The sequence below is a fragment of the Paracoccus denitrificans genome, assembly GCF_900100045.1.
GTDB lineage: Bacteria > Pseudomonadota > Alphaproteobacteria > Rhodobacterales > Rhodobacteraceae > Paracoccus > Paracoccus denitrificans.
In genome coordinates this window covers 1-85443 of record NZ_FNEA01000022.1, presented here as the reverse complement: position 1 = coordinate 85443, position 85443 = coordinate 1, and the positions used below count along the sequence as shown (strand labels likewise).

Sequence of the window (85443 nt, the reverse complement as noted above, 5' to 3'; positions counted from 1 at the left end):
TGGCCGAGGGGATGCTGAACGTTCTGGCGTGTTTTCTGTCTGGTGCCTTTGACGCGCGGCTGGAATTCGCGGTGCGCAGCTGGGCCTTGCAGGACGGCAAGGTCGGCACGCGCGTTGCGGCGGCGGACGAGACGCGGCTCTCGGCGCTGCGCGGGATGCTGGCGCGCTGGGGGCATGGGGAGCAGGAGGCCGACGTGCGGGCGCGGACCATCTACCTGACGCAGATCGGCTATATCTCGATGCGGGCGCAGGAAGGGCTGGAGACGCGGCTGGCGCGCATCCCGACCTATGTCGAGATCTATACCGGGCAGGCCGCCGAGCCGCGCGAGCTCGCCCGCTTCAACGCCCGCCTGGCCCCGGTGCCGCGATGAGGGCCGCGGGGGGCAGTCTCCGGGATGCCGGGCCGCCGCCCGGTTGCTCTGCCGGTTGCTTTCCCGGCGCCTTTCCGGGGCCTGCTGACGATATTGCCGCACGACATGCCGTTATCGTCGCATCCGGGGGCCGTCCCGGCTGGGAAGATGGCGCATCGGCGGCAAGCGGCCGCCGGCCGATCCATCCCAAGGCAGGTATGCCATTGCCCGACCCGGCCCCGACTGGACCCCGCTGCCCCCGCGCCCGCACCCTGCCGGGCCGCCCGGCTCGGGCTCTGACCCCGGTCCCAACCCCGGCCCTCGGCCGCGGCGACCCCGCTTTCGCGAGGGCCGTAGTGGTGGCATCGGCGGCGGCGCGCACGCCCGCCCCGATCCGCAGGACCCCGATCCGCATGGCGCCGCCCCTGCCGGCCTTGGGCCGCGGGCGGGGGCGCAAGACGGCAGGCCGCCCGTCCTGACCCGAACCAGCCACCCGGCCTTCCGCGACGGGCCGGGCAGCCATCATCAACGTCGCGACTGGGAGACGAGACCATGAAACGATCCTATCTTCTCGGCACCGCCTTCGCGCTGCCCTTCCTGGCGCTGGCCGGCCCCGCCTCGGCCGATTGCGGCAGCCTGACCATCGCCAGCATGAACTGGCAGAGCGCCGAGCTTGCCGCGGCGCTGGACGCCTTCGTGCTGGGCAACGGCTATGGCTGCACCGTCGAGGTGATCCAGGGCGACACGGTGCCGACGCTGACCTCGATGGTGGAGAAGGGCCAGCCCGAGGTGGCGCCGGAAGGCTGGGTCGACCTGGTGCCGGAGGTCATCCAGTCGGGGCTGGCCGAGGACCGGATCGTCGTGGCCGGCGACATCCTGACCGACGGCGCCGTCCAGGGCTGGTGGATCCCGAAATACCTGGCCGACGCCAATCCCGAGCTGAAGACCATCGACGACGTGCTGGCACGGCCCGACCTGTTCCCCGATCCCGAGGATGCCTCGAAGGGCGCCATCTTCAACGGCCCGGCGGGCTGGGGCGGCACGGTGATCACCAGCCAGCTCTACAAGGCCTTCGGCGCCGAGGCGGCGGGGTTCAACCTGGTCGACACCGGCTCGGCCGCCGGGCTGGACGGCTCGATCGCGCGCGCCTACGAGCGCCAGCAGGGCTGGGTCGGCTATTACTGGGCGCCGACCGCGCTTCTGGGCCGCTACGAGATGGTCCGGCTGGAGCACGGCGTGGCGCTGGACATGGACGAGTGGCAGAACTGCACCTCGAATGCCGATTGCGCCGAGCCGAAGAAGAACGACTGGCCCACCGACAAGGTGCAGACCGTCGTTGCCAAGGGCTTTGCCGACGCCGCCCCGCCCGAGGTGATGGACTACCTGTCCAGGCGCTCCTGGTCGAACGACACCGTGAACGCGCTGATGGCCTGGATGACCGACAACCAGGCCCAGGGCGAGGACGGCGCCAAGGAGTTCCTGCGGGGCAACGAGGCGACCTGGACCGAATGGGTCACGCCCGAGGCCGCCGAGAAGATCAAGGCGGCGCTCTGACGCGATCCCCGCGCGGCGGGGGGGCCGGCCGGCCCGCCCGCCGCCATGACCCGGCACCCCCATGCGCGAGGCCTCCATGACATCGTGGCTCACGTCCTTTCCCCAATTGAGCGATTCCCTGCTGCGCGCGCTGCAGCGCAGCATCGACAACGGTTTCCGCAGCTTCACCCGCAGCTACGGCGACCTGATCGAGGGCTTCTTCAGCCCCTTGCAGACCCTGCTGATCTGGTTCGAGCGGCTGCTTCTGGGCACGCCCTGGCCGGTGATCCTGCTGGTCGTGGCCGGCCTGGCCTGGGGCGCCAGCCGCAGCCTGCGGGTGGTGATCGGCTCGGTCCTGACGCTGGTGCTGATCGGGCTGTTCGGCATGTGGGCCGACACCATGAAGACCATCTCGATGGTGCTGGCCGCGACGCTCCTGTCGATCGCCATCGGCCTGCCGCTGGGGGTGCTGATGGCGCGCTCGGCCCGGGTGCAGCGGGTCGTCAGCCCGATCCTGGACATCATGCAGACCATGCCCAGCTTCGTCTACCTGATCCCGGTGGTGATGCTTCTGGGCATCGGCCGGGTGCCGGGGCTGATCGCGGTGGTGATCTATGCGCTGCCGCCGATGATCCGGCTGACCAACCTGGGCATCCGCCAGGTCGATCCCGAGGTGCTGGAGGCCACCGACGCCTTCGGCTCCTCCGCCTGGCAGAAGCTGGTCAAGGCGCAGCTGCCGCTGGCGCTGCCCACGATCATGGCCGGGATCAACCAGACCATCATGATGGCGCTGGCCATGGTGGTGATCGCCTCGATGATCGGGGTGCAGGGGCTGGGCCAGCCGGTGCTGCGGGCGATCTCGAACCAGTATTTCACGCTGGGGCTGTTCAACGGCTTCGCCATCGTCGGCATCGCCATCCTCTTCGACCGCATCAGCCAGGCCTGGGGCAAGCGGCTGCAGAAACATCGCGAGGCCAGCCATGACTGATCCGATCGGCATCGAGATCCGCAACCTCTACAAGATCTTCGGCGCGAACCCCCAGGCCCATGTCGCAGCGGTGCGCGCCGGCATGACCAAGGCCGAGCTGCAGGCCCGCCACGGCCATGTGCTGGGGCTCAGCGACATCAACATCCAGATCGCGCCGGGCAGCATCCAGGTGATCATGGGCCTGTCGGGCTCGGGCAAGTCGACGCTGATCCGCCACATCAACCGGCTGATCGAGCCCACCGCGGGCGAGATCGTGATCGAGGGCCGCAACGTCGTCGGGATGTCCAAAGACGAGCTGCGCGAATTCCGCCGCCACCGGACCGCGATGGTGTTCCAGAAGTTCGGGCTGCTGCCGCATCGCACGGTGCTGGACAATGCCGCCTACGGGCTGGAGGTGCAGGGCATGGCCGAGGCCGAGCGCTACCGCACCGCCATGCGCTGGATCGAGCGGGTGGGGCTTTCCGGCTTCGAGAAGAGCTATCCGAGCCAGCTTTCGGGCGGCATGCAGCAGCGGGTGGGCCTGGCGCGCGCGCTGGCCAACGACGCGCCGATCCTCTTGATGGACGAGGCCTATTCGGCGCTGGACCCGCTGATCCGCTACGACATGCAGACGGTGCTGCTGGATTTGCAGCAGGAGGTCAGGAAGACCATCGTCTTCATCACCCACGACCTCGACGAGGCGCTGCGCATCGGCGACCGCATCGCGCTTTTGCGCGACGGCTCGGTGATCCAGCAGGGCACGGCGCAGGACATCGTGCTGCGCCCGGCCGACGATTACGTGGCGAATTTCGTGCAGCATGTCGACCGCGGCAAGGTGCTGAAGGTCGGCGCGGTGATGCTGGCCCAGCACGGCTTCGACGCCCTGCCCGAGGCCAGTATCGCCACTGACGCCAGCATCGCCGAGGCCCTGCAACAGATGGCCGCCAACCGCCTCCAGGCCCTGCGCGTCCAGGACCCCCAGGGCCAGACCATCGGCGTCATCCCCTTCCAGGATGCCATCAACGCATATACAGGGAGCGTGGAGGCGAACCCATGAAGATCGGCATCATCGGCGCAACCGGCTGGCTGGGATCGGCGCTTGGCGCGGGGCTCTTGTCGCGCCAGATCGTCCGGCCGGGCGATCTGGTGCTGCTGAACCGCAGCGGGCCGCGTCCCGATTATCACGGCCATGCCGATGTGACCTGGGCCCGGGACGTGGCCGATCTGACGGCGCAAAGCGACGTGGTCGTGGTCTCGGTGCGCCCCGAGGACTGGCCGGGGCTGGCGCTGCGGGCCGAGGGGCGGCTGGTCCTGTCCTTCATGGCCGGGGTGGATGCCCGCGAACTGGCCCGCTGCGGCGGGCGGATCGTGCGGGTCATGCCGAATGCCGCCGCCGAGATCGGCGGGTCATATTCGCCCTTCTGGGTCGCCGAGGGCGTGACGGATGCCGACCGCGACACGGTGCGGCGCCTGCTCTCGGCCATCGGCACCACCGACGAATTGGAAACCGAGGCGCAGATCGACCTGATGACCGCCCTGCCCGGCTCGGGCGCCGCCTATCCGGCACTGATGGCCGTGGCGATGGCAGGCTTCATGCAGGCGCAGGGCGTTTCCGAACCCATCGCCTGGCGCGCGGCCGAGGCGGCCGTCATCGGCGGCGCGCGGCTGCTGGAAGGCCGGATCAGCGAGGCGCCCGCCATGGTCGCCGCCTATCGCGATTATCGCGGCACCACCGCCGCCGGCCTCGAGGCCGCCGAGGCGGCGGGCTTCAGCCGCGCTGTTGTCGCGGCGCTGGAGGCAGCGACCGACAAGGCGCGGCGCATGGCGAAGGGTCCGGCGTGACCCGCCCGCCGCTTACCAGCCTCGACGGGACGGATTACGACGTGATCGTCATCGGCGCCGGCGCGGTGGGTTGCGCCAGCGCCCGGCAACTGGCCGGGCGCGGCTTTCGCACGCTGCTGGTCGATCGCGGCGACATCGGCGCGGGCACCTCGTCGCGTTCCAGCCGCATGCTCTATTCCGGGCTCGGCTATCTCGCCGCGCGCTATCCGCTGTGGCAGATGCCCTTCCGGCCCGCCGACATGATCCGGCGGCTGCTTTATACGCGCGACGTGATGCGCTGCCGGGCGGAACTCGTCCGCGACATGCCGGGCCACCTGACGAAACACCGCTTTCACTATCCGTTCCGCAAGGGAGACCGCTATCCGCCCTGGCTGGTCGATCTGGGCTTCCGCCTGGTCGAGGCGCTGGACGGCTGGCGGGTGCCGCTGGCCTATCGCCGCCTTCCCGCCGTGAAAGCCGCCGGCGAAAGCGCCATGGCGGCGGCCCTGGGCGGCCCCCTGCGCGGCGTCGGGGTCTTCGAGGAATACATGTATGCCTGGCCCGAACGCATCTGCGTCGATACCGCGCTGGATGCCGAGCGGCGCGGCGCCACCATCCGCACCTATGCCGAAGTCACCGCGATCACGCGCGAGGGCGAGGGCTGGCTGGTCGCGCTGGACGAACGCGCGCCCGGGATGCAGGGCCGGGCGCAGGTCCGCGCCCGCATGGTGGTGAACGCCGCCGGCCCCTGGATCGACCGGGTGCCGGGCGGCGGGGCGGGCAAGCGCCGGGTGATCGGCATCAAGGGCGTCAACGTCATGGTGCGCCTGCCCGAGGCGTTCCGCGGCCAGGGGCTGGAGGCCTTTTCCCGCAAGGGCGAGCCCTATTACGTCTTTCCCTGGCGCGATTTCCACTTCATCGGCCCGACCGAGACCGAGGTCACCGCCAATCCCGACGACATCCGCATCGAGGACGGCGAGATCGACTATATCCTGGCCGAGGCCAACCACTTGTTCCCCGACCTGCAACTGACGCGTGCGGATGTGCTGCATTGCTGGTGCGGCGTGCGGCCGACCTCGACCCGCGACGGCCGGACCACCAGCCTGCCGGTCGAGGTGGCCGAGGATCCCGCGATGCCCGGCCTGCTGGCGGTCACCGGCTCGACCATCATGCTGCATCGCCACGCGGCGCGGAAGGTGGCGCGGGCGGTCGAAAAGCGGCTTGGCAAGCGGGGATCAGAACCCACCGGCGCCATTCCGGCCCCGGAAACCCATGACGACGGCATCGGCCAGATGGCCGCCCGCGAACATGTGGTGCGGCTCTCCGACCTCATCCGCCGTCGCTTGCCGGATGGACTGGAGCCCGACCTGGGCCGGGGTCGGGCCGAGGCGCTGTCGCGCATCGCCGCCGCCAGCCTCGGTTGGTCCGAGGCCCGCCGACAGGACGAGTTGCGGCATTTCGAGGAAGATACGGACCGGGTCTATCGCCAGATCTGACGCGACTCAGCCCTCCGCCAGCCAATCCGCGAACAGCCGGGCTTTCACCGAGGCGCGGGGGTGGATGGTCAGGTAGAAGCCGGCCGGAGAAGGGATGCTTTCCGGCACCAGCTGGACCAGCCGGCCCTGTTCCAGCAGGTTTCCGAGCAGCCCGTCCCAGCCCAGCACCGCGCCGACATCGTCCTCGGCCACCTGCAGGGCGATCATGTGATTGTTCACATGCAGGCTGCGCCCCCTTGGCACGGAAAGGCCCAGGGCGGCGAACCATTCCGTCCAGCCGGTCCAGTCGTTCTCCTCGCTGCGCATGTGGATCAGCGGGGCAGACATCAGGTCGGCGGCGCTGCGAATGCCGTGTTCTTGGCGAAAGCGCTCCGTTCCCAGGGCAAGGATCCGGTCATGGAACAGCGGCCGCCATTCCTCGCCATTGTCCTGGGGAATGGCATAGCGGATGCTCAGGTCGTGCCGGCCGCCCGAGCCCGGCACGTCGCTGATGATCTGCGAAACGGTGATGCCCGGATGAATCTTCCAGAACGCCCCGATCTTGGGGGTCAGCCACAGCGCGCTGACCGCGGTCGAGGCGCGGATCGTGACATCGACCGTCTCGGGGCTTTCGCGCAGTTGCACGACACAATCCGAGATGGTCTCGAAACCGCGCTGCAGGGCGACCAGCAGGAAGGCGCCCTTCTCGGTCAGTTCCACCCCGCGATGCCGGCGGATGAACAGCGCGCAGCCTAGATCCTGCTCCAGCGCCTTGATCTGGTGGCTGATCGCAGCGGGGGTGACGTTAGTCTCCTTTGCGGCTTCCTTGAAGCTCATCTTGCGGGCCGCGGCCTCGAAACACATCAGGGCGGTGATCGAGGCAAGGTCGTAGGGTCTGCGCAACCAATTCGCTCCCGATGGCTTTCAGGTTAGACCAGCTAAGCCAAGGTGAATTTTTATGCCGTTGTCAAGATGCCGCATGCAGCCGATTGTCGCAGGCAGGATTCACCCTCGCCCCATGGAAGCCGAACATGTCCGCCACCAACACGAATCTGCATGACCTGCTCGCCCGCCGGATTCCCGGACACGCGCTGGAACAGCCCTTCTATACCTCGCCCGAGATCTATCAGCAGGATCTGGAGCACATCTTCTACCGCGAATGGCTCTATGCCATCCCGGCCTGCCAACTGGTCAAGCCCGGCAGCTACGCGACCCTGCGGATCGGCGCCTATAACATCGTCATCGTCAAGGGCCGCGACGGGGAAATCCGCGCCTTCCACAACTCCTGCCGGCATCGCAGCTCGATCGTCTGCAAGGCGCGCGAGGGCCAGGTGGCCAAGCTGGTCTGCCCCTATCACCAATGGACCTACGACCTGGATGGCAAGCTTATCTGGGCCAACAGCATGGGCCCCGACTTTGACCCGACGCAGCACGGGCTGCGCAGCGTGGCGCTGCGCAACCTCAAGGGGCTGATCTATATCTGCCTGGCCGACACGCCGCCGGATTTCGAGGCTTTCGCCCGCGCCGCCGAGCCCTATCTGGGCGTGCACGACCTTCAGGACGCCAAGGTCGCCTACAGCTCCTCGATCATCGAGAAGGGCAACTGGAAGCTGGTCTGGGAAAACAACCGCGAATGCTATCATTGCAGCGGCAACCACCCGGCGCTGTGCCGGTCCTTCCCGCTGGACCCCGAAGTGGCTGGCGTGTCGGCCGACGGCTCGATCTCGCAGCGCATCCAGGATCACTTCGATGCCTGTGCCGCAGCCGGCGCCCCGGCGCAATTCCTGCTGGGCGGCGACGGCCAGTTCCGGCTGGCGCGGATGCCGCTGCAGGAAACCGCCGTCAGCTATACGATGGACGGCAAGGCAGCGGTGGCGCGCCAGCTGGGCCGCGTCGCCAAGCCCGATGCCGGTTCGCTGCTGGTCTTCCATTATCCCTCGACCTGGAACCATTTCCTGCCCGACCATTCGCTGACCTTCCGCGTCACGCCGATCAGCCCGACCGAGACCGAGGTGACGACGACCTGGCTGGTCCACAAGGATGCGGTCGAAGGGGTGGATTACGACCTTCAGCACCTGACCGAAGTCTGGATCGCCACCAATGACGAGGATCGCGAGATCGTCGAGACCAACCAGGAGGGCATCTTCTCGCCGGCCTATATCCCCGGCCCCTATTCGCCCGACTGGGAAAGCGGCGTGATCCAGTTCATCGACTGGTATGCCGCATGGATGGAACGCAGCCTCGCCCCCAGCCGCATGGCGGCCGAGTGACCATGAACGCGCCGACGAAACCGACGCTGGCCTTCTGGACCGACGCCGAAGAGCTGGAATGCGTATCGTTCCTGCGCGAGGCGCCGGATGTGATGACCTTCTGCTTTCGCAGCCCATCCGGCGCGCTGTTCAGCTTCGAGCCGGGGCAGTTCCTGACCCTGGAACTGCCGCTGCCCGGCGGGGCGCTGCACCGCACCTATACGATCTCGTCCTCGCCCTCGCGGCCGACCTCGCTGACGGTGACGGTCAAGGCGCAGAAGGCATCCATCGGCACGCGCTGGATGTTCGACCACCTGCGGCCCGGGATGCGGATCCGCGCCCGCGGCCCCGCCGGCAAGTTCTCGATGATGCAGGATCCGGCCGAGAAATACCTGTTCATCTCGGCCGGCTCGGGCATCACGCCGATGGTGTCGATGACCACCTTCCTTTACGATTCCGGGCGCGATCCCGACATTGTCTTCGTCAACTGCGCCCGCCGCCCCTCCGAGATCATCTTCCGCGAGCGGCTGGAGCATATGGCGACGCGCGTCGCCGGAATCGACCTGAAATGGATCGTCGAGGAACCCGACCCCTATCGGCCCTGGACCGGCTATCGCGGCATGTTCAACCAGTTGATGCTGGGCCTGATCGCGCCAGACTACCTGGAACGCGACGTCTATTGCTGCGGCCCCGAGCCCTTCATGCAGGCGGTGCGCGACATCCTGCACGGGCTGGGCTACGACATGGCCCGCTATCACCAGGAAAGCTTCGGCGGCCCGCCGGCCGAGGCCGAAACGGTGCCCGAGGACGTGGTGCCGCAAGAGGACGCGCTGGCCGAGGTCAGCTTCGCCGCCTCGGGCAAGACCGCCCGCTGCGCCGAGACCGAGACCATCCTGGCCACGGCGCGGGCGGCGGGCATCCCGATCCCCTCGGGCTGCGGCATGGGCATCTGCGGCACCTGCCAGGTGCTCAAGCTCTCGGGCCAGGTCCACATGGTCCACAATGGCGGCATCACCGACGAGGATGTCGAGGCGGGCTATATCCTGGCCTGCTGCTCGCGGCCCATCGGCGACGTCACCATCGACCTGTGACGATCCCAGGGGGCCATCGGTCCCCTGAAACGCATCGCTCAAGCAATATGACAGGGACAGGCCATGAAGATTGCCGAAATACACGTCTATGCCCATGACCTGCCGGTCAAGGACGGGCCCTATACCATCGCCAGCTCGACGGTCTGGTCCTTGCAGACCACGCTGGTCAAGATCGTCGCCGACAGCGGCTTGGCGGGCTGGGGCGAGACCTGCCCGGTCGGCCCGACCTATGCGCCCAGCCATGCGCTTGGCGCCCGCGCCGCCCTGGCCGAGATGGCGCCGGGCCTGATCGGCGCGAACCCGTTGCAGCCGCTGGTCCTGCGCCGCCGGATGGACGGGCTGCTTTGCGGGCACAATTACGCCAAGGCGGCCATCGACATCGCCGCCTATGACCTGATGGGCAAGCATTACGGGGTGCGGGTGGCGGACCTTTTGGGCGGCGTCGCGGCCGAGCGCGTGCCCTCCTATTACGCGACCGGCATCGGCCAGCCGGACGAGATCGCCCGCATCGCCGCCGAAAAGGTCGCCGAGGGTTTCCCGCGCCTGCAGATCAAGATCGGCGGCCGGCCGGTGGAGATCGACATCGAGACCGTCCGCAAGGTCTGGGAACGCATCCGCGGCACCGGCACCCGGCTGGCGGTGGACGGCAACCGCAGCCTGCCATCCCGCGACGCGCTGCGGCTCAGCCGCGAATGCCCCGAGATCCCCTTCGTGCTGGAACAGCCCTGCAACACGCTGGAGGAGATCGCGGCCATTCGCGGCCGCGTCCAGCACGGCATCTATCTGGACGAAAGCGGCGAGGATCTGTCCACGGTGATCCGCGCCGCCGGCCAAGGGCTTTGCGACGGGTTCGGCATGAAGCTGACGCGGATCGGCGGGCTGCAGCAGATGGCGGCGTTCCGCGACATCTGCGAGGCCCGCGCCCTGCCCCATAGCTGCGACGACGCCTGGGGCGGCGACATCATCGCCGCCGCCTGCACCCATATCGGCGCCACCGTCCAGCCCCGGCTGAACGAGGGAGTCTGGGTCGCCCAGCCCTATATCGCGCAACCCTACGACGAGGAGAACGGCATCCGTATCGCGGGCGGCCATATCGACCTGCCCAAGGGCCCGGGCCTCGGCATCACCCCCGACGAAAGCCTGTTCGGTCCGCCGGTTGCGTCGTTTTCCTGAAGCGGTTTCACTTGAAGGAGGAGCAAGTCAAATGAGCAGCAACAGAGGCGTGGTCTATATCGGCCCCGGCAAGGTCGAGGTGCAGGACATCGCCGACCCGAAGCTCGAGGCGCCGGACAGGCGCAAGATCGCGCATGGCGTGATCCTGAAGGTCGTCTCGACCAATATCTGCGGCTCGGACCAGCACATGGTCCGCGGCCGCACCACCGCCGAGCCCGGCCTGATTCTGGGCCATGAGATCACCGGCGAGGTGATCGAGAAGGGTGCCGATGTCGAGATGCTGGAGATCGGCGACATCGTTTCCGTGCCCTTCAACGTCGCCTGCGGCCGCTGCCGCTGCTGCCGCGAGGGCGATACCGGGGTCTGCCTGACGGTGAACCCGTCCCGCGCCGGCGGTGCCTATGGCTATGTCGACATGGGCGGCTGGATCGGCGGGCAGGCGCGCTATGTCATGGTGCCCTATGCCGATTTCAACCTGCTGAAATTCCCCGACCGCGACCGGGCCATGGCGAAGATCCGCGACCTGACCATGCTGTCCGACATCCTGCCCACCGGCTTTCACGGCGCCTGGAAGGCGGGCGTGGGCGTCGGCTCGGTGGTCTATGTCGCGGGCGCCGGTCCGGTGGGCCTCGCGGCGGCCGCCTCGGCCCGTATCCTCGGCGCGGCGGTGGTCATGGTCGGCGATTTCAACAAGGAGCGGCTGGAACACGCCCGCAAGGTCGGCTTCGAGCCGGTGGACTTGTCGAAAGGCGACGACCTGCCCGAGATGATCGCCCAGATCACCGGCACGCCCGAGGTCGATGCCGCCATCGACGCGGTGGGTTTCGAGGCACGCGGCCATTCCGGCGGCGAGCAGCCGGCCATCGTGCTGAACCAGATGATGCAGATCACCCGCGCCGCCGGCCAGATCGGCATTCCCGGGCTTTACGTGACCGAGGATCCGGGCGCGGTCGACGACGCAGCCAGGCATGGCAGCCTGTCGATGCGCTTCGGCCTGGGCTGGGCCAAGGCGCAGAGCTTCCACACCGGCCAGACCCCGGTGCTGAAATACAACCGCCAGCTGATGCAGGCGATCCTGCACGACCGCCTGCCGATCGCCGATATCGTGAACGCCACGGTCATCCCGCTGGATCAGGCGGTGCAGGGCTATGAAAGCTTCGACCGGGGCGTGGCGAAGAAATTCGTCCTCGACCCACATGGCATGCTGGCGGCCTGAGCCGACAGGTCCGCAACGCGGGAAGGCCGGCCATAATCCTTGGCCGGCCTTTCGTTTCGATAAGCCGAAATCTCATGGCCCGGCGGCTGATGGGAAGCGGATGGACCGCTCACCAGCGACGAATGGCTGCTTCCCGGCCCCGCTCCTACCCCGCCATCACGCGCGCAATGTAGGACGCGATCATCAGGTCCAGATGCGCGCCGCCGCCGTTCTTGAACACGGTAATCTCGTCCTCCGATTGCCGCCGGCGGGCACCGGGACGCACGAGATCATAGAGATCGCCCAGCACGCTTTCGGCGGTGATCGCGCCCGAGGCGATGGGCAGCATCAGCTCGCCGATATGGCCCAGCGTGGTCTCGCGGCTGTCCACGAACAGCGCGGCCCTTGCCATCAGCGCATCGTCGGCCTCGCGCATGTCGGCCTTGAAGGCGCCGATCAGGTCGACATGGGTGCCGGGCCGCACCCAGGCGCCCAGGATCACCGGCTGCCGCGCCATGGTGGCCGAAGAGACGATGTCGGCCTGCCCCACCGCGGCCGGCAGATCGCTGACCGCGGCCAGATCCGCCTCGATGCCGTCCAGCCCTTCGATCAGATCCTGCGCCTGCTGCGGGCGGCGGGCCCAGACCGAGACGCGCTCGATCCCCGGCAGCACCGCCGTATAGGCCCGCACAAGGCTGGCCGCGACCGTCCCCGCACCGACGATCAGCAGATGCCGGCTGTCCGGTCGCGCAAGCAGGCTTGCGCCCAGGACGGAATCGGCGGCGGTCTTGAATTCGGTGACCAGCGGGCTGTCCACGATGGCTTGCAGCCGGCCGTCATCCTTGTCGAAGACCAGCATGGCGCCCTGCACTGTCGGAAGGCCGCGTGCCGCATTGCCGTCGAAGACGGTGAAGGTCTTGGCGCCGTAGCCCAGCCCCTCGATCCAGGCCGAGCGGCTCATCATCGTGCCGGTGGGCGGGCCAAGGAACACGTCCCTGATCTGGGCCTGCGGCAGGGTGTGGCCCTGGCGCAGCGCCTCGACGGCATCGCGCCAGCTTAGCCGGCCTGTCGCGTCCCCGTAGGACAGGAATTGCGGAGCGGAGCTTTTGCGCGCCATGGAATTGCGATCCCCCTTACAGATCCATCGGCCAGGTATCCGACAGACGGTAACCATTCTGGAACGGATCATCGGGATCCACCATCAGCTGTTTGGTGCCGATGACCCAGGCCCGCCCGGAAATGATCGGGCGGATGGCCCGCTTGCCGTTCAGCTCGACCTCATCGGCAATCGAGCAATGGAACTCGGTGTCGATGATCGAACGGCCGACGAAGCGGTCCCCGGGTTTCATCCGTCCGCGCGCATGCAGCACCGCCATCCGCGCCGAGCAGCCCGTCCCGGTCGGAGAGCGGTCGATCTTGCCCGGCCGGATCGCCACGGCATTCCTGCCGTAAAGCACCCCGTCCCTTTCGCTCAGGGGGTCGGTGAACTGGCAAAACGAGATATGGCTCCAGTCGTTCGCCGGATGCCGAAAGCCCAGCTGTTCGTTGGCGGCGCGGGTGATCCGCACCCCCATTTCTGCCAGGTCGCGCGCCTGGTCGGGGGCGATGCGCATCCCGACCGATGCCGCATCGACCAGCACGAAACTGTCGCCGCCATAGGCGGTGTCGACGGTGATCGTGCCCAGCCCCTCGACCTCGATCCGCGCGTCCAGCCTGTCGGCGAAAGAGGGCACGTTGCGGACCCGGATGCGCTCGGCCTTGCCGCCCCGGCATTCGGCCTCGACCTCGATCAGCCCGCCCGGCGGCTCCAGCACCATGCGGGTGATCGGCTCCTGCATGGGAATGATGCCGGTATCCAGCAGCACCGTCGCCACGCAGATCGCGTTCGAGCCGGACATGGGCGGCGTGTCGGCCGGCTCCATGATGATCCAGCCCATCTGGGCGCGCGGGTCCTTGGGCGGCACCAGCAGGTTGACATGGCGGAACACGCCGCCGCGCGGCTCGTTCAACACGAAATTGCGCAGCGTCTCGTCGCGCGCGATCCAGCGCGACTGGTCCCAGACCGTCTCGCCCGGCGGCGGGGCGACGCCGCCGACGATGACATCGCCGACTTCGCCTTCGGCATGGCAGGACACGACATGCACGACCCTGGATGTGCGCATTTTTCCTCGCTCGGGGATGGAAGCCCAACAATCATATTTCGTATACTATATTAGCGCTCAACTTGCCCGGTCCGCCCGACCCTGTCAAGCGGCCTCGGCGCGGCCCGCCCGCATCGCCCTCGCCAACCTGCAATCTGCTGTCCCTTGCGGCAATATATCAGCTACCATATCTTGCCGATTGCAACGGCACTGACGCCGGCCTGGGGAGAACGGGATGCCATTCAAGGAAGCAGAGGTTCCGAACCTTGGGCTGGCCCCGACCGCCTCGGACATCATCCTGAAATTCATCCGCGATTCCATCGCCGACGGGTCGCTGGACGAGGGCGAGCCGATCCGCCAGGACGATGTCGCAAGGATGTTCAACGTCAGCAAGATCCCGGTCCGCGAGGCACTGAAGCGGCTGGAGGCCGAGGGGCTGGTCGAGTTCCAGCGCAACAAGGGCGCCATCGTCACCTCGGTATCCGAGCCCGAGATCGCCCAGATCTTCGAGACCCGCGCCATCCTGGAATCGAACGCGATCAGGCTGTCGGTGCCGCATATGACGCCCGAGACCTTCACCGATGCCGAGGAGTTCTGCGACGCCTTCGCCAGGGAAACGGACGTGGCGCAATGGTCGGCGCTGAACTGGCAGTTCCACAGCCGGTTGTATCTGGATGCGCAAAGGCCGTTCCTGGTCCGCACGATCCGCTCGGTCAACGACCGGCTGGAGCGCTACCTGCGCATCCAGCTTGCCCTCTCGCACGGCCAGGGCACCGCGGATCGCGAACATCGCGAGATCCTCGCCGCCTGCCGCGCGGGCGATGCGGAAAAGGCGGGCAAGCTCGTCTACGACCATATCATGGGGGCCTGCTCGTCCCTGCTGCACCACCTGCCGGCAAGCAAGAGCGGCCGCTGACGCCTCAACTGTTTCGGGGCAAAGCGCCACCCCGCCAAGTGGCGCAGGCTCGGAACCCTGTCGCCGCCCCTCAGGCGCAAGGAGGCGCAGCGGTCAGGAAATCCCTCAGAACGGTATTGAACAGCGACGCCGATTCCAGGTTCACGATATGCCGCCCCGGCAGGCATGCATGACGTCCGTCTTGCACGCCCTCCGCGATGGCTTTCAGATGGGCGGGCCGGCAAACCGGATCGTCATTGCCGGAAACCGCCAGCAACGGGTTCGCGACCTGACCAAGCCGATCCCGCAGATCCGCTTCTGCAAGCGCCGCGCAGCATCCGACATAGCCATCGACCGAGGTTGCGGCAAAGCTGGCCAGGATCGCGTCCACGGCATCGGGCCGGGCGGCGCGAAAGGCCGGCGTGAACCAGCGCTCCGCGGTTCCGGGCACCAGACTGCCCAGGCCGTTCGCCTTGACCTCGTCGATGCGGGCGCTCCAGCTTTCCGCGCTCCCGATCCGGGCGGCAGTGGCGCAAAGGGCGATGCGGTCGAACCGCGCCCCGGCATGGATGGCAAGCCATTGCCCGGTCAGCCCGCCGATGGACAGGCCGCAGAAATGCGTGCGCTCGATGGACAGCGCATCCAGCAGCGCGATCACGTCGCCGCCCAGATCGGCCAGGCGGTAAGGCGGCGTCGGGGCCTCGGACCTGCCATGGCCGCGGCGATCATAGCGCAGAATTTGGAAGCTGTCCGAAAGAGCCGCAACCTGGGTATCCCACATGGACAGGTCGGTGCCCAGGGAATTGCAGAAGGTCAGCCACGGCTTTTCCCCTGTCCCGCCGTCGATGCGGTAGTAAAGCCGGTGGGTGGGCAGGTCCAGATAGGGCATGGTCGGCCTTTCACAAGATGCGGCGCGCGGCCGGAACCGCGCGCCTTGTCGCTGTCGTTCTCAGGCGGCGGCAAGCTGCGTCGCGTCGCGGGTGCGCGCGTTGCTGAGCGCAAAGACCAGCATCGCCAGGGCCGAGACCGCCGCCGGGATCGCGAAGATCAGGAAGTTCTGCCCCAGCGGCAGTTCCCGCGCCAGCAGCACCCCGCCAAGCGTCGGCCCGACGATCGCACCGATCCGGCCGACGCCCGAGGCCCAGCCCAGTCCGGTCGAGCGGACCGACAGGTTGTAAAGCTGCGCCACGCTTGCATACAGCAGGATCTGCGTGCCGATGGTCGTGGCCCCGGCGACAAAGACCAGCAGGAACAGCACGCCCGACGCCGGGTTGAGGCCGATCAGCGCAATGGATGCCGCCGCCGCCGCAAAGAAGGCGACCACGACCTTCGGCAGGCCGAAGCGGTCGCCCATCCATCCTCCGGCGATGGCGCCCGCCATGCCGCCGAAGTTCAGCGAAAAGAGGCTGAGAAGGCTGGCCCGTTCGGCATATCCGGCCTCTTGCAGCACCTTGGGCAGCCAGGAGGACAGCAGATAGACCAGCAGCAGGCAGCAGAAGAACGACACCCACAGCATCAGCGTGCGCAGGGTGCGATTGTGGCGGAACAGTTCGGCGACCGAGGCCGAGGCACCCTTGGTTTCGCTGAACACCAGCCTGTCATCGGCCGCCAGCACCGTCGAGGGGCTGATCCTGGCAAAGATGCGCCTCGCTTCGTCCTGCCGGCCCTGCCGGATCAGAAAGCCCAGCGATTCCGGCAGCTTCCACAGCACCAACGGCAAAAGCAGCAGCGGCACGGCAGCGATGAAGAACATCGGCTTCCAGCCGAAGCCGGGGATGAGCCCGATCCCCAGCCCCGCCGCGATCATGCCGCCGACCGAATAGCCCGAGAACATCAGCGCGACCATCGTGCCACGCAGGCGCCTGGGCGCGTATTCGTTCATCAGCGCGACGGCATTGGGCATCAGCCCGCCGCAACCCAGACCTGCGACGAAGCGGAAGACCTTGAACTGCTCGGGCGAATTGGCAAAGCCCGTCAGCAGGGTCGCCGTGGTGAACAGCACGAAGCTGATGGCGACGCCCTTCTTGCGGCCGATCCTGTCGGCCAGCGGGCCCAGGATCAGCGCCCCGAACATCATCCCGAACAGCGCCCAGGCCTGAAGCGCGCCGGCCTGCGGCTTGGTAAGGCCCCATTCCGCGATCAGCGTGGGCAGCACAGTGCCGGCCACGAACACGTCGTATCCGTCGACGATCAGCAGCGTGCCGCAAAGCGCGACGACCATCCATTGGAAGCCGCCGAAGCGGCCCTGGTCTATCGCCTCGTTCACATCAATGCTTCGCATTGTCTTCTCCTCCCTGTTGTCCTGTCCGCTTGAAGATCGGATCAGCCGATGTCGCCTCCCGCGACGGGCAGAATGCTGCCGGTGATGTAGGATGCCTCGTCGGACGCCAGGAACAGGATCGGCGCGGCCTGTTCCTCGATGCTGCCGTAGCGCTTCATGAAGGCGGACTGCTTCACCTGGTCCACGACCTCGGCCATCCATTGCCGTTCGGCGGGGCTGTCGCCCTCGGCATTGCGCGGAATGCGACGGGGCGGTGCCTCGGTGCCGCCGGGGGCGGTTGCGACCACGCGGATGTTGCGGGGGGCCAGCTCCATCGCCAGCGACTGGGTGACGGCATTGATGCCACCCTTGGCCGCCGAATAGGGAACCCGGTGGATGCCGCGCGTGGCGTTCGAGGAAACGTTGACGATGGTGCCGCCGCCGCGCGCCGTCAGATGCGGCAGGACGGCGCGGCAGCAATACAGCGTCGGCATCAGCGATCGCCGGATCTCGGCGTCGATCTGGGCGGGCTCGAATTCGGCAAAGGGCCGCATGCGGATTGCGCCGCCGACATTGTTGACCAGGATGTCGATACCGCCGAAGGTCCGGGCGGCATGGTGCATCGCAGCCTCGGCGCCCTCCCAGGTTTCCAGATCGGCATGGAAGGCCGCAGCCTCGCCCCCGGCCTCGGCCGCCACATCGGCCACGAAATCGGCCCGGTCCACGAACAGAACCCTGCCGCCCTCGGCGGCCGCGCGCAGGGCGACGGCGCGGCCGATGCCCTGTGCCGCCCCCGTCACCACCAGCACCTTGCCGGAGAAACGCCCGGCGAAAACGGCCCCGGTCATGCGGTGGCCTTCAACGGCGCGTTCGGCGTGAACTTCTCGTAATGAAAGCCGGCCGGTTCGATGCCCTGTTCGTCCAGATGGCGACGCACGGCATCGACCATCGGCGGAGGACCGCACAGATAGATCTCGACCCCGCCCGCCGCCAGCATCTGCTGGGGCATGTGCTGCGTGACCCAGCCCTTGCGCGGATGCTCCGAAGACTGATCGGCCACGACGGTCGCAAAGGTGAAATTCGGCAGGCGGCCGGCATAGGCCGCGACCTGATCGACCAGCACCAGATCCAGATCGCGCGTCACGCCATAGATCAGGTGGATCTGGCGCCGCGAGCCGGCGCGGGCCAGAACCTCGAGCATGGACAGGAACGGCGCAAGGCCGGTGCCGCCGGCCAGGAACAGCAGCGGGCCGTCGCCGTCGCGCAGATAGAAGCTGCCCATCGGCCCGGTCAGGGTCAGCCGGTCGCCGGGCCTGGCGCGGGCCAGCCAGCCGCCCATCAGCCCGTCGGGGATCTTCTTGATCAGAAAGCCCAGCCGATGCTCGCCCGGAGCGGAGCTGAAGGAATAGGATCGATGGTCGCCGCTGCCCGGCACGTCGATGTTGACATATTGTCCCGGCAGGAAGGCCGGTGCGGCGTCCTGGTCGTCCACCGCCAGTTCCAGCACCACGGCCGCGTCGTGATGCGGCTCGATCCGGGTCACGGTGGCCGCGAATTGCTGCTGGCCCGTCTTGCAGGCCAGCGACGTCGTCGGCACCGACAGCACGCAGTCCGAGGACGGCACCATCTGGCAGGTCAGGACAAGGCCCTCGGCGGCCTCGTCCTCGGTCAGGGCGTCCTCGATATAGTCCTCGCCCATGTCGTAGGCACCGCTTTCGGCACGGCACTTGCAGGTGCCGCAGACGCCGTCCGAACAGTCCATCGGCAGGTTGATCCTGTTGCGGAACGCGGCATCAAGAACCTTTTCGCCCGCCTTGCAATCGACGAAGCGGGTCACCCCGTCCTCGAAGTTCAGTGCGATCCTGTAGCACATGGTCGCCTCCTCCTTGCGGTTGTGCTTGGGTCCGGCGGCCGTCAGACGTGATAGACGTCGATGACCTGGCGGATGTAGTCGTTCTTCAGGACGATCTTCTTGTTCGCGATCAGCAGGCCGTCGGCCGTCCTGCGCAGGGTCGCGAAGGTGGTTCCGAAGAACTGGTCGGTGACCTTGTAGCGGTGGTTCAGCGTGTGGAAGTTGTAGCGGACATCCACCTCGGCGCCCCGGTCGGCCACCACCTCGACATTCGCCACGGTGTGGCTGGTCCGCGGCTCGGGCGTGGATGCGCCCGAGCGCTCGGTCTTGATGCGGAACACCCGGTCCTCCAGCCCGTCCCGGCTGGGATAGTAGATCAGCGAGATCTGCGACTGCGGATCCTCGGTGATCTGGTCGTTGTCGTCCCAGGCGGGCATCCAGTAGGTGACATCCGGCGCATAGCAGGTCAGCCATTCGTCCCATTGCCGGTCGTCGAGCAGGCGCGCCTCGCGATAGAGAAAGGCGCAGATGGCATCGTAGTCCCGGGTCATGCGACGGCTCCGATCTTTTCGGCCGACAGCGCCTCGCGCATCACCTTGGCCCAGTATTCGTGCTGGCAGACGAACAGCCCCTCGTCCTCGCTACGCTCGCCGGACAGAAGCGGCTTCAGCCCCATGCGCCGGGCATTTTCGTCCGGCCCGTCGATCCAGAGGGGCGCACCTCGCGACATGTCGTTCCACAGGGTCACGGTGCCCGCATAGCCGGTCTGGCAGGCACGGAATTCCTCCAGGTCGTCCGAGGTGCCCATGCCCGAGACGTTGAAGAAATCCTCGTATTGGCGGATGCGATGGGCGCGATCCTCGGCGCTTTCCCCCTTGGGAGCGAAGCAGAAGATGGTGACTTCGGTCTTGTCCACGGAAAGCGGGCGCACGACGCGGATCTGGGTGCTGAACTGGTCCATCAGGAACACGTTCGGATAGATGCACAGGTTGCGCGTCTGGTTGACGATGAAGCCCGCCTTCTCTTCGCCCAGCCGGGCGGCGATTTCCTCGCGGCGGTTATAGACCGGGCGGACCTCGGGGTTCTTCGTGTTGGTCCACAGCAGGATATGGCCGTTCTCGAAACCATAGACGCCGGCGACGGACTTGCTCCAGCTGTTGGCATCGACCGCCTTGGTGCCGGTTTCGCTGCGGCGCTCCATGGTGGTGGCATAGTTCCAGTGGACCGAGCTGACGTGATAGCCGTCGCAGCCGTTTTCCATCTGCAGCTTCCAGTTGCCGTCATAGATGTAGGAGGAATTGCCGCGCAGAACCTCCAGCCCCTCGGGGGCCTGGTCGACGATCTGGTCGATGATGATCTTCGTTTCCCCCAGGAATTCGTCCAGGGAGGCCACATCGGGATCAAGGCTGCCGAACAGGAAGCCGCGATAGCTTTCAAAGCGGGCCACGCGGGTCAGGTCGTGCGACCCGTCCTTGCCGAACTGGTCGGGATATTGCGTGGTCCTGGCATCCTTGACCTTCAGCAGCTTGCCGGTGTTGGAAAAGGTCCAGCCGTGGAACGGACAGGTGAAGCTGCCCTTGTTGCCCTGCTTGCGGCGGCACAGCATGGCGCCCTTGTGGGCGCAGGCATTGATGACCGCATTCAGCGCGCCGGTCTTGTCGCGGGTGATGACCACCGGCTGGCGGCCGATCCAGGTGGTATAATAGTCGTTGGTTTCGGGGATCTGGCTTTCATGCGCCAGATAGACCCAGTTGCCTTCGAAGATGTGCTTCATCTCCAGCGCGAACAGATCCTCGTTGGTGAAGATGTCGCGGCGGCAGCGGTAGAGGCCGGCCTCCTTGTCGTCCTGCACGGCCGTTGCCAGCAGATGATCCAGGTCGCGTGCCTTTTCGATGATCGCGGACATGAGTTTCCCTCCCAGGGGAGGCGCCTTTCGCGGGCCGGCCCCTGCCAGATGTCGGTGATGAAAGGTTTGGTTCGGACCGGGCAGCCGCCCCTGCCGGGGGCCGCCCGAGATTGCCGGTCAGGCTGCGGCGCGGCGGCGCTGTTCGTTGACCTGGTTGTCGACGCCGTCGACCAGGGCGGTCAGGTGGATGTCGAAGGCGATCTCGGCAAAGGGGCCGTTGAGGTTGTTGGCGTGGATGCTTTCCTCGTCCGTGCGTTCGACGACCGAGGGCACCAGCCCTTCGCGGGTGGCATAGGCGAAGTCGTCGTTGATCAGCGGATCGCCTTCGATGTTGATCTGCGTGGTCAGCTTGCGGTGACCGTCGGCGCTGACGAAGAAATGGATATGCGCCGGACGCTGGCCGTGGCGGCCAAGCGCCGTCAACAGCTTTTCGGTCGGGCTGCCGGGGGGCACGCCATAGCCGCTGGGCAGGATGCTCTGGAACCTGTAGCGCCCGTCCTCGTCGGCGATGATCGTGCGGCGCATGTTGAAGGGCGCCTGCTTGCCGGTCGGATCGAAATGCGAATAGAAGCCGCGGGTGTCGCAGTGCCACACCTCGACCTTGGCGCCGGGCAGCGGCTTGCCGTCCGATCCGTAAACCGTGCCGTGCATGACCAGCGTATGGCCGTCGGTGTCGGTGCCGTCATCCAGCCGCGCGAAGCCGACGGATTCCGGGGCGCCGGCCACATAGAGCGGCCCCTCGATGGTGCGCGGCGTGGGGTTCTCGATCCCCAGCGAGGCGTCGATGGCATCCAGCCGTTCGTCGATGAAGTGATCGACCCCCAGGCCCGGCGAGATCAGCCCGGCCTGCCCGGCCGCGCCCAGATCGTTCAGCCAGGCCACGCCCATCCAGTATTCGTCGGGGGTGATGTCCAGATCGTCGATGGCCTTGAACAGGTCGGACATCAGCCGATGCACGATCTGCTTCATGCGCGGATTGCCGCTGTCGTTGTTCAGCCCGCTGAGTTCCTTCAGAAACGCCTGGGTGTCGGGTCGGTCGAAAATCTTGACGGTCATTGTCTCTCCTCCTGGATTCGCTTGGAAACTGGGGTGGGCCGGCCCCTCCACCGGCCCGTGGGCATGGTCAGCTGTCATCCTCTCTGATCGCCGACGGGTGGCGCAAAAGCGGCGTGACCTCGATGTCCATGAACGGAAAGAGGGGCAGGCCCGAGAGGATCTCGTGCAGCTCGGCATTGTCGCGAACGTCGAAGATGCTGACATTCGCGTATTGCCCGGCGACCCGCCAGATATGGCGCCACTTGCCGCTGCGCTGCAGGGCCTGCGAATAGGCCCTTTCGCGCGCGATGATCTCTGCCGCCTCTTCGGCCGGCAGGTCGCGCGGGATCTTCACGTCCATGAACACATGATAAAGCATCGTCACACCTTTCCGCCTGGCAGGCTGATCGTCTTGCGGATGCCGTCGCGGGCGAAGAAGGCGACGCGATCCTCATCCAGCGTCACGCCAAGGCCCGGACCTCGGGGGACGGTCAGTTCGAAATCGCCGTAGTCCAGCGGCTCGGCCAGGATCTCTTCGGTCAGCAGCAGGGGGCCGAACAGTTCGGTTCCCCATTGCAGGTTGGCAAAGGTCGAAAAGGCGTGGGCCGAGATTGCGGTGCCCACCGCGCCCTCCAGCATGGTGCCGCCGTAAAGCCCGATCCCGGCCGCCTCGGCGATGGCCGCGACGCGCAGCGCGTTGAAGGCGCCGCCGCTTTGCTCCAGCTTGACGGCAAAGACATCCGCGCCCTGCACGCGGGCGATCTCGAAGGCGCTTTCCGGCCCGGTCAGGGATTCGTCGGCCATCAGCGCCACGGGAAAGCGGCGCACCAGCCGCGTCAGGGCCGCGGTCGAGGCCACGGGCTGCTCGACCAGTTCGCAGCCCGCATCTGCAAGGGCGGCCATGCCGAAGGCGGCCTCGCCTTCGGACCAGGCCATGTTCACGTCCACGCGCACCGCGGCGCGGTCGCCAAGCGCGGCCTTGATCGCGGCCACATGGGCGATGTCGTCACGGACCCCGCGGGCGCCGATCTTCAGCTTGAAGACGCGGTGGCGGCGCAGATCCAGCATCCGCTCCGCCTCGGCGATGTCGCGCGCCGTGTCGCCCGAGGCCAGCGTCCAAGCCACCGGCAGCCGGTCGCGCCGCCGCCCGCCCAGAAGCTCGCTGACCGGCAGGCCGACCCGCTTGCCCTGCGCATCCAGCAGCGCCGTTTCCACGGCCGATTTGGCAAAGCGGTTCTCGCGCACCATCCCGCCGATCCGCGCCATGAGCGCCTGCACCTGCGTCGCATCCTGGCCGACCATCACCGGCGCGAACCAGGTGTCGATGTTGGTCTTCATGCTTTCGGGGCTTTCGCCGCCATAGGCCAGGCCGCCGATCGTGGTTCCCTCGCCGATGCCGACGATCCCGTCGCTGCAATGCACGCGGACAAGCATCAGCACCTGCCCGTTCATTGTCGCGACCGAAAGCTTGTGCGGCCGGATCGTCGGCAGATCGACGATCACCGTTTCCACACGCGAAACGACCGGGCGGATATCCGAGGTTGGGGCGAGGGGGGCGAATGACTTGTTCATGGCGCCAAACTGCGTCGGGCGCCATCATGTGTCCAACACCATTTGGGTTTACCGTGATACCTGAAAGGTATTATAGGAAAGAAAATACGGTTGATCAGCCGCTTGCTGCGGCACAGAATACCAAAAACAATCGTTCTTCTTGCTCTTGAACCCCCGGGGATGGCGATGGACCTGCGACAGTTGCGCTATTTCACCGCCGTCGCGCGGGAACGGAACTTCACCCGCGCGGCGCAGAGCCTGAACATCGCCCAGCCGCCCCTCAGCCGCCAGATACAGCTTCTCGAAGAGGAACTGGGCGTCGTCCTGATCCTGCGCAAGAGCCGGCCCATCAAGCTGACGGATGCGGGACGGCTGTTCTATGAACAGGCGCTTCAGGTGCTGGGGCGCGTCGATCAGATGAAGGATGCGACGCGCCGGGTCGGACTGAACCGGAACCGGGTGCTGTCCATCGGCTTCGTGGCATCGACGCTTTACGGCGGGCTGCCGTCGCTGGTCAGGAAGCTGCGCCAAAATGTGCCCGAACTGGACATCCAGCTGCTTGAGATGCTGTCGATCCAGCAGATCCCCGCGCTGAAGGAAGGGCGGATCGACATCGGCTTCGGCCGCCTCAGGCACAGCGACCCGAATGTCGTCGGCACCGTCCTGCGCGAGGAACGGCTTGTGGCCGCCCTGCCCCAGGACACGTCCCTGGCGCGGGATCCCGCACCGCTGCCCCTGGCTGCGCTGGCCGGGCAGAAGCTGATCGTCTATCCCAAGGAACCGCGGCCCAGCTATGCCGACCAGATCATCAACCTGCTGCAAGAAGAGGGCATACGCACCGCCGACGTGCTGGAGGTGCGCGAAATCCAGACGGCGCTGGGGCTGGTCGCGGCGGATTCGGGCATCTGCATCATCCCCTCGTCGGCCCGGCAGATGCGGTCGGACGTGAGGTATCGGATAATCGACAGCCCGCGGGCGACCTCTCCGGTCATCCTCAATCACCGCGCGGGCGACACGTCGCGCTATCTCGATCTGGTCAAGCAACTGATCCGGGACATGTATGCCGAAAACCCGGTCTGGCTGGAGGCCAACAACCTTCGCGCCCCGATTGCCGGGGAGGAAGGCCCGGGACCATCAGGAAGATAGGCACCCTGCCCGCGCTACGCCCAGGGGCCTTGATCCGCCGGTGGACCACCGCTGCGCGTCGAAAACGCCAGCACCGGCACGGCCCCTTCATGCAGCCGCGGGAAACGGCACAAGGATCAATCGTCAACGCCGACCATGACATCCGACGCCTTGACCACGGCCGAGGCGCGACCGCCGACCGCCAGGCCAAGCTCCTTCACTGCGTCATTGGTGATCGAGGCGGTCACCACGCTGCCGCCCAGGTCGATGCGGACATGGCTGGTCACCGCTCCGGTCACGATCTCGGTCACGGTGCCGGGCAGGACGTTTCTTGCGCTGAGTCTCATCTGTAAGCTCCTCTTTTCAATCAACTGTGGATCGGGCGGCTTCGCCAAGGCAGGCCGCCTGCAGCCATGCCGGAACCTGGTCCCGGTCGGCAGGCAGCGGTCGCGCCTTGCCCTTTCCGCGGCCCACAGCCTCCTGCTTGCCGAACCTGTTCACGATCAGCCGTTTGGACACTGGAACGCATCGATGGCCGCTGGCAAGACCTGTAGCGGCCCCGGCCGGCCCGATCTGCAACACCATGGAAAGAAAGTCTTTCAACGCCACTGGCCTATGTTCATCCGTCCCGATTTCATTATGTTTATTCAAACATAACGATTCTCTCCGATGGCGGAGGGTCATTTCAGGAGGGACATGGATGCGGGTCACGACAAAGGCGGGATTGCTCTGCGCCACCATTCTTGGCTGGGTGGCAACGCCGGTCGCGGCGCAGGTGGCCGAGCCATCCCAGATCTTCGTGCTGGGCACGATCACCCTGACGGCGGACAGCGACGAAAGCCGGGGCGGCACGACGACCAGCGTGACCTCCGACGAGGTCCTGCGCAGCAACCGCACCTCGCTGGACGACGCGCTGCGGGTCGCGCCCGGAGTGCAGGTCGGCAATACCGGCGGCAGCCGGAACGAGCGGCTGATCCATGTCCGGGGCTTCGACCGCTTTCAGGTTCCGCTGTCGGTCGACGGCATCCGCGTCTATCTGCCCGCCGACAACCGACTGGATTACGGCCGCTTCCTGACGCCGGACCTGGCCGAAATCCAGCTGCAAAAGGGCTATGTCTCGGTCCTGAACGGGCCGGGCGGCATGGGCGGCGCGATCAATCTGGTCACGCGCCAGCCGACCCAGCCTTTCGAGGGCGAGGCGCGCCTGGGCATCGAGGCCGGGAACCGCGGCGACGTGACGGCACGCAGCGGCTTTCTGTCGCTGGGCACGCGGCAACAGGATTACTGGCTGCAGGGCAGCCATATGCGGCGGGACAGCGACGGATTCTACCTGTCCCGCGACTATGAGCCGCGACCGCAACAGGGCGCGGGCCTGCGCGACAACAGCGACACCGACGACAGCCGCCTGAACCTGAAGGCGGGCTGGACGCCGAACGCAAGCGACGAATATGTGCTCAGCTATACGCGCCAGACCGGCTCGAAAAAGGCCCCCTACAACATCGACCAGCCCATTCGCGGCATCACCGACGCGCCCGGACCGGGCCAGGGCTGGCAGCGCGACTGGACATGGCCGGAATGGGACCTGGACAGCCTTGCCTTCTATTCCTATACCGAACTGGGCGGCGGCTATCTGAAGACGCGGGCCTATTACAATCGCTTCGACAACCTGCTGTCGGCCTGGGACGATGCCAGCCATTCCGCCCAGACCGAGCGGCGCGCCTTCGACAGCCGCTACAAGGACCGGGCCTGGGGGCTGAGCCTGGAGGCGGGGGCCGATCTGGGCGCGGCCAACACCTTGCGCGGTGCGCTGCACTATCGCCGCGACAAGCATCGGTCGATCCAGTTTTCGCAGCCCGGCCTGGGCGGCGGTGCCGACCCGACCGAGGTGAGCGAAGAGAAAACCTGGTCGCTGGCGCTGGAGAACACCTGGCAGGCGCGCGACGACCTGAGCGTCATCGCCGGGATCAGCTACGACCGCGCCGAGGTTCTGAAGGCCGACCGCACCGCCGATGATGCGGGCCTGCCGACAGGCTCTTCGGATGCGGTGAACTGGCAGCTGGCCGCGATCTGGCAGCCCGATTCCCGCGGAGAGTTCCATGCCAGCCTGTCCTCGCGCACCCGTTTCCCGACGCTCTTCGACCGCTACAGCACGCGGTTCGGCTCGGCCGTGCCCAATCCCGACCTGAAATCCGAACGCGCGCTGAATGTCGAGCTTGGCTATGGCGGCGATCTGGGCCCTGCGCGGATCGAGACGGCGCTGTTCTACAGCAAGGTCAGGGACATGATCCAGTCGGTGCCGACCGGCGAGTTGAACGACGAGGGCGAGGCCCTGTCGCAAAGCCGCAATGTCGGCGACGGCACCTACAAGGGCTTCGAGGTCGCGGCCAGTTGGGAACTCGACGACCGCTTCGGGCTGGTGGCGAACTATACCTATCTGCACCGGGACATCTCCGATCCGATCCGCGCCGATTACCGCCCCACCGACACGCCGCGCCACAGCGCCTATCTGCGGCTCGACTGGCGGGCGATGGACAACCTGACCATCTCGCCCTCGGTCGAGTTTTCCAGCTCTCGCCTGTCGGAAAGCGCGATCCAGCCCGACGATCCGGCGCAGATCGCCTATACCCGCATGGGCGGCTTCGGACTGGCCAATCTGGATGCCGAATGGCAGGCGACCGAGCAGGCCAGCGTCGTGTTCGGCATCCGCAACCTGTTCGACCGGAACTATCAGCTGGTCGAAGGCTATCCCGAGCCGGGCCGCTCGTTCTTCCTGACGACCCGCGTAACCTTCTGAAACCCCGGGGGCGCCGCGGCTTTCCCGAAGCCTTCGCCGCAGCGCCCCGGTTCCAGCATCCTATCCGCGATAGAGCGGCACCACGGAGCGGAACCCGCGGTCGGCCGCCTTTACGTCGAGGATCCTCACCGGCAAACCGTAAAGCATCTCGATCCGGGTCTCGGTCAAAGCCTCGTGGCAGGGCCCAAAGACCGCCCCCTCCGGCAACATCAGCAGCGCCGTGTCGGCGACGGCCAGCGCGTGGTTGGGCTGATGCGTGGTCATGACGACGGCCAGCCCGCGATCGGCCAGAACGCGCACGAGCCGCAGCACCCGGTCCTGATTGCCAAGGTCCAGCGCCGAGGCGGGCTCGTCCAGAAACAGCGCCGCGGGTTCGGCCGCGATGGCGCGCGCGATCAGCACCATCTGGCGCTGCCCGCCCGACAAGGCGTCGAAACGCTCGGCCGCCTTGCCGGCAAGGCCGATCACCGCCAGCGCCTCCATCGCCGCCTCGCGGTCGCGGCGCCCCGGCATGCGCAGCAATCCGATGTGGCGCGCGCGACCCATCAGCACCATGTCGATCACGCGATAGGGAAAGGCGCGGGCAAAGTCCTGCGGCACCAGCGCCGCGGTGCCGGCCACCGTGATCCGCCCCCGGGTCGGTGCGCGCAGCCCGGTGGCGACCCGCAGCAGCGTGGACTTGCCGCAGCCGTTGGCGCCAAGCACGGCCGTGACCTGGCCCGCCGCGACCGCGAAATCCAGGTCGCGGAACTGCCAGCGGGTTCCATCCCAGGAATGCGCGGCCCCTTCGGCGCGGATCAGCGGCTCAGCCATCCATCCACCTTTCCCGCGTCCGCCACAGCAGGGCCGCGAACATCGGCGTGCCGATCAGTGCGGTCAGGATGCCCAGTGGAATTTCCGAGGCGCTCATGCTGCGCGCGGCATTGTCCACCAGCAGCAGGAACGATCCGCCGAGCAGCGCCGAGGCCGGCAGCAGCACCCGATGATCGGCTCCGACCAGCATCCGCGCCAGGTGCGGGACCACCAGCCCGACCCAACCGATCATGCCGGAAACCGCCACCTGCGCCGAGACGATCATCGCCGTCAGCACCAGTAGCAGCCAGCGAAGCCCCGCGACCGGCACACCCAGCGCGCGGGCATCCTCGTCGCCCATCGACAGGATGTTGATCCGCCAGCGTAGCGCCAGCAGCGCAGCCGCGCAGGGCAGCACCGGCCCCGCTAGAAGAGCCGCCCTGCCCGCGTCGGCGGTGGCAAAGCTGCCCAGCAGCCAGAACACGATCACCGGCAGCTTGTCCTGGCTGTCGGCGGTGAACTGCACCAGGCTGACCAGCGCCCCGAAAAAGCCCGAGACCACGACCCCCGCCAGCACCAGCACCAGGATATTGCTGCGCGACACGACCGAGGCGAAAAGCCAGACCAGCACCAGCGCCGACAGCCCGAAGGCAAAGGCCGCGCCCACCAGCCCCAGATGCTGCCAGCCGAACAGGATCGCGAGCGTCCCGCCAAAGGCCGCCCCCGACGAGACGCCCACCACCTGCGGACCGACCAGCGGATTGCGGAACAGTCCCTGAAGCGAGGCCCCCGCCAGCGCCAGCCCCGCCCCGGCCAGCACGGCCATGGCGACGCGCGGCAGGCGGACCACGACGACCACGCTCCATTCTATCGGGCTGACCGGCTCGGCCGGCGCAAGCCAGGGCGAAAGCAGGACCCGCACCACGCGCCCCGGCGGGATGTCGAAGCGCCCGACACCAAGCGAAGCGACGGTGGTAAGGACCAGCACCGCCGCCAGCGCCCACAGGATGCGGGTCTCGCGTCGCGCTGCGGCAACGGACAGCGCGGCGGTCACGGCCGATAGGGCACGCGATAGAAGCGGCGGTAATAGTCGTCGGCGCGGGCATCCATGTCGATATCCTCGAAACGCTCGGGATAAAGCGTCTTGGCCATCCACAACTCGCCCAGGGCCATCGCCTCGGGCATCGGATAGCCCCATGCCTTGGCATATTCCGGCATCAGCCAGACCCGGCCTTCCTTGACCGCGTCGATGGGCTGCCAGGAGGGGCCGGCCTTGATCTCGTCCACCACCTGCGGATAGCGGTCCTGCACGAAGATGACCTGCGGGTTCCAGCCCAGGATCTCTTCCATCGTGACCTGCTTGTAGCCCTGGATCTGCTCTGCCGCGACGTTCTTCGCACCCGCGTAAGCCATCATCAGCCCGGTATATTTGCCGGTGCCATAGGTCGTCAGGTCCGGGTTCGCCATATAGGCGCGGACGCGATCGCCCTCGACCACGTCGGCCAGCCGTTCGGCCACCAGCGCCCGCGACTCCGTCGCCGCCGCGATCAGCTCCTCGCCGGCCTCGACCTTGCCGAAGACCTCGGCGATCAGCCGCACGCCCTGGCGGAATCCGGCGTCATAGGCCGCGGCCTCATCGCCGCCGACCACGGGGCTTTGCTTGACCGCCTCTTCCGGCGGGACTTCCAGCAACGAGATCGCCACCACCGGCAGGCCGACGGATTCGATCTGCTCGCGCATCTCTGCCGGCGCGTAATTGGTCACGAAGACGACGTCGGGATCCAGCGCCAGCAATTCCTCGATGTTCACGCTGGTCAGGCCGCCGGGCGTGCCGAGATCCTCGATCCCCGGCGCCAGCCGCGCGAAACCGGGGCCAAGCTGCTTTGTCCACTCGTCCAGCACGCCGACGACCTGGCCTTGCGCATCAAGCTGCACGGCGATGTTCAGCGTCTGGTGCTGCAAGACGACGGCACGCTCGACCGTGTCGGGAACGATCACCTCGCGCCCGATCTGGTCGGTGACGATCCGGTCGGCAAGCGCGGGCGAGACAGGCCCCAGCGCAAGCGACAGGCCCAGTGCAAGGCGCGCCGTCGGGCGATCATGTCTTGTCATCAATATCTCTCCGGTCTGTCGCGCGCAGGCGATTCGATATATCTATCTAAGCATATCGAGAGATGCAGGACAGGATGGGAATGTCGCAAATCACTTTCGCCGTGGCGGGCAGCCTGGCTCCTGCCCTTTCGGCATTCGCCCACGCGTTCACCGCAAGGACGGGGCATGAGGTGCAGGTCCATCGCGGCCCGGCCGGACTGCTGGCCGAGGCGATCCGGAACGGCATGCCCGTCGATGTCTTCGTGTCGGCCAGCCCGGACGGTCCGGCCTTGCTGCATCGCGAGGGCCTGTTCGGCCCGGCGCGCACCATCGCCAGAAACCGCATGGTGCTGGTGGTCCGCCCCGGCCTGGACACCTCCATCGGCGATCCGCTGGCGTTTCTTGAAGATCCTCGCTGGCGCATCGGCATGTCCACCCCCGGCGCGGACCCCGGCGGGGATTATGCGGCAACTTTTCTCGACCGGCTTGCGGCAACGGATCCGGGGCGCTGGCGCGGGCTTCGCGACCGCTGCACCAGCCTTTACGGCGCCTCGCTACCCAACCGGGACGCGGCACCCCGCAGCCCGGCGCTGGACGCATTGCACGGGAACCGGGCGGATTTGCTGATCGCCTATGGAACGACGGCAGCGCAGATCGCGGGGGCCTTGCCCGGAACGCGCATCCTGCCGCTGCCGCTGGAACTGGCGCCCCTGACCCGGATCTGCGCCTGCGCGCGGCAGGGTTCCTCTGCGCCCGCACGCCGGTTCCTTGACGACTTGCAGGGCGCCGAGGCAGGCGGCCTGCTGCGCAGTCACGGTTTCCTTCCTCCCTGACCTCGTTGCCTGCCCTATCCCCTGCCGTCGTCGATCCTGGGCAGGAACCAGGCCAGCAATCCGGCCAGCGGCAGGAACGAACACAACCGATAGACCGTCTCGACCCCGTAGCTCTCGGCCAGCCCGCCAAGGATCGCCGCGGCGATGCCGCCAAGGCCGAAGTTCAGCCCATAGAACAGCCCGCCGATCAACCCGATGCGGCCGGGCAGCAGTTCCATCGCATAGATCAGGATCGAGGCGAAGGCGCTGGCCATGATCAGGTTGATCGCCACCGTCAGCACGCCGGTCCAGAACAGGTCCGCATAGGGCAGCACCAGCGTCAGCGGCAGCGGCCCCAGGACCGAGATCCAGATGATGCGATAGCGTCCGATGCGGTCGCCGACGATACCGCCGATCAGCGCCCCCGCCGCCGAAGCCAGAAGAAAGACGAACAGCATCATCTGCGCCGAGGGGATCGACAGCCCGAAACGGTCCATCAGGTAGAAGGTGTAGAACGAGCGGAAGCTTTCGCCATAGGCGTTCTTGGAGAACATCAGCAGCGTCAGCACCACCAGCCCGACGCCGATGGTGAAGGGCGCATGCGCGACGTGACCGCCGCCACCCTTCCTGCCGGCCGAGCGCATCGCCACGAATTCGGCGCTGATCTGCCGCTGCCGGCTGCCGATCCAGACCAGAAGCATCATGGCCATCAGGGCGGCGACGGCGAACCAGGCGAGGCTCGGCTGGCCCCAGGGCACGATGACCAGCGCCGCAAAGACGGGCCCCAGCGCGCCGCCCGCCTGTCCGCCGACTTGGAAGATGCCCTGGGCCAGCCCCTGCCGGCCGCCCGCCGCATAGCGCGCCATCCGCGTCGCCTCGGGGTGGAAGATCGACGAGCCGATGCCGATCAGCGCCACCGAGACCAGGACGACCGCATAGCTGTGGGCAAAGGCCAGGCTGACCAGTCCCGACAGGGTGAACATCATGCCCACCACCGGCGAATAGGGCGCCGGATGGCGATCCGTCACCATGCCGATCACCGGCTGCAACAGCGACCCGGCGATCTGGAAGGTCAGGGTGATCATGCCGATCTGCACGAAATCCAGCCCATAGGCATCCTTGAGGATCGGATAGGCGGCAGGGATCAGCGACTGCATCATGTCGTTGAGCAGATGCGTCAGGCCCAGCAGCAGAAGCACGGTCACATGGGTTCTGGCGCGGGCGACGGGCATGGTGGTGGTGGTCATGTCGGCAAGCTTTCCGGGAGATGGGCGGGCGGGATGTCCGGTTCCTCGGGCCATATCTGTGACCCGAAAGCGCGGCATGGGCAAGGGCGGCTGGCCGCTCCGGCATTCCCGGCCGGCCGCGCGGCGCGACGGCCTGGACCATGCCCTTGCATGTTCCGCCGCTTTCGCCTTTCGTGCGGGGCAATTCCGCAGCTTGCCGATATGCCAGCTTCGCTATAACGATGACAGCGATAGCACCGGACCGCGGCCATGCTGATACGCCACCTCAAGTTCTTCGTGATGCTCGCCGAAGAGCAGCATTTCGGCCGCGCGGCCGAGCGCTGCAACGTGACGCAGCCCACGCTGTCCCATGCGATCCGCAAGCTCGAGGACGAGCTGAATCTGGGCCTGATCGTCCGGGGCCATCGTTTCCTGGCGCTGACGCCCGAGGGCGAAAAGGTGCTGCATTGGGGCCGGCAGATCCTGGCGGATTACGACAGCCTGCATGACGACCTGACCGGCAGGGACAGCGGCGGCCTGACAGGGCGGCTGCGGCTGGGCATCATCCTGGCGGCCATGCCTGCGGCGTCGATCCTGACCGAAGCCTTCGTCGCGCGCGATCCGCGCGCCGAGATCGAGCTGCGGTCGATGTCCTCGCGCTCGATCCAGAAGGGGCTGGACAATTTCGAGATCGACGGCGGCATGACCTATCTCGACAACGAGCCTTTGCAGCATGTGCGCTGCTTTCCGCCGTATCCGAGCATTACGTCTTTGCCTGCCGCAGCGGCGACGAGCTTGCCGGACGGGCCGGCGTGACCTGGGCCGAGGCGGCAGCACGGCCGCTTTGCCTGCTGTCGGGCGACATGCAGAACCGCCGGATACTGGATGCCATCGCCGGCCGGGCCGGGGTTCGCCTGGCGCCGAAGATCGCCACGAACTCCTTCCTGGGCGTGCTTGCGCATCTGCGGCGCGGTCCCTGGTGCGCGATCCTGCCGCATACCTTCGGCATGGTCTTTGCCGGGGTGACCGATCTGCGGCTGATGCCCCTGACCGAACCCGGGCACGCGCAAGAGATCGGGCTGGTGCTGGCGGATCGCATGCCGCAATCCCCCATGGTACGCGCCTTGCAGGACTGCGCCCTGCGCGCCGCAACCGAGCGGGTTTTCAGCGCCATGCGGGCGGGTTAGTCCCGCCCCAGCGGATCACGAAAGGAGAGCCGGATGGACATCATGATCGCAGCGGGACTGGTCATGCGCCCGGACGGCCGGACGCTGCTGGTGCGCAAGGCCGGAACGCATGCCTTCCAGCAGCCCGGCGGCAAGATCGACGCCGGGGAAACCGCCGCAGCCGCCCTGTGCCGCGAGCTTTCCGAGGAAACCGGCTTGCGGGTGGATGCGGGACAGATGCGCGCCCTGGGCCGGTTTCGTGCCCGCGCCGCGAACGAGCCCGGCCGGCAGGTGGTCGCCGACCTGTTCCTGCTGCATCTGCCGGAGGGTGCGGAGATCGTCCCCGGCGCCGAGATCGCCGAGGCGCGCTGGATCGATCCGGCATGCGACGACATCCCCCTCGCGCCGTTGAGTGCAGAGGAGATCCTGCCGCGCTGGGTCTCGGGCGCCTTCGCGCCGCAGCAGGCCGGTTAGCCCCGGCTCATCGCCCGGGTGGACGCAGCGGGCCGACGATGTCCAGAATGGTCGCGATGGCCCCCTGCGCCGCTTGCGCCGTCCCCGGCATTTCGAATTCGGCGAGCTCGACCCCGGCGATTTGCTGCGGCGGGATGGCGGCCAGAAAGGCGCGCAGCCTGCCCGGCGTAAGCCCGCCGGGAACGGAATAGGCGGCGGGGACCGTGCCGGGCTCCATCGCGTCCCAGTCGACATGCAGCCAGATCGGCCCCTCGCCCAGGGCGGCCAGCACCGTTTCCGGCTCGGCCCCCGCCACGAACCGATGCACGCCGGCCTGTGCCAGCAAGGCCTCTTCGGGCGGATCAATATCGCGGGCGGCCAACAGGGCGACGCGCGCGGGCGACACCTCGCCGCCATGTCCGGTCCGCCACAGGCCGCAGGCCCCGGCCAGCGCCATGCCGCCAAGATAGCCGGTCCCGGTCGTTTCCGGCGTGTTGAAGTCGCCATGCGCATCGACCCACAGCACGCGCAACCCGTCGATCATCCGCGCCGCCGCCGGCAGGGTAGCGACGCTGGCCGAGCAGGTATTGGCGACGACCAGCGGGCACTGGCCGGCGACCGATGCGAAACCCGCACCCAACTCGCCGGAACCGCAGGAAAATCGCATGTCGCCGCGCGGCATCATCGAAGCCGTCCATGGATCGTTGAAAAACTCCGATTTGCGATTGCATGCGACGGGATGCAGGCTCGGCCCTGTCCACAAGACACCTCGTGCAACCCCCGAGGCATCCAGGGAGGAAAGCCCCGACATCGCCCGGCACCTGCCGGCCCGCCTGCCCATCCAGGGGACAGGCCCGCATTCCCTCGCGCCGATCCACGGCGCGGGGCGGGGCTTCCGGCTGCCTCACGAATGGAAAGGAAGACACATGGCCAAGGTTGTTTGCGTGCTCTACGACGATCCGGTCGACGGCTATCCGACCTCTTACGCCCGGGATTCGCTGCCGGTGATCGAGCGCTATCCCGACGGGCAGACCCTGCCGACGCCCAAGGCGATCGACTTCGTGCCGGGCAGCCTGCTCGGTTCGGTCTCGGGCGAGCTTGGCTTGCGCAACTATCTGGAATCGCAGGGCCACGAACTGGTGGTGACCTCGTCCAAGGGCGGCCCCGACAGCGAGCTGGAAAAGCACCTGCACGATGCCGAGGTCGTCATCTCGCAGCCGTTCTGGCCGGCCTACCTGACCGCCGAGCGCGTCGCCAGGGCGCCCAAGCTGAAACTGGCGCTGACCGCCGGCATCGGCTCGGACCATGTCGACCTGCAAGCCGCCATGGAGCGTGGCATCACCGTGGCCGAGGTCACCTTCTGCAAATCGATCAGCGTGTCCGAGCATGTGGTGATGACTGCGCTGAACCTGGTGCGGAACTATACCCCCTCGCATGGCTGGGCGGCCAAGGGCGGCTGGAACATCGCCGATTGCGTCACCCGCTCCTACGACATCGAGGGGATGCATGTCGGCACCGTGGCCGCCGGCCGCATCGGTCTGGCGGTGCTGCGCCGCTTCAAGCCCTACGGCATGCACCTGCACTATACCGACCGCCACCGCCTGCCGCGCGAGGTCGAGCTGGAGCTGGACCTGACCTGGCACGAGACGCCGCAGGCCATGTATCCCGCCTGCGACATCGTCACGCTGAACTGCCCGCTGCATCCCGAGACCGAGCACATGGTCAACGACGAGACGCTGAAGCTGTTCAAGCGCGGCGCCTACCTGGTCAACACGGCGCGCGGCAAGCTGTGCGACCGCGCCGCGGTGGCGCGCGCGCTGGAAGGCGGCCAGTTGGCCGGCTATGGCGGCGACGTGTGGTTCCCGCAGCCGGCGCCGCAGGACCACCCCTGGCGCACCATGCCGCATAACGCGATGACTCCGCATATCTCGGGCACCTCGCTCTCGGCGCAGGCGCGCTATGCGGCCGGGACGCGCGAAATCCTGGAATGCCATTTCGAGCGCCGGCCGATCCGCGACGAATACCTGATCGTGCAGGGCGGCGGTCTCGCCGGCGTGGGCGCGCATTCCTATTCCAAGGGCAATGCGACGGGCGGCTCGGAAGAGGCCGCGAAGTTCGAGAAGGTCGGCTGACGCCTGCCGGCCCGCGCGGTCCCTGCCGCGCGGGCCTTTTCCGGGGAGGATGACATGTATTCGCAAACACAGGCTGCAGAACGGGAAAAGCCGCCGGTCCTGGTCGTCTATGTCCGCCTGAACCTGCTGCCCGCCTTGGTTTCGGGCCTGGGCGGGGCAGTCGCGATCTGGCTAATCGCTGGAGCATGTGCTGCTGATCGCGCCCTTCTGGGCAAGCTGCGTGCTGCTGTTCGCCCTGCCGCAAAGCCCGCTGGCACGGCCGCGCAACGTCATCGGAGGGCATCTCCTGTCGGCGCTGGTCGGGCTTTTGGTGCTGAACCTGATCGGCGATTCCGTGCTGGCCATGGGGGTCGGGGTCGGCCTGGCCATCGCCGTCATGCAACTGACCGGAACCCTGCATCCGCCCGCGGGCGGCGACCCGCTGGTGGTGATCCTGAGCGGCGCGGGCTGGTCCTTTCCGGGCGTGCCGATCCTGGCGGGAACGGTGACGCTGGTGGCGGCCGCCATCGCCTATCACCGGCTGATCTCGATGCGGGCCTATCCGGGCTGAACCGGGATCATGGGCAGCTCAGCACTTGTCGACATGGACCACGCCCACCCCGTTTTCGGCAAGGAACGCCTCGAGCCGGGCATTGGATTCGGCAAAGCCGCCCTTCTTCCCCTCCATGCACCATTCGCCGGCCTCGCCGTCGTAATGCGCCGCCGGAAAGGCCGCCTGGAAGCGCGCCGCCAACGCGCCCTCGCGCGGGATGCCGATGCCATGCTTCAGGCACATCTTGGTCAGTGTCACGGTCCTTGTATCGTCGCTCATCTGCATGTCCTTTCAAGCGTTGCGTTCAATCCTGCGCCAGAACGATCTTGGGCGCGTATTTTCCGAAGAAGTGATAGCCCGAGCCACCTTGCGCCAGCACCTCATGCAGCGCCTCGGCATCGGCGACGCGCACGGTGCCCAGGATCATGCCCCGGCGGTCAAGAAAGGCGTCGGGCAGCATCGGCACGGTCGGGCCGACCAGCACCACCCGCGCCTCGGGGCGGGCGCAGGCGATCAGCCCAGGCAAGCTGTCGTTGACGAGCGTGGTGCCGGTGATCAGCAACACGTCCGCCTGGGGCACGATCCGAGGATAGCTTTCGGCGGGGCGGAAATGCCCCATCTCGTCGGGGCGCAAGGTGGCCGGATCCTTTTCCAGCACGAAATGCCGCGCGCCGATGCCGCGCAGCGCCTTGAGGAACGGGCCGAAGGCGCCGACGACGACCGCTGTCTCGTCGGGCCGGATGCGGGCGATGTCGAAGGCGTCGGCATCCTCGACGACGCGATAGCCCCGGGGCCCGCGACGCTCGGCCGCCAGATGGGCCAGCGCGTTCAGCGCCGCGATGCCGAGCGCACGGCGCAACCCCGCATGCGACAGCGCCTCTTGCGCCAGCCGCAGCGCACCCATGCCGCGCAGCTTGCCGGGAAACGGCATCGCCATGGCCGAAGAGGGGCAGCACACCGCCTCGGGGATGTCTTTCAGCGGCGTGGCGCACAGCCCGGTATGGCCGCTGTCCAGCGTGACGGCGACGAAGAACAGCCCCAGCGTGGCACGGCCGACGGTCCGCGCCTCGGCCTCGGGCCCGAGTATTCGGGTCACGGCATCGCAGGTCCGTTCAAGATACGATGCGCCTTCGCCGGTGTCCTTTGGGCGGGGGACGCTCATACCCTGCCCCCCAGGATGGTGCGGATCTGCCCGTCGTCGAGTTCCGTGCCGAAGAAGCTCTTGCAGAAGTCCCGCACCGTCGCGATCAACTCGGCCTCGGGGAAAAGGCCGGGATGGAAATGCGAGGCCGCCCACAGCACGGTCAGCGGCTGCTCGACCGCGCGATTGGCCCGGATATGCGCCCCCATCGGCGCGACGAGGATCCGGCCCTCCTGCCCCGCGCGCAGTTGCGACAGGTTGGCGTCCTCATCCAGGCGGGCGACATGGGCCGGGTCGCCGACGATGACGATGTCGGGATCGGCGGCCAGCACGACCTCGGTGGTCAGCGCCAGGTTGCGCTGGGCATCCTCGACGCGGGGGCTTTGGGCAAGCTGCGGCGCGAAGACGTCCTGCCAGGCCCAGCGGCCCGATTGCCGCGCCCGGGGCGGCAGGTCGTTGGCATCGCGGATGATACGGCCATAAAGCGCGCCCGGCAGGATCGAGCCCCCGAAGGCGTCAGCGCCCCGATCAGGCAGCGCTGCAGCGTCGTCTTACCCGCGCCGTTTGGCCCGGGCACGCAAAGCACCTCGCCCGGATCCGGCGCGAGGCCGATATTCTCCAGCCGCTGCGCCCATCCGCATCACCCCTGCCGCCGGGCGTGGCCAGAGCGATCCGTTCCCGCCGATCCCTGCGCCAGTGCCTGCGCGACGGCCGGGATGGACCGACCCGATGCCAATGCGGCCGGTCCTTTGCCGATACGAACCACCACCCCGTCTCCTCCTCGCATCCCGGCGAATCGTTGTATCTATCTAAACATAATGAAAGGAAGCCAAAGGGCATGTTGCGGCATATTGCCCGATAGGCCGAAACTCTCTCCCGCTGCACAGCCGGCCCCCGGCCGAAGACAAGAAACCAGCGTCTCTCCGACCTGGCTGAACGCGTTGCCGGCACGGTTCCGGCGGGCATTCCGCCGATCCAGGACCAGGCCGGCGATCAACCCGTCGAACCGGCTCGGCATCCGTTTGCCGCAGGCAGCCCACCCGTCTTTCGAAAACGCCCATCGTCATGCAGACCCCGGGCAATGAGGCGAGACAGGGGCCGGCCCGACCCGCGCGGAAGGGCTCAGAACCCGCCGCCGGCCCTTTGGCTGTCCATGTATTGCAGGATTCGCGAAACATGGTTCGCCCGCCAGGCCGTGCCGCGCGCGGTCGTCAGGCCGACCCGGTTCAAGGCCGAGGCGATGTCGCGCAAAGTCGCGCCGCCATCCCTGAGGGGCAAGGCGATCCGCGCGATCTGCTCGACGCCTTCCGCCTCGGGATCGGCGACGGTGCATTGCCAGCCCTTTGCCTGGCTTCGCGACAGGTATCGTGCGGCACGCCGGGCATCGAAACGCCGCTCTTCCCTCAGAAGGCGGGCATGGGCAAGAAGGTCCGGCTTTTGCGCGTCCGGCAGCGCCGCGACTTTCAGGTCCAGTTCGGATTCCGCAAGAAAGGCCGCAAAGCCCGCCTCATCGAAAGGCAGGCGGTCGATGCGCGCCACCAGAAGCGTGGCGCCCATGTCCCGGCATAGTGCGAGAGCTTCGATCAGTTCCCCGCCGACCTTCCCCGCCCCGGCTGCCTGATCGCATCGCCGCGCCGCGACGTCGCCCTCCGCATCCCGCTCGAACAGGAAAAATCGGATGTCGCGCTCTTGTGCCGCAAGGCTTGCGTCGGCGCGGCCCAAATCGTCGGGGCCGATGCGGGTATAGATGACATATCGGGTCATGGTCGCTTCCGGTGCTCAAAGGGTCTCGATCAAGGAGCTGGTCGTGCCGTCTCGTCATGGGATTCGTTATATTTATACAAACATGATGAAAGACACGTTGCCAGCCGACTGCCCGGAACGTCATCTTTGGTTGAAAAACTTTCTTCGCGGGGAAACGAAACGGCGACCGACCCTGCCCCGGCTTTCCTGCGGTCGAAGAGCGTGCCAAAGCCAGTCGGGATCCACGCGGCCCGCATTTCCTGTCCGCTCCTTGCTGAGCGGGACATTCCCAAGGCCGGAAATCCGGCTCGGGCGATTAATCCGGCCTGCCGGTCCCGAGTTCGCGCCCTTGGCCGGGATCGCGGCAATCATGCCCGAAATCCCTTGCCGTGACCGACCCGCGCCGGCCGGCCAGCAGCAAGGCCAGCAGGATACGGGCCTTCTTGCCCTGCAACCGGCCCGCCAGGATCGCCCCGGCGCGCTGCAGGTCCAGCGCACCGCCGTCGGCGTAAAGCGGTCGCGTCTCGCCGCGCAGGCAACGCGTCGTCACCACGCAGGTCACCCCCCGGCTCCGCGCACGGGCCACGGCCGCGACCAGTTCGGGCGTGCCGTTGCCGCAGCCGAAGCCCTCGATCACGATGCCCTGCATACCGGCCGCGACCAGCGCGTCGATGCTGCGCCCATCCATGCCCATCGCCGCAGGCAGCAGCGCCACGTCAGGACTGATGCCCGCCGCCGGCAGAGGGGCGGGCCGCGGCGGCCGCGCCAGCAGGCGGATGCCCGCGCGGCCGATACGGGCCACCGGGCCGAAATGCGGCCCGGCAAAGCCGGCGCGGGCCTGGGCGTCGATCTTGGTGACATCCTCGGCGGCATAGGCGCTGCCGTCAAAGACCACCACCACGCCTAGGCCCCGCGCCTTGCGCGAAGCCGCCAGCCGCAGCGCCGCCGCCAGATTGCCCGGCCCGTCCGGCGCCGGACTGTCGGCGGCGAATTGCGCCCCGGTGAACACCACCGGCTTCTCGGACCCGATCACCCGGCTGGCCAGGAAGGCGCTTTCCTCCATCGTGTCGGTGCCATGCGTCACCACGCAGCCGGCCACCTCGGGATCGGCCAGATGCGCCGCGATCCGCTGCGCCAGCCTCAGCGACAGCGCCAGGTCGATGCGGTTGCTGCCTAGGTTGCAGAACGGATCCACCCGCAGCGCCGGCAGGCCCGGCACCAGCAGCGCCTCGGGTCCGTCCATGCTGAAAAGCCCGCCGTGATCGGCCGAGAAGCGCGAGGCGATGGTGCCGCCGGTCGAGACCAGCGCGACGATCCGGGGCGCCATGCCCGCCCCCCTCAATGCAGGATCTGGCTGAGGAAACGCCGGGTGCGCTCATGCACCGGGGCGCCGAAGAACGCGGCGGGGGGCGCCTGTTCCACGATCTGGCCGCGATCCATGAACACCACCCGGTCGGCCACCTGCCGGGCGAAACCCATCTCATGCGTGACGATCATCATCGTCATGCCCTCGGCCGCCAGCCCGCGCATGGTGTCGAGCACCTCGCCCACCATCTCGGGGTCCAGCGCCGAGGTCGGCTCGTCGAACAGCATGACCCGCGGCTCCATGCACAAGGCGCGGGCGATGGCGGCGCGCTGCTGCTGGCCGCCCGACAGTTGCGAGGGATATTTATGCGCGTGCTCGCCCAGCCGCACCCGCTCCAGCAGCCCGACCGCCAGCGCCTCGGCCGCGCGCCGGGACATGCCGCGCACCGACATCGGCGCCAGGATGCAGTTCTGCACCAGGTCGAGATGCGGGAACAGGTTGAAATGCTGGAACACCATGCCGACCTCGCGCCGCACCGCCTGCGCGGCGTTTTCGCTTTGGCCCAGTTCGATGCCGTCCACGACGATCGAGCCCTCCTGATGCTGTTCAAGCTGGTTCAGGCAGCGGATCAGCGTCGACTTGCCCGAACCGGAGGGGCCGCAGATCACCACCTTCTCGCCCCTGGCGACCGACAGGCTGACATCGGTCAGCACCTGGAACGCGCCATACCATTTGTTCACCCCGGCGACGGAGATGATCGGCGCGGCGGGCGAGGCGTCTGGATTGGGCATGGCTGACCTCCTGAGTCCTTGGGAATGGCGTGCTTTGGTGCCCGCGCCCCGGCGGCATGCCGGGACGGGGCCCTGTGCAATCAGGCGGCGGGCCGGGCGGCGCGCTGGCTGATCCGCTGATCGAAATAGCCGGCGCGGACGGCGGCGCCGACCAGGTTCACGAAGAACCGCCCGGCAGCGATGGCGGTCAGCTGGTTCACGTCCTTCGACGGGGTGATTTCGACGATGTCCATGCCGACCACCCTGCCCTTGCGCACCAGCCCGTGCAGCAACTCGCGCATCTGGCAATAGGTCACGCCGCCGAAGGCCGGCCCGGCCACGCCCGGCATCACCGAGGGATCGACGCCATCCGCATCGACGGTGATGTAATAGCGCCCACCGTCCGGGATGCGCTCCAGGATCGCCTGCATGCCCTTTTCGTGCAGCTCGTAGGCCGTGACGATGTTCGAGCCGTAAGCCTGCGCGGCCTCGTATTCCTCGGGGCGGGCGGTGCCCTGGGCGCGGATGCCGATCTGGAAGATCTCCTGCACATGCGGCATCTCCGAGGCGCGGCGGATCGGGCTCGACAGCCCGTCATGCACGCCGTTGATCTGGTCGCGCCAGTCCAGATGCGCGTCGATCTGGATCAGCGTGATCGGCCCCTGGTCGTCATAGGCGCGCAGCACCGGGATCGGGATGCCATGGTCGCCGCCGATGATCAGCGGCAGCGCCCCGGCGGCCAGGATCTTGCGCACCGCCTCTTCGGCATTGCGCGAATGCGCCTTGGGGTCGACCGGATCGCCGGTCACGTCGCCGCAATCCACCGCGCGCACGTCGCGCCCGTCGTAGAGCGTGCCGCCGATGTCGAAGTCGTAGCGGTCGAGCAGCCGCACCGCCCGGTCCGTCGCCTGCCGCACCGCGGTCGGCGCGCGGGTCTGGTCGTTCGTCACCTCGTCCATGGTATAGGCCGAGCCATAGGGAATGCCCAGAAAGGCGATATCGGCATCCAGCGTGTCCAGGTCGGTATGCACGGTCGAATAGAGCATGCTGGTATGGCCATGTTTCGGCGCCGAGGTCAGCTTGCGGGTCACGAATGGTCCTCCGGGTAAATCAATGGCTTGGGGTCGAGAGGTCGGCCGGGGCGGCCACCTCGTGGATCTGGGCGAGGAATTCCCTCAGCCTGGGGTTCTGCGGGTCGCCCAGCACCTGCCGGGCCGGGCCCTGTTCGGCGACAAGGCCGCCGTCGAGAAAGATCACCCGGTCGGCGACATGGCGGGCAAAGCCGATCTCATGCGTCACGATCACCATGGTCATGCCGCTGTCGGCCAGTTCGCGCAGGAACAGCAGCACCTCCTTGACGATCTCGGGGTCGAGCGCCGAGGTCGGCTCGTCGAAAAGCATCAGCCGCGGCTCCATGGCCAGCGCGCGGGCGATGGCGACGCGCTGCTTCTGGCCGCCCGACAGGGCCGAGGGATAGGCATCCTCCTTGCCGGCCAGGCCAAAGCGGGCCAGCAGCGCGCGGGCCTGGCGCTCGACCTCCTCGCGCGGGCGGCGCTGCACCTTGACCGGGCCGCGGGCGATGTTCTCCAGCACGGTCATGTGCGGCCACAGGTTGAACTGCTGGAACACGAAGCCCATCATCGGCCGCAACTGGTCGATGCGCTTGTGCGACTGCATCCGCACCTTGCCGTCGCGGCCCGGCTCGCGGCCGATATGGGTGCCGTCCACTTCGACGAAGCCGCCGTCGGGAAAGGTCAGGTAGTTGATGCAGCGCAGAAGCGTGCTCTTGCCGCAACCCGAGGGGCCGATGATGCAGACCACCTCGCCCGCCTCGACCTCGAAGCTGATGTCGCGCAGCGCGGTCATGGTGCCGAAGGACTTGGCGAGGTTCGAGACTTTCAGAAGGGGACGGGTCACTTGCTCCTCCGCATTCCAAGCTGAAGATACTTGTCGGCCAGGCTGTGCCGGGCCTGCTGGCTGCCCTGCGCGGCGCCGGCGGCGCGCTCGACCCGGTGCATGCCATGGGCGAAGGCCGAGGTGATCAGCCAGTAAAGCGCCGCCGTGGTCAGGAACACCTCGAACGGGGCGAAGGTGGCGCCCTGGACCACGAGGCCCTGATAGGTGATCTCGGCCACGGTGATGGTGGACAGCACCGAGGTCTCCTTGATCATCGAGATCGCGGTGTTGGTCGAGGGCGGCAGCAGCAGCCGCAGCGTCTGCGGCGCCACCACCTCGCGCATGCCCATGAAATAGGACATGCCGACGGCGCGCGCGGCCTCGAGCTGGCCCTTGGGCACCGCCAGCACCGCGCCGCGGATCACCTCCGAGAAATAGGTGCTGGCATAGAAGGCCAGGGCGATGCCGCCGACCACCGGCTCGGGCAGGCGCAACCCCATGAAGGGCAGGCCGTAGAAGAAGATATACAGCACCACGATAAAGGGGATGTTGCGGAACCATTCCACATAGGCCCCGGCGATGGTGCGCAGCCAGCGGCGATGCGACAGCGCCATGATCGCCACCGGGATCGCCAGCAGGAAACCCGCGGCGATGGACAGCAGGGCGACGACCAGCGTCATCCACAGCCCCGAGGCGAAAAGCTGCCAATTGTCGAGAATGACGGAGAAATCGAGGGTCATGGTCTATCCCCTGCGCGCGGCGAAGCGGGTTTCGATGCGCCGGCCCAGCTGGCTGATCGCCAGGTTCAGCGCGAACAGCACGATGGCGGCGGCCAGCAGCGCCTCAAGCGGGCGGAAGGTGGTGTTGGCGATCTGCTGCGCGGTGCGCAGCACCTCGACCACGGTGATGACCGACAGCAGCGCGGTGCCCTTGACGATGGTGGTCAACTCGTTGACCAGCGGCGGCAGGATGCGGATGTAAAGCTGCGGCAGAATCACCCGCGTCCAGATCGTCCGCGCCCGCACACCCAGGGCGATGGCGGCCTCGACCGGGCCGGGATCCATGCCGGAGAGCCCCCCGCGCATGATCTCGGTGATGAAGATCGAGCTGTTCAGCGCGATGGCCAGCACCCCGGCCTGGATCGGCGTCAGGTCCAGCCCCAGCGCCGGCAACCCATAGTAGAACAGAAAGATCTGCACCAGGATCGGCGTGCCGCGGATAAAGCTGATGAGCACGCCGATGGCGCCTGTCAGCAGGCCGATGCCGGTGGTGCGCAGCACCGTCAGCACGGTGCCGCCGATCAGCGCCAGCGTCATCGCCACCAGCGCGATGGTCAGGTTGGTGAGGGCTGCGGGCAGCAGCCGGGGAAAGGCGTCACCAAACGCCGCAAGGTCGAAGTCCAAGGGTTTGCTCCTGCTTCTGCTCGGCTTGCGCCGCGGCCCTTGGGAAAGGGCCGCGCGCCCGTCAGAGCGCCCCTTCGGGCAGGTAGTCCTTTTCGGGCAGGTCGTAGGTCATGCCGAGCCATTTCTGCTGCAATTCGGCAAAGCGGCCGCTGGCCTTCAGCTCCAGGACGACGGCGTTGATGGCGTCGCGCAGGTCCTTGTCCTCGGGGCGCACCACCCAGGCGTTCAGGCTCTGGGTATCCGCCGCCTGCCCGACCAGCTCGAAGACGCCCGGGCGTTCGTTCATCAGGTTTTGCAGCACCGGCAGCCCCGCCATGGCGGCATCCGCCGTGCCGTTGGCCACCGCCAGGAAGGAATCGTTGAAGGTCGGGAACAGCTTGAGCTCGGAAAAGCCCTTGCCCTCGGCCTTCAGCTTCTCGTCCAGCGCCTTGGCGACCGGATCGACGGCCGAGGCGAGCTGCGTCGCCACCACCTTGCCGGCCAGGTCCTCGACGCCCTTGATGTGGTCGTTGCCGGCGCGCTTGATGGCATAGGCGGTGCTGTCGGCGATGGGCAGCGTATAGGCATAGCGCGCCGCCCGCTCCGGGTTGATGCCGACCGAGGTCGCCACGAAGTCGAATTTCTGCGCCAGAAGCCCCGGCAGGATGCCCTGGAACGGCAGGTCGAGTTGCTTGATCTCGACGCCCCAGGACCTGGCGATCTCGTCCAGCAGGTCGCGGCCGAAGCCGGTGATCTGCCCGTCCTTGACGAATTCGAACGGTGGATAGGCAGCCTCGGTGCCCACGACCATCGTGCCGGTGCGCTTGATCTTCTCGAAGGTGGTTTCGGCCAGAGCCGGCACTGCGCTCGCCAGGGCGATGGCGATGCTGACCGACAGGCCGGCGAAGGTGCGGCGGGTGATCATTGTCAGGCTCCTCCCTTGTCAGATGATCTGAGCCGTGGATACGGCGAATCCGCGCCACATCAAAAACAAAAATCATCCTATGGCTTGGCGCCGGAACGCACCTTGCGTCCGGCGGGTCAAAATTAATTCAATATATTACAGCATGATAATTGGGTGTATCTTTCACGTCCGGCATGATTTCCGCTTGCCATCATCCCGAAAATTCCTGATCATAATTCCATAATATCATGGTGTGACCTCATGTGCGCCGCTGACAGCCTCGGCCCCCTGCCTCGCGTAGCGATAGACCTGCATGCGCTCGAACTTTATCTCGCCGTCTTCGGCACCGGCAGCATGACCGCCGCCGCCGAGCGGATGCAGCTGACGCAATCGGCGGTATCCCGGCAGATCCTGCGGCTTGAGGCGGAACTGGGCGTTCCGCTGTTCGACCGGGCCTCGCGCCCCATGCTGCCGACGCCGGCCGGCCGTCGGCTGGCGCAAAGCGCCGAGCGGCTGCTGTCGCAGGCGGCATCGCTGAGAAACGAGTTGCTGGACGCCAACCAGACGACCCTGACCCAGCTGCGGCTGGGGATCATCGATTCGCTGTCCGATCCGCTGGTGCCGCAGTTGATCAAGGCCATGCGCCATACCGTCGACGCGGTCTCGATCTTCAGCGGCTTCATGGAGCCGCTGCGGCAAAAGCTGATCAACGGCGAGCTGGACGCCGTCATATCGGCGGACCCTTTCGACGACCTCGACCGCTTCGACCGTCACGAGCTTTTCTCCGAGCAGTTCATCGCGCTGGTGCCCAAGGACGTGCCGCCGTTCCGGGACGAGGAATCGTTTCGCCGTTTCGCCACCACCTCGCCGATGATCCGCTCGGGCGCCGCGACGGGCATCGCGCGGCGGGTCGAACAGCAATTCCGCCGCACCCGGCTGGAGGTCCCGAATGCCTTCGCCTGCGACACCATCGATTCCATCATCAGCTTCGTCGCGGCCGGGCTGGGCTGGACCATCCTGACGCCAAGCTGCATCCGCAAATGCGCGAACCATGTGCCGTTCCTGCAAGTCCTGCCGCTGCCCGGCCCGGCCTTCGCGCGGCGGATCTATCTGGTGACGCGCAGCGGCGAGTTGACGGCATTGAAGCCGCTGCTGGTCCAGACCTGCCGCACGATCGTCGCCACGCAATATGTCCCCGCCCTTGGCGCCCTGGCCCCTTGGCTGGGCGCGGCCGTGACGGTCGCGAAATAGATCCCCGCCGCAAAGCCCATCGGCGCCGGAATCGTCCTTCAGGATGCCCGGCAGCGGACCATGCCTGCGCGGCGGCTCGCCCCGGTGCCGGGCGTAGTATCCGGCTAACACCCGCGCCCTGCCCTTTTGGCCTAGACTGCGGACAGGTCCGTCAGCAAGGGAGGATGCGATGGCGAAGATCCTGATGATCACCGGCGACTTCACCGAGGATTACGAGACCATGGTCCCGTTCCAGGCGCTGCTGGCCACCGGCCACAGCGTCGATGCGGTCTGTCCCGGCAAGAAGGCCGGCGACACGGTCAAGACCGCGATCCACGATTTCGAAGGCGACCAGACCTATTCCGAGAAGCCCGGCCACAATTTCGCGCTGAACGCCGATTTCGACGCCGTGGACGCCGCCGAATACGATGCGCTGGTGGTGCCCGGCGGCCGCGCGCCCGAATACCTGCGGATGAACGAGGCGGTCCTGGCCAAGGTCCGGCACTTCTTCGAGGCGGACAAGCCCGTCGCCGCGATCTGCCACGGCGCGCAGCTTCTGGCCGCCGCGGGAGTGCTGAAGGGCCGGACCTGCTCGGCCTATCCGGCCTGCGCCTATGAGGTGACGGCCTCGGGCGGCAGTTTCGCCGATATTCCAGTGACCGAGGCCGTGACCGATGGCAAACTGGTCACCGCGCCGGCCTGGCCCGCCCATCCGGCCTGGCTCCGGCAATTCCTGGCGCTGCTTTGACATCCACGGAAGGAGGAGACCCGGCGATGTGCGAACTCTTCATCAAGGCCGATGCCGCACAATGGCAAAGCCGCACCCACAGCCTGCGCATCGACGGGGTCGCCACCTCGATCCGGATCGAGAACCACTTCTGGGACACGCTGGCCGAGATCGGCGCGCGCGACGGCATGACCGTCGCGCAGCTCATCACCCGGCTGTGGCACGAGGCGATGGATGCCGACCATGACCTCGGCAACTTCACCTCGTTCCTGCGGGTCTGCTGCGCGCGCTATCACGCGCTGATCGCGGCGGGCGATGTTTCGGCCGACCTGCATATGCCGATCGCCGGCCATCCGGCGCAGGAGATCCTTGCGCGCGAACAGCAACGGCGCGGCTTGCGGGTGAACTGAAGCCGCCCGGGTTCGGACCCGGGCCGGACCTCGCCGCAATGCAGGCGCAAGCGGGCCGATGATGCCCAAGGCAAGCGCAGCGACATCGTCGCCCCCCGGCCGGATGCGGCAGTCCCTTCAACTCGCCAGACGGGCATAAAGGCCGCCTTGCGAAAGCAGCGCGTGATGGTCGCCCGCCTCGCGCAACTGGCCCTCCTCCATCACCACGATGCGATCAGCGTTGCGGATCGTGCTCAGGCGGTGTGCGATGACCAGCGTGGTGCGTCCGACGGAAAGGGCCTCCAGCGCCGACTGAATCTCGCGCTCGGTCTCGCGGTCAAGGGCCGAGGTCGCCTCGTCGAGGATCAGGATCGGCGGATTCTTCAGGAAGGCGCGGGCGATGGCGACGCGCTGCTTCTGCCCACCCGACAGCATGACCCCGCGTTCGCCGACCAAGGTATCCAGCCCCTTGGGCAGGCTCGCGATCAACTGCCCAAGCTGGGCCTTCTCGGCAGCGGCGACGATGTCCCCCTCGGGCGCGCCAAGGCGGCCATAGGCGATATTCTCGCGCAGGGTGGTGCCGAACAGGAACACGTCCTGGCCGACGATGCCGATCTGGCCGCGCAAGCTGTCCAGCGTCATCGCATCCAGGGGCAGCCCGTCGATGCTGATCCGGCCCGTATCGGGGTCATAAAACCGCGGCACCAGGGCCAGGAGCGTCGTCTTGCCCGCGCCCGAAGGGCCGACGAAGGCCACCGTCTCGCCCGCCTTCACCTCCAGCGTGATCCCCCGCAGCACCGGCCGCGTGCCGTCATAGCCGAACGAGACGTCCTCGAAGGCGACATGCCCCTTCAACGGGGGGGCCGGAATGGCGTCGGGGCCGTCGGCGATCTCGGGCTCGGTCTCCAGCAGCTCCTGATAGCGGCGGAAGCCGGCGATGCCGCGCGGATAGGTCTCGATCACGGCGGCGATCTTTTCCAGGGGGCGGAAAAAGACCCCGACCAGCAGCAGGAAGCCCACGAAGGCGCCGGTCGTCAGGCTGCCTTGCAGCACGAAGCCCGCGCCCACGACCATCACCACGACCTGCACGAAGCGCAGGCCCATATAATGGATGGCGGTGGACAGCGCCATGATCCGATAGGCGTCCAGCTTGGTCGCCCGATAGGCGCGGTTGTCCTTTTCGAACAGGGTTTCCTCATGCGCCTCGTTGGCGAATGCCTGCACGACGCGGATGCCGCCGATGGCCTCCTCCAGCCGGACGTTGAAACTGCCGACGCGGGCATAGATCTGGCGCCAGGTATTCGTCATCCGCGTGCCATAGACGACCACCAGCCAGACGGTCAGCGGCACGATCCCCGCCGTCACCAGCGCCAGCACCGGATGCAGCATGACCATCAGCGCCAGCGCCCCGACAAAGGTCATCACCGCGATGAACAGATCCTCGGGGCCGTGATGGGCGACCTCGCCGATCTCTTCCAGGTCGCGGGTGACGCGGGCGACCAGCTTGCCGGTGCGGGCGCGGTCATACCAGCGCCAGGACAGCCGCGTCAGGTGGGAAAAGGCGCGGGCGCGCATCTCGGTCTCGATCTCGATCCCCAGCATGTGGCCCCAATAGATCACGATGCCCATCAGCAGGGTGTTGAAGGCATAGACCAGCAGCAGGCCGACGGCGGCGATGGTCAGCGACCAGTCGCCCATCGGCAGCAGGTGGTCGATGAACAGCGTGATCGCCAGCGGGAATGCCAGTTCCAGCAGGCCCGACAGGACCGCGCAACCGAAATCCAGCCAGAACAGGCGCCGGTGCGGTTTGTAATAGGCCAGGAACTTGCGCAGCATTCGGGGATCCTTTCGGGGGCTCTAGCGCGGCAGGGCGAAGGCATGGCCCTCATGCGCGGCGACATGCATCCGCAGGCCATAGATGTTCAGCAGCGCCTCGGGCGTCATCAATGCGCCGATGGGGCCGTCCAGCAGCAGCCGGCCCGAGCCAAGTGCGACCACATGGTCGCAATAGCGCGCGGCCATGTTCAGGTCGTGCAGCACGACGATGGCCGACAGCCCCTCGTTGCGGCACATGCCATGCACCAGGTCCAGGACCTCGACCTGATGGGCGACATCCAGGGCCGAGATCGGCTCGTCCAGCAGCAAGGTGCGGGCACCTTGCGCCAGCATCATCGCGATCCAGCTGCGCTGGCGCTCGCCACCCGACAAGGTATCGACCAGGCGGTCGCGCAGATGGCCGACATGGCAGCGGGCGATGGCGGCATCGACAGCGGCGTGATCCTCGGGGCGAAAGCGACCCAGCGCGCCGCGCCAGGGAAAGCGGCCAAGGGCGACCAGTTCCTCGACCAGCATCCCCTCGGCCGGGGGCGTGACCTGCGGCAGATAGGCCAGGTCGCGGGCCAGCTCGCGCGGCGACCATGTCGCCAGATCGCGGCCGGCATAGGCGATGCGCCCGGTCGAAGGCCGGTTCTGCCCCGAGATCAGCTTCAGGAGCGTCGATTTGCCCGAACCGTTGCGCCCGATCAGGGCCGTGACCATGCCGGGGCGGATCTCCAGGTCCAGCCCCTCGATCAGCCGGCGGCCCGGCACGTCGTAAGAGACGCCCGACAGCGTGAACAGCGTCATGCGGAGGTCCTTTTCATCAGCAGGATGAACAGCCAGGGCGTGCCGATCAGCGTGGCGAACAGGCCCAGCGGCAGGTCGTAGGGATAGCTGGCGGTGCGCGCGCCGAAGGCCGCGAGCAGCATCAGGAGCGCGCCCAGCAGCCAGCTTCCCGCGCAGAAGGGCACGGCGCGGGCAAGGCCCATGGCCCGCGCCAGATGCGGCGCCATCAGGCCGACGAAGCTGACCGGACCGACCAGCATCGTCGCCGCGCCGGTCGCCAGCCCCGCCAGCAGGATCAGCCCCAGCCGCACCTGCGCCAGCGGCAGGCCGAGCGCGCGGCCGACCTCGCCGCCCAGGGGCAGGATCTCGAGCCAGCGCGCGGCGCCGACCAGCGCGGCCAGCAGCGCCAGCGCCAGCCCCGCCAGGGCGGCGGCGCCCAAGGGCGCGACCTGCGAGGCGCTGCCCGCAAGCCAGCCCAGGATCACCCATGCCCGGCGGTCGTCCGAAGCCATGATCGCGCCCAGCACCGCCGAGGCCAGCGCCCCGATGGCCAGCCCCGCCAGCAGCAGCCGCGCGGGCGACAGATCGGCGCGCATCGCGAATCCCGCAAGCCCGGCCAGCGCCAGCGCGCCGCCCGCCGAGGTTCCCAGCGCCAGCATCAGCGGCCCCGCGCCGTCCACGGCGATGACCGTGACCGCATAGCCCAGCGAGGCGCCGCCGGTCACGCCCAGCACCTCGGGCGCGGCCATAGGATTCGCGGTCAGCCGTTGCAGGATCGCCCCCGACCCGGCCAGCAGCGCGCCCGCCGAGGCCGCCGCCAGGATCGCGGTGGCGCGCAGCGGCAGGAAGGTCTCGCGCAGTTCCGGGGGCATGAAGCCCCAGCCATCCGGCCCGCGCCCGCCGAACAGGGTCAGCACGGCCAGCGCAAGGCAGGCCGCACCCAGCCCCGCCAGCAGCCGTTCGGGATATGCGGCGCGGTGGCCGCGGCGGTCGCCGGCTTCGGTTTGCTGCGGCACCTGCGCCTTCATCCGGGGCAGCAGCCAGATCAGCAGCGGCCCGCCGATCAGCCCGGTCAGCGCCCCCGTGGGCAGGCTGGGACCGCCCGCCGCCGCCAGCGCCAGCAGCAACCCGTCGGCCAGCGACAGCACCAGCGCGCCCGCCACCGGCGCCAGCATCAGGCGCTGAAGCAGCGTCCGCGCGCCAAGGCTGCGGGCGATGGCCGGCGCGGCAAGGCCGACAAAGCCGACCAGCCCGATCTCGGCCGATACCATGGCCGATAGCGCCACCGCCAGCAGCAGGGTCGCAAAGCGCAGGGGCGCCAGCCGCAGGCCCAGGCCATGCGCACCCTCGGGACCAAGCGACATCACCATCAGCGGCCGGGCCAGCGCCGCGGCGGCCAGCAGCGCAGGGACCAGCGCCAGTGCCATATGCCGGCTGCCCGACCAGTCCACCTGCGCCAGCGCGCCGCCGTTCCACATCACCAGCGACAGCAGGTAATGGCCCTGCGCCAGCGTCATCGCGGTCGCCAAGGCCGAGGCCATCAACCCCACCAGCATCCCGGCGATGGTCACCGTCACCGGCGCAAAACTCCGCCGCGCCCCCAGCGCCATGACCAGACCCGTCGCCGCCCCGGCACCCGCCAGGGCGACCGGCAGGTTCCCCCTCAGCAGCCAGTCGGGCGCGAAAATCGTCGCCGCCACGATCGCCAGCTGGGCGCCGGATGCCGTGCCAAGCGTCGTCGGATCGGCCAGCGGATTGCGCAGCACCGCCTGCATCAGCGCCCCGGCCAGCCCCAGCGCCGCACCCGCCAGCAGTGCCAGAACCCCGCGCGGCATCAGCCCATAGGCCAGCAGGATCTGCTGGACCGTCATCTCGTCGACCCGCCAAGGCAGGGTGGGCCATGCGGCCGGCGGCAGGACCGACAATGCGGCAATGCTCCACAGCGCCAGCGCCATGACGGCCCCCGCGGCAAGGATCATGCGATTCATGCCCGGCCCTCCAGCGCGGCGACAAGCTCATGCGCAAAGCGCAGGGCCGAAGGGATGCCGGCAAAGGGCCTGAGTTCCGGCAGGCGATGGACCCGCCCCGCCTTGACCGGCGGCAGGCTGTTCCACAGGGCCGCCGAACCCAGCCCGCGTTCGGCCTGGGGCGGCATCCGGCCCACGATGACCAAGCGGGCTTCCGGGTATTCGGCAAGCTTTTCCAGCGGTACCGGGGCGGCAAAGGCAAAGCTGGTGCGCGCGGTCCAAGCGTTGCGCAAGCCCATGGCCTCCAGCGCGCCGCTGAACAGGCTGTCGGTGCCAAAGACGCGGATATGCCGGGAATCGCCCAGTTCGAACAGCAGGCAGGCCCGGTCGGCAAAACCCGCGGCGCGGCCTGCGAGCGTTGCGAATTCGGCCTGCGCGGCGGCTTGCGCCCGCGGCCCGGCGGCGGGATCGCCAAGCCGCTGCGCCAACTCTGCCAGCAATGCCATGACCTTGGGAAAGGCGGGCTCATCGGCGACATAAAGCGCACGGGTAAAGACCGGCGCGATCCGTTCCAGCCGCGGCTGTATCGCGCTGTAGTAGCTGGAGGACAGGATCAGGTCGGGCGCAACCAGGCTGAGCGCCTCCAGATTGGGCGCCCCGCGCAGGCCAAGGTCGATGGTGCCCTGCGGCGGCGGCTCCACCGCGGCATCGCGAAAGCCGATCAGTTCGGCCAGGGCGGCTGGCGGGTGGCCAAGCGCCATCGCGGTCTCGGCCATCGCCCAGTCCACGGCCGCCAGCCGCAACCCGTCCGCCGCAAAAGCCGGCAGCGCCCTGCCGGCCACCGCGCAGGCGGCGGCCAGAAAGGCGCGTCGGCTGAACCCGCAGGCTCCTACCATTTACGGCTCAGGCTTGCCTGCACCGTGCGTCCGTCGCCGTAATAGCTGGAGTTCAGCCCCACGGCCGAGATATAGGTCTCATCCGTCACGTTGTTGATATTCAGCCGGCCGACCAGGCCGTTCCCCCATTCATAGCTTGCGCCCAGATCCAGCAGTGTCACCGCCTCGAGCCGCTGCGTATTCGCGTCCGAGGCCCAGCGAGAACCGATGTAACGCACGCCCCCGCCCAGTTGCAGCCCCTGCATCGGGCCGGACTGGAATTCATGCGACAGCCAAAGGCTGGCCGCGTGGCGCGGGGTGTTCGCCAGTTCGTTGCCGCCGTTGTCGCCCGAGATTTCGGTCGAGGCATAGGTATAGGCACCCTTGACCGACCAGCCCTGGCCGAATTCGGCCACGCCTTCCAGTTCCAGCCCGCGAATGCGCGCCTCGCCGATCTGGCGGGTGCCGGTGATCGGCCGCCCGCCGATCTCTTCGGTGACGGTGGTGTTGCGATCGGTCTCGCGCAGCTCGTAAAGCGCGGCGGTGAACAGCCCGTCAAAGGCGGCGGGTTCGTATTTGGCGCCCAGTTCGAACTGCTTGCCATGGGTCGGCTTCAAGGGATTGCCGTCAATGTCGAAGTTGGGCTGCGGCAGATACGAGGTCGAATAGGCGGCATAGACCGAAACGCCGTTGTCCCACAGATAGCCCAGGCCCAGATGGCCGGTCAGCTGCTGGTCGTCGCGGGCGTAATCGGTGGTGCCGAAATTCGTCACGCTCTGGCCCTTTTGCCGGGTCCATTCGTATCGCAGCCCCGCCGTCGCGCGCCAGTTGCCGTATTCGATCTCATCCAGAGCATACAGACCGACCTGCGTCGCATCGACGGACTTGTTCGCCGTATACCACGGAGCGGGCACGGTTATGCCCCCATAGGACGGCGCGGTATAGTCGATGGGCGCAATGGTGGAAAAGCCGGTATAGGCGCGCTCGCGCAGCTTTTGCGCATCAAGGCCAAAGGTCAGTTCATGCGACACGGCCCCGGTTTCGGCGCTGCCCGCCAGCCGCAGGTCGGTGGCGATGGCGCGGAAGTTTTCCCGCTGGGTGATGACGCCCCGCCCGACCGAGGTGCCGGTCAGCCCGCTGATATACACGCTGTCATAATCCCAGTCGAAATCGGTATAGCGCAGCGTATTGTTCAACCGCCAGCCATTGCCGAAATCATGCGTCAGGCCAAAGCTGAGCGTGCCCATCTTGCGGTCGCTGTCATTGATCGACTCGTCGCCGAAATAGAACTCGCGCAGATCCTTGGCATCGACCAGGCCCACCAGTCCGCTGGGCACCCCCGTGGGCGAGATCGGCGCGTCGCCGTGATAGCTGGCCATGAACTCCAGCTCGGTCGCCTCGCTCAGCGCATAGCTGGCCGACAGGCCCAGATAGCCGCGCAGGTTGTCGATTTCCTCGACATCGGTCCTGGCATTGCCGCCCTTGGACGTGACGCGATAGGCGAAGCGGTCATCGACCACCCGGTTCGCATCCCCATAGACCGAGGCCGAGCCCTTGCTGTCCAGGCTGAAGCCCAGTTCGGTGAAGTCGCCATCCGCCTGCGCCCGCTTCTGGATCATGTTGACCAGGCCCGCAGGAGTCCCCGCCCCGTAGAGCACCGAGGCCGGGCCGCGCAGCACCTCGACCCGCTCCAGCCCGTAAAGCTCGAAGGCGGGCGCGCTGGTCGGGAACTGGGTCGAGCGCATCAGGCGCAGCCCGTCCAGGAACTTGTCGTTTTCAAGGTTGAAGCCGCGCAGATAAAGGCTGTCGAAGCGCGGATCGTTGCCATAATTCTCGGTGATGATCCCGGCGGAATAGCCCAGCGCATCGGAGAGGTTCGTCGCGCCCTGCTCGTCCATCTGCTTGCGCGGCACGACCGAGACCGAGGATTGCGTCTCGAGGATCGGCCGGCGGGTCTTGGTCGTGGCCGAGGAATGGGCCACCGTGCCGTCCAGCGGCGCGCTGGGGTTCTCGAACCCCTCGATCGTGACGGTATCCAGCACGACCGCACCCATGAAGGTCTGGCGGGGGTCGTTGCGTTCCTGCGCGAAGGCGCCGGTCGCCGCGATGGCGAGCAGGCTGACGCCAAGGAGAAGGGGTTGGGCTTTGTTCATCTTGATCATTTGTTCTGTCCGCGAATGTTTCCGAGCTATTAACTCAGGTATTCGAGGGCTGTCTTGAACCATCCCGCAGGGATTTGATCAGGAATCCTGCAATCCCTGCCGGCGCCAGACCGAGGGCGGGATGCCGTGGGCCGCGCGGAAGGCGCGCGACAGATGCGCCTGGTCGGCGAATCCGGTCGCATAGGCGATGTCGGCCAGAGACCGTGCGGGGTCGCGTATCATCCTTCGCGCCGCCTCCAACCGGATGCGGGCCTGCCAGCGCTGCGGCGTTTCGTTGCGCAACCGCTTGAAGGCGTAAGAAAAGCGGCTTTCGGAAAGCCCCGCGATCTCTGCCATCTCGGCCACCGGGACATGTCGGCCCAGATTGGCCCGCAGATGGGTTTCGACGGCAGCGAATTTGCGGGCGGACAAGGCGCCCGTGGCCGGCGCGGGCGGCTGCGGATGGGTGGCAAAGATCTCGGCCAAGGTGGCCGAGAGCAGCGCGTCGATCAGCATGTCGCCCCGGCGCGGCGCGCGAACCTCGTCGGCGGCCATCCGGGCAAGGTTGGTCAAATGATCGCTGGGGCCGAACAGGCGGGGCCTGGACAGGTCGGGCCACAGGTTCGCCGCCGCCAGCCGTTGCCGCAGACCGCCGCTTTCCATGTGAAAATCCAGGTGCATCTTTTCATGCGGGGCTTCGATGCGGCTCCACAACGGAACGCCTTCGGGAACGTAAAGCGCCTGGATGCCGCGATGCTCGACCATGTCCGTGCCGGCGCGCAACACCATCGGCGGCGGCGCCTCGCCCAGGAAGACCACGATGCGCGGGTCCGGCGCGATATAGAACCCGCCGCCTCCCGTCTCGCCCCGCACCGACCAGACATCGGCGATCGCCCCCGCAAAGCGGCGAAAGGACAGCGGCGCCAAGGTGTGCAACCCCTGGATGCGCGTCTCCATTCGGGGCCGGAATTCTCTGGAAGGCCGCATCTTCTCCAACTTGATCCCGTTTCCGGCTGCTGCATGGCCAGCCGCTGTCGTCATCGCAAATTGTTGATTGAAAAACTCTGGATTTGCAAGCCTCCTTGCCCGATCCGCCCTCGTGATGTGGTCCGGTTCCGCGCAAGCTGCCCGGAAACTGTGCTGGCATGGATGCTTGCCGTCAACTGCGCCTTGCGCGTGGCGCGGAGCAGCGCCGGATCGGGATCGAGAATTTGTGTCCCATTCTGCAACACTGTCGGGAAATGCAGGTTCGGGAGGCTCGCCAAACGACGTCATTCGATTAAGATATATTAAGTTACATGGACCATGGAGATCCTGATGGCCAACGGTGAAAGCGGCCCCATCGTCGATCCCGAGATCGACAAGGCCCTGTCCGAGCTGCTGGCGCAGACGGAGAAGGAGCCGATTTCGCCCCGGCTGCGCGAACTGTCGAAACGGTTGGAAGCGGCGCTTGAGGACGCCCGGCAGCGCCGCGGCAGCAATGGCGACGGCGCCCGCTAGGCCAGTCGGTTTTTCGCCGATCCGGCGATTTGGAACGGAACCATCCCCCCTTCCCTGCATTGACTCTTCGCCGTCACCCCGAGGATTGCGAAGGACCGTCATGTCGGACGACATACTCGGACATATCCCAGCACTCCGGGCCTATTCGCGCGCCTTGTGCAGGTCGGTCCCGGATGCGGACGACCTGGTCCAGGAAACCCTGCTGCGCGCCATCGAGAACGCGCATCGCTACCGGCCCGGCACCAACATGCGGGCCTGGCTGTTCACCATCATGCGCAACCGCTTTCTCACCAATTGCCAGAAATCCGCGCGCGAGCGGACCGGGGCGGCGGATTGCGCCTCGCGGGTGCCGCAGGTCAAAGCCGGACAGGAATGGCACATGCAGGCCAGCGAGTTGCAGGCCGCGCTGCGCAGGATGCCGCGACATTACCGCGAGGCGATCGTCCTGGTCGGCGCGCTCGGCGAGACCTATCTGGACGCGTCGCGGATCCTCGATTGCGACATCGGCACCATCAAGAGCCGGGTGAACCGCGCCCGCACCATGTTGCGCAAGGTACTGCAGCCGGCTTTCTGACACGCCGCTGTCTCCTGGTGACGCCGGCGCAGCGACCATCGGCAAAGCCGCGCGGGAAAGATCCGCTCGCCCTTCTCGCAATGGTAGCCGGCCCTGCACGGAAACCCTTGCTTCGCCAGCGACTTGGGAAAATACGCGGCCCCGCCGACAGGGTGGGGCCGCGAAGGCATGTGCCGTCAGGCGGGCTCGACCGCCTCCTGGTTGGCCTCGCTCTCGGCGATCCCGGTCAGCAACTCGTCGGTGGTGGATTCCTCCTCCAGCGTCTGGTCGAGCAGCGCCGCGGCTTCCTTCAGGCCCAGTTGCCTGGCCCATTGCCGCAGGGTGCCATAGCGGGCGATCTCGTAATGCTCGACCGCCTGGGCGGCGGCGATCAGCCCGGCATCCAGCGCCGGGGCGCCCTTGAAGGCGGCCATGACCTCATCGCCCTCCTCGATGATGCCGTCGATGGCCGGGCAGGTCTTGCCGCGCGCCGGTTTGCCGATGACCTCGAACACCTGCTGCAGCCGCTCGACATGGGTTTCGGTCTCGTCGCGATGGGTCTCGAAAGCCTCGCGCAGCCGGTCGGACTGGGCGGCGCGCGCCATCCTGGGCAGCGCCTTCAGGATCCGGCGCTCGGCATAATAGATGTCCTTCAGCGTGTCGTGGAACAGGTCGTCAAGAACCTTGTGGGCCATGCGGATGTCTCCTTCCCTGGCAAGGCGGCCTTGATGGGCCGGCGGTTTCGCGGGGCCTTGAACCGGCGATGCCGGGAAATGTTCCCGGGAACAAAGCGCGGCGCAGGCGGTTCGCACCCCAAGGGAAAGGAGGCTCCGATGACCCGCCCGATCGCGATGGCCCGTTTCGACCTGGCCTGGCCCCTGGCCGGAGCCTGCGCGGCAGTGCTCTCGGCGCTGGTGCTGGGCGCGTGGGCCGCGGCACGCGGCATGCCGGTCTGGATGCCGCTGAACGCCACCACCCATGCGCTGCACGGCCCCGCGGCCGCCAGCACCACGGCGCTCGACCTCAGCCATACCGGCCTTGGCGCCGCGATCCATGTCGCCTCGTGCTTCTTTTGGGCGGCGGTGGCGATCTGGCTGGTCCGTCGCGTGCCCCGGGGCGGCGCCGGACTGGCCTGGCTGGCCGGGCTGGCCACCGCCGCCATGGCGGGGCTGGTGGATTACGGCCTGATGCCCGCCCGCTTGCGCCCGGGATGGGAGCTGGTTCTGCCGCCCCTGGGTGTCGCGACGGGGCTTGCAGCCCTAGGGGTCGGCCTATCGCTGGGCATGATCGCAGCCGGGGCGATAGGCCGCCGCTTGCCGGGAACGGCGGCCGGGCGGGACCGTTACCCTTCCGCCCCTCGCCCGGCCGAGCCGCCGCTATCGGCCGTCGAACGGCTGCGGCATCCTGCGCCGCATGTGCTCGACCAGCGCCAGCAGCGCGTGGACCCGGCCGGCGCCGTTACCGAGGATCCGAACCGCCACGGCAGCGGCGACAAGCAGCCCGGCGATCCCACCCATGACGAAAGGCCCGACCGATGACCGACTATCCCAAGCCGCCCTTTCCCAAGCAGCAGCAATCCCTGACCGGCAGCTTTCGCAAAATGGACCCCCGCCCCGACCATGGCGAGGAAAGCTGGCAGGGCAGCGGCCGGCTGAAGGGCAAGGTAGCGCTGATCACCGGCGGCGACAGCGGCATCGGCCGCGCCGTCGCCATCGCCTATGCCCGCGAAGGCGCCGATATCGCGCTTTCGTGGCTCGACGAGACCGAGGATGCGGCCAGCACCGCCGATCTGGTGCGTGCGGCCGGGCGCGACTGCCTGTCGATCCCCGGCGACATCGCCGATCCCGACCATTGCCGCAAGATCGTCGCCGAGGTGGTGGAACGCTTCGGCCGCATCGACATCCTGGTGAACAACGCCGCGCATCAGGCGCTGTTCGACAGCATCGAGGAGATCCCGGACGAGGAATGGCGCCATACCTTTGCGGTCAATATCGACGCGATCTTTCACCTGACCAAGGCGGCGGTGCCGCATATGCCCGCCGGGTCCGCGATCATCAACACCGCCTCGATCAATGCCGACAAGCCCAATCCCAAGCTCCTAGCCTATGCCACGACCAAGGGCGCGATCCAGAACTTCACCACCGGGCTGGCGCAGATGCTGGCCGGGCGCGGCATCCGGGTGAACGCCGTGGCACCGGGCCCGGTCTGGACGCCGCTGATCCCCGCCAGCATGTCCCCCGAGCAGGTGGCGGAATTCGGCGCGAACTATCCGATGGAACGCCCCGCCCAGCCGGTCGAGCTGGCCTCGGCCTATGTGATGCTGGCCGAGCCGATGTCGAGCTATGTGTCGGGCGCCACCATCGCCGTCACCGGCGGCATGCCGATGATCTGAGAAAGGAGACGAGCCATGAACAATCGCAACCTTGCGTTTTTCTGCGGCCTTGCGGCCGGCTTTGCGCTCAAGGGAGCCTGCGATGCGCTGGCACGGCCGGCCCGGTCGCGCGGGCCGCGGCAGGACATTCGCCCCGCCGGCCGCAGCCGGATGGAAAACCCGCCGCGCAACTGGGACATCGTGGACGAGCAGGGCGACGAATCCTTTCCGGCCAGCGACCCGCCGGGGAATTACTGAAGGAGAAAGGCACGGCCGCAGCCTGTGCCCGCAGGCGCCCTCGATACTCGGGCTTGCCTTATCTGGTGCCGGTCAGCGTGGCCGCGTTCAGAAGAGAAATGCATGGCATGGTCCATTCTAACGCCTCCGTGAAGGTGGAATGCGGGAACATTCGATCTTCCAGACGGTTCAACGGCCCATTGCGAACCCCGCATCCAGAGGAGGAAACGAGATGAAACATCTGTTTGCCACCACCGCCCTTGCCGCCGCGCTCAGCGTGACGGGTGCCCTGGCCCAGCAGACCGAAACGCCGCAGACCGAAACCCCGCCCGTGACCATAGGCGAGGACACCACGCCTGCCGCCGAGCCCCTGCCCGCGATCACGCCGCCCGAAGGCTATGTCGAAGGCGAGGTGGTCCTGACGACCGAGACCCTGCAAGGCGCCACCGTCTACGACTCCGCCGGCGACGAGATCGGCGAGGTGCATGGGCTGGTCTTCGCCAACGGCACGACCTCGCTGCAAGGCGGCGACGCAGGCGCGGCCATGCCGGAGGCCGGCGCGACCCCCGAAAGCCCGGCAGCAAGCGAGCCGACCCCCGGCGCGGCCGAGATGGAGCCGGAACCCGGCGCAAGCGACGCGACCGGCGCGGTCGAAGGCGAAACGGCCAGCCCCGAGACCGCGACCCCCGACATGGGGACGGAACCCGCAGATGCCGCAGGCGGCGCCGACACTGCCGATACCGACCGGATGGAGAATATCGGCTCGGATATCGGCACCACCACGCCCACCGACGCCACCACTCCGCCGGTGCAGACGGCGACCGACGCCCAGCCCGAGCAGATGGGCACGGCCGAGATCAGCCACGCGATCATCGATGTCGGCGGCTTCCTCGGCATAGGCGAGCATCGCGTCGCGGTCCCCATCGGCGATCTGGTGGTCTACAGCAAGGATGCCGATCTCCGCATCTACCTGCCCTGGACACGCGAACAGCTGGAGGCCCTGCCGGAATTCGACGAGAATGCCCCGGCCCCTGCCCTCCAGTAACCACGATCCCTGCCCGACCCCGACCTAGCCCGCAGCCCGTCCCGGCCGGCTGCGGGTCGCCTCTCGGAAGGCGCATCGCCGGCCATGCCCTGCGATCCCTCCATTCCGCCCATCCGCGACGACCGCACCCTCCGACGCCGGTTCCAGCTATGCAGCGCCGGACCCGATCCGAGATCTGGATCGGAGGGGAAGGCAGCTCCCCATATCCCCTCTCCTGTCACGGCTTACCAGCCCCGATGATCGGCGAGCGCCCTGTCCGGGTCGGTGGTTCCGCGCTGCCGTCGCATCATGCGGCGCAGAAAGTCGCGGCGGTCGAATTCGCCGGCCGGCCCGGCGCGAAACAGCGCCTCGTCCAGTGCGCGCAGCGGCGCGGGATCGGTGCGGCGGCCAAGACGCGCCTCGGCCATGACGAAAGCCTCGGCCGCCGCGCGCAGGGCCATCAGGTCGCCCGCCTTCGCGGCATCGCGCAGGGCGCGGGCCTTGGTGTTGGGCAGCAGGCGCCGCAGCCGCCCGATCAAGCGCCGCGGCGCGGGCGTGCGGCCGGCCAGCGCGGCGCCCAGCCCAAGGACAAGTCCGGCCAGGGCGCAGGCCGCCGCTTGCAGCACCATCCGCCGCAATGAATTCGCCGTGCCGCCGATATTGTCGCCAAAGCCGGCGATCCCGATCTCGACAGGCAGGGTCACGGCACCGCGCATCTCGCGGACCTGGGTGTTGAACCAGGGAAACTGGATCGGCGTCAGCGAACCGACCTCGCCGGTATGGGGGCGCAGGCTCCATTCCCAGACGGCGACGGCGACCGGGCCCTGCGGGGTCAGGCGCGTCTCGCGGATCTCGGGGGCGGCAAAGCTGATCAGCCAGGGCTCGCGGATCAGCGGCCGCGGCGGCAGGAAATGTGCCATGCTGCCCTCGGCGGTCAGGGTGATGCGACGGGTGAAGGACTCGGACGGGCCAAGCCGCGAGGGATCGGTCGAGAACTCGTCCCTGACCGTCACACGCCCCGAAGCCAGCGAACGCCCCGACCCGGGATAGGCCGCCACGGCACGCGTCACGGGCTGCGCCGCCACCTCGACGACGGGCCGGGTCGTGCCCTCGGCCTTGGTCAGACGGTGCGTGACCGGACCGATGGTCAGCGTGCCGGGCTGGCGTGGAAAGACGGCGATCCGCCGCTCGAAGACGCGATACAGCTTGCCGTCCACCCTCTCATCCGCCCAGCGGTCGCGGGCGGTCTGCATCCAGTCATAGGCCGGCGAATCCGGGAAGGTCATCTTTTCCAGCGTGATCGGCCCGGTATATTCGCCCCGGATCGTGACCGGAATCATCTCGCCCACCACGGGGCGCATGTCGGGAACGACCAGGCGCAGGCTGTCGGCCCGCACCGGCAGCGCCGCCAGAAGCAGCAGGAACAGGACGCGGATCACCATGGCTCGGCCTCGCGCGGGCGGATAAGGCCCTGCCCGGCACGGCGGTCGTATTCCGCCTTCAGGCGCAGTTTCAGAAATTCGCCCGGATCGTCCTGGATCGTCGCCAGCCAGTCGTCGCTTGCCACGATGCCGCGCGCCTCGACCTTGCGTTGGGCCTCGGGGTCCTGGACGCCCGCCGAGGTTTGCGGCGTCTGCTGGTCCGGGCCGAGGCCGCCGTGCCCCTCGATCCGGCCCGGCACCACGCTTTCGCCGCGGGCCGGCGGATACATCGCGCTGACCAGTTCCCGGTTGCGCCGCGCCTCGGCATCGGCGGGATTGGCGAACAGGACCGCATCGAAATAGGCCACCGACAGCGGATATTCCCCGATCGCGGCAAGGCTGAGGCCGCGGTTGTAGGTCTGGCTGCGCCCCGAGGCGGCAAAGGCCGCGTCGGCACGGTCGTATCGGCCCGAGCGATACAGCGCGACGCCCTTTTCGACCGGGTCGGACAGCAGCGGCACGGCAAGGCCGGGCAGCCCGCCCAGCAATGCCAGCCGCCCCAGCGCCTCCGGGCCGGCCAGCGCAAGGCAGGCGACGCCCAGCATCAGGAGGGCCGGCATCCTCATGCCAGCCTCCGAAACTGCAAAAGCAGCGACAGCAGGGCGAACAGCGCCAGCCATGGCCCGAGATCGCGATATCGCAGCGACCGCATGGCCGGATCGCGATCCAGCCCGGACGAGGCCAAGGCCCGCACCACCGGGCCAAGGTCGTCGAAACGCGCGACGGGACCGTCGGCGATGGTCCCAAGCGCCTCGGGGTCCGAGGGCGGATCGCCCGACACCGTCAGCGCCGAGATCCGCACGCCCGCCGATTGCAATCGCGCGGCCTCGGCCTGCGCCGCCTGATCGACGCCGCCCCCGTCCGAGATCAGCACGAGATCCGCGCGCCGCAACCCCTGCAGCAACTGCCCGGCCATCGCCATCGCGGCAGCGGGACGCGAGCCTTCGTCGGGCATGGTTTCGCCGTCCAGCACCGAGATCTGCGTCTCCAGCGTCGCGGGATCGTCGGTCGGGGCGGCAATCGCATAGGCCTCGCCCGCATAGAGGATCAGCGCGACCGGACGGCCGGCAAGACGGGTCAGCAGCCCGGCGGCGGCAGCCTGCGCATCGCTCAGCCCCGGCCCTTGCGCGACCGAGGGCGACATGTCGATCGCGATCACCACCGCATCGCTTTGCGCAAAGACCGGCGCATCCGCCCGCTGGACCGCAGGCCCCGCCAGCCCCGCCACCAGCGCGGCCGCCCCCGTCAGCGGCAGGAAACGCATCCGGTCCGCGCCCGCGCCAAGCTGGCCCAGTGCCGCCAGGCCCGCGCGCATATGCGGCGGCAGCACGGCCTGCCACCCGCCCGCATCGGGACCGCGTCGCCAGACCGCCAGCGCCAACAGCGCCAATGCGGGCAGGGCCAGAAGCCACAGGGGACGCAGCAGGATCATCCGCGCCTCCAGCCGATCAGCGCCATCAGGACCAGCGCCGCCGCGGCCGGCCAGGGCCAGAGCGCATGCCAATATCACATCGGCGGCCGCTCGGCCGGGTTCGGCTCCAACCTGTCGAGGCTGGCCGCCATGGCCTCCAGATCCGCCATGCCGCGCACGCGAAAGGCCGTGCCGCCGCTGAGTTCGGCCACTTCGCGCAGGGTTTTCGTGTCGACCGCGTCCCGGGATCGGGGCTGGTTCTCCAGATCCTCGGGGCCAAGCGCGATGGTGTGGATGCGGATGCCATGGCCCGCCGCCAGCCGTGCCGCATCGACCGCCTGCACGTTGCCCGACGTATCGACCCCGTCCGACATGAGCACGACCACCCGCGTCGGTGCCTCGCTGGCGGCAAGCCGCTTCATCGCCAGGCCCAGCCCGTCCGAGATCGCCGTGGCGCGACCCGAAATCCCGATCTGCGCCTCGTCGACGGCGCGGGCGACGGCATCGACGTCGAAGGTCAGCGGCTGGGCGAAATAGGCGCGGTCGCCAAAGATCACCAGCCCGATCCGGTCCCCCCGCCGCGCCGCGACAAAGCGCGAGGCGGTGCGCTTGACCGCATCCAGCCGCGAGATGGGCTGGCCGTCGAGCTGGAAATCCTCTTTCTGCATGCTGCCGGACAGGTCGATCGCCAGCACGATGTCGCGCCCCGAGGCGGGCAGCATGTCGCTGATCCGGCTGACCTGCGGCCCCGCGACGGCGATCACCAGAGCCGCCCATGCCAGCCCCGCGAGCAGCCGGCCGCGGCCCGTCCCCCTTTGCGCGACGACGCCCATGAAGATATGCGCCGGCACCCGCAGCCCGCCCCGCGCGGCCGCGGGCGGCAGCAGGCGGATCAGCAGCGGCAGGGGCAGAAGCAGGAAGGCAAGCGGCCAGGCAAAGCTCATTTCCGGCTCCTTGCCAGCCGCTCCACCTCGTCCTCGGCCGGCATGGGAGCCGCGCCATAGGCCGCGGGGCGCAGCGCCCTGGGCAGGCGGCCGAGGATGCGGGCGATGGCCAGCAGCCGCTCCTCGGCCTCCAGCCCGCGCGTCGCGCGAATGCGGGCACGGATCGAGCGGCGGCGCGTCAGCAACGGCAAGAGCAGCCAGACCAGCAGCACCCCGGCCAGCAGGCCCAGCCCGAACAGCGCCACCCCCTCGCGCCAGCCGAGCATCTGGAGCGAGGGCGGCAGGCGGCTGGGCGACAGCGCGGCGACCAGATCAGCCCGTGTCATCGGGCATGACCGTTTCGGCTTCCGCCCCAAGACCGCGCAGATGGGCGATCAGCGGCAACGGGTCCAGGGAGGAAAGCCGGCCGTGGCGCGTCGCATGGCCGTTGCTGACCGACAGCGCCGTGTCGGGCGGGACGGTCTCGGCGGGATCGAGGATCAGATGCACGCGCATCCGGCGGCCGCGGGCCAGTCGCGACAGCGCGGCATCGGCACCGGCACCGGCAAGCCCGTCGGGTCCGGTCGCCAGATGCACCTGCCCGCCCGGCGGCACCATCCGCCGCGCCTGCGCCAGCGCGGGGGCAAGGTCGGCCCGGTGCGGGCAAAGGTCCAGCGCAGCGTCATGGGCCCGCGCCATCAGGCTCGCCAGCGCCTGCATCTGCGCCGCGCCCGTTCCGGCGCCCAGCAGCGCCGGCACGCCGTCCCCGACCGCCATCAACGCGACCGAGGCCCCCCGCGCCACCGCCTGCCAGCCGATCCGCGCAAGCCAGCGCGCCGCCCGGACCGAACGCAGCGCCGATCCCGTGCCCCACAGCATCGCGTGGCGGAAATCGGCGATCAGCAGGGTGGTGTCGTCGCGATCCTCGTGAAAGCTGCGGACGTGAAGCTGGCCGGTGCGGGCGGTGGCGCCGGGGTCGATGCGGCGCAGGTCGTCGCCCTCGGCAAAGGCGCGGATCTCGCGCAGGTCCATGCCCTGCCCCGCCACGCGCGCCGGGACGGCGCCGGGGCGCCGGCTGGCCGGACGGTGTCGGCCGGCACGGGGCGGCGGGCGCAGCGCGATCAGTTCGGCGGCGGTCAGGCGCAGGCCAGGATGATCCAGAGCCGCGGCTACCACGGCCGGACCTTGCGCAGGATCTCGGCGATCAGGCCGCGGCCGTTCCACCCCTCGCTGGTCGCCTGCCAGTTGGGGACAAGGCGGTGGGCCAGCGCGTCCTCGGCCAGATCCTCGACATCCTCGGGCAGCGCATGGTCGCGGCCGTGCAGCCATGCGCGGGCACGGGCGGCTGCGGCCAGCGCCAGCGTGCCGCGGGGCGAGACAGGATGCTCGATCCGATCCGCGACATCACCGCCCGCCCGCGTCGCCATTACCAGCCTGACAATGAAGTCCTTCAGCGCCGGGGCCAGGTGGACGCCGGCCACCGCCCGCCGCGCGGCATGGATGTCGGCATCGGCGATCACCGCCTCGATGGCGGTCGCGGGGGCCATCGTCTCTGCCTCGACCAGATCGAGGATCGCCCGTTCCGCCCGGGCATCCGGCATGTCCAGGAACAGATGCAGCAGAAAGCGGTCCATCTGCGCCTCGGGCAGCGGAAAGGTGCCCTCATGCTCGATCGGGTTCTGGGTGGCGACCACCATGAAGGGATCGGGCAAGGGCCGCGTCGTGCCGCCGGTCGTCACCTGATGCTCGGCCATCGCCTCCAGCAGCGCCGACTGGACCTTGGGCGGGGCGCGGTTGATCTCGTCGACCAGCACCAGCGAATGGAACAGTGGCCCCGGCACGAAGTCGAAGCCGCCCGTGTCGGCACGAAAGACCTGCGTGCCTGTCAGGTCCGAGGGCAGCAGGTCGGGCGTGCACTGGATCCGCGCATGTTTGCCAGGCAGATGCGCGGCCAGGCGCTTGACCGCGCGGGTCTTGGCGATGCCGGGCGGTCCCTCCAGCAACACATGCCCCCCCGCCAGCAGGGCGATCACCAACCGCTCGACCATGCGTTCGTGGCCGACCAGCCCCGCCGCGACCTCCCGCACCAGCGCGGCGACGGGATTGCCGGAAAACCTGTCCAGTTGATTCATCTTCCTCTCTCCCGCGGCAAGGCTCACACAGGCCACGGCCTTGGGCGAGGCCCCAGGTCCGGAAATAGAACTAAGGGACTATGGCAGTCGCGGCAGGGGCGGCGATCCAGCGCCTCGACCAGCCCGGTCCTTGCGGGCCTCAAGGCGGCTCGACGAGCTTTCATCGGCTCCGGCATGGCCGGACGCATCGCGGTTCCGAACATCGCTGGCTCCGCAGTCTGGTGCCGCGGGTCCGCAACGATCCCTACCCGTCCTGAGCATGGTCGAAGACCGCTCCGTTCCGGCGCGAGGCGCGCAGGGATTCCCGTCGCATGCAGAAACTGCCACAATATCCCCATGACCAGCCGTCCGTTTCCCGAAAACCCGATCAAGCTGACCCTTCTTGGCGGCCTTGTGCTGCTTGTGCCGGTCCTGGGGATGGCCGTCGCGCAGCAGCGGGCGCTGATGGCCGAGTTGGCGCAGGAAAGCGCCGTCCTGCACCGGCTCGCCTCGCAGCGGGCCGACCAGCATGACGCGCATCTGACGGCGCTTTCGGCCATCGCCGTGGCCAGCGACGACCAGCGGCAGGCGCTGTTTCTGGACGTTGCGGCAACGATCACGCGCTTTTATCCGCGCATCGACGAGATCGGGCTGGTGCCGCTTGATGCGCAGGCCCGGCCGCTGGGAACCGTGCCGCCCGGCCCGGCGCTGGCCGACCAGATCCGCGCGGCGGCGCGGGCCTCGGGCGGCGAGATCGCGCTGCTGCCGCATCCCGACAGGCCGGACCACTACGTCATGGTCAAGCGCAGCCCCAATTCGGACGCGGCGCGCTATGGGCTGATGCTGGGGATCGACGCCGCCCGGCTGCTGGACGAGGCCGGTGCGTTCTGGGACCGGCCCGGCGTCGGGCTGGCGCTGTCGTTGCCGGATGGACCGACCCTGTTCCGCAAGGGCGCCACGGTGGAGGGGGCGCAATTCTCGAAGGGGTTGGGCAGCATCTCGCAGCCCCTGCGCCTGGACACCGGCATGGTGATCGGGTGGGCCGATCTGTTCCCCCCGCTGCGGACCGGGCTGATCCTGCTGGCTGCCGGCCTGGCCTGGCTGGGCGGGCTGTCGGCCCTGCGCCAGCGGGCGCGGGCGCGGCAGGCGATGGAACAGGCTCGGCTCAGCGCGCTGGAATCGCGCCTGGCCCATGCCTCGCGCGTCAATGCGCTTGGAGAGATGGCCAGCGGCCTGACGCATGAGTTGACCCAGCCGCTGACCGCGATCCTGGCCCAGGCGCAGGCCGGGCGCCGGCTGCTGGCGCGCGGCGATGCCGCCGCGCTGGCGCCGGTTCTGGACGATACGGTGACGCAGGCCCGCCGCGCCTCGGCCATCCTGGAGCGGTTCCGCAACTGGTCCCGCCCGCAGCAGGCACCCGGATCGGCCTTCGACCTGCGCGATGCCCTGCGCAATGTCGAGGCGCTGCTTGCCCGGCAGGCCGCCAGCCAGGGCCTGCATCTGGTCCTGGACCTGCCCGGGCAGCCGGTGCCGGTCCTCGCGGACCCGGTCGAGATGGAGCAGGTGGTCTTCAACCTGCTGCGCAATGCCATCGAGGCCACGGCCGGCATGGGCCGCGAAGGCCGGGCGGCCTTGCACCTGCGCCGGCAGGCAGGGACGGCGGTGCTGGAGGTTTCCGACAACGGGCCGGGCGTGCCGCCCGACCTGCGCGCCCGCCTGTTCACGCCCTTCACGACCACCCGCACCGATGGCACGGGCCTTGGCCTTGCGCTGAGCCAGCGGCTTGTCGAACGGGCCGGCGGGGAAATCGCACTGGTCGAAGACGGCGCGGGCGCGACCTTCCGGGTGGTGCTGCCGCTGAACCAAACGGGGCCGGAGGACAGGCGATGACCCATCCCGTCTATCTTGTGGATGACGACGCGGCGGTGCGCCATGCGCTTGGCCTGCTTCTGTCCACGGTCGACATCCAGGTCACGGGCTTTGCCGATCCGCAGGCCTTCCTGGCCCGGCTGCCCGCGCTTTCTCCCGGCTGCCTGATCCTCGACATCCGCATGCCCGTCGTCTCGGGCCTGAAGCTGCAGGAACGGCTGGCCGAACAGGGCATCGACTGGCCGACCATCGTCATCTCCGGGCATGGCGACATCGAGGCCTGCCGCCGCGCCTTTCGCAATGGCGCCGTCGATTTCCTGTCGAAGCCCATCGACGAACAGGATCTGATCGACGCGATCCAGAAGGCGCAGGACGCGCTTGACCGCATGCTCGGCCGCCGCGCCGAACGGGCCGAGGCGCTGGCGCTGCTGGCCGCGCTGACCCCGCGCGAGACCGAGGTGCTGGACCGCATCGCCGCGGGCTTCACCACCCGCCAGATCGCCGAAGGGCTGGGCCTGTCGCCGCGCACGGTCGAAAGCCACCGGGCGGCGATCGGCGCCAAGATCGGCACCACCTCGCAGGCCGAGATGACGCGCCTGTGGCTGGAGGGGCGCGCGGCTCCGTAGAACTACGGAGGCAACCGCAAGGCCTACGAATACCGGGTGGGTCCGGGCGGTACTAGGTTCCCTTCATCAAATGCGAAAGGAAACCACGATGATCCGCAAGCTCGTTCTCGCCGCCTCGCTTCTTGCACCGCTGGCCGCGACCGCACAGGAACTGCCGACCGCCCCCTACCTGCCGCTCGACCTGGCGGTCAAGGCGGCAGATGCCGCGCTGAACGCCTGCGTCGCCGAGGGCCACAATGTCAGCGTCGCCATCGTGGCGCGCGACGGGGCGACGAAGGCACTGCTGAAGGCCGACGGCTCGGGCCCCCACACTGCCGGCAGCGCCGAAGGCAAGGCCTTTACCTCGGCGGCGATGGGACGCGACACCGCGGGGCTGGCCGAGTTCATCGCGACCAATCCCGCGAATGACGGCCTGCGCGACATGGATGCGCGGATGGTGATCCAGGCCGGCGGCCTGCCGATCAGGCTCGGCGGCGCCCTGGTCGGGGGCATAGGTGTCGGCGGCGCGCCCTCGGGCGATATCGATGCGAACTGCGCGGCGGCCGGGCTGACCGCAATCGGCGCCGACACCTGAGATGCGCAGGCTGCGTGCGACACCCGGGGATCCGCGTTGCCCGCAGCCGCTCGGCCCCCCTGCGCCGCCCCCAAGCGGCCCGGACGCATGGGCGGCGTCCCTTGGACGGTGCGCGACCGGGGAAATCTGATCGCGCGCTCGCCAATTCGGCCGCCGCAACAAGGCGAGGCGGCGGCGCAGAATGCGCTTGCCGCGGCCAGACGCGACCGGCAGCAGGCTGTAGACCTCGCCCGGCCTGCGCCTACGCTCCGCGGCCGACATCCGCCGCGCCAGGGCGGGGACAAGAGTGCCTTCCTCGACCGTGAGATCGGCGGTCGGGCGCCGGTCCTCGGGGGCATGGCCGATCCCGAGCCCGGCGCGGGCGTGTCCCGGCAGCGGCCCCGGTTCCGTCGCAGCGCCAGACCGGGGCGAGCGGGCCGAAGTCTCATCGCGGGCGATCTTCATCGCCGGGGTCTCCGCCTTATCTCTGCCTCATCTCGGCGTGAGCAGACGCCGATACATCTCGGTCAGGAACTTCTCGGCCGAGGCATAGCGGGCATCCGAGCTTTCGGGCCAGAGTTCCTCGATCTGGGTATCGAAATCCGAATAGTGCTGCGTCGTGGCCCAGATGGAAAAGATCAGGTGCTGCGGCGAGACGGCATTGATCTGGCCGGACTTCATCCAGTCCTCGATCACCGCGATCTTGGCATAGTAAAGCACCTTCAGCGCTTCGAAGATCTGCTTGCGCGATTCCTCCAGTCCGCTCAGCATCTCATAGGCAAAGAGCTTGCTTTCCTTGGGGAAATTCTTCGATATCTCCAGCTTGCGCGAGATATAGGCGCAGATCTCGTCGATCGGGTCGCCATTGGGATTGAGCAGGCTCAGCGGCGCCATCCAAAGCTGCAAGGTCCGCTCCAGCAATTCGCGGCGGATCTCTTCCTTGCTCTTGAAGTAATACAGCAGGTTCGGCGTCGAAACCCCTGCCGCCTTGGCGATGGTGTTGATCGACCCGCCGGCAAAGCCGCTGGCGGCAAAGACATCCAGCGCGGCAGCCAGGATCTGTTCGGTCTTTTCGCGCTGGATACGGGTTCGGGGGCGGAGCTTGCGTTGCGTCATGGGCCGTCGTTCTGGCTGTCCTTGGTGCCGTATACAGGGCATCGGCCCCGCCTTATAGGCACAAGCGGGGGCAAGGAGCCAGATCACGCCCGGCGAAAATGATGGCCGCGCGAGGGTCGCGCGGCCGGGCCGGCCTCAGCGAAAGGCCGGGATGACCTTTGCGGCATAGTCGGCGATGATCTTTTCCTCGTCGCCGCTGTCCAGGTAGATATTGAACTGCGTCGTGCCGGCCGCTTCCAGCTCGCGCAGCTTTTCGACATGCTCTTCGGGGGTGCCGAGCACGCAGAAGCTTTTCACGATATCCTCGGTGATGAAGTCCAGATACGGGTTGTCGCTCTGGCCGTGCTTGGAATAGTCGTAGCCGCGCCGGTTCTCGATATACGAGGTCAGGCTGGCGGGCACCTGATCGGTATCGGCGCCGTATTTCTCGACGATGTCCGCGACGTGGTTGCCCACCATGGCAGGGAACCATTTCACCTTTTCCAGCGCCTCGTCCATCGGGCCGGTATGGGCGGGGGCGGCGGCCATGACCTTGTAGTTCGACATGTCGCGCCCGGCCTCGGAGCCGGCCTTCCTGGCCTCGTCGGCCAGCCATTTGACGATCGAGGGCTCGGCGATCTGCAGGATCAGCCCGTCGCCGACGCGCCCGGCCGAGGACAGCGCCTTGGGACCATAGGCCCCGATCCAGACCGGCAGCTCATAGCCTTCGGCCCAGGGGAATTGCACGGGCTCGGGGGTTTCGCCGTATTGCACGGCCTCGCCTCGGACCAGCGCCTTGACGACCTGGGTGAACTCTTCCAGCTTGGCCAGCGTCGCGGGCTTGCGGCCCATGACGCGCACCGCGCTGTCGCCCCGCCCCAGGCCGATGTCGAAGCGCCCGCCCGACTGTTTCGCCAGCGATCCGAAAAGCGAGGCGGCATGCGACCATTCCCGCGTGTTGGGGTTGGTCACGCAGGGGCCGAAGCGCATCGTGGTGGTGTGTTCCATGCACATCGCCATGGCGACATAGCTTTCGCGCCACAGGATGTGGCTGTCGTAGAACCAGCAATAGGCAAAGCCCGCGTTCTCGGCCTGGCGCACCAGCGCCCTGGCCCGTTTCGGCTCGACGAAGCCCTTGAAGCAGATACCGAATTCCATGTCTGTCCTCCCGTTGGGATGTTGCTTTTGACTGTCAGTGATCGGGCGCCCAGATGCGAAGTCCCGCATGGCTGAAGGGCACGTCTTTCGAGATGTTGATGCGGATCAGGATCGGAGTGATCGCCTCGATGCAGCGGGCCGCCTGCGCGTCGCCGGCGTTATAGGCCTCGACCCCCAGCTTGCGGACCAGCGCCATGACCTTGCGTCGCGCGTCGAGGCTGTTGCCGCAGACCAGGATGTCGCAATTGATCCGCCATTCCAGCGTGCCCAGCGTCTTGGCCGACACGTTGTGCAACGCGCCGACGACCGGGATCTCGGGGCCAAGCAGCGCCTGCGCCGCCTCGGTGGCCGAGCCCTCGGGGGGCATGGCCACCTTTTTCGGATCGTCGGGCGACAGCGGCACGACGATATCGACCAGGATCTTGCCCGCCAGATGCGGCTTGAGCGCTTTCAGCGTCGCGTCATGGGCGGCAAAGGGCACGGCCAGGACGACCATCTCCTCAGCCGCCGCGGTCGCGGCGACGTTGTCATGGCCGGTGATCGGCGCCGCGCCTTGCGGCAGGCGCGCGGTCAGTTCGGCGGCGATCTCGGCCGCGCGGGCGCCATCGCGCGATCCCAGCGCGACGGGCACGCCGGCGATGGCAAAGCGCAGCGCCAGCCCCTGCCCCTGCGGTCCCGTGCCGCCGATGATGGCAATCGTCATCTGAACATGTCCTCCTGCTGTTTACGGATGATGTCGGTGGCGCGGCTGTCGGCGGCGGGTGTCCAGTCCAGCCCGCGCAACAGGACCAGCGGCGTGCGGGCGTTCTTGCGCACCACCAGCCCCGAGGCCGCCGCGATCTCGTCGGCCAGGGCCGGCTCGGTGACCTGCAGCACACGGCCCCAGGCATCGGTATTGCCCTGTTCGCGGATGGTGGCGGGCACGCCCGCCAGGCCGATGGCGACATTGACCTGACCCATTCGCCAGGGCCGCCCGAACGTATCGGTCATCACAACCCCGACCGAGGCGCCAAAGCGCTGCGCCAGCCGCAGGGCCAGTGCGCGGCAACTTGCATCGGGGTCGCGGGGCAGGATCAGCGCGGCACCCTCGGCCCCGATGTTCGACTCGTCCACCGCCGCATTGGCCGAGACAAAGCCCAACCGATGCTCGCAGATGATCGTGCCCTCGCGCGCGCCGGGGCTGCGGAACTTGCGCACGATGCGGCGCGTCTCGTCCAGCACCACCTGCACCTTGCGCGGGTCCTTGCCCAGTTCGCGCGCCAGCTCGACCGCTTGATCCGAGGGCGTCACGCCGTCATAGGCGATCAGGCAGCCCTCGGCCTTGGAGACGATCTTCTGCGCCACGCAAAGAATATCGCCGTCGGCCGGCCACAGGCCGGCGCGGTCCAGGGCATCGCCGAGGATCGCGGCCAGATCGTCGCCGGGCTGGATGTCGGGCACTCCGGGCACGGCGGTCAGGGTGACGCTGTTCATGGCCGCGCCTCGACGGTCATGGGCGCGTGATGCAGCAGCGAAAAGCCCAGCAGATCCTCGCGCCGGTCGACGTCATGGCGCAGGCTGCCCAGCGCCGGGGCAAGGGTATGCAGCCCCGCCGCGCCGGCCTCGGCCAGATGCGCCCGGAACGAGCCCTGCCCATAGCGAAAGCGCATTCGTGCGGGCAGCGGCAGGATCAGCGCATTGGTCCCGCCATCGGCGGAGGCGCAGACGACCGCCAGATCCGGCGCGGCGGGACGATCCAGAAGCCGCAGCAGATCGCCCAGCGTCGGCGCGGCCAGGTCGCCGGGCAGCACCCCCAGCGAGGCATAGCCGCGTAGCGCCGCCCAGTCCGCGGCAAGGGTCACGGCGGCGTTCAGACCATCGGCCGACCCCTCGTCTATCACCGCGATCCCGGCATCGCGGGCCAGCCTGGCGATTGCGGGGCTTGCGGTCACGGTGGCGATGTCAAAGCCGTGCGTCACCGCGCCCTGCGCACGGCCAAGCCGCTGCAGGGTCAGCTTGAACAGCGTCACCGCCAGCCTTGCGCGGCGCGAGGGGTCCAGCACCTCGCCCAGCCGGGTCTTGGCGCGACTGGGGTCCTTCATCGGCACGACCACCAGCCGTGCGCAGTCGGGGCGGATCATGCGACCTCCTCGCGCGCGGCCAGCATCCGCGCGATCTCAAGGACCTCGGCGGCAAGGCGCTGCTTGTCGCCCTGGTCCCGCATCAGGATAGGGCGGCATTCCGGATGCAGCCCGCGGGCGGCGATGGCGGCGGAATGGGCGCTGTCCAGGTCGTCGATCACCAGCACGTCGGCAAGGCCCGCATAGCGTTCCGCGACGCCCACGGCATCCGCGCGCAGGCCCAGTGCGGCCATCATCCGGTCGGCCGGCCCCTTGACCACCTTGCCGGCGATGAAGGGGCTGACGGCGATGCGCGGCACGCGGGCCTGTCTCAGCCCCTCGGCGATGCCCAGCACAGCCAGGATCGGCGCGATCGAGACCAGCGGGTTCGAGGGCGCGATCACGATCGCCTCGGCCTCGGCGATGGCCGCCAGCGCCTCGGGGGTCGGCCGGGCGGCCTCGATCCCGTCAAGGCGCAACTCGCGGATTTCGGGGGCGCATTTCTCGCGCACGAAATATTCTTGGAAGCTGAGCCAGCCGGCATCGGTGCGCACCCGCGTCTGCACCCTGTCGTCGGTCGGCAGGACGATCCGCGGGCCCACGCCAAGCGCCCGCGCCGCATCCGCCGCTATGACCGAGGGCCGGTCGCCGCGCATCCGCCGCATGGTCCGCCAGATATGCAGGCCGAAATCGCGGTCGCCCAGCGACATCCAGCAATCCTGGCCCAGCCGCGCCAGCACCTCCAGCGCGCGGTGCCCTTCGTCCGCGACGCCCCAGCCCTGCCGGCGGTCGATCAGCCCGGCCAGGCTATAGGACAGCGTATCGATATCGGGCGAGACCCACAGTCCATGAAACTCGTCGTCATCGGCGACATTGCCGATCACGGTCAGGTCGACGCCCGGCAGCGCGGCCAGTCCTTCGGCCATCTTGGCGCCGCCGACGCCGCCGGCAAGCAGGGTGACGCGGGTCATTCGGCAGCCTCGATGCGTTCGGGGAACATGTTCAGGAAATCCAGGGGCCCGGCGCCGCTGCGCGCGACCAGGGGGGCCAGCGCCTGCGGGTCGTGGTCGTCATAGACCTCGCGGATGTCGTAGACCGTGCTGCGGCGCACGGGCACACGGCCCGAGGCGCGGATCATCTGCACCAGCTCATGCGCGGTGATTTCCTGCCCGTGGCTGGCACCCGCGGCACGCGAGATGCTTTCGTTCATCAGCGTGCCGCCCAGGTCGTTGACGCCCCGCGACAGCATTTGCTGCGCGCGCGCTGGACCCAGCTTGGTCCAGCTTACCTGGATGTTGTCGATCCAGCCGGCCAGCATCAGCCGGCTGACGGCATGCATCTTGTCCACCTCATCCGCGGTCGGTCCGGGGCGCACGCGATCCGGCGCCTGCGTGTAAAGGGGCGATTCGGTATGGACGAAGGATAGCGGCACCAGCTCGGTAAACCCGCCCGTATCCTTCTGGATGCTGCGCAAAAGCGCGATATGCGCGGCCCAGTGCTCCGGCCCGTCGATATGGCCGTACATGATCGTCGCGGTCGTGGGGATGCCGACCTCATGCGCGGCCCGGACGATCTCGACCCAGCGTTCGGTGGACAGCTTGTTCCTGGTCAGTTGCTGGCGGATCTCCGTATCTAGGATCTCGGCCGCCGTGCCGGGGATCGAGCCCAGGCCCGCCGCCTTCAGGTCGGCCAGAAACTCGTGATAGCCCATCTTCGACTTCGAGGCGCCATACCAGATCTCGAAGGGCGAAAAGGCGTGGATATGCATGTCGGGCAGCGCATCCTTGATCGCCAGCACGATGCGGCGATAGTGATCGCCCTCCATCTTCGGATGCAGCCCGCCCTGGATGCAGACCTCGGTCGCGCCGCGGTCCCAGGCTTCCTGCGCGCGGGCGACCACCTGGCCCAGGCTCAGGAATTCGGCGCCCTCATCCTCGGACCGCTTGGCAAAGCCGCAAAAACGGCAACCCATGTAGCAGATATTGGTGAAGTTGATGTTACGGTTCACGACGAAGCTGACCCGGTCGCCATTGGCGCGGCGGCGCATCTCGTCGGCTGCGGCATAGAGCGCGGGCTTGTCGGCGCCCTCGGCGCGGAACAGGGCGACGCCCTCGGCCTCGCTGGCCTCGCCGCCCGACAGGACGTTTTCCAGAATCGCCCGGACCCTGGGGCTGGCGTGGCGCAGTTCCGACAGATCGCCCGCCGGCAGGGGGATGATGGTCATGGCGTTTCTCCGATATGGTGTTGGGCGCGGGCCAGCCCCCCTGCCCCGGCCATGGCCGAGACACGCGACAGCATCGCCGGGTCCAGGTAGTCGCCGCCGTCCAGCAGATAGCGCGGATAGACGGTCAGCCTTTCGCGCAGCGCAAAGCCCGCCGTCTTGCAGGATGCGGCCAGCGCCCGGATTTCGGGCCATTCGTGCTGCGGGTTGATGAAGTCGATGGTCACCGGCGAGATGCCGCCCCAATCGTTGATCCCCGCGCCCAGATAGGCGATGTGGCGCGAGGACAGGTTGGGCGGCGCCTGCAGGCTGATTTCCGGCGACAGGATGATGCGGGCCGCGGCGATGGTGCGCAGCATGTCCTCGAGCTCGGGCTCGGGGTGGTCGGCCATCTCGATATCCGGCTTGCGCTGGAAATTCTGGATGATGACCTCCTGGATATGGCCATGCCGGCGGTGGCTGGCCTCGATGGCGTGCAGCGCCGCGATACGCTCTTCCCATGTCTCGCCGATGCCGATCAGCAGGCCGGTGGTAAAGGGCACGCGGCGCAGGCCGGCGCGTTCCAGCGTGCGCAGCCGCTGCACGGGCACCTTGTCGGGACAGGCGTGATGGGCCATGCCCCGGCGCGTCAGGCGGCGGCTGATCGTCTCCAGCATCATGCCCATCGAGGCCGAGACGGGGCGCAGCGCCTCGATCTCGTCATCGGCCAGCGTGCCGGCATTCACATGCGGCAGGAGCGAGGTCTCGGCCAGCACCAGCGCGCACATGTCGCGCAGGTAGTCGGTCATCCGGGCATAGCCCAGCCGCGCCAGCCCGTCGCGGGCGGCCTCGTAGCGCAGTTCGGGCTTTTCGCCCAGGCTGAACAGCAATTCCTTGCAGCCCTCGCGCTCGCCGCGCCGGGCGCTGGCCAGCACTTGCTCGGGCGTCATGATGCGCGCCTCCGGCGACGAGGGATGCTTGACGAACGTGCAATAGCCGCAGGTATCGCGGCACATGTTCGTCAGCGGCACGAAGACCTTGCGCGAATAGGTGACGGCACGGCCCCAATGCGCGTCGCGGATGCGACAGGCTTCGGACAACAGGTCATCAAGCCCCCGCGGCAAGGGGTTCGGGCGCATTGCACCCGTGACGGCGATGTTCATGGTTATCTCTCCCTGAGCGGGAAGACTGCTATCGGTCCCGTCTTTGTGTCAAACATATTTTTTATCTACTACTAAAATTTTTTCTATGCAGATGGCCTGAAAATTCTTCAATATCTCGGAATTTGTGCGGAAATACGCGGATCTGCCGGTCCTTTGATAATTTTATTGACTGGTTGATAAAATGAACTGATAGTTCTCGACATCCCGCGGCGGGAAGGAGGAGCCTGCCGGGGAAACAACGGGAGTTGCGGTCTTGCGGACCTGCCTCATGCTGAACGGCACGGGCGGCAGGCGGCCCTGAAGGGGCTGCCCGACCCCATGCGCCTGCATGACGGCCGATCGGAGCGGCGGCTTCCGCGTGCCGGACAAGCCAAGGGAGACGACCCTCATGAAAGATGTGCACAGCAATCGCCGCGTCGATGGCGACCGCCTGTGGCAAAGCCTGATGGAAATGGCGCAGATCGGCCCCGGCCTGCGCGGCGGCAACAACCGCCAGACGCTGACCGATGCCGACCGCCAGGGGCGCGACCTGTTCCGACGCTGGTGCGAAGAGGCGGGCATGACCGTGGGCGTCGATTCCATGGGCAACATGTTCGCCCGCCACGAGGGGGCCGAGCCGGACCTGGACCCGGTGATGACCGGCAGCCACCTGGATACCCAGCCGACCGGGGGCAAGTATGACGGGGTACTGGGCGTGCTGGCGGGGCTGGAGCTGATCCGCTCGATCCGCGATCAGGGCATCCGCACGCGCCGCCCCATCGTCGTGGTGAACTGGACCAACGAAGAGGGCACGCGCTTCGCCCCCGCCATGCTGTCCAGCGGCGTCTTTGCCGGCATCCACACGCAGGACTGGGCCTATGGGCGCAAGGATGCCGAGGGGCGCGAGTTCGGCGCGGAACTGGACCGTATCGGCTACAAGGGCGACGAGCCCGTCGGCCAGCGCAGGATCCACGCCCTGTTCGAGCTGCATATCGAACAAGGCCCCATCCTGGAGGCCGAGGGCAAGGACATCGGCATCGTCACCCATGGCCAGGGCCTGAACTGGCTGCAGGTCACGCTGACCGGGCAAGAGGCGCATACCGGATCGACCCCGATGCCGATGCGCAGGAATGCGGGCCTTGGCATGGCGCGGATCACCGAACTGGTCCACCAGATCGCCATGAGCCACCAGCCCGACGCGGTCGGCGCCATCGGCCACTGCGACGTCCATCCCAACAGCCGCAACATCGTGCCGGGCAAGGTCGTGTTCACCATCGACTTCCGCTCGCCCAGCTTCGACACGCAGACCGAGATGGAACGCCGCCTGCGCGAAGGCGCCGAAGGGATCGCCAGGGAACTGGGGCTGGGGCTGGAGATCGAGCAGGTGGGGCATTTCGACCCCGTGACCTTCGATCCGGCCTGCGTGGACATACTGCGCCGCGCCGCCGACGACCTGGGCTATTCGCATCGCGACATCATCTCGGGCGCCGGGCACGACGCCTGCTGGATCAACCGCGTCGCGCCGACCGCCATGGTCATGTGCCCCTGCGTGGACGGACTCAGCCATAACGAGGACGAGGAGATCAGCCGCGAATGGGCCTCGGCCGGGGCCGACGTGCTGCTGCATGCGGTGCTGGAAAGCGCCGAAATCGTGGAATGAAGGAGGGAATCATGCGTCGCGTGATCAAGGGCGGGACCATCGTCACCGCCGACCGCAGCTATGAGGCGGACATCGCCGTCGAGAACGGCGTGATCGCCGAGATCGGCCCGGACCTGAAGGGCGACGAGGTGCTGGACGCCTCGGGCTGTTACGTCATGCCGGGCGGCATCGACCCGCATGTGCACCTGCAGATGCCCTTCATGGGCACGTTCTCGGCCGATGACTTCGAAAGCGGCACCCGCGCCGCCCTGGCGGGCGGCACCACCATGGTCGTCGATTTCTGCCTGCCCGATCCGCAGCAGGCGCCGCTGGACGCGCTGGCGATCTGGGACGCCAAGGCCAGGGGCGCCTGCGCCGATTATTCCTATCACATGGCCGTCACCTGGTGGGGCGAGACCATGTTCGACCAGATGCAGGCCGTGACCCGGCGCGGCATCAACACCTTCAAGCATTTCCTCGCCTACAAGGGCGCGCTGATGGTGAACGACGAGGAACTCTTTGCCTCGTTCCGGCGCTGCGCCGAACTGGGCTCGACCGCGCTGGTCCATGCCGAGAACGGCGACGTCGTTGCCGCCATGCAGGAAAAGCTGCTGTCCGAGGGGCTGACCGGCCCGGAAGGCCACGCCCTGTCCCGCCCCCCCGAGGTCGAGGGCGAGGCCACGAACCGCGCCATCATGCTGGCCGACATGGCCGGCGTGCCGCTGTATGTGGTGCATACCAGTTGCGAGCAGGCGCATGAAGCGATCCGCCGCGCCCGCCAGAAGGGAATGCGCGTCTATGGCGAGCCGCTGATCCAGCATCTGGTTCTGGACGACAGCGAATATCGGCATGAAAACTGGGACCATGCCGCACAGCGCGTCATGTCTCCGCCCTTCCGCGACAAGCGCCATCAGGACAGCCTGTGGGCAGGGCTGCAGGCGGGCTCGTTGCAGGTGGTGGCGACCGACCATTGCGCCTTCACCATCGAACAGAAACGCTTTGGCCTGAACGATTTCACCAGGATTCCGAACGGCACCGGCGGGCTCGAGGACCGGATGCCGGTCCTGTGGACCGAAGGGGTGAACACCGGCCGCCTGACGCCCAACGAATTCGTTGCCGTCACCTCGACCAATATCGCCAAGATCCTGAACTGCTATCCGCAAAAGGGCGCGATCCTGCCCGGCTCGGACGCGGATATCGTGGTCTGGGATCCCGAGAAATCCGCGACCATCACGCCGGAGCGCCAGCAGTCGGTCGTGGAATACAACGTCTTCGAAGGGCGCGAGGTCAAGGGCCTGCCCCGCTATACCCTGGCGCGCGGCGAAGTCGCCGTCGAGGACGGCGCCATCCGCGCCACCCCCGGCCACGGCCGCTTTGTCGGCCGCCCACCGATGGGGCCGGTCAACAAGGCCCTGTCCACCTGGAAGGCCGCAACCGCGCCGCGCGGCGTCGCCCGCTCGGCCGCCAACATGCCGGGTGGCGTCTGAACGCCACCTGTCGCAACTGCCCATTGCCGCATCCAGCCGGATCGGGCGGGCCAAGACAAAGAAGAATATCGCTTCAACAGGGAGTTAAGGTGAATGACACAAGTCGAGGCAACCGCCTATGAAATGCTGTCCCGGTCGGGCCTGCCGGCCGATGACCTGGACCCGGACCTCTACAACGAGGACCAGTTGCCCACAACTGTCGCGGAACGGACCTGGACCTGGGTCTCGATCTCGGCGCTTTGGGTCGGGATGGTCGTCTGCATCCCGACCTACCTGCTGGCCTCGTATCTGATCGGGGCGGGGATGGACTGGAAGCAGGCGGTGATCACCATCCTTCTGGCCAATGCCATCGTGCTGATCCCGATGGTGCTGATCGGCCATGCCGGGGCCAAATACGGCATTCCGTTCCCGGTGCTCTTGCGTTCCTCCTTCGGGCCGATGGGCGCGCGCATTCCCGCCGTGGCGCGCGGCATCGTCGCCTGCGGCTGGTTCGGGATCCAGACCTGGGTGGGCGGCTCGGCCATCTATGTCATCCTGAACACGCTGTCGGGCGGGCTTTTCGCCTCCGAGGCGCTGCCGATCCTGGGCATCAACCTGACCGAGTTCCTGTGCTTCCTGGCCTTCTGGGGGCTGCATCTCTATTTCATCAAGCACGGAACGGAATCGATCCGCTGGCTCGAGACCTGGTCGGCACCCTTCCTCATCGCCATGGGCCTGGCGCTGCTGGCCTGGGCCTGGGTCAAGGCCGGAGGCTTCGGCCCGATGCTGTCCGCACCCAGCCAGTTCGCCCCCGGCCAGCCGAAAGAGGGGCAGTTCTGGTCCGTCTTCTGGCCCAGCCTGACCGGCATGATCGGCTATTGGGCGACTCTGGCGCTGAACATTCCCGACTTCACCCGCCATGCCCGCAGCCAAAAGGACCAGTTCCTGGGCCAGTTGATCGGCCTGCCGCTGCCGATGGCGCTATTCGCCTTCATATCGGCCGCGGTGACCTCGGCCACGATCGTCATCTATGGCGAGGCGATCTGGGACCCGATCCAGCTGACCGAGCGGATGGGCGGCGTCGGCATCATCGTCGCGCTGGTGGCGCTGATCGTGGCGACGCTGACCACCAACCTCGCGGCCAACGTGGTCGCTCCGGCGCACGGCTTTTCGAACCTCGCGCCCAGCAGGATCAACCTGCGTCGCGGGGGCTACATCACCGCCGCGATCGGGCTGGCCATGTTCCCCTGGCTGCTGATCAACCACATCGTCGATCTGCTGGTGGCGTTCTCGGCCCTGCTGGGTCCGATCGCAGGCGTCATGCTGGCGGATTACTACCTGCTGCGCGGCACCCGGCTGAGCGTTCCCGACCTTTTCCGCCGCGGCGGCATCTACGAGGGCTCGGGCGGCAACAACTGGGCCGGGATCGGGGCCTTGATCCTGGGCATCCTGCCCAATATTCTGGGCTTCATGGTGGCCATCGGCCTGTCGTCCAGCGCGCCGGCCCTGTTCATGTCGATCTATACCTATGCCTGGTTCGTCGGCCTGTTCGTGGCGGGAATCGCCTATCTGGTCCTGTCGAAACTCTTGAACCGTTGAACCGACCGGCGGGGCGCGCCACAGCCGCGCCCCGCCCCCATGCAGGAGGGAACCATGCCGAAAGCCTATTGGATCGCCCATGTCACCGTGACCGATCCCGAACCCTATGCGATCTATGCAGAGGGCGCCTCGCAGGCGTTTCGCAAATTCGGCGCCCGCGTGCTGGCGCGGGGTGGCGCCTTCGAGCAGTTCGAGGGCGAAGGCCATCCGCGCAACGTGGTGATCGAGTTTCCCTCGATGCAGGCGGCGCGCGATTGCTACAGGTCCGACATCTACCAGTCCGCCAGGGCGAACAGGACAGATGCCGGCATCGCGGAAATCGTCATCGTCGAGGGCGTGGAGTGATACTCCCCGTCCAAGCCGGCTACGGACCCATGGCCGCTTCATCCGAATGCGGTGGGAACGATACGGCGCAGACGGGCCGTCACTTGCTATCCTTGGGGGCGGCTCACCCCCTTCGGCGACCGCGCTGCCTTTTCCATCGTCGCGATCTGCCCGCTGAGCCGATTGGGTGAAACGGCGGCGCTTGCCCGCGCAGCCGGTGCCGCTGCGCCGTCTTACGCACGGGCCTTCCAAGTTTCTTCCTTCTGATGATGTTTTGTCCTGGTCGCGGACAGGATTGCCGACAACCTGACCCGACGACCCAGACCACTTTTCCCTGCCCCGCCTTGCCGACACGCCCGGGGATATCCGCGACCCGCGCGAGCTTGAGCGCGAAGGGCTGATCCCCGGCGCCTTTCACGCGCCGCGGGGGATGCTGGAGTTCTGGATCGACCCCGACAGCCCCTATCACAAGCCTCGCTTTGCCGAGGGCGGGACCTATGTGTTCTACTGCGCCTCGGGCTGGCGCTCGCTGCTGGCGGCGAGGGTGGCGCAGGAGATGGGGCTGGACGCGCGGTCCCTGCGCGGCGGCTTCGGGGAATGGCGCAGGGCCGGCCAACCGGTGGCCGAACGCCCGGCAAGGGGATAGGCATTGTCCGACGCATCCGGGCGGATCAGGGGGAAAAGCATGACCGAATACGACGAGGGGCTGGAACGAGCGGCGGCCAACCACCAGCCGATGACGCCCATATCCTATCTGCGGCGGACGGCGCGGATCCATCCCGACCACCCGGCGGTGATCCATGGCCGCCAGCGCCACGGCTATGCCCGGCTCTGGGCCGATTGCTGCCGGCTGGCCTCGGCGCTGCTGGGCCGGGGGATCGGCCGGGGGGATACCGTCTCGGTCCTGCTGTCGAACACGCCGCCGATGATCCACGCCCATTTCGGCGTGCCGATGGCCGGGGGCGCGGTGCTGCATTCGATCAACACCCGCTCCGATCCCGCCACCGTGGCGTTCCAGCTGGACCACGCGGAAAGCCGCGTCCTGATCGTGGATCGCGAGTTCTCGGCAATGGCCGCCGAGGCGCTGGCCCTGGCCGGGGTGCGGCCGCTGGTCGTCGACTTCGACGATGCCGAATATCCCGACGATGCCCCCCATCCCAAGGGCGAACCCATCGGCAGCCTCGACTATGAGCAGCTGCTGGCCGAGGGCGACCCGGATTTCGCCGCCACCCCGCCCGGCGACGAATGGGACGCGATCTCGCTGAACTATACCTCGGGGACCACCGGCAATCCCAAGGGCGTCGTCTACCACCATCGCGGTGCGGCGCTGATGGCGTTGAACAACGTCATCCATGCCGGGATGGGCCGGCATCCGGTCTATCTGTGGACCCTGCCGATGTTTCACTGCAACGGCTGGTGCTTTCCCTGGACGGTGCCGGTGCAGGCGGGCACGCAGGTCTGCCTGCGCTGGGTCCGGGCGGGGGCGATCTTCGACGCCATCGCGGATCACGGCGTCACGCATCTGTGCGGGGCGCCCATCGTTATGTCCACGCTGCTGAACGCTGCGGCCGACCGGAAACGCGGCTTTCCGCAGCAGGTGACGTTCAACACCGCCGCCGCGCCGCCGCCCGAGACGGTGCTGCAGGCCATGGCGAAGGCCGGCTTCGGGGTCACCCATCTTTACGGCCTGACCGAGACCTATGGCCCGGCCGTGGTGAACGAATGGAATCCCGGTTGGGACGGCTTGCCGCCTTCCGGGCAGGCGGCGCGCAAGGCCCGGCAGGGCGTGCGCTACCTGTCGCTGGACGAACTGGCGGTGATGGACCCCGAAACCCTGCAGCCCGTGCCCGCCGACGGCCGGACGCTGGGCGAGGTGATGTTTCGCGGCAATGTGGTGATGAAGGGCTATCTGAAGAACCCCGAGGCCACGGCGGCGGCCTTTGCCGGCGGCTGGTTCCATTCCGGCGACCTGGCGGTGATGCATCCCGACGGCTATGTCCAGCTCAAGGACCGCTCCAAGGACATCATCATCTCGGGCGGCGAGAACATCTCCTCGATCGAGGTCGAGGAACAGCTCTACCGCCATCCCGCCGTCGCGCTTTGCGCCGTGGTCGCCATGCCCAGCGAGAAATGGGGCGAGACCCCCTGCGCCTTCGTGGAGCTGCGCGAGGGCGGCGAGGAGACCGAGCCCGGCCTGATCGCGCATTGCCGCGCCGGGCTTGCGGGCTACAAATGCCCGTCGCGGGTGGTGTTCGGGCCGCTGCCCAAGACCTCGACCGGCAAGATCCAGAAGTTCGCCCTGCGTGCGCGGGCGGCGGAACTGGCGCGGGCAATGACCTGAAGGGCGGGGACCTGAAGGGCCGGATCCGG

At 67.9% G+C, this 85443-nt stretch carries 88 protein-coding genes and 2 pseudogenes; 37 read left to right on the top strand and 53 right to left on the bottom strand.

All coding sequences use genetic code 11. The features are described 5' to 3' along the window. From BLT64_RS18550 to BLT64_RS18525, 6 genes and pseudogenes are all read left to right on the top strand, one after another. Positions 1-371: pseudogene (locus BLT64_RS18550) on the top strand (TetR/AcrR family transcriptional regulator); the annotation flags it as partial. Between the two features lie 531 nt (positions 372-902). Continuing rightward, a complete protein-coding gene (locus BLT64_RS18545) occupies positions 903-1904 on the top strand; it encodes a glycine betaine ABC transporter substrate-binding protein (RefSeq protein ID WP_011747284.1) in 1002 nt (333 codons plus the stop codon). A 76-nt stretch (positions 1905-1980) separates the two neighbouring features. Then, a complete protein-coding gene (locus tag BLT64_RS18540; RefSeq protein ID WP_011747285.1) occupies positions 1981-2871 on the top strand; it encodes an ABC transporter permease in 891 nt (296 codons plus the stop codon). Then, positions 2864-3907, top strand: a complete 1044-nt coding sequence (locus tag BLT64_RS18535) for a quaternary amine ABC transporter ATP-binding protein (RefSeq protein ID WP_011747518.1) — start codon at positions 2864-2866, stop codon at positions 3905-3907. The genes BLT64_RS18540 and BLT64_RS18535 overlap by 8 nt, the downstream gene beginning before the upstream one ends. After that, positions 3904-4692 (top strand): pyrroline-5-carboxylate reductase family protein, encoded by a 789-nt coding sequence (locus BLT64_RS18530; RefSeq protein WP_011747517.1) that lies wholly within the window; start codon positions 3904-3906, stop codon positions 4690-4692. The genes BLT64_RS18535 and BLT64_RS18530 overlap by 4 nt, the downstream gene beginning before the upstream one ends. Continuing rightward, positions 4689-6167 carry an FAD-dependent oxidoreductase gene (locus BLT64_RS18525; protein WP_011747516.1) on the top strand — a complete coding sequence of 493 codons (1479 nt, stop codon included), beginning with the start codon at positions 4689-4691 and terminating at the stop codon, positions 6165-6167. The genes BLT64_RS18530 and BLT64_RS18525 overlap by 4 nt, the downstream gene beginning before the upstream one ends. 6 nt (positions 6168-6173) lie before the next feature. Here the strand turns inward: BLT64_RS18525 and BLT64_RS18520 are convergent, their stop codons facing one another. Then, positions 6174-7049 (bottom strand): LysR family transcriptional regulator, encoded by an 876-nt coding sequence (locus BLT64_RS18520; protein ID WP_011747515.1) that lies wholly within the window; start codon positions 7047-7049, stop codon positions 6174-6176. 128 nt (positions 7050-7177) lie between these two features. On the opposite strand from BLT64_RS18520, the gene BLT64_RS18515 reads away from it, so the two are divergent. The 4 genes from BLT64_RS18515 to fdhA all read left to right on the top strand — a co-directional run bounded on the left by BLT64_RS18515 (position 7178) and on the right by fdhA (position 11875). After that, the gene (locus tag BLT64_RS18515) at positions 7178-8416 is read left to right on the top strand and encodes an aromatic ring-hydroxylating oxygenase subunit alpha (protein ID WP_041529825.1); all 1239 of its coding nucleotides are present in this window, start codon (positions 7178-7180) and stop codon (positions 8414-8416) included. A 2-nt stretch (positions 8417-8418) separates the two neighbouring features. After that, positions 8419-9486, top strand: coding sequence for an FAD-binding oxidoreductase (locus BLT64_RS18510; protein WP_011747513.1), 1068 nt, complete (start codon positions 8419-8421; stop codon positions 9484-9486). Between the two features lie 63 nt (positions 9487-9549). After that, complete coding sequence (gene hpbD / locus BLT64_RS18505) at positions 9550-10659, top strand: 4-hydroxyproline betaine 2-epimerase (protein WP_011747512.1); 1110 nt, start codon at positions 9550-9552, stop codon at positions 10657-10659. A gap of 31 nt (positions 10660-10690) precedes the next feature. After that, positions 10691-11875 carry a formaldehyde dehydrogenase, glutathione-independent gene (gene fdhA, locus BLT64_RS18500; protein WP_011747511.1) on the top strand — a complete coding sequence of 395 codons (1185 nt, stop codon included), beginning with the start codon at positions 10691-10693 and terminating at the stop codon, positions 11873-11875. A gap of 145 nt (positions 11876-12020) precedes the next feature. On the opposite strand, the gene BLT64_RS18495 is transcribed toward fdhA, so the two are convergent. Together BLT64_RS18495 and BLT64_RS18490 are read right to left on the bottom strand one after the other, a co-directional pair. Further along, positions 12021-12971 carry a delta(1)-pyrroline-2-carboxylate reductase gene (locus BLT64_RS18495; RefSeq protein WP_011747510.1) on the bottom strand — a complete coding sequence of 317 codons (951 nt, stop codon included), beginning with the start codon at positions 12969-12971 and terminating at the stop codon, positions 12021-12023. 16 nt (positions 12972-12987) lie between these two features. Further along, on the bottom strand, positions 12988-14016 hold the full coding sequence (locus tag BLT64_RS18490; protein ID WP_011747509.1) for a trans-3-hydroxy-L-proline dehydratase: 1029 nt from the start codon (positions 14014-14016) through the stop codon (positions 12988-12990). Positions 14017-14230: 214 nt separating this feature from the next. Between BLT64_RS18490 and BLT64_RS18485 the strand changes: the two genes are divergently transcribed. After that, on the top strand, positions 14231-14911 hold the full coding sequence (locus BLT64_RS18485) for a GntR family transcriptional regulator (protein WP_011747508.1): 681 nt from the start codon (positions 14231-14233) through the stop codon (positions 14909-14911). A gap of 70 nt (positions 14912-14981) precedes the next feature. On the opposite strand, the gene pcaD is transcribed toward BLT64_RS18485, so the two are convergent. The 9 genes from pcaD to BLT64_RS18440 form a co-directional block, all read right to left on the bottom strand. Further along, a complete protein-coding gene (gene pcaD / locus BLT64_RS18480; RefSeq protein WP_011747507.1) occupies positions 14982-15779 on the bottom strand; it encodes a 3-oxoadipate enol-lactonase in 798 nt (265 codons plus the stop codon). Positions 15780-15839: 60 nt separating this feature from the next. Beyond that, positions 15840-17171, bottom strand: a complete 1332-nt coding sequence (locus BLT64_RS18475) for an MFS transporter (RefSeq protein WP_011747506.1) — start codon at positions 17169-17171, stop codon at positions 15840-15842. Positions 17172-17212: 41 nt separating this feature from the next. After that, positions 17213-17998, bottom strand: coding sequence for a benzoate diol dehydrogenase BenD (gene benD / locus BLT64_RS18470; protein ID WP_011747505.1), 786 nt, complete (start codon positions 17996-17998; stop codon positions 17213-17215). Beyond that, entirely contained in the window at positions 17995-19023 is a 1029-nt protein-coding gene (benC, locus tag BLT64_RS18465; protein WP_011747504.1) for a benzoate 1,2-dioxygenase electron transfer component BenC, read from the bottom strand. The genes benD and benC overlap by 4 nt, the downstream gene beginning before the upstream one ends. Before the next feature lie 41 nt (positions 19024-19064). After that, positions 19065-19553, bottom strand: coding sequence for a benzoate 1,2-dioxygenase small subunit (benB, locus tag BLT64_RS18460; protein ID WP_011747503.1), 489 nt, complete (start codon positions 19551-19553; stop codon positions 19065-19067). Next, on the bottom strand, positions 19550-20908 hold the full coding sequence (locus BLT64_RS18455) for an SRPBCC family protein (protein ID WP_011747502.1): 1359 nt from the start codon (positions 20906-20908) through the stop codon (positions 19550-19552). The genes benB and BLT64_RS18455 overlap by 4 nt, the downstream gene beginning before the upstream one ends. A gap of 117 nt (positions 20909-21025) precedes the next feature. Beyond that, complete coding sequence (gene catA, locus BLT64_RS18450; RefSeq protein WP_011747501.1) at positions 21026-21964, bottom strand: catechol 1,2-dioxygenase; 939 nt, start codon at positions 21962-21964, stop codon at positions 21026-21028. Positions 21965-22031: 67 nt separating this feature from the next. Next, positions 22032-22322 (bottom strand): muconolactone Delta-isomerase, encoded by a 291-nt coding sequence (gene catC / locus BLT64_RS18445; protein ID WP_011747500.1) that lies wholly within the window; start codon positions 22320-22322, stop codon positions 22032-22034. Between the two features lie 2 nt (positions 22323-22324). Beyond that, positions 22325-23515 (bottom strand): muconate/chloromuconate family cycloisomerase, encoded by a 1191-nt coding sequence (locus tag BLT64_RS18440; protein ID WP_011747499.1) that lies wholly within the window; start codon positions 23513-23515, stop codon positions 22325-22327. Positions 23516-23680: 165 nt separating this feature from the next. Here BLT64_RS18440 and BLT64_RS18435 point away from each other — a divergent pair, with 165 nt between their 5' ends. Beyond that, on the top strand, positions 23681-24640 hold the full coding sequence (locus tag BLT64_RS18435) for a LysR family transcriptional regulator (RefSeq protein WP_011747498.1): 960 nt from the start codon (positions 23681-23683) through the stop codon (positions 24638-24640). 116 nt (positions 24641-24756) lie between these two features. Here the strand turns inward: BLT64_RS18435 and BLT64_RS18430 are convergent, their stop codons facing one another. Together BLT64_RS18430 and BLT64_RS26490 are read right to left on the bottom strand one after the other, a co-directional pair. Then, on the bottom strand, positions 24757-24966 hold the full coding sequence (locus tag BLT64_RS18430; RefSeq protein WP_011747497.1) for a TOBE domain-containing protein: 210 nt from the start codon (positions 24964-24966) through the stop codon (positions 24757-24759). A 16-nt stretch (positions 24967-24982) separates the two neighbouring features. After that, entirely contained in the window at positions 24983-25204 is a 222-nt protein-coding gene (locus tag BLT64_RS26490; protein ID WP_139171644.1) for a hypothetical protein, read from the bottom strand. 115 nt (positions 25205-25319) lie between these two features. Here BLT64_RS26490 and BLT64_RS18425 point away from each other — a divergent pair, with 115 nt between their 5' ends. Continuing rightward, complete coding sequence (locus BLT64_RS18425) at positions 25320-27413, top strand: TonB-dependent receptor plug domain-containing protein (RefSeq protein WP_011747496.1); 2094 nt, start codon at positions 25320-25322, stop codon at positions 27411-27413. Between the two features lie 60 nt (positions 27414-27473). Here the strand turns inward: BLT64_RS18425 and BLT64_RS18420 are convergent, their stop codons facing one another. Genes BLT64_RS18420 through BLT64_RS18410 form a run of 3 tightly spaced genes read right to left on the bottom strand, consistent with a single transcriptional unit; the run spans position 27474 to position 30317 of the window. Next, positions 27474-28226, bottom strand: a complete 753-nt coding sequence (locus tag BLT64_RS18420) for an ABC transporter ATP-binding protein (protein ID WP_011747495.1) — start codon at positions 28224-28226, stop codon at positions 27474-27476. Further along, entirely contained in the window at positions 28219-29259 is a 1041-nt protein-coding gene (locus tag BLT64_RS18415) for a FecCD family ABC transporter permease (protein WP_232290504.1), read from the bottom strand. The genes BLT64_RS18420 and BLT64_RS18415 overlap by 8 nt, the downstream gene beginning before the upstream one ends. Continuing rightward, positions 29256-30317 (bottom strand): ABC transporter substrate-binding protein, encoded by a 1062-nt coding sequence (locus BLT64_RS18410; protein WP_011747493.1) that lies wholly within the window; start codon positions 30315-30317, stop codon positions 29256-29258. The genes BLT64_RS18415 and BLT64_RS18410 overlap by 4 nt, the downstream gene beginning before the upstream one ends. An 80-nt stretch (positions 30318-30397) precedes the next feature. Between BLT64_RS18410 and BLT64_RS18405 the strand changes: the two genes are divergently transcribed. Then, entirely contained in the window at positions 30398-31129 is a 732-nt protein-coding gene (locus BLT64_RS18405) for a substrate-binding domain-containing protein (RefSeq protein ID WP_074810578.1), read from the top strand. A 14-nt stretch (positions 31130-31143) separates the two neighbouring features. Here BLT64_RS18405 and BLT64_RS18400 read toward each other — a convergent pair whose 3' ends face one another. Continuing rightward, complete coding sequence (locus BLT64_RS18400; RefSeq protein WP_041529823.1) at positions 31144-32355, bottom strand: MFS transporter; 1212 nt, start codon at positions 32353-32355, stop codon at positions 31144-31146. A 249-nt stretch (positions 32356-32604) separates the two neighbouring features. On the opposite strand from BLT64_RS18400, the gene BLT64_RS27160 reads away from it, so the two are divergent. The 3 genes from BLT64_RS27160 to BLT64_RS18390 are packed head-to-tail and all read left to right on the top strand — an operon-like array spanning position 32605 to position 33974. After that, positions 32605-33150: a LysR family transcriptional regulator gene (locus BLT64_RS27160; protein WP_198140510.1), complete on the top strand. Its 546-nt coding sequence runs from the start codon at positions 32605-32607 to the stop codon at positions 33148-33150. Next, on the top strand, positions 33147-33521 hold the full coding sequence (locus BLT64_RS27155; protein ID WP_232290503.1) for a LysR family transcriptional regulator substrate-binding protein: 375 nt from the start codon (positions 33147-33149) through the stop codon (positions 33519-33521). The genes BLT64_RS27160 and BLT64_RS27155 overlap by 4 nt, the downstream gene beginning before the upstream one ends. Positions 33522-33554: 33 nt before the next feature. Continuing rightward, positions 33555-33974 carry an NUDIX hydrolase gene (locus BLT64_RS18390; RefSeq protein ID WP_011747490.1) on the top strand — a complete coding sequence of 140 codons (420 nt, stop codon included), beginning with the start codon at positions 33555-33557 and terminating at the stop codon, positions 33972-33974. Between the two features lie 7 nt (positions 33975-33981). On the opposite strand, the gene BLT64_RS18385 is transcribed toward BLT64_RS18390, so the two are convergent. Continuing rightward, on the bottom strand, positions 33982-34638 hold the full coding sequence (locus BLT64_RS18385) for an arginase family protein (RefSeq protein ID WP_198140509.1): 657 nt from the start codon (positions 34636-34638) through the stop codon (positions 33982-33984). Between the two features lie 241 nt (positions 34639-34879). On the opposite strand from BLT64_RS18385, the gene BLT64_RS18380 reads away from it, so the two are divergent. Beyond that, the gene (locus BLT64_RS18380; RefSeq protein WP_011747488.1) at positions 34880-36085 is read left to right on the top strand and encodes an NAD-dependent formate dehydrogenase; all 1206 of its coding nucleotides are present in this window, start codon (positions 34880-34882) and stop codon (positions 36083-36085) included. A 187-nt stretch (positions 36086-36272) separates the two neighbouring features. Next, on the top strand, positions 36273-36635 hold the full coding sequence (locus BLT64_RS18375) for an HPP family protein (RefSeq protein ID WP_011747487.1): 363 nt from the start codon (positions 36273-36275) through the stop codon (positions 36633-36635). Positions 36636-36653: 18 nt separating this feature from the next. On the opposite strand, the gene BLT64_RS18370 is transcribed toward BLT64_RS18375, so the two are convergent. The 12 genes from BLT64_RS18370 to BLT64_RS18315 all read right to left on the bottom strand — a co-directional run bounded on the left by BLT64_RS18370 (position 36654) and on the right by BLT64_RS18315 (position 45780). Beyond that, positions 36654-36896 carry a hypothetical protein gene (locus tag BLT64_RS18370; RefSeq protein WP_011747486.1) on the bottom strand — a complete coding sequence of 81 codons (243 nt, stop codon included), beginning with the start codon at positions 36894-36896 and terminating at the stop codon, positions 36654-36656. A gap of 25 nt (positions 36897-36921) precedes the next feature. Then, a complete protein-coding gene (locus tag BLT64_RS18365; protein WP_164901604.1) occupies positions 36922-37713 on the bottom strand; it encodes a DUF364 domain-containing protein in 792 nt (263 codons plus the stop codon). A 62-nt stretch (positions 37714-37775) separates the two neighbouring features. Beyond that, entirely contained in the window at positions 37776-38090 is a 315-nt protein-coding gene (locus tag BLT64_RS18360) for a TroA family protein (protein ID WP_011747484.1), read from the bottom strand. An 11-nt stretch (positions 38091-38101) separates the two neighbouring features. Continuing rightward, on the bottom strand, positions 38102-38371 hold the full coding sequence (locus BLT64_RS18355; RefSeq protein WP_261766743.1) for an ATP-binding cassette domain-containing protein: 270 nt from the start codon (positions 38369-38371) through the stop codon (positions 38102-38104). Positions 38372-38880: 509 nt separating this feature from the next. Then, complete coding sequence (locus tag BLT64_RS18350) at positions 38881-39522, bottom strand: hypothetical protein (RefSeq protein ID WP_011747482.1); 642 nt, start codon at positions 39520-39522, stop codon at positions 38881-38883. A gap of 295 nt (positions 39523-39817) precedes the next feature. Beyond that, positions 39818-40828: an asparaginase gene (locus tag BLT64_RS18345; protein WP_011747481.1), complete on the bottom strand. Its 1011-nt coding sequence runs from the start codon at positions 40826-40828 to the stop codon at positions 39818-39820. 11 nt (positions 40829-40839) lie between these two features. Further along, on the bottom strand, positions 40840-41598 hold the full coding sequence (locus BLT64_RS18340; RefSeq protein ID WP_011747480.1) for an amino acid ABC transporter ATP-binding protein: 759 nt from the start codon (positions 41596-41598) through the stop codon (positions 40840-40842). Between the two features lie 80 nt (positions 41599-41678). Further along, on the bottom strand, positions 41679-42668 hold the full coding sequence (locus BLT64_RS18335; RefSeq protein WP_011747479.1) for an agmatinase: 990 nt from the start codon (positions 42666-42668) through the stop codon (positions 41679-41681). Between the two features lie 19 nt (positions 42669-42687). Beyond that, positions 42688-43443 (bottom strand): amino acid ABC transporter ATP-binding protein, encoded by a 756-nt coding sequence (locus tag BLT64_RS18330; RefSeq protein WP_011747478.1) that lies wholly within the window; start codon positions 43441-43443, stop codon positions 42688-42690. A gap of 47 nt (positions 43444-43490) precedes the next feature. After that, positions 43491-44213 (bottom strand): amino acid ABC transporter permease, encoded by a 723-nt coding sequence (locus BLT64_RS18325; RefSeq protein WP_011747477.1) that lies wholly within the window; start codon positions 44211-44213, stop codon positions 43491-43493. A 3-nt stretch (positions 44214-44216) separates the two neighbouring features. Continuing rightward, complete coding sequence (locus BLT64_RS18320; RefSeq protein WP_011747476.1) at positions 44217-44876, bottom strand: amino acid ABC transporter permease; 660 nt, start codon at positions 44874-44876, stop codon at positions 44217-44219. Positions 44877-44937: 61 nt separating this feature from the next. Further along, on the bottom strand, positions 44938-45780 hold the full coding sequence (locus BLT64_RS18315) for a transporter substrate-binding domain-containing protein (RefSeq protein WP_011747475.1): 843 nt from the start codon (positions 45778-45780) through the stop codon (positions 44938-44940). A gap of 240 nt (positions 45781-46020) precedes the next feature. Between BLT64_RS18315 and BLT64_RS18310 the strand changes: the two genes are divergently transcribed. The 3 genes from BLT64_RS18310 to BLT64_RS18300 all read left to right on the top strand — a co-directional run bounded on the left by BLT64_RS18310 (position 46021) and on the right by BLT64_RS18300 (position 48126). After that, positions 46021-47010 (top strand): LysR family transcriptional regulator, encoded by a 990-nt coding sequence (locus BLT64_RS18310; protein ID WP_011747474.1) that lies wholly within the window; start codon positions 46021-46023, stop codon positions 47008-47010. Between the two features lie 169 nt (positions 47011-47179). After that, the gene (locus BLT64_RS18305) at positions 47180-47737 is read left to right on the top strand and encodes a DJ-1/PfpI family protein (protein WP_011747473.1); all 558 of its coding nucleotides are present in this window, start codon (positions 47180-47182) and stop codon (positions 47735-47737) included. A 26-nt stretch (positions 47738-47763) separates the two neighbouring features. Next, the gene (locus BLT64_RS18300; RefSeq protein ID WP_011747472.1) at positions 47764-48126 is read left to right on the top strand and encodes a ribbon-helix-helix domain-containing protein; all 363 of its coding nucleotides are present in this window, start codon (positions 47764-47766) and stop codon (positions 48124-48126) included. Positions 48127-48243: 117 nt separating this feature from the next. Here the strand turns inward: BLT64_RS18300 and BLT64_RS18295 are convergent, their stop codons facing one another. The 6 genes from BLT64_RS18295 to BLT64_RS18270 all read right to left on the bottom strand — a co-directional run bounded on the left by BLT64_RS18295 (position 48244) and on the right by BLT64_RS18270 (position 56649). Next, positions 48244-49941, bottom strand: coding sequence for an ABC transporter ATP-binding protein (locus BLT64_RS18295; RefSeq protein WP_011747471.1), 1698 nt, complete (start codon positions 49939-49941; stop codon positions 48244-48246). A 21-nt stretch (positions 49942-49962) separates the two neighbouring features. Next, on the bottom strand, positions 49963-50730 hold the full coding sequence (locus BLT64_RS18290; RefSeq protein ID WP_011747470.1) for an ABC transporter ATP-binding protein: 768 nt from the start codon (positions 50728-50730) through the stop codon (positions 49963-49965). Next, on the bottom strand, positions 50727-52697 hold the full coding sequence (gene fhuB, locus BLT64_RS18285) for a Fe(3+)-hydroxamate ABC transporter permease FhuB (protein ID WP_011747469.1): 1971 nt from the start codon (positions 52695-52697) through the stop codon (positions 50727-50729). The genes BLT64_RS18290 and fhuB overlap by 4 nt, the downstream gene beginning before the upstream one ends. Continuing rightward, positions 52694-53572, bottom strand: a complete 879-nt coding sequence (locus BLT64_RS18280; protein ID WP_011747468.1) for an ABC transporter substrate-binding protein — start codon at positions 53570-53572, stop codon at positions 52694-52696. The genes fhuB and BLT64_RS18280 overlap by 4 nt, the downstream gene beginning before the upstream one ends. Continuing rightward, on the bottom strand, positions 53566-55704 hold the full coding sequence (locus BLT64_RS18275; protein ID WP_041530129.1) for a TonB-dependent siderophore receptor: 2139 nt from the start codon (positions 55702-55704) through the stop codon (positions 53566-53568). The genes BLT64_RS18280 and BLT64_RS18275 overlap by 7 nt, the downstream gene beginning before the upstream one ends. An 87-nt stretch (positions 55705-55791) precedes the next feature. Then, entirely contained in the window at positions 55792-56649 is an 858-nt protein-coding gene (locus BLT64_RS18270) for an AraC family transcriptional regulator (protein ID WP_232290500.1), read from the bottom strand. Positions 56650-57009: 360 nt separating this feature from the next. Between BLT64_RS18270 and BLT64_RS18265 the strand changes: the two genes are divergently transcribed. Both BLT64_RS18265 and BLT64_RS18260 read left to right on the top strand, forming a co-directional pair. Then, on the top strand, positions 57010-57192 hold the full coding sequence (locus BLT64_RS18265; protein WP_128492987.1) for a hypothetical protein: 183 nt from the start codon (positions 57010-57012) through the stop codon (positions 57190-57192). A gap of 100 nt (positions 57193-57292) precedes the next feature. Beyond that, positions 57293-57766: a sigma-70 family RNA polymerase sigma factor gene (locus BLT64_RS18260; protein ID WP_011747465.1), complete on the top strand. Its 474-nt coding sequence runs from the start codon at positions 57293-57295 to the stop codon at positions 57764-57766. Between the two features lie 176 nt (positions 57767-57942). Here the strand turns inward: BLT64_RS18260 and BLT64_RS18255 are convergent, their stop codons facing one another. Continuing rightward, entirely contained in the window at positions 57943-58440 is a 498-nt protein-coding gene (locus BLT64_RS18255; protein WP_011747464.1) for a YciE/YciF ferroxidase family protein, read from the bottom strand. 138 nt (positions 58441-58578) lie between these two features. On the opposite strand from BLT64_RS18255, the gene BLT64_RS18250 reads away from it, so the two are divergent. From BLT64_RS18250 to BLT64_RS18235, 4 genes are all read left to right on the top strand, one after another. Beyond that, on the top strand, positions 58579-59283 hold the full coding sequence (locus tag BLT64_RS18250; RefSeq protein ID WP_232290499.1) for a hypothetical protein: 705 nt from the start codon (positions 58579-58581) through the stop codon (positions 59281-59283). After that, the gene (locus BLT64_RS18245) at positions 59280-60137 is read left to right on the top strand and encodes a glucose 1-dehydrogenase (RefSeq protein WP_011747462.1); all 858 of its coding nucleotides are present in this window, start codon (positions 59280-59282) and stop codon (positions 60135-60137) included. Before BLT64_RS18250 ends, BLT64_RS18245 begins: the two co-directional genes overlap by 4 nt. Positions 60138-60152: 15 nt before the next feature. After that, entirely contained in the window at positions 60153-60374 is a 222-nt protein-coding gene (locus tag BLT64_RS18240; RefSeq protein ID WP_011747461.1) for a hypothetical protein, read from the top strand. A gap of 211 nt (positions 60375-60585) precedes the next feature. Further along, the gene (locus BLT64_RS18235; protein WP_041529820.1) at positions 60586-61398 is read left to right on the top strand and encodes a hypothetical protein; all 813 of its coding nucleotides are present in this window, start codon (positions 60586-60588) and stop codon (positions 61396-61398) included. 224 nt (positions 61399-61622) lie between these two features. Here BLT64_RS18235 and BLT64_RS18230 read toward each other — a convergent pair whose 3' ends face one another. The 7 genes from BLT64_RS18230 to BLT64_RS18200 form a co-directional block, all read right to left on the bottom strand. Further along, complete coding sequence (locus tag BLT64_RS18230) at positions 61623-62819, bottom strand: BatD family protein (protein WP_011747459.1); 1197 nt, start codon at positions 62817-62819, stop codon at positions 61623-61625. Beyond that, positions 62813-63424 carry a tetratricopeptide repeat protein gene (locus BLT64_RS18225; protein ID WP_011747458.1) on the bottom strand — a complete coding sequence of 204 codons (612 nt, stop codon included), beginning with the start codon at positions 63422-63424 and terminating at the stop codon, positions 62813-62815. Before BLT64_RS18225 ends, BLT64_RS18230 begins: the two co-directional genes overlap by 7 nt. Continuing rightward, positions 63421-64290, bottom strand: a complete 870-nt coding sequence (locus BLT64_RS18220; protein WP_041529819.1) for a vWA domain-containing protein — start codon at positions 64288-64290, stop codon at positions 63421-63423. The genes BLT64_RS18225 and BLT64_RS18220 overlap by 4 nt, the downstream gene beginning before the upstream one ends. 74 nt (positions 64291-64364) lie before the next feature. After that, complete coding sequence (locus BLT64_RS18215; protein WP_011747456.1) at positions 64365-65213, bottom strand: VWA domain-containing protein; 849 nt, start codon at positions 65211-65213, stop codon at positions 64365-64367. Further along, positions 65210-65539 (bottom strand): hypothetical protein, encoded by a 330-nt coding sequence (locus tag BLT64_RS18210; RefSeq protein WP_011747455.1) that lies wholly within the window; start codon positions 65537-65539, stop codon positions 65210-65212. Before BLT64_RS18210 ends, BLT64_RS18215 begins: the two co-directional genes overlap by 4 nt. After that, positions 65526-66368 carry a DUF58 domain-containing protein gene (locus BLT64_RS18205; RefSeq protein ID WP_232290498.1) on the bottom strand — a complete coding sequence of 281 codons (843 nt, stop codon included), beginning with the start codon at positions 66366-66368 and terminating at the stop codon, positions 65526-65528. The genes BLT64_RS18210 and BLT64_RS18205 overlap by 14 nt, the downstream gene beginning before the upstream one ends. Further along, complete coding sequence (locus tag BLT64_RS18200) at positions 66362-67324, bottom strand: AAA family ATPase (protein WP_041529818.1); 963 nt, start codon at positions 67322-67324, stop codon at positions 66362-66364. The genes BLT64_RS18205 and BLT64_RS18200 overlap by 7 nt, the downstream gene beginning before the upstream one ends. A 336-nt stretch (positions 67325-67660) precedes the next feature. Between BLT64_RS18200 and BLT64_RS18195 the strand changes: the two genes are divergently transcribed. The 3 genes from BLT64_RS18195 to BLT64_RS18185 all read left to right on the top strand — a co-directional run bounded on the left by BLT64_RS18195 (position 67661) and on the right by BLT64_RS18185 (position 70372). Further along, positions 67661-69193: a sensor histidine kinase gene (locus tag BLT64_RS18195; RefSeq protein WP_049792303.1), complete on the top strand. Its 1533-nt coding sequence runs from the start codon at positions 67661-67663 to the stop codon at positions 69191-69193. Next, the gene (locus BLT64_RS18190) at positions 69190-69798 is read left to right on the top strand and encodes a response regulator transcription factor (protein ID WP_011747451.1); all 609 of its coding nucleotides are present in this window, start codon (positions 69190-69192) and stop codon (positions 69796-69798) included. Before BLT64_RS18195 ends, BLT64_RS18190 begins: the two co-directional genes overlap by 4 nt. Before the next feature lie 88 nt (positions 69799-69886). Further along, positions 69887-70372, top strand: a complete 486-nt coding sequence (locus BLT64_RS18185) for a GlcG/HbpS family heme-binding protein (RefSeq protein WP_041530126.1) — start codon at positions 69887-69889, stop codon at positions 70370-70372. Positions 70373-70843: 471 nt separating this feature from the next. On the opposite strand, the gene BLT64_RS18180 is transcribed toward BLT64_RS18185, so the two are convergent. The 8 genes from BLT64_RS18180 to cofG all read right to left on the bottom strand — a co-directional run bounded on the left by BLT64_RS18180 (position 70844) and on the right by cofG (position 78066). Further along, a complete protein-coding gene (locus BLT64_RS18180; RefSeq protein WP_041529817.1) occupies positions 70844-71467 on the bottom strand; it encodes a TetR family transcriptional regulator C-terminal domain-containing protein in 624 nt (207 codons plus the stop codon). Between the two features lie 135 nt (positions 71468-71602). Further along, positions 71603-72604, bottom strand: coding sequence for a TIGR03842 family LLM class F420-dependent oxidoreductase (locus BLT64_RS18175; RefSeq protein ID WP_011747448.1), 1002 nt, complete (start codon positions 72602-72604; stop codon positions 71603-71605). Positions 72605-72638: 34 nt separating this feature from the next. Then, positions 72639-73307: an NADPH-dependent F420 reductase gene (gene npdG / locus BLT64_RS18170; protein WP_011747447.1), complete on the bottom strand. Its 669-nt coding sequence runs from the start codon at positions 73305-73307 to the stop codon at positions 72639-72641. Continuing rightward, on the bottom strand, positions 73304-74077 hold the full coding sequence (gene cofE / locus BLT64_RS18165; protein ID WP_011747446.1) for a coenzyme F420-0:L-glutamate ligase: 774 nt from the start codon (positions 74075-74077) through the stop codon (positions 73304-73306). Before cofE ends, npdG begins: the two co-directional genes overlap by 4 nt. Then, complete coding sequence (cofC, locus tag BLT64_RS18160; RefSeq protein WP_011747445.1) at positions 74074-74724, bottom strand: 2-phospho-L-lactate guanylyltransferase; 651 nt, start codon at positions 74722-74724, stop codon at positions 74074-74076. The genes cofE and cofC overlap by 4 nt, the downstream gene beginning before the upstream one ends. Beyond that, positions 74721-75674, bottom strand: a complete 954-nt coding sequence (gene cofD, locus BLT64_RS18155) for a 2-phospho-L-lactate transferase (protein ID WP_011747444.1) — start codon at positions 75672-75674, stop codon at positions 74721-74723. The genes cofC and cofD overlap by 4 nt, the downstream gene beginning before the upstream one ends. Then, complete coding sequence (gene cofH / locus BLT64_RS18150; protein WP_011747443.1) at positions 75671-76927, bottom strand: 5-amino-6-(D-ribitylamino)uracil--L-tyrosine 4-hydroxyphenyl transferase CofH; 1257 nt, start codon at positions 76925-76927, stop codon at positions 75671-75673. Before cofH ends, cofD begins: the two co-directional genes overlap by 4 nt. Beyond that, complete coding sequence (gene cofG, locus BLT64_RS18145; protein WP_011747442.1) at positions 76924-78066, bottom strand: 7,8-didemethyl-8-hydroxy-5-deazariboflavin synthase CofG; 1143 nt, start codon at positions 78064-78066, stop codon at positions 76924-76926. The genes cofH and cofG overlap by 4 nt, the downstream gene beginning before the upstream one ends. Positions 78067-78454: 388 nt before the next feature. Here cofG and BLT64_RS18135 point away from each other — a divergent pair, with 388 nt between their 5' ends. From BLT64_RS18135 to BLT64_RS18110, 6 genes and pseudogenes are all read left to right on the top strand, one after another. Then, positions 78455-79705 (top strand): Zn-dependent hydrolase, encoded by a 1251-nt coding sequence (locus BLT64_RS18135; protein ID WP_011747441.1) that lies wholly within the window; start codon positions 78455-78457, stop codon positions 79703-79705. 11 nt (positions 79706-79716) lie between these two features. Further along, positions 79717-81171, top strand: a complete 1455-nt coding sequence (hydA, locus tag BLT64_RS18130; RefSeq protein WP_041530124.1) for a dihydropyrimidinase — start codon at positions 79717-79719, stop codon at positions 81169-81171. A 123-nt stretch (positions 81172-81294) separates the two neighbouring features. Continuing rightward, a complete protein-coding gene (locus BLT64_RS18125) occupies positions 81295-82749 on the top strand; it encodes an NCS1 family nucleobase:cation symporter-1 (RefSeq protein WP_049792352.1) in 1455 nt (484 codons plus the stop codon). 54 nt (positions 82750-82803) lie between these two features. Continuing rightward, positions 82804-83094 carry a DUF1330 domain-containing protein gene (locus BLT64_RS18120; protein WP_011747438.1) on the top strand — a complete coding sequence of 97 codons (291 nt, stop codon included), beginning with the start codon at positions 82804-82806 and terminating at the stop codon, positions 83092-83094. Positions 83095-83434: 340 nt separating this feature from the next. Then, positions 83435-83719 (top strand): annotated as a pseudogene (locus tag BLT64_RS18115) (rhodanese-like domain-containing protein); the annotation flags it as partial. A gap of 39 nt (positions 83720-83758) precedes the next feature. Beyond that, complete coding sequence (locus tag BLT64_RS18110; RefSeq protein WP_011747436.1) at positions 83759-85414, top strand: acyl-CoA synthetase; 1656 nt, start codon at positions 83759-83761, stop codon at positions 85412-85414. Positions 85415-85443 lie beyond the last annotated feature (29 nt).

Excerpts from the sequence above, each read along its gene's own strand:
- BLT64_RS18135 (WP_011747441.1), top strand. The coding sequence starts at position 78,455 with ATGAAAGATGTGCACAGCAATCGCCGCGTCGATGGCGACCGCCTGTGG.
- BLT64_RS18275 (WP_041530129.1), bottom strand. The coding sequence starts at position 55,704 with ATGAACAAAGCCCAACCCCTTCTCCTTGGCGTCAGCCTGCTCGCCATC.
- fhuB (WP_011747469.1), bottom strand. The coding sequence starts at position 52,697 with ATGAATCGCATGATCCTTGCCGCGGGGGCCGTCATGGCGCTGGCGCTG.
- BLT64_RS18290 (WP_011747470.1), bottom strand. The coding sequence starts at position 50,730 with ATGACGCTGTTCACGCTGTCGGGCGTCTCTTACGACGTGCCGGGCCGC.
- benB (WP_011747503.1), bottom strand. The coding sequence starts at position 19,553 with ATGACCCGGGACTACGATGCCATCTGCGCCTTTCTCTATCGCGAGGCG.
- BLT64_RS18220 (WP_041529819.1), bottom strand. The coding sequence starts at position 64,290 with ATGATCCTGCTGCGTCCCCTGTGGCTTCTGGCCCTGCCCGCATTGGCG.
- BLT64_RS18535 (WP_011747518.1), top strand. The coding sequence starts at position 2,864 with ATGACTGATCCGATCGGCATCGAGATCCGCAACCTCTACAAGATCTTC.
- BLT64_RS18370 (WP_011747486.1), bottom strand. The coding sequence starts at position 36,896 with ATGAGCGACGATACAAGGACCGTGACACTGACCAAGATGTGCCTGAAG.
- benD (WP_011747505.1), bottom strand. The coding sequence starts at position 17,998 with ATGACCGGGGCCGTTTTCGCCGGGCGTTTCTCCGGCAAGGTGCTGGTG.
- BLT64_RS18485 (WP_011747508.1), top strand. The coding sequence starts at position 14,231 with ATGCCATTCAAGGAAGCAGAGGTTCCGAACCTTGGGCTGGCCCCGACC.
- BLT64_RS18120 (WP_011747438.1), top strand. The coding sequence starts at position 82,804 with ATGCCGAAAGCCTATTGGATCGCCCATGTCACCGTGACCGATCCCGAA.
- BLT64_RS18270 (WP_232290500.1), bottom strand. The coding sequence starts at position 56,649 with ATGGAGACGCGCATCCAGGGGTTGCACACCTTGGCGCCGCTGTCCTTT.
- BLT64_RS18215 (WP_011747456.1), bottom strand. The coding sequence starts at position 65,213 with ATGAGCTTTGCCTGGCCGCTTGCCTTCCTGCTTCTGCCCCTGCCGCTG.
- BLT64_RS18175 (WP_011747448.1), bottom strand. The coding sequence starts at position 72,604 with ATGGAATTCGGTATCTGCTTCAAGGGCTTCGTCGAGCCGAAACGGGCC.
- hpbD (WP_011747512.1), top strand. The coding sequence starts at position 9,550 with ATGAAGATTGCCGAAATACACGTCTATGCCCATGACCTGCCGGTCAAG.
- pcaD (WP_011747507.1), bottom strand. The coding sequence starts at position 15,779 with ATGCCCTATCTGGACCTGCCCACCCACCGGCTTTACTACCGCATCGAC.
- BLT64_RS18195 (WP_049792303.1), top strand. The coding sequence starts at position 67,661 with ATGACCAGCCGTCCGTTTCCCGAAAACCCGATCAAGCTGACCCTTCTT.
- hydA (WP_041530124.1), top strand. The coding sequence starts at position 79,717 with ATGCGTCGCGTGATCAAGGGCGGGACCATCGTCACCGCCGACCGCAGC.
- cofC (WP_011747445.1), bottom strand. The coding sequence starts at position 74,724 with ATGATCCGCCCCGACTGCGCACGGCTGGTGGTCGTGCCGATGAAGGAC.
- BLT64_RS18430 (WP_011747497.1), bottom strand. The coding sequence starts at position 24,966 with ATGAGACTCAGCGCAAGAAACGTCCTGCCCGGCACCGTGACCGAGATC.
- catA (WP_011747501.1), bottom strand. The coding sequence starts at position 21,964 with ATGACCGTCAAGATTTTCGACCGACCCGACACCCAGGCGTTTCTGAAG.
- BLT64_RS18495 (WP_011747510.1), bottom strand. The coding sequence starts at position 12,971 with ATGGCGCGCAAAAGCTCCGCTCCGCAATTCCTGTCCTACGGGGACGCG.
- BLT64_RS18315 (WP_011747475.1), bottom strand. The coding sequence starts at position 45,780 with ATGATCACCCGCCGCACCTTCGCCGGCCTGTCGGTCAGCATCGCCATC.
- BLT64_RS18350 (WP_011747482.1), bottom strand. The coding sequence starts at position 39,522 with ATGACCCGATATGTCATCTATACCCGCATCGGCCCCGACGATTTGGGC.
- BLT64_RS18185 (WP_041530126.1), top strand. The coding sequence starts at position 69,887 with ATGATCCGCAAGCTCGTTCTCGCCGCCTCGCTTCTTGCACCGCTGGCC.
- BLT64_RS18545 (WP_011747284.1), top strand. The coding sequence starts at position 903 with ATGAAACGATCCTATCTTCTCGGCACCGCCTTCGCGCTGCCCTTCCTG.
- BLT64_RS18210 (WP_011747455.1), bottom strand. The coding sequence starts at position 65,539 with ATGACACGGGCTGATCTGGTCGCCGCGCTGTCGCCCAGCCGCCTGCCG.
- BLT64_RS18490 (WP_011747509.1), bottom strand. The coding sequence starts at position 14,016 with ATGCGCACATCCAGGGTCGTGCATGTCGTGTCCTGCCATGCCGAAGGC.
- cofG (WP_011747442.1), bottom strand. The coding sequence starts at position 78,066 with ATGAACATCGCCGTCACGGGTGCAATGCGCCCGAACCCCTTGCCGCGG.
- BLT64_RS18235 (WP_041529820.1), top strand. The coding sequence starts at position 60,586 with ATGAAACATCTGTTTGCCACCACCGCCCTTGCCGCCGCGCTCAGCGTG.
- BLT64_RS26490 (WP_139171644.1), bottom strand. The coding sequence starts at position 25,204 with ATGGTGTTGCAGATCGGGCCGGCCGGGGCCGCTACAGGTCTTGCCAGC.
- BLT64_RS18110 (WP_011747436.1), top strand. The coding sequence starts at position 83,759 with ATGACCGAATACGACGAGGGGCTGGAACGAGCGGCGGCCAACCACCAG.
- BLT64_RS18455 (WP_011747502.1), bottom strand. The coding sequence starts at position 20,908 with ATGTCCGCGATCATCGAAAAGGCACGCGACCTGGATCATCTGCTGGCA.
- cofH (WP_011747443.1), bottom strand. The coding sequence starts at position 76,927 with ATGACCATCATCCCCCTGCCGGCGGGCGATCTGTCGGAACTGCGCCAC.
- BLT64_RS18440 (WP_011747499.1), bottom strand. The coding sequence starts at position 23,515 with ATGAACAAGTCATTCGCCCCCCTCGCCCCAACCTCGGATATCCGCCCG.
- BLT64_RS18325 (WP_011747477.1), bottom strand. The coding sequence starts at position 44,213 with ATGACCCTCGATTTCTCCGTCATTCTCGACAATTGGCAGCTTTTCGCC.
- BLT64_RS18225 (WP_011747458.1), bottom strand. The coding sequence starts at position 63,424 with ATGAGGATGCCGGCCCTCCTGATGCTGGGCGTCGCCTGCCTTGCGCTG.
- BLT64_RS18530 (WP_011747517.1), top strand. The coding sequence starts at position 3,904 with ATGAAGATCGGCATCATCGGCGCAACCGGCTGGCTGGGATCGGCGCTT.
- BLT64_RS18310 (WP_011747474.1), top strand. The coding sequence starts at position 46,021 with ATGTGCGCCGCTGACAGCCTCGGCCCCCTGCCTCGCGTAGCGATAGAC.
- catC (WP_011747500.1), bottom strand. The coding sequence starts at position 22,322 with ATGCTTTATCATGTGTTCATGGACGTGAAGATCCCGCGCGACCTGCCG.
- BLT64_RS27160 (WP_198140510.1), top strand. The coding sequence starts at position 32,605 with ATGCTGATACGCCACCTCAAGTTCTTCGTGATGCTCGCCGAAGAGCAG.
- BLT64_RS18380 (WP_011747488.1), top strand. The coding sequence starts at position 34,880 with ATGGCCAAGGTTGTTTGCGTGCTCTACGACGATCCGGTCGACGGCTAT.
- BLT64_RS18510 (WP_011747513.1), top strand. The coding sequence starts at position 8,419 with ATGAACGCGCCGACGAAACCGACGCTGGCCTTCTGGACCGACGCCGAA.
- BLT64_RS18125 (WP_049792352.1), top strand. The coding sequence starts at position 81,295 with ATGCTGTCCCGGTCGGGCCTGCCGGCCGATGACCTGGACCCGGACCTC.
- cofE (WP_011747446.1), bottom strand. The coding sequence starts at position 74,077 with ATGAACAGCGTCACCCTGACCGCCGTGCCCGGAGTGCCCGACATCCAG.
- BLT64_RS18385 (WP_198140509.1), bottom strand. The coding sequence starts at position 34,638 with ATGATGCCGCGCGGCGACATGCGATTTTCCTGCGGTTCCGGCGAGTTG.
- BLT64_RS18240 (WP_011747461.1), top strand. The coding sequence starts at position 60,153 with ATGAACAATCGCAACCTTGCGTTTTTCTGCGGCCTTGCGGCCGGCTTT.
- BLT64_RS18400 (WP_041529823.1), bottom strand. The coding sequence starts at position 32,355 with ATGACCACCACCACCATGCCCGTCGCCCGCGCCAGAACCCATGTGACC.
- BLT64_RS18280 (WP_011747468.1), bottom strand. The coding sequence starts at position 53,572 with ATGGTAGGAGCCTGCGGGTTCAGCCGACGCGCCTTTCTGGCCGCCGCC.
- BLT64_RS18435 (WP_011747498.1), top strand. The coding sequence starts at position 23,681 with ATGGACCTGCGACAGTTGCGCTATTTCACCGCCGTCGCGCGGGAACGG.
- npdG (WP_011747447.1), bottom strand. The coding sequence starts at position 73,307 with ATGACGATTGCCATCATCGGCGGCACGGGACCGCAGGGGCAGGGGCTG.
- BLT64_RS18305 (WP_011747473.1), top strand. The coding sequence starts at position 47,180 with ATGGCGAAGATCCTGATGATCACCGGCGACTTCACCGAGGATTACGAG.
- BLT64_RS18230 (WP_011747459.1), bottom strand. The coding sequence starts at position 62,819 with ATGGTGATCCGCGTCCTGTTCCTGCTGCTTCTGGCGGCGCTGCCGGTG.
- BLT64_RS18345 (WP_011747481.1), bottom strand. The coding sequence starts at position 40,828 with ATGGCGCCCCGGATCGTCGCGCTGGTCTCGACCGGCGGCACCATCGCC.
- BLT64_RS18180 (WP_041529817.1), bottom strand. The coding sequence starts at position 71,467 with ATGACGCAACGCAAGCTCCGCCCCCGAACCCGTATCCAGCGCGAAAAG.
- BLT64_RS18420 (WP_011747495.1), bottom strand. The coding sequence starts at position 28,226 with ATGGCTGAGCCGCTGATCCGCGCCGAAGGGGCCGCGCATTCCTGGGAT.
- BLT64_RS18330 (WP_011747478.1), bottom strand. The coding sequence starts at position 43,443 with ATGACCGCGCTGCGCGACATCAGCTTCGAGGTCGAGGCGGGCGAGGTG.
- BLT64_RS18260 (WP_011747465.1), top strand. The coding sequence starts at position 57,293 with ATGTCGGACGACATACTCGGACATATCCCAGCACTCCGGGCCTATTCG.
- BLT64_RS18425 (WP_011747496.1), top strand. The coding sequence starts at position 25,320 with ATGCGGGTCACGACAAAGGCGGGATTGCTCTGCGCCACCATTCTTGGC.
- BLT64_RS18300 (WP_011747472.1), top strand. The coding sequence starts at position 47,764 with ATGTGCGAACTCTTCATCAAGGCCGATGCCGCACAATGGCAAAGCCGC.
- BLT64_RS18340 (WP_011747480.1), bottom strand. The coding sequence starts at position 41,598 with ATGCCCAATCCAGACGCCTCGCCCGCCGCGCCGATCATCTCCGTCGCC.
- BLT64_RS18475 (WP_011747506.1), bottom strand. The coding sequence starts at position 17,171 with ATGCGAAGCATTGATGTGAACGAGGCGATAGACCAGGGCCGCTTCGGC.
- BLT64_RS18295 (WP_011747471.1), bottom strand. The coding sequence starts at position 49,941 with ATGCTGCGCAAGTTCCTGGCCTATTACAAACCGCACCGGCGCCTGTTC.
- benC (WP_011747504.1), bottom strand. The coding sequence starts at position 19,023 with ATGTGCTACAGGATCGCACTGAACTTCGAGGACGGGGTGACCCGCTTC.
- BLT64_RS18265 (WP_128492987.1), top strand. The coding sequence starts at position 57,010 with ATGGCCAACGGTGAAAGCGGCCCCATCGTCGATCCCGAGATCGACAAG.
- BLT64_RS18540 (WP_011747285.1), top strand. The coding sequence starts at position 1,981 with ATGACATCGTGGCTCACGTCCTTTCCCCAATTGAGCGATTCCCTGCTG.
- BLT64_RS18250 (WP_232290499.1), top strand. The coding sequence starts at position 58,579 with ATGACCCGCCCGATCGCGATGGCCCGTTTCGACCTGGCCTGGCCCCTG.
- BLT64_RS18200 (WP_041529818.1), bottom strand. The coding sequence starts at position 67,324 with ATGAATCAACTGGACAGGTTTTCCGGCAATCCCGTCGCCGCGCTGGTG.
- BLT64_RS18515 (WP_041529825.1), top strand. The coding sequence starts at position 7,178 with ATGTCCGCCACCAACACGAATCTGCATGACCTGCTCGCCCGCCGGATT.
- BLT64_RS18255 (WP_011747464.1), bottom strand. The coding sequence starts at position 58,440 with ATGGCCCACAAGGTTCTTGACGACCTGTTCCACGACACGCTGAAGGAC.
- cofD (WP_011747444.1), bottom strand. The coding sequence starts at position 75,674 with ATGACCCGCGTCACCCTGCTTGCCGGCGGCGTCGGCGGCGCCAAGATG.
- BLT64_RS18390 (WP_011747490.1), top strand. The coding sequence starts at position 33,555 with ATGGACATCATGATCGCAGCGGGACTGGTCATGCGCCCGGACGGCCGG.
- BLT64_RS18190 (WP_011747451.1), top strand. The coding sequence starts at position 69,190 with ATGACCCATCCCGTCTATCTTGTGGATGACGACGCGGCGGTGCGCCAT.
- BLT64_RS18410 (WP_011747493.1), bottom strand. The coding sequence starts at position 30,317 with ATGACAAGACATGATCGCCCGACGGCGCGCCTTGCACTGGGCCTGTCG.
- fdhA (WP_011747511.1), top strand. The coding sequence starts at position 10,691 with ATGAGCAGCAACAGAGGCGTGGTCTATATCGGCCCCGGCAAGGTCGAG.
- BLT64_RS18405 (WP_074810578.1), top strand. The coding sequence starts at position 30,398 with ATGTCGCAAATCACTTTCGCCGTGGCGGGCAGCCTGGCTCCTGCCCTT.
- BLT64_RS18245 (WP_011747462.1), top strand. The coding sequence starts at position 59,280 with ATGACCGACTATCCCAAGCCGCCCTTTCCCAAGCAGCAGCAATCCCTG.